The sequence below is a fragment of the Streptomyces sp. NBC_00726 genome, from assembly GCF_045161735.1.
Taxonomy (GTDB): domain Bacteria; phylum Actinomycetota; class Actinomycetes; order Streptomycetales; family Streptomycetaceae; genus Streptomyces.
The window spans coordinates 114214-222687 of record NZ_CP108984.1 but is presented as its reverse complement, the minus strand read 5'-3'; the positions used below and the strand labels follow the sequence as shown (position 1 = coordinate 222687).

The 108474-nt window shown below is 72.2% G+C and carries 104 protein-coding genes and 5 pseudogenes (1 of these 109 only partly in view); 64 read left to right on the top strand and 45 right to left on the bottom strand.

Translation table 11 applies throughout. The annotated features are described in order from the left end of the window. Window positions 1-564 precede the first annotated feature (564 nt). A complete protein-coding gene (locus OG338_RS30540) occupies window positions 565-1086 on the bottom strand; it encodes a hypothetical protein (RefSeq protein ID WP_331742006.1) in 522 nt (173 codons plus the stop codon). A 203-nt stretch (window positions 1087-1289) separates the two neighbouring features. Here OG338_RS30540 and OG338_RS30535 point away from each other — a divergent pair. Together OG338_RS30535 and OG338_RS30530 are read left to right on the top strand one after the other, a co-directional pair. Continuing rightward, window positions 1290-1433, top strand: a pseudogene (locus tag OG338_RS30535) (DUF6192 family protein); the annotation flags it as partial. Window positions 1434-1757: 324 nt separating this feature from the next. Beyond that, window positions 1758-2369 (top strand): annotated as a pseudogene (locus OG338_RS30530) (IS5 family transposase); the annotation flags it as partial. A gap of 9 nt (window positions 2370-2378) precedes the next feature. Here the strand turns inward: OG338_RS30530 and OG338_RS30525 are convergent. Next, complete coding sequence (locus OG338_RS30525; protein WP_405940581.1) at window positions 2379-3386, bottom strand: S41 family peptidase; 1008 nt, start codon at window positions 3384-3386, stop codon at window positions 2379-2381. Window positions 3387-3562: 176 nt separating this feature from the next. Between OG338_RS30525 and OG338_RS30520 the strand changes: the two genes are divergently transcribed. After that, window positions 3563-4150, top strand: a complete 588-nt coding sequence (locus OG338_RS30520; RefSeq protein WP_331741999.1) for a dienelactone hydrolase family protein — start codon at window positions 3563-3565, stop codon at window positions 4148-4150. A gap of 53 nt (window positions 4151-4203) precedes the next feature. Here the strand turns inward: OG338_RS30520 and OG338_RS30515 are convergent, their stop codons facing one another. From OG338_RS30515 to OG338_RS30485, 7 genes are all read right to left on the bottom strand, one after another. Beyond that, the gene (locus OG338_RS30515) at window positions 4204-4821 is read right to left on the bottom strand and encodes an HAD family phosphatase (protein WP_331741996.1); all 618 of its coding nucleotides are present in this window, start codon (window positions 4819-4821) and stop codon (window positions 4204-4206) included. 768 nt (window positions 4822-5589) lie between these two features. After that, window positions 5590-6486 carry a ParB/RepB/Spo0J family partition protein gene (locus OG338_RS30510; RefSeq protein ID WP_405940580.1) on the bottom strand — a complete coding sequence of 299 codons (897 nt, stop codon included), beginning with the start codon at window positions 6484-6486 and terminating at the stop codon, window positions 5590-5592. Then, entirely contained in the window at window positions 6483-7721 is a 1239-nt protein-coding gene (locus OG338_RS30505) for a ParA family protein (protein WP_331741993.1), read from the bottom strand. The genes OG338_RS30510 and OG338_RS30505 overlap by 4 nt, the downstream gene beginning before the upstream one ends. A 211-nt stretch (window positions 7722-7932) precedes the next feature. Beyond that, window positions 7933-8316, bottom strand: a complete 384-nt coding sequence (locus OG338_RS30500; protein WP_018521694.1) for a DUF6009 family protein — start codon at window positions 8314-8316, stop codon at window positions 7933-7935. Between the two features lie 123 nt (window positions 8317-8439). Next, entirely contained in the window at window positions 8440-9978 is a 1539-nt protein-coding gene (locus OG338_RS30495) for a phage/plasmid primase, P4 family (protein ID WP_331741989.1), read from the bottom strand. Then, the gene (locus OG338_RS30490) at window positions 9975-11000 is read right to left on the bottom strand and encodes a bifunctional DNA primase/polymerase (protein ID WP_331741986.1); all 1026 of its coding nucleotides are present in this window, start codon (window positions 10998-11000) and stop codon (window positions 9975-9977) included. The genes OG338_RS30495 and OG338_RS30490 overlap by 4 nt, the downstream gene beginning before the upstream one ends. 691 nt (window positions 11001-11691) lie before the next feature. Further along, complete coding sequence (locus OG338_RS30485) at window positions 11692-12558, bottom strand: NAD(P)H-binding protein (RefSeq protein WP_331741984.1); 867 nt, start codon at window positions 12556-12558, stop codon at window positions 11692-11694. Between the two features lie 126 nt (window positions 12559-12684). Here OG338_RS30485 and OG338_RS30480 point away from each other — a divergent pair, with 126 nt between their 5' ends. Next, window positions 12685-13356, top strand: a complete 672-nt coding sequence (locus tag OG338_RS30480) for a ScbR family autoregulator-binding transcription factor (protein WP_161211705.1) — start codon at window positions 12685-12687, stop codon at window positions 13354-13356. A gap of 32 nt (window positions 13357-13388) precedes the next feature. On the opposite strand, the gene OG338_RS30475 is transcribed toward OG338_RS30480, so the two are convergent. From OG338_RS30475 to OG338_RS30460, 4 genes are all read right to left on the bottom strand, one after another. Next, window positions 13389-14885: an FAD-dependent monooxygenase gene (locus OG338_RS30475; protein ID WP_405940579.1), complete on the bottom strand. Its 1497-nt coding sequence runs from the start codon at window positions 14883-14885 to the stop codon at window positions 13389-13391. A gap of 113 nt (window positions 14886-14998) precedes the next feature. Beyond that, the gene (locus OG338_RS30470; protein WP_018106289.1) at window positions 14999-15391 is read right to left on the bottom strand and encodes a DUF6009 family protein; all 393 of its coding nucleotides are present in this window, start codon (window positions 15389-15391) and stop codon (window positions 14999-15001) included. Continuing rightward, a complete protein-coding gene (locus tag OG338_RS30465; protein ID WP_331742035.1) occupies window positions 15388-16875 on the bottom strand; it encodes a phage/plasmid primase, P4 family in 1488 nt (495 codons plus the stop codon). Before OG338_RS30465 ends, OG338_RS30470 begins: the two co-directional genes overlap by 4 nt. Before the next feature lie 17 nt (window positions 16876-16892). Continuing rightward, complete coding sequence (locus tag OG338_RS30460; RefSeq protein WP_331742032.1) at window positions 16893-17861, bottom strand: bifunctional DNA primase/polymerase; 969 nt, start codon at window positions 17859-17861, stop codon at window positions 16893-16895. 681 nt (window positions 17862-18542) lie between these two features. Between OG338_RS30460 and tap the strand changes: the two genes are divergently transcribed. Together tap and tpg are read left to right on the top strand one after the other, a co-directional pair. After that, window positions 18543-20696, top strand: a complete 2154-nt coding sequence (gene tap, locus OG338_RS30455; protein WP_331742030.1) for a telomere-associated protein Tap — start codon at window positions 18543-18545, stop codon at window positions 20694-20696. Window positions 20697-20708: 12 nt separating this feature from the next. Then, a complete protein-coding gene (gene tpg, locus OG338_RS30450; protein WP_331741973.1) occupies window positions 20709-21263 on the top strand; it encodes a telomere-protecting terminal protein Tpg in 555 nt (184 codons plus the stop codon). Between the two features lie 184 nt (window positions 21264-21447). Here tpg and OG338_RS30445 read toward each other — a convergent pair whose 3' ends face one another. Beyond that, window positions 21448-22404 carry a ScbA/BarX family gamma-butyrolactone biosynthesis protein gene (locus OG338_RS30445; RefSeq protein ID WP_331741970.1) on the bottom strand — a complete coding sequence of 319 codons (957 nt, stop codon included), beginning with the start codon at window positions 22402-22404 and terminating at the stop codon, window positions 21448-21450. Between the two features lie 509 nt (window positions 22405-22913). On the opposite strand from OG338_RS30445, the gene OG338_RS30440 reads away from it, so the two are divergent. The 8 genes from OG338_RS30440 (at window position 22914) to OG338_RS30405 (ending at window position 30742) form a co-directional block, all read left to right on the top strand. Continuing rightward, a complete protein-coding gene (locus OG338_RS30440) occupies window positions 22914-23498 on the top strand; it encodes a ScbR family autoregulator-binding transcription factor (RefSeq protein ID WP_331741967.1) in 585 nt (194 codons plus the stop codon). 328 nt (window positions 23499-23826) lie between these two features. Beyond that, window positions 23827-24633 carry an AfsR/SARP family transcriptional regulator gene (locus OG338_RS30435; RefSeq protein ID WP_331741963.1) on the top strand — a complete coding sequence of 269 codons (807 nt, stop codon included), beginning with the start codon at window positions 23827-23829 and terminating at the stop codon, window positions 24631-24633. A 59-nt stretch (window positions 24634-24692) separates the two neighbouring features. Further along, window positions 24693-26705, top strand: coding sequence for a condensation domain-containing protein (locus tag OG338_RS30430; protein WP_331741960.1), 2013 nt, complete (start codon window positions 24693-24695; stop codon window positions 26703-26705). A 73-nt stretch (window positions 26706-26778) separates the two neighbouring features. Beyond that, window positions 26779-27006, top strand: coding sequence for an acyl-CoA carboxylase subunit epsilon (locus tag OG338_RS30425; RefSeq protein ID WP_331741958.1), 228 nt, complete (start codon window positions 26779-26781; stop codon window positions 27004-27006). A gap of 10 nt (window positions 27007-27016) precedes the next feature. Further along, window positions 27017-28603 (top strand): acyl-CoA carboxylase subunit beta, encoded by a 1587-nt coding sequence (locus OG338_RS30420; RefSeq protein WP_405940578.1) that lies wholly within the window; start codon window positions 27017-27019, stop codon window positions 28601-28603. 108 nt (window positions 28604-28711) lie between these two features. Next, window positions 28712-29542, top strand: a complete 831-nt coding sequence (locus OG338_RS30415; protein ID WP_331741954.1) for an AfsR/SARP family transcriptional regulator — start codon at window positions 28712-28714, stop codon at window positions 29540-29542. Between the two features lie 32 nt (window positions 29543-29574). Continuing rightward, a complete protein-coding gene (locus OG338_RS30410) occupies window positions 29575-30219 on the top strand; it encodes a ScbR family autoregulator-binding transcription factor (protein WP_331741951.1) in 645 nt (214 codons plus the stop codon). A 1-nt stretch (window position 30220) separates the two neighbouring features. Then, window positions 30221-30742, top strand: a complete 522-nt coding sequence (locus OG338_RS30405) for an acyl carrier protein (protein ID WP_331741948.1) — start codon at window positions 30221-30223, stop codon at window positions 30740-30742. Here OG338_RS30405 and OG338_RS30400 read toward each other — a convergent pair. Beyond that, the gene (locus OG338_RS30400) at window positions 30724-31707 is read right to left on the bottom strand and encodes an AfsR/SARP family transcriptional regulator (protein WP_331741945.1); all 984 of its coding nucleotides are present in this window, start codon (window positions 31705-31707) and stop codon (window positions 30724-30726) included. The genes OG338_RS30405 and OG338_RS30400 overlap by 19 nt on opposite strands. A gap of 303 nt (window positions 31708-32010) precedes the next feature. On the opposite strand from OG338_RS30400, the gene OG338_RS30395 reads away from it, so the two are divergent. From OG338_RS30395 to OG338_RS30370, 6 genes are all read left to right on the top strand, one after another. Then, window positions 32011-32832 (top strand): AfsR/SARP family transcriptional regulator, encoded by an 822-nt coding sequence (locus OG338_RS30395; protein WP_111339870.1) that lies wholly within the window; start codon window positions 32011-32013, stop codon window positions 32830-32832. 94 nt (window positions 32833-32926) lie between these two features. Then, window positions 32927-33682 (top strand): thioesterase domain-containing protein, encoded by a 756-nt coding sequence (locus tag OG338_RS30390; RefSeq protein WP_331741940.1) that lies wholly within the window; start codon window positions 32927-32929, stop codon window positions 33680-33682. After that, window positions 33679-34944 carry a beta-ketoacyl-[acyl-carrier-protein] synthase family protein gene (locus OG338_RS30385; protein WP_331741937.1) on the top strand — a complete coding sequence of 422 codons (1266 nt, stop codon included), beginning with the start codon at window positions 33679-33681 and terminating at the stop codon, window positions 34942-34944. The genes OG338_RS30390 and OG338_RS30385 overlap by 4 nt, the downstream gene beginning before the upstream one ends. Further along, the gene (locus tag OG338_RS30380) at window positions 34941-36197 is read left to right on the top strand and encodes a beta-ketoacyl synthase N-terminal-like domain-containing protein (protein WP_331741934.1); all 1257 of its coding nucleotides are present in this window, start codon (window positions 34941-34943) and stop codon (window positions 36195-36197) included. The genes OG338_RS30385 and OG338_RS30380 overlap by 4 nt, the downstream gene beginning before the upstream one ends. A 91-nt stretch (window positions 36198-36288) precedes the next feature. Continuing rightward, entirely contained in the window at window positions 36289-36552 is a 264-nt protein-coding gene (locus OG338_RS30375) for an acyl carrier protein (protein ID WP_331741931.1), read from the top strand. Continuing rightward, window positions 36553-37452 carry an MBL fold metallo-hydrolase gene (locus OG338_RS30370; protein WP_331741928.1) on the top strand — a complete coding sequence of 300 codons (900 nt, stop codon included), beginning with the start codon at window positions 36553-36555 and terminating at the stop codon, window positions 37450-37452. A 5-nt stretch (window positions 37453-37457) separates the two neighbouring features. Here OG338_RS30370 and OG338_RS30365 read toward each other — a convergent pair whose 3' ends face one another. Then, window positions 37458-37946, bottom strand: coding sequence for a nuclear transport factor 2 family protein (locus OG338_RS30365; protein ID WP_331741925.1), 489 nt, complete (start codon window positions 37944-37946; stop codon window positions 37458-37460). Between the two features lie 189 nt (window positions 37947-38135). Between OG338_RS30365 and OG338_RS30360 the strand changes: the two genes are divergently transcribed. From OG338_RS30360 to OG338_RS30290, 15 genes are all read left to right on the top strand, one after another. Further along, window positions 38136-39719: a class I adenylate-forming enzyme family protein gene (locus tag OG338_RS30360; RefSeq protein WP_331741922.1), complete on the top strand. Its 1584-nt coding sequence runs from the start codon at window positions 38136-38138 to the stop codon at window positions 39717-39719. A 37-nt stretch (window positions 39720-39756) separates the two neighbouring features. Beyond that, entirely contained in the window at window positions 39757-41460 is a 1704-nt protein-coding gene (locus OG338_RS30355; protein WP_331741919.1) for an FAD-dependent oxidoreductase, read from the top strand. Next, on the top strand, window positions 41457-42251 hold the full coding sequence (locus OG338_RS30350) for an SDR family NAD(P)-dependent oxidoreductase (RefSeq protein ID WP_331741916.1): 795 nt from the start codon (window positions 41457-41459) through the stop codon (window positions 42249-42251). The genes OG338_RS30355 and OG338_RS30350 overlap by 4 nt, the downstream gene beginning before the upstream one ends. A 62-nt stretch (window positions 42252-42313) precedes the next feature. Next, a complete protein-coding gene (locus OG338_RS30345) occupies window positions 42314-43270 on the top strand; it encodes an aromatase/cyclase (RefSeq protein ID WP_331741913.1) in 957 nt (318 codons plus the stop codon). Between the two features lie 139 nt (window positions 43271-43409). Next, a complete protein-coding gene (locus tag OG338_RS30340; RefSeq protein ID WP_331741910.1) occupies window positions 43410-45185 on the top strand; it encodes an acyl-CoA dehydrogenase in 1776 nt (591 codons plus the stop codon). Next, the gene (locus OG338_RS30335; RefSeq protein ID WP_331741906.1) at window positions 45182-46015 is read left to right on the top strand and encodes a 4'-phosphopantetheinyl transferase superfamily protein; all 834 of its coding nucleotides are present in this window, start codon (window positions 45182-45184) and stop codon (window positions 46013-46015) included. Before OG338_RS30340 ends, OG338_RS30335 begins: the two co-directional genes overlap by 4 nt. A gap of 279 nt (window positions 46016-46294) precedes the next feature. Next, window positions 46295-48409, top strand: coding sequence for a condensation domain-containing protein (locus tag OG338_RS30330; RefSeq protein ID WP_331741903.1), 2115 nt, complete (start codon window positions 46295-46297; stop codon window positions 48407-48409). Between the two features lie 47 nt (window positions 48410-48456). Further along, on the top strand, window positions 48457-49668 hold the full coding sequence (metK, locus tag OG338_RS30325) for a methionine adenosyltransferase (protein ID WP_018106341.1): 1212 nt from the start codon (window positions 48457-48459) through the stop codon (window positions 49666-49668). Between the two features lie 39 nt (window positions 49669-49707). Continuing rightward, entirely contained in the window at window positions 49708-50691 is a 984-nt protein-coding gene (locus tag OG338_RS30320; RefSeq protein ID WP_331741900.1) for a carbohydrate kinase family protein, read from the top strand. Continuing rightward, on the top strand, window positions 50688-54158 hold the full coding sequence (gene metH / locus OG338_RS30315; protein WP_331741897.1) for a methionine synthase: 3471 nt from the start codon (window positions 50688-50690) through the stop codon (window positions 54156-54158). Before OG338_RS30320 ends, metH begins: the two co-directional genes overlap by 4 nt. An 11-nt stretch (window positions 54159-54169) precedes the next feature. Next, complete coding sequence (gene metF / locus OG338_RS30310) at window positions 54170-55033, top strand: methylenetetrahydrofolate reductase [NAD(P)H] (protein ID WP_331741894.1); 864 nt, start codon at window positions 54170-54172, stop codon at window positions 55031-55033. Further along, a complete protein-coding gene (gene ahcY, locus OG338_RS30305) occupies window positions 55023-56474 on the top strand; it encodes an adenosylhomocysteinase (RefSeq protein ID WP_331741891.1) in 1452 nt (483 codons plus the stop codon). The genes metF and ahcY overlap by 11 nt, the downstream gene beginning before the upstream one ends. A 285-nt stretch (window positions 56475-56759) precedes the next feature. Beyond that, the gene (locus tag OG338_RS30300) at window positions 56760-57569 is read left to right on the top strand and encodes an NmrA family NAD(P)-binding protein (protein WP_331741888.1); all 810 of its coding nucleotides are present in this window, start codon (window positions 56760-56762) and stop codon (window positions 57567-57569) included. 87 nt (window positions 57570-57656) lie between these two features. Then, window positions 57657-58334 carry a hemerythrin domain-containing protein gene (locus OG338_RS30295; RefSeq protein ID WP_331741885.1) on the top strand — a complete coding sequence of 226 codons (678 nt, stop codon included), beginning with the start codon at window positions 57657-57659 and terminating at the stop codon, window positions 58332-58334. Beyond that, the gene (locus OG338_RS30290; protein ID WP_111339850.1) at window positions 58331-58858 is read left to right on the top strand and encodes a DUF1772 domain-containing protein; all 528 of its coding nucleotides are present in this window, start codon (window positions 58331-58333) and stop codon (window positions 58856-58858) included. Before OG338_RS30295 ends, OG338_RS30290 begins: the two co-directional genes overlap by 4 nt. 91 nt (window positions 58859-58949) lie before the next feature. Here OG338_RS30290 and OG338_RS30285 read toward each other — a convergent pair whose 3' ends face one another. The 5 genes from OG338_RS30285 to OG338_RS30265 form a co-directional block, all read right to left on the bottom strand. Then, complete coding sequence (locus OG338_RS30285) at window positions 58950-59798, bottom strand: alpha/beta hydrolase (RefSeq protein ID WP_331741880.1); 849 nt, start codon at window positions 59796-59798, stop codon at window positions 58950-58952. Further along, window positions 59795-60325, bottom strand: coding sequence for an SRPBCC family protein (locus OG338_RS30280; protein ID WP_331741877.1), 531 nt, complete (start codon window positions 60323-60325; stop codon window positions 59795-59797). Before OG338_RS30280 ends, OG338_RS30285 begins: the two co-directional genes overlap by 4 nt. A gap of 72 nt (window positions 60326-60397) precedes the next feature. Next, a complete protein-coding gene (locus OG338_RS30275; RefSeq protein ID WP_331741874.1) occupies window positions 60398-61894 on the bottom strand; it encodes an FAD-binding protein in 1497 nt (498 codons plus the stop codon). Between the two features lie 19 nt (window positions 61895-61913). Then, window positions 61914-63470: an NAD(P)/FAD-dependent oxidoreductase gene (locus OG338_RS30270; protein WP_331741871.1), complete on the bottom strand. Its 1557-nt coding sequence runs from the start codon at window positions 63468-63470 to the stop codon at window positions 61914-61916. Between the two features lie 9 nt (window positions 63471-63479). Further along, on the bottom strand, window positions 63480-64358 hold the full coding sequence (locus OG338_RS30265) for a class I SAM-dependent methyltransferase (protein ID WP_018105948.1): 879 nt from the start codon (window positions 64356-64358) through the stop codon (window positions 63480-63482). A gap of 192 nt (window positions 64359-64550) precedes the next feature. Between OG338_RS30265 and OG338_RS30260 the strand changes: the two genes are divergently transcribed. From OG338_RS30260 to OG338_RS30250, 3 genes are read left to right on the top strand one after another with little or no spacing between them, the layout of a single operon-like run. Next, complete coding sequence (locus OG338_RS30260; protein ID WP_331741866.1) at window positions 64551-64805, top strand: hypothetical protein; 255 nt, start codon at window positions 64551-64553, stop codon at window positions 64803-64805. Between the two features lie 10 nt (window positions 64806-64815). Beyond that, window positions 64816-65802: a 3-oxoacyl-ACP synthase III family protein gene (locus OG338_RS30255; protein WP_111339843.1), complete on the top strand. Its 987-nt coding sequence runs from the start codon at window positions 64816-64818 to the stop codon at window positions 65800-65802. Beyond that, window positions 65799-66554: an SDR family NAD(P)-dependent oxidoreductase gene (locus OG338_RS30250; protein ID WP_331741862.1), complete on the top strand. Its 756-nt coding sequence runs from the start codon at window positions 65799-65801 to the stop codon at window positions 66552-66554. Before OG338_RS30255 ends, OG338_RS30250 begins: the two co-directional genes overlap by 4 nt. Window positions 66555-66687: 133 nt before the next feature. Here the strand turns inward: OG338_RS30250 and OG338_RS30245 are convergent, their stop codons facing one another. Beyond that, the gene (locus tag OG338_RS30245) at window positions 66688-67545 is read right to left on the bottom strand and encodes a BTAD domain-containing putative transcriptional regulator (protein ID WP_405940577.1); all 858 of its coding nucleotides are present in this window, start codon (window positions 67543-67545) and stop codon (window positions 66688-66690) included. A gap of 379 nt (window positions 67546-67924) precedes the next feature. Between OG338_RS30245 and OG338_RS30240 the strand changes: the two genes are divergently transcribed. From OG338_RS30240 to OG338_RS30190, 11 genes are read left to right on the top strand one after another with little or no spacing between them, the layout of a single operon-like run. Then, on the top strand, window positions 67925-69142 hold the full coding sequence (locus OG338_RS30240; protein WP_111339841.1) for an aminotransferase class I/II-fold pyridoxal phosphate-dependent enzyme: 1218 nt from the start codon (window positions 67925-67927) through the stop codon (window positions 69140-69142). Window positions 69143-69187: 45 nt separating this feature from the next. Further along, complete coding sequence (locus OG338_RS30235; RefSeq protein ID WP_331741854.1) at window positions 69188-70438, top strand: beta-ketoacyl-[acyl-carrier-protein] synthase family protein; 1251 nt, start codon at window positions 69188-69190, stop codon at window positions 70436-70438. Next, window positions 70435-71313, top strand: a complete 879-nt coding sequence (locus OG338_RS30230; RefSeq protein WP_331741851.1) for a MaoC/PaaZ C-terminal domain-containing protein — start codon at window positions 70435-70437, stop codon at window positions 71311-71313. The genes OG338_RS30235 and OG338_RS30230 overlap by 4 nt, the downstream gene beginning before the upstream one ends. Beyond that, entirely contained in the window at window positions 71310-72839 is a 1530-nt protein-coding gene (locus OG338_RS30225; protein WP_331741848.1) for an AMP-binding protein, read from the top strand. The genes OG338_RS30230 and OG338_RS30225 overlap by 4 nt, the downstream gene beginning before the upstream one ends. After that, entirely contained in the window at window positions 72836-73093 is a 258-nt protein-coding gene (locus OG338_RS30220; RefSeq protein WP_331741844.1) for a phosphopantetheine-binding protein, read from the top strand. Before OG338_RS30225 ends, OG338_RS30220 begins: the two co-directional genes overlap by 4 nt. A gap of 2 nt (window positions 73094-73095) precedes the next feature. Continuing rightward, window positions 73096-74133, top strand: coding sequence for a hypothetical protein (locus OG338_RS30215; RefSeq protein ID WP_331741841.1), 1038 nt, complete (start codon window positions 73096-73098; stop codon window positions 74131-74133). Beyond that, window positions 74126-74962 (top strand): tryptophan synthase subunit alpha, encoded by an 837-nt coding sequence (trpA, locus tag OG338_RS30210; protein WP_331741838.1) that lies wholly within the window; start codon window positions 74126-74128, stop codon window positions 74960-74962. Before OG338_RS30215 ends, trpA begins: the two co-directional genes overlap by 8 nt. 2 nt (window positions 74963-74964) lie before the next feature. Then, window positions 74965-75339: an ectoine synthase gene (locus tag OG338_RS30205; RefSeq protein ID WP_111339834.1), complete on the top strand. Its 375-nt coding sequence runs from the start codon at window positions 74965-74967 to the stop codon at window positions 75337-75339. Window positions 75340-75369: 30 nt separating this feature from the next. After that, window positions 75370-76515 (top strand): acyl-CoA dehydrogenase family protein, encoded by a 1146-nt coding sequence (locus tag OG338_RS30200; RefSeq protein WP_331741834.1) that lies wholly within the window; start codon window positions 75370-75372, stop codon window positions 76513-76515. Further along, a complete protein-coding gene (locus OG338_RS30195) occupies window positions 76512-77267 on the top strand; it encodes an N-(5'-phosphoribosyl)anthranilate isomerase (RefSeq protein WP_331741831.1) in 756 nt (251 codons plus the stop codon). Before OG338_RS30200 ends, OG338_RS30195 begins: the two co-directional genes overlap by 4 nt. After that, complete coding sequence (locus OG338_RS30190) at window positions 77264-77980, top strand: indole-3-glycerol-phosphate synthase (protein WP_331741828.1); 717 nt, start codon at window positions 77264-77266, stop codon at window positions 77978-77980. The genes OG338_RS30195 and OG338_RS30190 overlap by 4 nt, the downstream gene beginning before the upstream one ends. Window positions 77981-78048: 68 nt before the next feature. Here the strand turns inward: OG338_RS30190 and OG338_RS30185 are convergent, their stop codons facing one another. From OG338_RS30185 to OG338_RS30175, 3 genes are read right to left on the bottom strand one after another with little or no spacing between them, the layout of a single operon-like run. After that, entirely contained in the window at window positions 78049-78684 is a 636-nt protein-coding gene (locus tag OG338_RS30185; RefSeq protein ID WP_331741824.1) for a DUF6875 domain-containing protein, read from the bottom strand. Next, a complete protein-coding gene (locus OG338_RS30180) occupies window positions 78681-79322 on the bottom strand; it encodes a hypothetical protein (RefSeq protein ID WP_111339829.1) in 642 nt (213 codons plus the stop codon). The genes OG338_RS30185 and OG338_RS30180 overlap by 4 nt, the downstream gene beginning before the upstream one ends. Continuing rightward, window positions 79319-80710 carry an aminotransferase class V-fold PLP-dependent enzyme gene (locus OG338_RS30175; protein ID WP_331741818.1) on the bottom strand — a complete coding sequence of 464 codons (1392 nt, stop codon included), beginning with the start codon at window positions 80708-80710 and terminating at the stop codon, window positions 79319-79321. Before OG338_RS30175 ends, OG338_RS30180 begins: the two co-directional genes overlap by 4 nt. Window positions 80711-80969: 259 nt before the next feature. Here OG338_RS30175 and OG338_RS30170 point away from each other — a divergent pair, with 259 nt between their 5' ends. Further along, window positions 80970-82439, top strand: a complete 1470-nt coding sequence (locus OG338_RS30170) for a multicopper oxidase family protein (RefSeq protein ID WP_331742028.1) — start codon at window positions 80970-80972, stop codon at window positions 82437-82439. Between the two features lie 175 nt (window positions 82440-82614). Continuing rightward, entirely contained in the window at window positions 82615-83238 is a 624-nt protein-coding gene (locus OG338_RS30165) for a DUF1772 domain-containing protein (protein WP_331741815.1), read from the top strand. A gap of 60 nt (window positions 83239-83298) precedes the next feature. Here OG338_RS30165 and OG338_RS30160 read toward each other — a convergent pair whose 3' ends face one another. After that, entirely contained in the window at window positions 83299-83793 is a 495-nt protein-coding gene (locus tag OG338_RS30160; RefSeq protein ID WP_331741812.1) for a DUF1772 domain-containing protein, read from the bottom strand. 163 nt (window positions 83794-83956) lie between these two features. After that, window positions 83957-84493: a pyridoxamine 5'-phosphate oxidase family protein gene (locus tag OG338_RS30155; protein WP_331741809.1), complete on the bottom strand. Its 537-nt coding sequence runs from the start codon at window positions 84491-84493 to the stop codon at window positions 83957-83959. Window positions 84494-84671: 178 nt separating this feature from the next. Here OG338_RS30155 and OG338_RS30150 point away from each other — a divergent pair, with 178 nt between their 5' ends. Beyond that, the gene (locus tag OG338_RS30150; protein WP_331741806.1) at window positions 84672-85724 is read left to right on the top strand and encodes a phosphotransferase; all 1053 of its coding nucleotides are present in this window, start codon (window positions 84672-84674) and stop codon (window positions 85722-85724) included. Here OG338_RS30150 and OG338_RS30145 read toward each other — a convergent pair. Together OG338_RS30145 and OG338_RS30140 are read right to left on the bottom strand one after the other, a co-directional pair. Further along, window positions 85721-87178 carry an alpha/beta hydrolase gene (locus tag OG338_RS30145; RefSeq protein WP_331741802.1) on the bottom strand — a complete coding sequence of 486 codons (1458 nt, stop codon included), beginning with the start codon at window positions 87176-87178 and terminating at the stop codon, window positions 85721-85723. The two genes, OG338_RS30150 and OG338_RS30145, sit on opposite strands and share 4 nt — an antisense overlap. 19 nt (window positions 87179-87197) lie before the next feature. Continuing rightward, window positions 87198-87539: a DUF4190 domain-containing protein gene (locus OG338_RS30140; protein ID WP_331741800.1), complete on the bottom strand. Its 342-nt coding sequence runs from the start codon at window positions 87537-87539 to the stop codon at window positions 87198-87200. Between the two features lie 140 nt (window positions 87540-87679). Between OG338_RS30140 and OG338_RS30135 the strand changes: the two genes are divergently transcribed. The 4 genes from OG338_RS30135 (at window position 87680) to OG338_RS30120 (ending at window position 91100) form a co-directional block, all read left to right on the top strand. Then, a complete protein-coding gene (locus OG338_RS30135) occupies window positions 87680-88894 on the top strand; it encodes a histidine kinase (protein ID WP_331741797.1) in 1215 nt (404 codons plus the stop codon). Next, window positions 88891-89562 (top strand): response regulator transcription factor, encoded by a 672-nt coding sequence (locus OG338_RS30130; protein ID WP_331741794.1) that lies wholly within the window; start codon window positions 88891-88893, stop codon window positions 89560-89562. Before OG338_RS30135 ends, OG338_RS30130 begins: the two co-directional genes overlap by 4 nt. A 148-nt stretch (window positions 89563-89710) precedes the next feature. Further along, window positions 89711-90496: a VOC family protein gene (locus OG338_RS30125; RefSeq protein ID WP_331741790.1), complete on the top strand. Its 786-nt coding sequence runs from the start codon at window positions 89711-89713 to the stop codon at window positions 90494-90496. A gap of 73 nt (window positions 90497-90569) precedes the next feature. Beyond that, on the top strand, window positions 90570-91100 hold the full coding sequence (locus tag OG338_RS30120) for a GNAT family N-acetyltransferase (protein WP_331741787.1): 531 nt from the start codon (window positions 90570-90572) through the stop codon (window positions 91098-91100). Between the two features lie 15 nt (window positions 91101-91115). Here OG338_RS30120 and OG338_RS30115 read toward each other — a convergent pair whose 3' ends face one another. The 3 genes from OG338_RS30115 to OG338_RS30105 form a co-directional block, all read right to left on the bottom strand. Beyond that, window positions 91116-91526 carry an SgcJ/EcaC family oxidoreductase gene (locus tag OG338_RS30115; RefSeq protein WP_331741784.1) on the bottom strand — a complete coding sequence of 137 codons (411 nt, stop codon included), beginning with the start codon at window positions 91524-91526 and terminating at the stop codon, window positions 91116-91118. 50 nt (window positions 91527-91576) lie between these two features. Beyond that, the gene (locus OG338_RS30110; RefSeq protein ID WP_405940576.1) at window positions 91577-92812 is read right to left on the bottom strand and encodes an MFS transporter; all 1236 of its coding nucleotides are present in this window, start codon (window positions 92810-92812) and stop codon (window positions 91577-91579) included. Between the two features lie 133 nt (window positions 92813-92945). Then, a complete protein-coding gene (locus OG338_RS30105; RefSeq protein ID WP_331741778.1) occupies window positions 92946-93776 on the bottom strand; it encodes a MerR family transcriptional regulator in 831 nt (276 codons plus the stop codon). A gap of 66 nt (window positions 93777-93842) precedes the next feature. Between OG338_RS30105 and OG338_RS30100 the strand changes: the two genes are divergently transcribed. Continuing rightward, window positions 93843-94775, top strand: coding sequence for a LysR family transcriptional regulator (locus OG338_RS30100; RefSeq protein ID WP_331741775.1), 933 nt, complete (start codon window positions 93843-93845; stop codon window positions 94773-94775). 43 nt (window positions 94776-94818) lie between these two features. Here OG338_RS30100 and OG338_RS30095 read toward each other — a convergent pair whose 3' ends face one another. The 4 genes from OG338_RS30095 to OG338_RS30080 form a co-directional block, all read right to left on the bottom strand. Then, window positions 94819-95304, bottom strand: a complete 486-nt coding sequence (locus tag OG338_RS30095; RefSeq protein WP_331741772.1) for a hypothetical protein — start codon at window positions 95302-95304, stop codon at window positions 94819-94821. Then, on the bottom strand, window positions 95301-95435 hold the full coding sequence (locus tag OG338_RS30090; protein WP_405940575.1) for a hypothetical protein: 135 nt from the start codon (window positions 95433-95435) through the stop codon (window positions 95301-95303). The genes OG338_RS30095 and OG338_RS30090 overlap by 4 nt, the downstream gene beginning before the upstream one ends. 1038 nt (window positions 95436-96473) lie before the next feature. Further along, on the bottom strand, window positions 96474-97607 hold the full coding sequence (locus tag OG338_RS30085) for a protein-L-isoaspartate(D-aspartate) O-methyltransferase (RefSeq protein WP_331741766.1): 1134 nt from the start codon (window positions 97605-97607) through the stop codon (window positions 96474-96476). Next, the gene (locus OG338_RS30080) at window positions 97607-97900 is read right to left on the bottom strand and encodes a hypothetical protein (protein WP_331741763.1); all 294 of its coding nucleotides are present in this window, start codon (window positions 97898-97900) and stop codon (window positions 97607-97609) included. The genes OG338_RS30085 and OG338_RS30080 overlap by 1 nt, the downstream gene beginning before the upstream one ends. On the opposite strand from OG338_RS30080, the gene OG338_RS30075 reads away from it, so the two are divergent. Then, entirely contained in the window at window positions 97884-98060 is a 177-nt protein-coding gene (locus OG338_RS30075) for a DUF397 domain-containing protein (RefSeq protein ID WP_331741760.1), read from the top strand. The two genes, OG338_RS30080 and OG338_RS30075, sit on opposite strands and share 17 nt — an antisense overlap. Before the next feature lie 223 nt (window positions 98061-98283). Here OG338_RS30075 and OG338_RS30070 read toward each other — a convergent pair whose 3' ends face one another. Together OG338_RS30070 and OG338_RS30065 are read right to left on the bottom strand one after the other, a co-directional pair. Further along, window positions 98284-98772, bottom strand: a complete 489-nt coding sequence (locus tag OG338_RS30070) for a DinB family protein (protein WP_331742025.1) — start codon at window positions 98770-98772, stop codon at window positions 98284-98286. Between the two features lie 59 nt (window positions 98773-98831). Continuing rightward, window positions 98832-99383: a helix-turn-helix domain-containing protein gene (locus OG338_RS30065; protein ID WP_331741757.1), complete on the bottom strand. Its 552-nt coding sequence runs from the start codon at window positions 99381-99383 to the stop codon at window positions 98832-98834. Between the two features lie 89 nt (window positions 99384-99472). Between OG338_RS30065 and OG338_RS30060 the strand changes: the two genes are divergently transcribed. Then, a complete protein-coding gene (locus OG338_RS30060) occupies window positions 99473-100072 on the top strand; it encodes a hypothetical protein (protein ID WP_331741754.1) in 600 nt (199 codons plus the stop codon). A 3-nt stretch (window positions 100073-100075) separates the two neighbouring features. Here the strand turns inward: OG338_RS30060 and OG338_RS30055 are convergent. Beyond that, a pseudogene (locus OG338_RS30055) lies at window positions 100076-100210 on the bottom strand (SAM-dependent methyltransferase); the annotation flags it as partial. Between the two features lie 32 nt (window positions 100211-100242). Here OG338_RS30055 and OG338_RS30050 point away from each other — a divergent pair. Further along, window positions 100243-101277 carry an NAD(P)/FAD-dependent oxidoreductase gene (locus OG338_RS30050; RefSeq protein WP_405940574.1) on the top strand — a complete coding sequence of 345 codons (1035 nt, stop codon included), beginning with the start codon at window positions 100243-100245 and terminating at the stop codon, window positions 101275-101277. Window positions 101278-101363: 86 nt separating this feature from the next. Here OG338_RS30050 and OG338_RS30045 read toward each other — a convergent pair whose 3' ends face one another. Next, on the bottom strand, window positions 101364-101810 hold the full coding sequence (locus tag OG338_RS30045) for a DUF2871 domain-containing protein (protein WP_331741751.1): 447 nt from the start codon (window positions 101808-101810) through the stop codon (window positions 101364-101366). Window positions 101811-101976: 166 nt separating this feature from the next. On the opposite strand from OG338_RS30045, the gene OG338_RS30040 reads away from it, so the two are divergent. After that, entirely contained in the window at window positions 101977-102456 is a 480-nt protein-coding gene (locus tag OG338_RS30040; protein WP_331741748.1) for a VOC family protein, read from the top strand. Between the two features lie 58 nt (window positions 102457-102514). Here OG338_RS30040 and OG338_RS30035 read toward each other — a convergent pair whose 3' ends face one another. The 4 genes and pseudogenes from OG338_RS30035 to OG338_RS30020 form a co-directional block, all read right to left on the bottom strand. Beyond that, window positions 102515-102868: a beta/gamma crystallin domain-containing protein gene (locus OG338_RS30035; RefSeq protein ID WP_161211803.1), complete on the bottom strand. Its 354-nt coding sequence runs from the start codon at window positions 102866-102868 to the stop codon at window positions 102515-102517. A 219-nt stretch (window positions 102869-103087) separates the two neighbouring features. After that, a pseudogene (locus OG338_RS30030) lies at window positions 103088-103291 on the bottom strand (RNA polymerase subunit sigma-24); the annotation flags it as partial. Window positions 103292-103541: 250 nt separating this feature from the next. Then, window positions 103542-104774 (bottom strand): FAD-dependent monooxygenase, encoded by a 1233-nt coding sequence (locus tag OG338_RS30025; protein WP_331741743.1) that lies wholly within the window; start codon window positions 104772-104774, stop codon window positions 103542-103544. 12 nt (window positions 104775-104786) lie between these two features. Then, window positions 104787-105613, bottom strand: a pseudogene (locus OG338_RS30020) (alpha/beta fold hydrolase). A 72-nt stretch (window positions 105614-105685) separates the two neighbouring features. On the opposite strand from OG338_RS30020, the gene OG338_RS30015 reads away from it, so the two are divergent. Then, window positions 105686-106516, top strand: coding sequence for an AraC family transcriptional regulator (locus OG338_RS30015; protein WP_331741740.1), 831 nt, complete (start codon window positions 105686-105688; stop codon window positions 106514-106516). Between the two features lie 53 nt (window positions 106517-106569). After that, window positions 106570-107226 carry a maleylpyruvate isomerase N-terminal domain-containing protein gene (locus tag OG338_RS30010; protein ID WP_331741736.1) on the top strand — a complete coding sequence of 219 codons (657 nt, stop codon included), beginning with the start codon at window positions 106570-106572 and terminating at the stop codon, window positions 107224-107226. Window positions 107227-107391: 165 nt separating this feature from the next. On the opposite strand, the gene OG338_RS30005 is transcribed toward OG338_RS30010, so the two are convergent. Further along, the gene (locus tag OG338_RS30005) at window positions 107392-108189 is read right to left on the bottom strand and encodes a TIGR03084 family metal-binding protein (RefSeq protein WP_331741733.1); all 798 of its coding nucleotides are present in this window, start codon (window positions 108187-108189) and stop codon (window positions 107392-107394) included. Window positions 108190-108440: 251 nt separating this feature from the next. Between OG338_RS30005 and OG338_RS30000 the strand changes: the two genes are divergently transcribed. After that, window positions 108441-108474, top strand: the 5' portion of a protein-coding gene (locus tag OG338_RS30000) for a DUF5987 family protein (RefSeq protein WP_331741730.1). Its footprint extends 527 nt past the window's final position; 34 of the gene's 561 nt are visible here — the first part of the coding sequence; the start codon lies at window positions 108441-108443; the stop codon falls past the right edge of the window.

Sequence of the window (108474 nt, the reverse complement as noted above, 5' to 3'; positions counted from 1 at the left end):
TCCCTATCGCTGCGCGATAAGCAAGCGAAGCGCCGCGCTTCGCTTGGCGCGCCTCTTCCGCTTCGCTCCAGAGGCTGTGAAGCCGGCTCGCTTCGCTCCCCGGCCCGCGCGAAGCGCGGGCGTTCTCTCCGCTTCGCTCCGTAAACGCAGTGAACGGGCCGCGCGGAGCGCGGCCCTGACGGCCTGTCACTTTGTGGCCGCCCATCAGGGGTTCCTCTCCGCTCTACCCCGGCCCGTCCGCTTCGCTCCCGGACCAAAGGCCCCATTCTCGGGCAGCTGGCTACGGGGAGGACCCTCAATGCTCCGCCTAGCTGATGCATGTACCTTTCATGAAACTGAGGGAGTGCCAGGGTGCTTCACTTTGTGATTGCGATTAGGACTGGACTCAGCCCTGCTGATGCCACCTACGGTCTGTGCTGGGCCGATGGGCCGCGCGCGAAGCCGCCTCGACCACAACGAGATCCGGTCGGTGCCTGATGGAACGAGATCCGGTCGGTGCCTGATGGGAAGGGGAGGCACCATGTCATGCGGCCTCCTGGGAGTCGTCCCGTCCACGCCCCCCAGTCACGGCCCCTCCGCCAGCCGTTGGATCGTCCTCCAGCGCGGGGCGTCGTCATCAGGGACATCCGGAGACGCGAAGTGGAAAGGCACGCGAAGGTGGCCGGCCAGCGCCCGGCCGGCCACGGCCGCGGCAACACCAGGAGGAGGGCCGTCAGATCGGTGGTACACGGTCGCCAGGTGGCCTTCCCCATCTGGGGCGTCCAGGACCGCGACCAGGAGCACGAACCAGTCGTGCACCGTATCGCCGTCCCAGAGCGCCTCCACTGCCGCCACGCGGCCTGGGAGAGCCGCGGCGCGGGCTGCGAGCGAGGGGAGGTCCAGCGGATCGGGCGGGGCGGACTGTACGCGGTCACCCAGAGCCTCATATCGCGCGTGGACCACCCGCTCGGCTTCGTGCAGGCCCACCCCCAACGGGCGCAGCGCCTCCCAGACGGACCTGACCGCCGAAAGCCGGCGGTCGCGCAGCACATCAGCATCGACCTCTCGACAGGTCCGTTCCTCCAGGTAGGCCCACCAGCCGCTCATTGGGCCACCAGTCGGCATCTTCTCAGGGTGCGCGTCATGGGCTCGAACGTACGTCAGGGCTCCGTGCCCGCCCCGACCACCCCCTTGGTGGCGCTGTCGAGTCTCGTACAATCGAAAACAGGTGCTGATGGCGGCTGTCGTGGAAGTCGTCGGGTGCCCGCCTCCCAAATCGGTGACGACGGTCTCGTGGGCGAAGCCGGCAAGCCCGCCACCAGTTCGAGGACACCAGCTCGGTCGCCCCGGCGATCCGTCACATCGACCGGACGGTGGAGTTCCTGGATTTGGTCACCGCCTGCCACTCGTTCGTGGCCGCGGCCGGCCGCGCGGTCCCGGGCCTGCGCGACATCATTGCGGAGAACGACTGGCCAGCGCTTATCTGGACGAGAGCCGACGGCTACCAGCTCGGCGCCGAACCGGCCGCCCTCCAGGCATACGAACGGGCCGTGCTCACCAGGAAACTCACCGAGTTCCGCCGGTTCCTCACCGGCACGGTCGCCCCTCACGCCGCCGCCCACCCAGGTGACAAGTGGGTCAAGCACATCATCGCCCAGCTCAACTCCATCGAATCCACCCTCGATCTCGTCGTCTCGTCCCGACCATCACGAGCGGTCCGACCGGCCGGAAGACCGTGCGGACTGCTCCCACACCGCGTGGAGGGAAGGGCCGCCGCCATGCGCCAGCGCCGCTATCCCTCCGACACCACCCACGCAGAGCGGGCCCTGATCGAATCGCTGTTACCTGAGCCCGCCTGCGAAACCAAAGCCGGGGGACGGCCGGAGGAACACCCCCGCCGCGAGATCGTCGACGCGATCTGCTATGTCGTGGACACCGGCTGCAAATGGCGGGCCCTGCCTGCGGATTTCCCGCCCTGGCGCACCGTCTGGGGCTTCATGGCCCGCTGGGCCGCCGTCGGCGTGATCGGACAGATCCGCGACCACCTGTCAGCCCGGATCCGCCGCGAGATAGGCAAAGGCCCCAGGGCGGTCGCAACCGTGATCGACTCACAGAGTGTCAGGGTCGCCGAGATCGTCGGCAGGGACTCACGCGGCTATGACGCGGGCAAGAAGATCGATGGCCGCAAACGGCACTTGGTGGTCGACACTCGCGGCCTGCCCCTGTTGGTCATGGTCGCCCCGGCCTCGCTCACCGACCGCGACGCGGCCAAGGAACTCCTCTTCCACCTCCGTCTGATGCATCCCGAGGTCACCATTGTCTGGGCGGACTCCGCCTCTGCCCGACATTCCGTTCCGATCGCACGATGGGGTCGGCGTCACCTGGCGCTGAAGCCGGGGTCAAGGCTCAGCGCCCAGTAGTAACGGAGCCTTGTGGCAGCCGTCTTGAGTTCTGAGCCAGTCCGTAGCCGTCGTCAACACTTGGTCGCGTCCCTGCGTAATCGGGACATTCACGTCGGGGGCGATGGGCCCGTTGTAAAGGTTTCCGTTCCGGTCCGCTTCGCGGGCCACGGTCAGGATGACCAGCGCGCCGTCGGAGAGCTGGTACGGGGCGTTCGCAGTAGGGACACCGGCTGTCGGCTGCCCGAACGTGCGGGTGTTGGACCGGCCTCGGAACGCGATGGTGACTGCCTCCGCGGCGCTCGCAGTCCTCCGGCTGGTCAGCACGGCCACCGGCGGCATCGGCCGTGCGAGAGACGGAGCGGAGCCCCATTCGTCAATGTACTGGCGGGGTGTGCCGTTCTCGATCGCCCATGGAGCCTTCTCGCCGTCCGCGTAGACAGCTGCGCCGACCGTCCCGTCGCCGAGAATACGCCCCACGGCGGCAAGCGGCCCCCACATGTCTCCGCCGCTGTTGCTCCGCATGTCGATGACCCAGCCGCAGGTGCCCTGTTCGTCGAGCGCGCTGACGGTCGAACGCGCCGCGCGGACGTACGGGGCTGCAACACGGTCAGACGGGACTGGCGGGAGCGTCAGATAGCCGATAGCACCCGCGAGGTGACGGCCTTCGGGGAGCATCAGGTCGTCAGCCGGCGAGTTCAGGGCTTGGGACGCTTCCTGGGGATCGAAGAAGGTGCTGTGCCGGTCGTCTAGGTCTCTCAACGCTTGCCGGATCGCTCCATAGGTCTCGGCAGGTGTCTGTGCCTTCTGGGCACGAGCAACGGCGTTCCGACGGACCTTCGGCCAGTCCACGTCTGCTGTGACGAGGGAGTGCTTCTCCATCACATCCAGCGCGGAAGTCAGGTAGGCGCTTGCCCCCGGTGTCATCCCGTTTACCGTCTCGACATCACCATCGGCGGTGCACCCCGCCACCGTCAGTGCGGCGCAAATAAATGCGACCTTGGCCAAACCGGATATTCGGTCTCTTGTCGGCACTCTCATGGCACGTTCCTGATCCGATAGTGGTGATGCACGCCCAATCGATCCCACCCGCTAGAGATCTTTGCCGCAAGGCCGCCCCCACCCCTAGGGACGTGTTTCGAAAGTGCTGGTCGCAGCTACGACCCGTACAGCACCATAATCTGATGGCCCATATCGCGTTGTTCCACTCCGTTCTCGGTCTGCGCCCCGCTGAGGCCCTTGCCGCCGAGCGACTCCGCCGCGCCGGGCATGAGGTCATCACGCCCGACCTGTTCAGCGGCGAGACCGCCTCCACTGTTGACGAAGGATTCCAACTGGTCGAGCAGATCGGTTGGGCAGCGGTGGTGAAGCACGCTCGGCAGGCTCTTGAGGGTATGCCTGATGAAACCGTACTCGCCGGTGTGTCCATGGGCACAAGCGTCGTGGCCGATCTCTGGCCCGAACGCCCCGCCACCACAGGCGTTCTCCTCCTGCACGCCGCCATAGACCTCCCTGTCCCCGTTCGCCCCGGTCTGCGGGTCCAGTTGCACGCCGCTGAGCCGGATGACTTCGCACCGCCCGAGCGGATTGCCACTCTCTGCCAAGCAGCACAGGAAGCCGGCATCAATGTAGAAGTCTTCCGCTATCCCGGCGTTGGCCACTTCTACACCGACAGTGAACTCCCCGACCACGATCCAGCAGCAGCCGAGCTGACCTGGCGCAGGGTGCTGGATTTCCTCAACCCGCCCAGCGCCGAAAGGCGCCAGGGCTGAGCGGCCGCCCCTCCGGCCCCGGCAGCAGCCGAACGACGGCATACAGTTCCGAGTCAGGACCGGGGACCAGTATCCAGGTGGGCTGCAATGCGCGTGATCGTCCGTGCGTTGTCCTGGAACAGATGCGCCCGCATGCCCACTGCCTGCGCAGCCTCAACATTGGCGGCGAGATCGTCAATAAACAGACAGCTCTCCGGCCGCACCTCCAGGCCGGCGCATGCGGCCTCGAAAGCACGCGGGTCCGGCTTCTCGACACCGATCTCGTGCGAGTACACGATGTGCTCGACCAGTTCATCGAAGTGATACAGCGCCGTCTCACGCTCCCGGGCACCGACGAAGCTGTTGCTCAGGATGCCCAGCTTGCAGCTTCCTCGCAGCCCACGCACATAAGCGATGAGCTCCTCGTTAGGCGTTCCCAAGTACTCCGCCCAAAGATCAGCCATGAAGGCTTCAGCCTGGAGCGCGTCGAGCCCCAAGCGTGCTGCTACCTGCTCGTGAACCTCTCGCTCACTGATACTCCCGACGCACCCGGCTTGCCACACATCGTGCATCCGCTCATCCACAGTGCCGAACGGCAACTCCAGCCGATCCTCCCACCGCAGCACCGACCCCGTCTCCGGCGTGATCTCCAGCACGCCACCGATATCAAGAATGACGCAGGTCTCCGTCACTCGAACTCCCCCTCCTCGTCCTGCCCGGCCGGCAAACGCACACCGCTCGCTCCTGTGATCTCGCAAACACTGTTGGCCTTCCCCCCGGGGCAAGGTCAAGCGATCTCAAAACACGAGAACGTCGGATCTTCCTCTCGGCGAAGGACAGGTTGGCAAGGTGTACCTCCTTGCCCGCGGACCACAGCGCGAATGCGAGCGGCAGACGCTAGCAGGAGGGCGAGTCGGCGCCAGGGCAGTCGGACTTCAGTGAGAGGAGCTGAGGGACGACGCTGCGTCGCATTATTACGGCGTAATACTGCGGGCGGTCCGGAGGAGGAGAAGCAGGGTCTCCGCCGTGCGGGTGAGGTGGCGGGTGGGGGCTCGTACCCGGGGGCGACGACTGGGGGCCGGTGTGGCGACAGGGCACACGGCCGGCTACACCGACGCGGGTTACGCGGCAATGGACTTCGACGGCTGGGGCACAGGTTACGTACTCGGCCTCAGCGTGCTCAGCGAGGCGATCACGCTCCTGGCGCTCGGGCTCGTGCGGCCGTGGGGTGAGGTACTCCCCCGCTGGGTTCCCCTGCTCGGAGGGCGGCCTCTCCCCCGGCTTGCTGTCGTCGTTCCGGGCCGGCTTCGGGGCCCTGGTGCTGACGGTTCTGTGGACGCCGCTCGTTGCCTGGTGGGGGCGGGAGGCGGACCGCGGCTTCGGTTATTACGCCGTAATAACCGAAGGGCTGGGTGCGCATTATTACGGCGTAATAGTGCGCACCCAGCCCTGTGCGGCGGCTACTTCTCCGCCCTCATCCGCTTGGACTCCTCGATCTTGAAGTCGACGAGCAGCTCCGTGAGCTTGCGGCGGGACGAGACGTCGAGCTCCTCGATGATCATGCTCGCCAGGGTGTAAGCGTCGGTCGAGGGGAGGCGGGTGGGGGGTTCCGCGGGGGACTGGCGCTTCTGCTTGGGGGTGCGGGGCTTCTGGGGCCTGGTGGCCTTCAGGTGCTGGAGGTGGGCCTCCTGGTCCTCGGCCTTCTTCTTGCCGACCAGGCGCAGCGTGGCCGCGGACTCCTCGCCCGACTGGAGCTTCTCCTTGAGCGAGGGGGTCAGGGTCAGCAGCGCGAGGCGTTGGGAGACCCAGCCCTGAGAGCGGTGGAGGCGGGCGGCCAGGGCTTCCTGGGTGCCGTGGATCTTCAGGAGCTGTTCCAGGGCCTTGGCCTCGTCCAGGTGGTTGAGCTCCTGGCGGTGGATGTTGGCGACGAGGGCCGATTCCAGTATCTCGTCGGGGTTGCTGCCCAGCTTGTCGTCCAGCATCACCTTGATCTCGGTGAGGCCGGCTTCGCGGGAGGCGGCGAGGCGGGAGTTGCCGTCGATGACGACGTACTTGGTGCCGGGTTCGAGATCGTTCTCGCGGCCCGGGTTGCCTTCGAGGTAGGCGAAGCGGCCCATGATGCTGATCGCGGTCTTCTGGCCGTGGTCGCGGAGGCTGTTGCCGAGGTCGGTGAGGTCTCCGAGATCGGACCGCGGGTTGTCGGGGTTGAGGCTGATGATGTCGACGGAGAGCTCGACCGGGGGCGGGGCGCCTTCGGTGGGGGCGGCGGCGACCTGGTTGATGGCGGCGCGGCGGGCGCTGATGGACTGGGTCTGGCCGAAGGAGGAGCCGGCTCCGAGCCGGGATGCCTTGCTCATGAGATCTCCCGGGCGAGGGCGCGCAGGCCGACGGCCTGATCGCAGCGGGGGGAGTAGGCGAGCAGGGGCTGTTTCACGCGTACGGCCTCCTTCTGTTCCTTGAGGTCACCGATGATGCCGACGACTCGGGGATCCTTTATGTCCATCCAGGAATTGAGGGACGAGGTGGCGATGTAGCCGCGGCGGGCGTCGTAGTGGTTGACGACGATGCCGAGGTAGTCGAGTTCGAGGTGCATGTCGTCGCGGAGGTCCTCGATCTGGGAGGTGAGGAGTCCGTAGGCGTCGGCGGAGCTGTCTTCGGCCTGGACGACGACGAGGACGCCGGAGTTGCCCGGGGCCTCGCCCTGGCGGCGGCGGCCGTAGTAGGCGGCGGCGTCCATGCTGAGGCCGAGGCTGGGAGGGCAGTCGATGATGACGGCGTCATAGTCGGCTTCGATGGCGGACAGGGCTCGTTCCAGGGCTGCTTCGCGGGCGCGGACCCCGGAGAGCTTGACGTCCAGGAGGAAGGCGTCGGTGCAGGCGGGCAGCAGGTGGAGGCGGTCGCCGAAGCGGGGGTCCTCAATGGGGACGACGAGATCGGCCAGGCTGCCTTTGGCCTCGCCGGCCATGTGCTTGGTGAGGCTGTCGCCCTCGATGGGCAGCGGCTGGTGGCCGAGCTGCTTGGTGAGGTGGCACTGGGGGTCGAAGTCCACGAGGAGGACGCGCAGTCCGAGGCCGGGGAGGTCTTCGTAGTCGAGGGGCGAGGGGTCCTCGTCCTCGGCGAGGGCGGCCGCGAAGTGCTTGGAGATGCGGACGGGGTGGAGCGCGCCCGGGTCCTCGGCGAGGGCTTCGCCGGTGCCTGCGGCGATGGCGGTCTTGCCGACGCCGCCCTTCTGGTTGCAGGTGATAATGCGCTTCGGGTGCTCGGGGCGTACGACGGTGGGCGCCGGGTTCGTCTCCAGCCACATGACGACGGACTGGGCGAGGCCCTGGATGAGGGAGACGCCCCGGGAGGCGCAGTCGGCGCGGAAGCCGTCCCACTGGCCGTCAGGCAGGAAGGTGGCGAAGGACTTGGCGCCGGCGGTGTCGATGGGGGAGAGGTTGGATCCGAGCCGTCGCCATGCCTCGATGCCTGCTTCGACGGCGTGCTGGATGTCGATGTTGTGCTGGGCGGCCCGGATCTTCAGGTCCTGTTGCAGTACCGGGGGCAGCTTGGAGACGACCTTCTCGCGGTCGCCGGGGGAGGGCGAAGTCATGACAGCCACCTTACTAACTCCGATGATCCTTTTCGGTATCAACGCGTTAGTTCTGGCTGTTTTTTGGTTGAGGGACGCTCAAGAGCCCGGCTCCTGGGTGGATCTGGAGCCGGACCTGGAGGCTGCGGGAGGGACCGGGCCGGTTATTACGGCGTAATAAGTCAGCGGGGCAGGCGGATTATTACGCCGTAATAATCCGCCCCCATCTCCGTCAGCTGCCGGTCTCCGCCGTCGCGGCCAGGCCGCGTTGCGAACGGGGGGTCTTGTCGCCGACGCGCTTCGGCTCGATGGTGCTCGGGTCGACCGCTTCGCCGGGGGCGCCCTCGTGGTACGGGCCATCCGGGTCTGCGTCGCGGTCGTGGGGGAGCAGGAAGAAGACCCGGCGCAGGTGGAGTCCGCTGTCGGGGTCGGCCTCGGTGTGGGCCTCCAGCTCGGTGTAGCCGACCATGCGTCCGTCGCGTTCGTAGCGGGGCTTTCCCCGGCGGCGGGTGGTCTTGTCGAGCGCCTGGCGTACGTAGTCGAGGTTGTCGGGGTTCTCCAGCCAGACCACGGCGTTCTCGTGGTGGAGGTCGCTCTCGTTCAGCAGCGAGCTCATGGCTGCAGCCCCTTTGTGTGTCGGCCGGCCGGGAGGAGGCCGGGGTGGGTGTGAGCACGTTCCCTGGTGGGGGCACCGTGTTCATGGTAGGCCGGACCGGCGGATGTGTGCCGGGTGCGTACGTCAGGCATGGCCAGTCCTGGAGTCGTCGTCGGTGAGGAGTCCCAGGCCGGGGTAGTACTTCTTGCCGCTGGACTTCATCATGTCGGCGGGCGAGGCGAGGGAGAGTTCCTGGCGGACCCGGGTCGCGAACGCGCGGGCCGTGGCAGGGCGGATGCCTTCGCCGGCTCCGCACCAGCTGCTGTACGCCGCGTACAGCAGGCCCTGTTCCACCCGGAGGTCCGCGGTGTGGGTGGTGCAGCACTCGGCGAGGAAGCGGCCGATGTGGTCCTCGGTGGTGGCGTAGGCGGCGGTGGCCGAGCGGACCGTGGCGGGGCCGTCGAGCGGGTCGCGGGTGGCCAGGTAGAGCTTGGCGCCCTCGATGAGCCATTGCAGGATGCCGGGGCCCTCGCTCTGGACGAGCTCCTTGGCGAGGTTGTCGATCTTGCGGGCTGCGGGGACGACACGTTCGAAGGGGATGAGGCGGATGCGGCGCCAGAACGCGTGGCCGCCGGTGCCTACTTCGGGGCGGTGGTTGCCCAGCAGCCAGAGCTTGTGGGTGGGGTTGAAGCTGAAGAAGTCCTGGCGCATGCGGCGGGCCATGATGCGGTCGCCGCCGGTCAGCAACTTCACCCGGGACTCGTCGAACTTGTCGTTCGGTTTGAGTTCCGAGCAGACGACGATGCGGCGGCCGTGCAGTTCGGTGAGTTCGGTGGAGTGCTCGGAGAACTTGCCTTTCTCCATGAGGAAGCCCGGCGGGGCGGCCTGCGCGTAGTCGCCGAGGATCTGCGTCATCACGTCCAGCAGCACGGACTTGCCGTTCGCGCCGGTCCCGTACAGGAACGGGAGCACCTGCGCGCCAACGTCACCGGTGACGGAGTAGCCGAGAAGCAGGTGGAGGAAGTGGATTGTCTCCTCGCCCTTGGCGTCGTCGCCGAATGTGTCGTGCAGGAAGCGGTGCCAGCGTGGAGTCGGCGTCTCTTCGGGCGCGACGCTCGTGGCCCGGGAGTGCATGTCGCCCTCGGGGTCGGGCTTGCGCAGGTTCCCGGTGTGGAGGTCCACTACGCCGGCCGGGGTGCACAGGGCGTAGGGGTCGCCGTCCAGGACGTCCGGGTCCAGGGCGAGGGCGGGGGATGCCTTCGCCTGGGTGAGCATGGCCTTGATGCCGGGGGTCGACATGGAGCGGCGGCGGTGCGCGCGCAGTTCCCGGTCCGTGAACTGACCGGTGGGATCTGTGGGGGGCATCTGCTCGGCCAGGTCGCCCGCCGCCCAGACCGCGGCCTTCTCACCGCCCGTACGCTTCCAGCGGTACTGGTCCCAGTGGTACCAGCCCAGGCCCTCGACGTGCCGGAACTGGTCGCCGAACATCATGGCAAACAGCTTGGCGTTGCCCCTGTCGGTCAGGAGGGAAGGCAGCCGGCCCTCGGGCGGGATCGGTTCACCGACCGCGGAGGCGTTCTGCTGGGCGGGCAGGCCGGGAAGGCCGCCCTCGGTTTCGAGGGCGAGCATCTGCTGCGCTGCGGCAGTGGCGTCGAAGCGCGGGCTGCTGTCGGCGCTGCTCATGGGCGTCCTTCGGGATCGAGCGGGCGGGCTGCGCCGGCGGACAGGGCTGAGGCGATGACGGTGAGGCTGTGCCGGTGGCGGTGCGGGCGCGCGGCGTCGGCCGCTTCGGTGAGCAGGTCCTGGGCTCGGGGTTCGGTGAGGCGCCCGGCGGCGACGAGTCCGCCCGCGGTGTAGGCGGCCCGGTTGAGCTTCTCGGTGAACGCGGTCCCCTCGGCGGCCGCCGCGCAGGCCCGGACCTCGGCGAGCAGGGGTTCCAGCACCCGGAGCGCGCGCGGGGTGCCCCGGGCTGCGCGGGGCGCGCGTACGGGGCGGGGCGCGGGAACGCGTACGGGGTCGGGGCCCGGTGTGTGGCCGGTGCGCAGGAGTTCGGCGGCGAGCCAGTGGGGGAGGGGCGCGGGCATACGGGCCGGGCCGACGGGGGTGTAGATGCCAGCGGGGGTGCGGGTGGCCGGGGTGACGATGTAGCCGCCGGTCGCCCGGACGTCGACCTGCCAGGCCAGGGCGACCTTGGGGCTGGAGCCCACGGATGAGCGATAGCGCGGTCCGTCGGGTGCGGTGCGGTACCAGATGTGGAGGCCGCCCGAGGGGGTTCGGACACGCAGGGTGGCTTCGTCGTCCGCGGGGCTGGGGTGGCCTCGCAGGGCGGCAAGGAGCGCGAGGGTGTCGAAGCCGGAGGCCAGGCCGGTGAGGTTGACGCTCTCGTGGATCGGGATGCCGGGCAGCAGGCGGTCGCGGTGCGGGACTTCGGCGCTGTGTGCGTCGATGTCCAGTACGACAAGGCCGGCCGGGCCGCAGGAGACGCCGACGCCGAGCGTGGGGTTGACGCCCCACCAGGCGGCCAGGCGCTCCGGGTCGGTGGTCGCGGCGTGGAAGCCGTGGCACCACCTTCCGGCGGGGAGGCAGGGGCAGTCCGCCGGGCGGTGGGGGTCCTGGCGGCAGGCCGGGCAGTTGCCCGCGGGAGTCTTGCGGCCGGCGGCCAGGGGGTGGACGGGCCAGCCGTTCGCCGCGCACCAACGGGCCATGTCGAAGGGACTCGTGGGTCCCGCCGCACGCGGGCCACTTGTCTCTTTTTGACGCGGCACGCTGATCGTCCTTGCCGAGGAGCCAACAGGTTGTTCAGTCCTGAACAGTTCAGTCCCTCCAGAGAAAGACCAGGTCAGAGCGGTTCTACTGCCGGGCTGAGGGACTGAAGGGACTGAGTTTTCAGATTCGGATCAGAGCCTACAACAGGCATCCCTCAGTGGCCGGGACTCTTCGTTCCGCGAGTCCCTTCGGTCCCTTCCCTCAGGGCTGGTTGCGTCTCCGAGCCGGGCGTGTCGGACAGGTGTACCCGACCACCGGGGGGAGGGACCGAAGGGAGGGACTGAACGCTGGGCGGAGGGACTGGAAGTTTCAGTCCCTCTTCGGTCCCTCCGACAAAAGCGCAGGTCAGAGGCTTGAGGGCGAAAATCGGAGGGACTGAAGGGACTCAAGGTCAGTAGTTATCAGCGCTTCAGGACCAGAGTAGTAAGTACAAAGGGATATATAGGGTTGTTCTACGCGGGTGCGCATACACACGCACACACAATTGGCTTATAACTACCGACCTTGAGTCCCTTCAGTCCCTCCAGACCCTGAGGCTGGAGAAATGCAAGCCCTTGACCTGCGGTTTTGTCGGAGGGACCGAAGAGGGACTGAACGGCGAGGGACTGAACGGACTTTGGTCCCCGGTCCCTAGCCCTGCGCGTCAGGAGCGGGTCGGAACGTGTTCAGGTGGTCGGACGCCCAGTCGCGGAACGTCCGGGCGGGGCGCCCGAGCAGGTCCGGGAGGGTCGGGTCCACGACCGCCTTGGAGCCGCTGTGCTGCCGTCTGGCGCTCTCCAGGAGGGCGGAGGCGATATCGGACGGGTAGCGGGCTTCCAGGGCCGTACGGGCCTGCTGAGGGCTCAGTTCCTCGAAGCGCAGCGGCAGGCCGAGGAGCTCGGCGAGCTGAGCCGTCTGGTCGGCGGCCGACAGGGCTTGGGGGCCGGTCAGGGTGTAAGCCGCGCCCTTGTGGTCCCGCCCCCGCCCGGTGAGGGCCAGGGCGGCCACCTCTGCGACGTCCCCGGGGTCGACGCAGGCGTTGGTGGAGGTGCCGTACGGGGCGCGCACGACCTGGCCGGAGCGGATCGAGCGCGCCCAGGAAAGGGTGTTGGACATGAAGGCGCGGGGGCGCAGCAGGGTCCAGCGGATGCCCGAGGCGCGCAGCAGGTCTTCGTTGTGGCGCTGGCGACGGGTGATCAGGTCGGCGGCGGCGGTGTCCGTGACGGCGGCCGCCGAGAGCTTGACGATGTGCCGCACGCCGGCCGTGCGGGCCGGGTCCAGGAAGCGGGTGTCGTCGGCGCCGTCGGGATTCGTGACCAGGAAGGCCGTGTGGACGTTGTGCAGAGCGTCTGTGAGGGAGGCGGGGTCGGTGAAGTCTCCGTGGACGATCCGGGCTGTCGGAAGGGCGCCGGAGACCCGCTCGGGATGCCTGGCCATGATGCGGACAGGCTGGTCCGAGGGGAGACGGCGGAGCACTTCACGGCCGATCGTCCCGGTTGCGCCCGTGACGAGGATCATGGTTTCCCTTTCCTGCCGGACATTTCCCCGACCGGGGTGGAGGGAAGGGGCCGGCCTGTAAGATACGAACTGGACGGTTTATTTATCCCCCCCACGTTCGACCACCCCGAGGAGGGCGGAGACACAGTGGCTGAGCAGCTGCGGGCCATCCGTACCCGGCAGACGATTCTTTCGGCGGCTGCCAAGATCTTTGAGGAGCACGGGTACCAGGCGGCCACGATCTCCCAGATCCTCACCGAGGCGGGGGTGACCAAGGGCGCGCTGTACTTCCACTTCCACTCCAAGGAAGACCTGGCGCAGGGGGTTCTCTCCGAGCAGGACCAGCGGATCATCGTGCCGATCCGCGCGTCCAAGGTGCAGGAGGTCGTGGACGTCGTGATGCTCCAGGCGCACCGGCTCCAGACCGACCCGATGGTGCGGGCGGGCGTCCGGCTGACGATGGACCAGCTGACGCAGAACCTCGACCGCAGCGGCCCGTTCCTGCGGTGGGGCGAGGTCGGTCTCGACCTGCTCCAGCAGGCGCAGGCCCAGGGCGAGTTGCTGCCGCACATCTCGCCGCCGGAGACGGCCGAGGTCATTGTGGGTTCCTTCGCCGGTATCCAGTCCATGTCGCAGGCCGTGTGCGAGTACCGCGACCTGGTGGTGCGGGTGTCCGCCCTGATGCGTCATCTGCTGCCCAGTGCGGTGGTGCCGTCCGTGCTGGCCTCGCTCGACCTGTCCGAGTCCCGGGGCGCCAAGGTGTACGCGGAGGCCGTGAAGGCGGCCGACCTGCGCGATGTCCTGGAGACCGCGAGCTGAGAGCAGCGGGGCGCCCCGGTGTATGCCGGGGCTCACCCGGCCGGGGTGCCCGGGCCGAAGTACGCCGTCAGGACATCGCGCAGGCAGCCGTCGCCGGGGACCCAGGCGAGGTGGCCGTCGGGCCGCAGCAGCGCCGCTTCGTACGGCACGCCCGGCGTGGGCCGCACCTCCACGGTGCGCAGGATGCCTGCCCAGGCCCGGGCCTTCTCCCGGTGGCCGTCCGCCTTCTCGCCGAGGAGCAGCAGGAGCGGCCGCCCGTCGTGCAGCAGGCGGATGACGTCGGTGTCGCCGTCCGGGGTGCTGAGCGCGATGTTGCCGAGGAACATTCCCGCGGCCGGTCCGCCCGCACCGGTGGGGTCGGGCAGGACGGTGTCCTGGGCGCTGATCAGGCCGCTGAGGTGACCGCTTCCGCCCTCCTCCGCGAGCAGTCCGGCGAACACCGTGCGCAGGGCCTCCGCTTCGTGGCCGGGTCGCATCAGAGCGAGCTGGGCCAGGGTGCCGTCGAGCACGCGGCGGGCGAGCGGCCGGCGTTCCGCGTCGTAGCCGCTGAGCAGGGCGGGGCCCGCCGCACCGCGCACCGCGAGAGCGAGCTTCCAGCTCAGGTTCAGCGCATCGAGCACGCCGGTGCTCAGGCCCTGGCCGCCGATGGGGAAGTGGACGTGCGCGGCGTCGCCGACGAGGAAGACCCGGTCCCGGCCGAACGTACGGGCCAGGCGGGCGAAGTCGCTGAAACGGCTCAGCCAGCGCGGGGAGTGCATCGCGATGTCCCGGCCCGCGATGTGCGCCACCTCGCGGCGCAGCTCCTCCAGCGTGACGGGCCGTTGCCGGTCCGGGTGGGCGCCGGCGCAGTTGAGGGTCCGCAGGTGGGTGCGGTTCCCGTCCCGCTTGGCGACGATCCAGCCGCGCGGGGTGCGGTGCCAGCCCTTGGGCAGGGCCCCCGGATCGGCCAGTGTCACGGTCCCCGCCAGCGCGGACACCGTCGCCGGAAAGGTGTCGGACTCGATGCCCGCCCGGGCGCGGACCGTGCTGCGGGCGCCGTCCGCCCCGACCAGGTACCCGGCACGGAAGTGCTCCGGCCCCTCGGGGCCCTCGGCCATGACCCGTACGCCTTCCGCGTCCTGGACGGCGTCGGTGAGGCGGTGGCCGCGCAGGATACGGGCCCCGGCGGCGCGTGCCCGGGCCTCCAGGTGGTGTTCCAGGGCGGCCTGGGTGTACTTGAGGACCGGTTCCGGTTCGTCCGGGGGAGCGGTGATGGTCAGGCCGGGGAGCCCCGCGAAGTGGAAGGCTCTGGTGGTGGGTTCGGCGGTGTACGAAGGCGGCGGCGGGCCCGGGAGGTGGCCCCGGCGGGCCAGGGACTGCACCGCGCGGGCGTGCAGGGTGGTCGCCTTGGGCTGGTCGGAGACCTCGGTCCTGGGTTCGAGGAGTACGGTGTCGACGCCGTATGAGGCGAGTTCGGCCGCTACGAGCATGCCGACCGGGCCGCCGCCTGCGACGAGGACCTGGGCCTGGATGAGACGTTTCCCCTGCACGGCGGTGTCCTTCCTGTCCGCGGTTGTCCACCGACGCACAGAAATATACCGGACGTGCTGTTTCTTAACCATCCTGGGTCGGTTCCGGACCGGGAACCGCCGTGGGCGGACCGCTACGGCTGGAGTTCCCGGGCGGCCGCCGAGGACATAGGGCCGCCTTCGGAACGTTCCGTCTTGTGCCCCTTGCTGCCCGGGGCAAGCGTCCGTACGTCCACGGCCTCGGCCGGGGCGCCCCGCGCGTACAGGCCGTCGGGCTCGGTGTCCCGGTCGTGGGGGAGCAGCCAGAACACCCGGCGGCGGAAGGTGCCCGAGGAGCGCGACGGCTTGGCTTTCGGGCCGAGGAGGGCGTAGCCGACCATACGTCCGTCGCGGTGGTAGGCGGGTTTCCCCCGGCGGGTCGGGAGGCGGTCCAGACTCTGGCGGACGTAGTCGAGCACGGTGATGTCCTCAAGCCACACGAGGTCGACCTCGTGGACGATCTCGTCTTCTGCGATGAGGGCGCTCATAATGTCTCCTCGTCCGCGAGCAGGCCGATGCCCGGGTAATACTTGCGCTGGTTGGAAAAGATCATTTCCTTCGGCGATGCCAGCCCCACCACTTCGCGTATGTGCGCCGCGAAGGCTCGCGACGAAATCGCCGGAACGCCCTCATTCTGGCACCAGCGCTTGTACGCCGCGTAGAGCTGGGCCTGTTCGGCGCGGAGCCCGGCGTCGATCCGGCAGGTCTCGCCGACGAACCGCCCGGTGTGGTCCTCGGTCTCCGCGTACACGGTCGTCGCGATCCGTACCCGCTCGGGCCCCGAGAGGTCCTTGTCGCCGCCCAGGTAGCGGCGGGCGCCCTCGATCAGCCAGTTGAGGATGCCCGGGCCCTCCTGGGTGACCAGGATGTCCGCCAGGTTGTCGATCTTGCGGTGGTCCGAGACGACGCGTTCGAACGGGATGAGGCGCATGCGCCGCCAGAACGCGAAGCCGCCCGTGCCGACTTCGGGGCGGTGGTTGCCCAGCAGCCACATCTTGTGGGTCGGTTCGAAGCTGAAGAAGTCCTGCCGCATCCGGCGGGCCTTGATCCGGTCCCCGCCGGTCAGCAGCTTCACCCGGGCCTCGTCGAAGCGGTCGCCCGGCTTGACCTCGCTGCACACGATGACCCGCCGGCCGTGCAGTTCGGCGAGATCCGTGGGGTGGCCCTCGTACGGGCGTGCCATCAGGAAGCCGGGCGGTGCCGCGTCCGCGTAGTCCCGCAGGAGCTTCATCAGGACGTCCAGCAGCACCGACTTGCCGTTCTTGCCGGAGCCGAACAGGAACGGCATCACCTGGCCGCCGACGTCGCCGGTGATGGAGTAGCCGAGCAGCAGCTGGAGGAAGGAGATCATCTCCCCGCCGTCCGGGCCCTCGCCGAAGGTGTCGGCCAGGAAGCGGTCCCAGCGCGGGGTGGGCATCGCCTGGGGGGCCGCGGAGGTGGAGCGGGAGTGGAAGTCCTTGGTGGGCTCGGCGGGGCGGATGAAGCCCGTACGCAGGTCCACCACGCCCGCCGGAGTGCACAGCGCGTACGGATCGGCGTCCAGGAGCGCCGCGTTGAGGACCATGCCCGGCGCGGACCTGGCCTGGGTCAGCATCGCGTTCATCCCGCTCGTGCTGAGCGTGCGCCGCCGGTGCTGCTGGAGCGCGGCGGGGGTGAAGACGCCGCGCGGGTCGGTGGTGGCGAGGGATTCCGCCAGGTCGCCCGCCGACCACATCACGGTGTCGTCCTCGTCGAACTGCCAGCGGGTGCCGTCCCAGCGGAACCAGCCGATGCCGGGCACATGCCGGTAGTCGTTGCGGTAGAGCCGGACGAACAGCTTGGCGTTGCCCCGGTCGGTGAGGGTGTCGGGGAGCAGCCCGTCCGATGTGGCATACGGCGTGGCCGCGTCCTCGCGCTGGCGGGGGTGCGGTACGGGCTGGGCGAGGATCTGCGCGGCCACCGCCCGTACGTCGAAGGAGGGCGAGGGCAGCACTCTGTCCTGGTCCGCGCTCACGCGCGCCCCCCGAGGGCCATCGGCCGCAGCCGCCCCGCGCCGAGCCCGCCCCGGATGATGGCGAGGCTGCGCCGCTCCTGGTCCGGGCGGGCCAGTCCGGCGGCCTCCCGCAGCGCCCGCACGGCCTCGTCCTCGGAGAGGTGCCCGGCGGCGACCAGGCCGCCCGCCGTGTACGCGGCCCGGTTCAGTTTCTCGGAGAACGCGGCGCCCTCGGGGACGGACCCGCAGGCGGCGACCTCGGCGAGGAGGCCCGTCAGCAGGCGCTCGCCCGGCGCGTCGGACCGGCCGCCCGCCGCGAGCACCGCCTGCCGGGCCCGTGGCGGTACGGGTCTGGGCCCGGGCGCGGGGCTGGTGGGCAGGTGGCCGGTGCGCTGGAGCTCCCGGGCGAGCCAGGCGGGCAACGGGGCGGGGGTGCGTACGGCTCCGACCGGGCGGTAGGTCCCGGCCTCCGTCACGGTGCCGGGCGCGACGATGTACCCGCCGTGCGCCCGGACGTCGACCTGCCAGGCGAGTGCCCGGCCGCTGCCCGAACCGGCCGAGCACTGCCAGCGGTGGCCGCCGTCGTTGCGGTACCAGACGTGCATGCCGCCGGACGGGGTGCGGACCCGGAGCGTGGAGGCGTCGTCCGCGGGACTCGTGGCGCCGCGCAGGGCGGCCAGCAGGCCCAGCGTGTGGAAGCCGTTGGCCAGGCCGGTCAGGTCGATTCCGGCGGCTATCCCGACGCCCGGCAACAGGCGGTCCCGGCGGGGGAGTTCGCGGGCGTGCGCGTCGACGTCGATGACGACGAGGCCGGCCGGGCCGGTGGCCACACCGACCCCGAGATCCGGGCGGACGCCCCACCACTGCCCGATCCGGTCGAGATCGAGCGTCGCGGCGTGGAACCCGTGGCACCAGCGGCCCGCACGCAGACAGCCGCACCCGGCGCGGTCGTGGTCCGGGCGGCGGCATGTCTCGCAGTTGGCCACCGGCGTCTTGCGCCCCGGCGCAAGGGGATGAACCGGCCACCCCTGGCGCGCACACCACCACGCCGTCGTCAGAGGCTGCGCGGCGACCGGCTCAGTCCCCGTGAACTGCCGTGAGTCGCCACGCGAGACCCGCAGTTCAGCTGCCATTCACTTCCCCCATCAGCGACTGAAGCGACTCAACTCGCAAAATCAGATTAGCGAAACCCCCGGGGAAGAAGAGGCCCATGCGGCAGAACGGATGGGCCTGTTGAAAGGTGCCCCCAGCTACTCACGACCGGGCCGCGCACGGTCCTCGGTCGCTCGGTCGCTCCCAGCCGTGTCCGTAAAACCGCAGGTCATCGCCGTACAACTGACAGAACAGCGACTGAAGCGACTCAAGCTCTCTATATATGACGCACGCGCGCACACGCCAATGGTTGCATATATCTGCCTCCTGGGTCGCTTGGGTCGCTCCGTATTTTCCATCAGGCGTGTGACCTGCGGTTTCCTTTCCTGAGCGGCAGCTACCGAGCGGGCTTTGGGTCGCTTCGTTCCAGTCGCTGGAGGCGGGAAAACGGTCCGGTCGCCTCCAGCCGGGCTGAACACCGGCTCCAGCACCGCCGACCCGGCATGCGCGATCCGTGTGACATCCATGAGTGTTCCGGTGAGCGGTTCGATAGGGTGGCGCACGAGGTGATCGTTTTGTCCCACGAGGAGCAGCTGCTGTTCAGCGCGGTCGACGCGCTGCTGGAGCAGATCGCGCAGGACCCGCTGCCGCCGCCGGCCGAACGCAGGCGGCTGCGCGAGGCCGCCGGGCTGAGCCAGGACCAGGTCGCCAAGGCGCTGAAGAGCCGCCGCGAGTCGGTCGGCAACTGGGAGTCCGGGCGCAGCGAACCCCGGCCGCCGAAGCGCGCCGCGTACGCCCGGCTGCTGGAGGGGCTTGCCACACGGTTTGCGCCGGAGGAGCCGGGGGAAGGCGAGGCCCCGGAAAAGGCGGAGGCCGCCGTGGCCGATGCGCTGCCCCCCGCCCGGGCACCGGAAACACGCTCCACCGGGCGCGAGGCCGCCGGGGAGCCGGTCGCCGAACCCCGTACGCCTGCGGTCGCCGAACCCCGTACGCCCAAGGCCGACACCTCCCCGTACGAGCACGGACCGCTCGCCGTGGTCGACGCGGACGGCGGTGAGGTGTTCGCGTACTGCGTGGGCGGGCTGGTGCTCGACGTGCCCGCCAAGTCGCTGGGCGCCCTGGTCGAATGGGCCCTGGGCGAGGCGCGCCTCGGGGCCGAGCGGCTGCACCCCAGCGGTCAGGACGCCGATCCGCTGCTCGTCCTCACCGAGGCGGCGTGCGAGCGCTACGGGCTGCCCGTACGGCTGTCGCGGGAGGAGGGGCTGGCCGGGAGGCTGCCGGAGGACCACAAGGTGCTCAAGCAGCTTGCGCGGGCGGAGTGGAAGCTCACCCGGCGCGGGTTCGGGCCGTGGGCCCGGATCTACCGGCCCGCACGGGGCTCGCGCCGCAGCTGCGTCCAGCTCTGTATCCCGGCCTGGAACGCGCTCGACGTCCGCCACTGGAACGGCGCCTCGCAGCTCCCGCCTGCCGAACTCGTACGGCTGCTGGGCACGTACGCGTCGCGCGTGATGACGCCCCGGGGCTCCACCGCCGTCACCGGGCTGGAACTCATGACCTCGCTGCACCCGCCGACCCGGGCGAGCGCGCCCGACGCGGACGGTAAACGGCACAGCGAGCGCAACCCCGGCTCGCTGGGCTCCGAACCCGTCGAGTGCGCCCCCTGCGAGGCCCCCGACGGGCACCCGCTCCTCGCGGACCTGCCCCGCTTCCACCAGCGCGGCCCGGCCGAGATGCTGTTCGAGGAGGCGTACGACTGGGCGCGGCCCCTCACCGACGACGAGTGCCTGAAGCGCCATCTGGTCGGCATCGACGTCAACCTCGCCTTCGGCGCGGCCGCCAACGGGGCGGTCGTCGGCCTGGAGGCGCCCGTGTACGTCAACAGCCCCGTGTTCGACCCGGCGCTGCCCGGTTCCTGGCTGGTGGACCTGTCGCACGTCGACCCGTCGCACGTGATGATCGGCAAGGAGTGGCGGCGGATCGACGGGGACCTGCTGCCCGGCCCGTTCACGCCGAAGGGCGACCGCCCGGAGGGCCCCGCCTGGTACGCGACGCCGACCGTGGCGTACGCGGTGGAGCTCGGCTACGAGGTGGCGCCCGTCGAGGCGTGGGTGCGCCCGGCCAACGGGCGTTACCTGGACGGCTGGTACAAGCGGCTGCGCGACGCGTACGTGGCGACCATGGCGGACCTGGGCGTGGGGGACGGGCTGGCGCCCGACGCGTTTCTGGCGGCGATGGAGGGGTACCGGGAGCGTGATCCGCAGCTGGCGGTCGTCCTGTCGGCGATCAAGGCGACGGTGAAGGGGGGCATCGGCAAATTGAGGGAGCGGCCGCGCGGCGGCGGGTGGCGGCCGGGCAGGCCGTGGCCCGCGCTGAGCCGGCCGACCTGGCGCCCCGACATCCGGGCCGCCGTCATCGCACGGGCCCGGATCAACATGCACCGCAAGATGGTCCGGATGGCGGCCGCGACGGGCCAGTACCCGGTCGCCGTGCTCTCGGACTGCGCGGTGTACGCCTCCGACGGACCGTCCCCGCTGGACTTTCTGCCGTACCGGGACGGCAAGCCGCTGCCCGGGGGCTTCCGGCTCGGGGTCAGCCCGGGAATGGTGAAGCACGAGGGCTCGCAGACCACGCTGTGGGCGGAAGCGGTCCGGGAGGAGTACGGTCCTGAACTCAACCTGGCCCGGTGCATCAAGGACGGTGCGGTCACCGCCAAGGACGACGGAGAGTAGGGGAAGCAGCCGATGAACACGGTGGGCGAAGGTCTCGACGAGGCGGTCCAGCGGGCGTTCACCCGGCCCGCGCCCAAGTCGGCCGGCGCGCAGATGCGGTACCTCGTCAAGCAGCTCAAGGGCACCAGGGCCGCCGCCGCCCTCCTCGGGATTACCCAGCGCACGGTCGAACGGTATGTGCGCAACCAGCTGAAGAAGCCCCGCCCGGAGCTGGCCGCCCGGATGGAGCGGGAGGTCAAGCGGCGCTGGCAGCCGCAGATCCAGGCGAAGGCCCGCAAGGCCGCGGCGACCACCGGGGGCATCGTCATCGACACCCGGGCCAGGTTCGGCTACACGGCGGCGCCCGGCTCCACCGACGACGCCCGGCTGCGCCACCTCACCGTGGCGCTTCCGCCGGCGTACGCGGCCCGGCTCTTCGAGCTCCGGGAGCAGGGCGGCAGCGACCGCCAGCTCCAGGAGGTCGCCGCCGAGGGGTTGCAGGAGATCTACTTCAAGGACGGCGGGCGCCGGGCGCAGGGGCTGCTCGTGGAGTACACCGACCTGGAGCACGTCGCCTTCGACCTCTGACGGGGCGTCGCGGAGCCCTCGCAGGGCGCGCCTGTACGCGGGAGGCGAGGCCCTCTTGCGGGGCGGCCTCCCGCGTGCAAGCGTGAGCGGGTTCTTCGGTCGCTTCGGTCGCTTTGCTGCGGCGCGTACGGGTGTGACCTGCTGGTTCGCCGTGTGGAGGGTCAGCGACCCAAGCCGGGTCCGCCTAGCCGACCGGCCCGGTGAGCACCGTGGTGAAGACGTTGTTGCCGTCCTGGTGGCCGGTGACCTCCACCGTGACCGTGTTGCCGGGTTCGTGCTCCACCCGGGTCACCTCGATCCAGCAGGGCCGGTCGAGTTCGGCGTACTGGTGGAAGTCGTTGATGGCGGCGGCCGGGGTGAACGTCCGGGGCGCCAGCACGGCGCAGGCGGCCTGGCGGGCCGCTTCGAGCAGGACCATACCGGGCACGTGGTCGCCCCTGTGGTCGAACAGGATCGGGTGGTCGAGGTCCGGGGTGAGCAGCCAGCGCGGCCTTTCTCCGGGTGCGGCCCCGGGGGCGGGGGAGAGCACGACATCCGTGGTGTACGGCCGTCCGACGACGGCCGGCGGCAGCGGATCGCGGGCCGGGAACGGCTCGGTGACGGGCGATTGGGCGGCGCGGTTCTGGCGTAACCGGTTGTAGACGGCCGGGGGGATCACGGAGATCTGCCCGGTGCCGCCGGCCAGGGAGCGGCCGCCCCGGCGGAGCGCGAACTCGAAGGCGACGCGGCTGGCGATGCCCCTGCGCCGGACGATGTCCGTGCACCTGGTGTCGAGGTCGAAGTCGGTGGGGCCCGAGGCGATCCGCAGGTTCCCGGGGTCGGCCGTGTACGTGATGCTCGACATCACGAAGTTGTGGCCGAGCGGTACGCCCAGCTCCACGTGGGAGACGTAGATGCCGGCCTGACGGAACGTTTCCGCGATCTGGAGCGGGTCATGGCTCGTGCCGTCCTGGCTCCGGAACATGGTGTGGGCGCGAGGCCATTGGCCGGTCAGCGCGAAGCTCATCCCGTCCCGGGAGTCGCAGCCGGTGAGGAACACCTCCGCGACGGAGTCGCGGTGCACGTACTCCTTCGCGACCGTGCTGGTCAGCCGCGGTGCGGCCGGGAGTGCGGTTCTGGCTTCAGCGGTGGTGAGACTCATGGGGCCCCCGTCTTTGACGTGAAACCTGGGTTCGGCGACGCCACTTAAGATACGGACCTACCGGTTTTCTTCAATCGGCCCAAAAGTAAAGAGTTTGCCAAGAACTGAGCGTTTACTTGAATATCGCATTCCGTTTCGTTGCTCTGGATGGGCAGTTGGCCCCGTGCAACGCGGCAGGAAGGCGGACATACAGTGCATGATTCCTCGCGCTGCTCGCGGCCGGCGCTCCGGTCGACGGGAGAAGAAACCGATCATGCGGTTTCTTCTGTTGGTTCGCGATGCATTTTTCGGGGAGAACGGCTAGAGAAACCAACTGTTTCCAAGGCCGGAGCTCACGAAGCCCCCCGGCCCCATGCAAAATGATCAGCCGAACCCCGCGAGGCGCACGCCCGGCCGTGAAACCAACCAGCCGTGCGGTTTGCTAGGGTATGCACGAGTCAGTATGGAGAATCCAGGGTGAATCGGACGGCTCTACGTCGGTTTTCCCGCCCCGCCCGTAGGAGGACACGATGGTGAAGCAGGCGCGAGCGGCTGTGACGCGTCAGGCCCTCATCTCGGCCGCGGCGGAGGTCTTCGGCGCCGACGGGTACGCGATGGCGACGCTCCCGGTCATCAGCGGCCGGGCCGGAGTGAGTTCGGGTGCCCTGCACTTCCACTTCCCCAACAAGGACGCGCTGGCGGCCGCCGTGGAGGACGCCGCGGCGAAGTCCGCCCTCGCGCTGACCGAGGAGAGCGCGAGCACCGCCGAGGGCGGCCGGCTCCAGGGGCTCGTCGCCGCCGTGGGCAGGCTGATGGACGCGGTCACCGACGACCCGGTCGTGCGCGCGGGCTTCCGGCTGGGCGGCGACCCCTCGCGCAAGAGCGAGGCCAGGCTGCACGACTGGTGGTACGAGTGGGTGCGCGACGCCCTCGTCCAGGCCCGCGCCAACGGGGAGTTGGCCGAGGGTGTCTCGGCCGAGGACGCGGCGGTCGTCATCGTGGCGGCGACGCTCGGCCTGGAAACCCTTGGTGCGGCCGACCGGTACTGGCGGTCCGCGGAGCGGCTGGTCCAGCTGTGGTCGTTCGCGCTGCCACGGCTGAGCGCGGCGGAGTAGCAGGCGCGAAGTCGCATGCCCCGCCCGGGGTTTCGGTACGTCGCCGGTACGCCTCCACCTCGTAAAACAGTCCATCCGGTCTGGTAATTCGGGCATCCAGTGCCGGGGTGTGGGCACCTCCGGACGCGCCAACTCCCTTCCGTTTGTCCGTTTTTGGGGAAACTTATCGGAGCAAGGTGGCCCACCCCTCAAGGATCACCGGGGACCGCGTGAGACTAAACAGCGCGCACGGTTTGGTATTGACATACCGCTCGTGCTGTTTTTAAATCGTTCCGTCAGCAGAAAGTTCCAGGCCGTCCTGGCGGCCCGGGGATGACGGGGAGACCGCGTGGACATCGACGTACTCGGCACGCTCGCCGTGCGGGAAATGGGCACTTCGATCACACCGACCGCGCCCAAGCCCCGGCAGGTGCTCGCCCTGCTGGCCCTGCACGCCGACGAGGTGGTGCCCGTGGGCACCCTCACCGAAGAGCTGTGGGGGAGCGAGCCGCCGCGCAGCGCCCGGCCCACCCTCCAGACCTACATCCTCCAGCTGCGCGAACTGATCACCGCCGCGCTCGAAGGGCACGGCGACGGCACCCGTACGGCCAAGGACGTCCTGCTCACCGTCCCCGGGGGCTACTTACTCAAGGGCGGCGAAGGCGGCCACGACGTGCAGGAGTTCGAGCGGCTGGCCGGCATGGGATACCGGGCGATGGACGCCGAGGACTTCCCCGAGGGGGCGCGGCTGCTGCGCGAGGCGCTGGCCCTGTGGACCGGCCCGGCGCTCGCCGACGTCCACACCGGACCGCACCTCGACACCCAGATCAAACGGCTGGAGGAGAGCCGGCTGTGCGCCCTGGACCAGCGCATCGAGGCCGACCTCAGGCTGGGCCGCCACCGCGAACTGCTCTCCGAACTCACCGTGCTGCTCAGCAGGTACTCGACCCATGAGAGCCTGTGCGGCCAGTACATGCTGGCCCTCTACCGCTCCGGGCGGCGCGGTGAGGCACTGGACGCCTATCAGCGGCTGCGCTCCACGCTGGTCCGCACGCTCGGGCTCGAACCCTCGCCCGCGCTGGCCAAGTTGCAGCGTTCCATTCTCATGGCCCGGCCCGAGGGCGTCGCGGGGGCGGGCGGAGTGCGGCTCGCCTGAGAAGGCCGTACCGGCTGAGGGAGGGCATGTGATGCGGCGCACGCGGGATCAGGGCCCCGATGAGTGACGATCCGGTGCTCGCGGTGGTCCTCGCCCCCGTGCCCGCCGCCGGCCCGTCCGTCGAGGTGGAGCTGTGCGGCCCCCTCGACCCGGGCCTGGCCGAGGCGGTGGCGGCCCGGGTGACCCAGCGTCACGCGTACACGGTGACGGCGGAGGCGTCCGGCGCCGGACGCCTCATGCTGCGCGTCGAGCCTCCGCGGGGCGGCCCCGCCCGGCCCGGCGCCGAGGTGTTCGCCGACGTCCTGGCGCTGGCGGGCGGCGCGCGCGACACCGTCGCGGTGGCCGGACACCAGCAGGACCTGATCCGCGCGGCCGTCGAGGAACCGGCGGGCGGGCACGTCGGCCAGGTCGCCTGGAACTGGACCGGGCCGGTCGATCTCGCCCGGTTCACCGCCGCCTGGCTGTCCGTCGCCGACCGGGAGTCCGTGCTGCGGGCGGCTTTCGACTGGACGCACCTGCCCCGCCTGATGCTGCACGACCGGGCCGCGATCGACGTCGCCCACCTCGCACACGGCGCCGTCTCCTGGAGCGACCTGATCGAGCGCGACCGGCTGCGCGGCTTCGCACCGCACCGCCCCGGCCTGCTGCGCGTGACCCTGATGGACGGGCCGCCCCGCCCCGGCGGCACCCACGCCCCCACCCGGGTCCTGCTCACCTACCACCGGGCGCTCCTCGACGAACGCGGCGTCCACCTGCTGCTGCGGGAGTTCTACCGGGCCTACGCCCGCGGAGGCACCCTGCCCGGACGCGAGCGGCGCCCCGATGTGCGCGACCACGCCCAGTGGCTGGCCCGGCAGCGGACCGAGGGCGCCCGCGCCTACTGGGCGACGGCCACCGCGCCCCCGGAGCCGGCCCCGCCCGGGGCCCAGGACGACGCGTCCCCGGCCGGTCCGCTGGGCATCGGGCGCGTCCACCGGCGGCTGCGGCCGCCCCAGACCACCCGGCTGCGCACCTGGGCCGCGATGCGCGGGGCGGGGGAGTCCAGCGCCCTGCACGCCGTGTGGGCGCTGCTGCTGTACCGGGCGGCCGGTGCGGCCGGACCGGTACCGGTCAGCTTCGGCGTGCACCTGTCGGCCCGGGACATCCCGATGGAGGGTGCCGCGGGCATTCCGGGGCTGCTGGGCAACCCGCTGCCGATGACGGTCACCGTCGACCCCGCCGAGCCGGTGGCCGGTCTCCTCGCGCAGGCGCGCGACGCCGCGCTGGACCTGGCCGTGCACGCCTGGGTGCCGGGCGACCGGGTCCGGGTCTGGACCGGCCGGAACCCCGATGCCGAACTTTTCGAGACCGGCATCGTGTTCGACAACCGGGTCGAGCTGCCCGCCGCGCTGCTGGCGGAGCTGCGCGCCCAGGACGTCGAGGTGGACGCCCCGCGCAGCATCAGCGCCCACCCCGGACTGCCGCTCACCCTGGCCGCCCGGCACGACCCGGACGGCGGGCTCTCCCTGACGGTGCGCTACGACCGCCGGTGCCTGGGGGACGTGGACGCGTCCGCGCTGCTCTCGCACTGCGTACGCCTGCTGAGGTCGTTGCCGGACCACCGCGATCCGCAGTCCGCCGTGGGCGATCTCCTCGAACTCCTCCAGGGCTTCGAGGTGCCCCGCGTGCTGCCCCGGCCGCCCGTGCCGGAGGGGCCCGACGTGGCGGTACTGCGCGCCGGGGACCCGGCGGCCGACACGATCGTGCTGGTGCGGACACCGGGGGTGCCGGTGGGGGCGTACGAGGCCCTGGTACGTCATCACCGGGGCCCGGAACGGATCGTGAGCCTGCGGGCGGCGCGGCCGGGGGATGCCTCCGGGCTGTCCGGGCTGCTGGGGGCCGGGGAGCCGGTGGGGGCCGGGCGGCTGGTGCTGTGCGGTGCCGGGCCGGGGGGCGCCGCCGCGTACGAGATGGCGTGCGCGGCCGGTGCGGGCATGGTCGCGGCCGTCGTCATGACGGGGGTCGGCAGTGGTTCCGGCTGCGCCGGTGCGCTGGCGGCCGGGCTGAAGTCCGTGTGCGCGGGGAGCCGTTGAGCGGTTCTCCAGTGGAGCCGGAGCGGTGCTCCAGCGGGGCGGCCGATGCTGCCGTAAACACTGGAGGTGGGGTATGGGCGGTCCGGAACCGGCGGTGTCCGCGTTGCGCGTCGAGCGCGGGCGGGCCACCGAGGAGGAGCTTGCCGCGCTCACGGTGGTGCTGCTCGCCCTGCGCGCGGAGGCCGGCGGGCGGCCGGACGAGGCCCCGGCCGGGCGCGTCCCTGGGTGGTCCCCGGGGCCCGTCTACCGCGCTCCGCGCAGCTGGCGACAGTGCGGCAACGCCTTCCGGGAAGGGACCTGACGACATGTCGATGACTACTTCCCCCGTCCCGGAACTGCTGGGGCGGGCCGGACTCCGCGGCCACGTGGCGGAACTGCGCGAGATCCACGCGGCGGCGGAGCACGGGCCCGGTGACCGGGCGACCGAGGCACAGCACGCCAAGGGCAAGCTGACGGCGCGCGAGCGCATCGAGCTCCTTTTCGACCCGGGTTCCTTCCATGAGGTGGAGCAGCTGCGTCGGCACCGGGCGACGGGTTTCGGGCTGGAGGCGAAGAGGCCGTACACGGACGGTGTCGTCACCGGCTGGGGGACGGTGGAGGGCCGGACGGTCTTCGTGTACGCCCATGACTTCCGGATCTTCGGCGGGGCGCTGGGCGAGGCCCATGCCACGAAGATCCATAAGATCATGGACATGGCCATTTCGGCCGGTGCGCCGTTGGTGTCCTTGAATGACGGCGCCGGTGCCCGTATTCAGGAGGGTGTGTCCGCGCTCGCCGGATACGGCGGTATCTTCCAGCGCAACACCAGGGCTTCGGGCGTGATTCCGCAGATCAGTGTGATGCTCGGCCCTTGTGCGGGCGGCGCGGCCTACAGCCCCGCCCTGACGGACTTCGTGTTCATGGTCCGTGAGACCTCGCAGATGTTCATCACCGGTCCGGACGTCGTGAAGGCGGTCACCGGCGAGGAGATCACCCAGAACGGCCTGGGTGGCGCGGATGTCCACGCCGAGACCTCGGGCGTCGCGCACTTCGCGTACGACGACGAGGAGACCTGCATCGCCGAGGTCCGGTACCTGCTGTCCCTGCTGCCGCAGAACAACCGCGAGAACCCGCCCGTGGCAGCGACCGCCGACCCGGCCGGCCGCCGCTCGGACACCCTGCTGGATCTGGTGCCGGTGGACGGCAACCGCCCGTACGACATGGCGGAGGTCATCGAGGAGCTGGTGGACGACGGCGAGTATCTGGAGGTCCACGAGCACTGGGCGCGCAACGTCATCTGCGCGCTGGGCCGGCTGGGCGGCGAGGTGGTGGGCATCGTCGCCAACCAGCCGAAGACGCTGGCCGGTGTGCTGGACATCGAGGCGTCCGAGAAGGCCGCGCGATTCGTGCAGCTCTGCGACGCCTTCAACATCCCGATCGTGACGCTCCTCGACGTGCCCGGCTTCCTGCCCGGCGTGGACCAGGAGCACGGCGGCATCATCCGGCACGGCGCCAAGCTGCTGTACGCGTACTGCAACGCCACCGTGCCCCGTATCTCGCTGATCCTGCGCAAGGCGTACGGCGGCGCCTACATCGTCATGGACAGCCAGTCCATCGGCGCGGACCTCACCTACGCCTGGCCCACCAACGAGATCGCGGTCATGGGCGCGGAGGGCGCCGCCAACGTCATTTTCCGGCGGCAGATCGCGGCGGCCGAGGACCCCGAGGCGATGCGCGCCCGCATGGTCAAGGAGTACAGGACCGAGCTGATGCACCCTTATTACGCCGCCGAGCGGGGGCTCGTGGACGACGTCATCGACCCGGCCGGGACGCGCGAGGTGCTGATCGCCTCGCTCGCGATGCTCCGCACCAAGCACGCCGACCTGCCGTCCCGCAAGCACGGCAACCCCCCGCAGTAGAGGCTTCCCGAAGCTCCCCGGTAAACAGGGCGCGCGGTTTGGTATTGACAAACCGCGCGCCCTGTTTTTAGCTTCGCTGATGACTCATGCGTGAAAAGGGGGAGCACCATGGACATCGAAGTACTGGGCGCGCTGGTCGTCACCGAGGGCGGGATCTCGGTCACCCCGACGGCGCCGAAGGCCCGGCAGGTACTGGCGCTCCTGGCCGTGCACGCCGACCGGGTCGTCTCCGTACCCGATCTGATCGAGGAGCTGTGGGGCGGGAACCCGCCGCGCAGCGCCCGTACCACCTTGCAGACGTACGTGTTGCAGGTGCGCGAGCTCATTGCCGCGGCTCTGGTACGCGCCCCGGGCGGCGCCTCGGCGCGTACCGCCAAGGACGTCCTGGTCACCACCCCTGGCGGGTATCTGCTGGACACCTCGGGCGGCACCGTCGACGTCCGCGAGTTCGAGCGGCTGGCCGGCTGCGGCTACCGTACGAGCGACGCGGGCGACTTCCCGCGCGCCGCACGCGAACTGCGGGACGCGCTCGCGCTGTGGACCGGGTCCGCCCTCGTGGACGTACGGACGGGGCCGCGGCTGGACATGGAGCTCCGGCGCCTGGAGGAGACCTGGCTGTGCGCCCTCGACCAGCGCATCGACGCCGATCTGCGCCTCGGCCGCCACCGCGAGCTGCTGAGCGAACTCACCGTCCTGGTCAGCCGCTACCGCACGCACGAGAACCTGCACGCCCACTACATGGTCGCCCTGCACCGCTCGGGCCGGCGCAGCGAGGCGCTGGACGCCTACCACCGGCTGCGGGCCAGGCTCGTCGGTGAGCTGGGGCTTGAGCCATCCGCAGGGCTGCAACGACTACAGCGCTCCATCCTGAAGGCCGGGTCCGCACCCGCGCCCGGGGCCGCCGCCGACACCGGCGAGCGGCTGACCCGGGTCGGCTGAACGCAGGGGTCCCACGGTCCTGGGAGGACGGAATGCAGGAGAGGTCGGAACGCACCCGGCGCCGGCTCGTCGGCGCGGCGGCGGAGCTGTTCACCCGGAGCGGGTACGCGAGCGCCACGCTCGGCCAGATCGCCGCGGCCGCGGGCGTGACCAAGGGCGCGCTGTACTTCCACTTCCCGTCGAAGGAGGCGCTGGCCGACGCGGTGGCGATGCACGGCCACACCCTGCTCGGGGAGTTCCTGGACGGGCGGCGGACCACCGGCGACGGGCCGGTGCAGCAGCTCATCGATCTGACGTACTGGCTGATCCTGGCCCGGTGCGAGGATCCGGTCGCCCGGGCCGCGATCCGGCTGGCCGACGACGGTGTGGCCGGTCCGGCCGGCACCGGCGGGCTGCGCCGGGCATGGCTCGCCGAGGCCCGGCGGCTGCTGGCCGAGGCCGGCGCGGCCGGGGAACTGAGCGCGGACGCCCGTGGCGCCGGCGGAGAGACGCTGCTCGCCGCCCTGTTGTACGGGGTGGCGCCGCCCGGTACGGAGCAGACCGCCTGGACCGGGCCGCGGCCGGGGGACGGCGGGGCGCTGTGGCAGCTGCTGCTGCCGGTGCTCGTGGGCCCCGGGCGGACCGGCGGCTACCGCACGGCGCCCCGGCCCGGGGCCGAGGCCGTGCGGGCCGCGTGACATGGTCGCCGCCCCCGCCGATGTCCTGGCCACGCTGACCGGCCTGCTGGCCGGCGTCACCCGGCGCGACGCGTGCACCCTGCACCCCTGGCAGCCGTTTCCGGAGATCGGCCTGGACTCGCTGCTCGGCACGGAGTTCGTGGCGACCGTGAACGCCCGCTTCGGCACCGCCATCAAGGGCGCGGCCGTCCTGGACCACCCCAGCCTGGAGGCGTTCGCCGTGCATGTGGCGCGGGAGGCGCGGTGCGGGTCGGCCCCCGCGCCGGTCGCCGCCCCGGCCGCGCCGCCGTGCCGGCCGCTGCCGTCCGCCGACGAGCTGCGCGAGGAGCTGGCGCAGGTCCTGGCCTGCGATCCGTGGGATCTGGACCCGTGCACCCCGTTCAGCGATCTGGGCGTCGACGCCCGGGCGGGCGCGGAGTTCATGACGGTGGTCAACCGGCTGTACGGGCTACGGGAGCGGGCCGTCGTCCTCCACGACCACCCGGACCTGACCGCGCTGGCCGCTCACCTCGCCACTGCCTGAGGGCCCGTTTGAGCGCCCGTCTGAGCGCCCTCCGTCGCCGCGTTCAGCCGGCGGGTCAGCTCCAGCTGCCGGCGGCCCAGCTCGTCCACCCGGCGGCGCAGCCGGTCCAGTTCGTCCAGGACACCGGGGGCCACGGGCGCGGCCAGGCCGGGGGAGTGGGTGAGCACCGACTCCAGGCGGCCGCGCAGTGCCGGGCCCGGTTCGATGCCGAGGGCGGCGACCAGGCGGAGCCGGGCCCGCTCGTACACGCCGATGGCCTCCGCCTGGCGGCCGCTGCGGTACAGGGCGACCATGAGCAGGTCGTAGAAGCGCTCGCGCAGCGGGTGGTCGGCGGTCAGCCGCTCCAGGTCGCCGACGCACTCGCCGTGCCGCTCGCAGCGCAGCCGCGCCTCGTACAGCGCCTCCAGCGTGGTGAGCCGCATCTCGTCCAGCCGGTCGGCCTCCGCCGCGCACACCGGCCCCCGGCGGCAGTCCTGCAACGCCGGGCCGCGCCACAGCCCCAGGGCGCCGTGCAGGATCTTCGCCGCCCGGGCCGGGTCGGCGGTGACGGCCGCCCGCCCCTCCGCCGAGCGCCGGGTGAAGCGCTGGACGTCCGTGGAGGCGCCGCCCAGGTCGAGCAGATAGCCCGTCGGCAGGGTGCTGATCCACACATGGCCGTAGTCGCCGGGTGCGGGCAGCAGCCGCCGCAGCCGGGCCACATGGGCCTGAAGGGCGTTCGCCGCGTTTCCGGGAGAGGTCCCGTCCGCCCCGTCCCACAGTTCCGCCGCCAGCCGGTCCACGTCGAGCAGCGCCCCGGCGTGGGTGACGAACGCGGCGAGCAGCGCCCGCTGCTTGGAGCCGGCCGGGACGATGTCCGTGCCGCCGGTGGCGTCGTGGACCATGACCGGGCCCAGCAGCCGGAACTCCACGGGGCTCGGCGCGGCGGCCCGTGCCGCCTCCGGGCGCGGAGTGGTGAGGACGCTCATCGGGTGGCCCTCCCTCGTAATCCGGTCACGGCATGGACGGTAACGACCGGCAGATGGCCGGGGGAGACCGCCCGAGCGCCCCTCCAGCCGTCGTCCGCGTGTTCTTGAGGCGGCCGCTCCGGGGCCGCAATCCGGGCGCAATGCCTGCTTGGAAGGCTGCTCGAACGCCGATCGAGAGAATGAGGCGCACGGGGTGCCCGGGGCTAGCGTGCCTGGCGCCGACGGCTTTCGGCCACGGGGCGAAGGCGCCGGCGCACGCGATCACGGCCGGGCCCACCCTGGCCGGTCCTTGGGGAGGCCACCGTGCGAATACAGGTTCTGGGTCCGTTGAGCGCCGAGGTCAACGGGATGTCGATCGTGCCCACCGCGGGCAAGCCGCGACAGCTCCTCGCGCTGCTCGCCTTCCACCCGGGCCGCGTCGTGCCCGTGCCCACCCTCATGGAAGAGATCTGGGGCAGCAACTCGCCGCAGAGCGCCATGACCACCCTTCAGACGTACATCCTCCAGCTGCGCCGCCGGCTCGGCACCGCCATGGGACCCGACACCCCCGGCGCCGCCAAGGAGGTCCTGGCCACCCGGCACGGCGGCTATCTGCTCCAGGTCCCGCCGGACGCCGTCGACGTGCACCGTTACGAGGAGCTGGTGACGGCCGGGCGCGGCGCCTTCGACCGGGGCGAGGACGTCCGGGCGTCCTCGCTGTTCGGTGAGGCGCTCGGGATGTGGCAGGGTTCCGCGCTGGTCGACGTACGGCTGGGCCCCGTCCTCGACATCGAGGTGATGAGGCTGGAGGAGTCCCGCCTGGTCACCGTCGAACGGCGCATCGACGCGGATCTGCGCTGCGGCCGGCACACCGAGGTCCTGGCCGAGCTCACCGACCTGATCATGCGTCACCCCCAGCACGAGGGGCTGCACTCGCAGGCGATGGTCGCCCTCTACCGGTCGGGCCGGCAGGCCACCGCCCTCGACGTCTACCGCAGGCTGAGGCTGCGCCTCGTGGAGGAGCTGGGCGTCGAGCCGTCGCCGCAGATGCAGCGGCTGCACCGGGCCATGCTCACCGTCGATCCGGCGCTCGACGTGCTCAGCGGGCCGCGTGGACTGTCCACGTTCGATCTGTACGCGGCCTGAGCGCAGGTCCAGCGCCGTTCGAGTGGGAGTTGCCAGGCTGCGGTAGGGGAGGGCCCAGGCCGAGGGCCCGGACTCCTATGCGAGAGGACGGCCCATGTCCGACGAACGGCCCGTACGGCTCCACTGCTTCGCGCACGCCGGAGCGGGCGTCTCCGCCTTCTACGGCTGGGGCCCGCGCCTCGGCCCCGGTGTCGAGACCGTGCCGCATCTGCTGCCCGGCCGGGAACGCCGGCGCTCGGAGCCGCGCCTCACCCGCCCCGCCGACCTGCTCGCCGACCAGCTGCCCCACTTCACCGGCGAGAGCGGCGAAGCCCCGTACATCCTGTACGGGCACAGCCTCGGCGCCCTCGTCGCGTACAGCGTCACCCGGGCCCTGCACGAGGCGGGGCTGCCGGGGCCCGCGCTGCTCGTCGTCGGCGCCTGCCCGCCGCCCGACCAGCTGTCCGCCCTGGCCGACCAGTGCCGGGCGGGCGACGACGAGCTGCTGCGCCTGCTCGGCGAGGCCGACGCCCTGCCCGCGCGCGCCCGGCCCGGCGACTTCTGGCACCAGGCCGTGCTGCCGGTGCTCCGCGACGACCTCGTCCTCGCCCACGAACTGCGGACGGCCGCCCGCGAACCCTCGCCGGCCGGGCCGCTCACGGTCCCCGTCCTCGCGGTGGCCGGCGCAGGCGACCCGCTGGCGCGGCCCGGGGCCATGGCGCGGTGGCGTGCCTGGACCACCGGCCCGTTCGCCGCCCGCACCGTGCCCGGCGACCACTTCTTCCTGCGGGGCCACGACCTGCCCCGTCTGGTGGGCCGCGCCGCACGTGTGGTGCGTCGGCTCGCCCCGCAGCCGGCGGGTGTCCGATGAGGCGGGTCGTCATCACCGGGATCGGGGTGGTCGCCCCGGGCGGCATTGGTACCGCCGCGTTCTGGTCGCTGCTGACCGAGGGCCGTACCGCGACCCGCCGCATCACCCGCTTCGACGCCACGTCGTTCCGGTCCCGGATCGCCGCCGAGGCCGACTTCGACCCCGCGCGGCACGGCTTCGACGCGGGGGAGGCCCATCGCCTGGACCGGGTCGCCCAGTTCGCGCTCACCGCCGCCCGCGAGGCCGTCGCCGACAGCGGCCTCGACACGGAGGCCGGGGGCGAGCGCACCGGCGTCTCGCTGGGCACCGCGGTCGGGTGCAGCAGCGGGCTCGACGAGGTGTACGCGCATGTCAGCGAGGGCGGCGAACACTGGCTGCTGGACCCGGCCCGCGCGGAGCGACGGCTCGGCGACTACCTCGTGCCCAGCTCCGTGGCCGCCGAGGTCGCCCGGGACGCCGGGGCGCTCGGCCCCGTCGCCGTCGTCTCCACCGGGTGCACCTCCGGCCTGGACTCGCTCGGGCACGCCGCGGAGCTCATCCGCGAGGGCAGCGCGGATGTGATGCTGGCCGGGGCGTCGGAGGCGCCGATCACCCCGATCACCCTGGCGTCCTTCGACGCGATCCGGGCCACCTCCGCGCGCAACGACGAGCCGGAGACCGCTTCACGCCCCTTCGACCGGACCCGGGGCGGCTTCGTACTCGGCGAGGGCAGCGCCGTACTCGTACTGGAGGAGTACACGCATGCGGTACGCAGGGGGGCGCATGTGTACGCGGAGATCTCGGGGTTCGCCGGCCGCTCGAACGCGTACCACATGACCGGACTGCGCCTGGACGGGCGGGAGATGGCGGAGGCCGTCCGGACCGCCCTGGACGAGGCGCGGCTCGACCCGGCCGCCGTGGACTACGTCAACGCGCACGGCTCGGGCACGAAGCAGAACGACAAGCACGAGACGGCCGCCTTCAAGGCGAGCCTGGGCGAGCACGCCTACCGGGTGCCCGTCAGCTCCATCAAGTCGATGATCGGGCACTCGCTCGGCGCGATCGGCTCCCTGGAGATCGCCGCGTGCGCGCTGGCCATCGAGCACGACACGGTGCCGCCCACCGCGAATCTGCACGAGCCCGACCCGAGCTGCGACCTCGACTACGTACCGCTCGTCGCCCGCGAGCAGCGCACCGACGCCGTGCTCAGCGTCGGCAGCGGATTCGGCGGCTTCCAGAGCGCGATGGTGCTCACCGCACCCCGGACGGAGGCGCGCCGATGACCGCCCCGGCGCCGATGACCGCCCCCGCACCCGCCCGTACCGCGACCGCGGCCGTCACCGGGATCGGGATCGCCGCACCCGGCGGTGTCGGCACCGAGACCTGGTGGTCGGCGGTCCTGCGCGGGCACCGCGCGATCGGCCCCGTCACCCGGTTCGACGCCTCCGGATACCCGGCCGTCCTCGCCGGTGAGGTCGCCGGTTTCGAGGACGCGGCGTATGTGCCGGCCAAGCTGCTGCCGCAGACCGACCGGGTGACCCGGCTCGCCCTCGCGGCGGCGGCCGAGGCCATCGGCGACGCGGACATCGACCCGTCGGCGCTGCCCGAGTACGGCATGGGCGTCGTCACCGCGAACGGTGCGGGCGGCTTCGAATTCGGCCAGCGCGAATTGCAGGAGCTGTGGAGCAAGGGCAGCCGGTACGTCGGCGCCTTCCAGTCCTTCGCCTGGTTCTACGCCGCCAACTCCGGGCAGATCTCCATCCGGCACGGCCTGCGCGGCCCCAGCGGTGTCGTCGTCTCCGAGCAGGCGGGCGGCCTCGACGCGATGGCCCAGGCCCGGCGCCAGCTGCGCAAGGGCGGCCGGGCCGTCCTCACCGGCGGCCTCGACGCGACGGTGTGCCCGTGGGGCTTCACCGCCCAGCTGGCCGCCGGGGGCCTGAGCACCCGGCGCGACCCGGCCGGCGCCTATCTGCCGTTCTCCGCCGACGCCTCCGGACACGTCGTCGGGGAGGGCGGCGCCCTGCTCGTCGTGGAGGACGGCGACGCCGCGCACGCCAGGGGGGCGCGCGTCCTCGGCACCGTCGAGGGCTGCGCCGCCACCTTCGACCCGGCGCCAGGACGCGGCGCGCCCCGGCTGCTCGACGCCGCACGCCTCGCCCTCGCCGACGCCCGGGTCGACGCGGCGGACGTGGACGTGGTCTTCGCGGACGCCGCCGGGGACCGGGACGCCGACCGCGCCGAGGCCGCCGCGCTCACCGCGCTCTTCGGCCCGTACGGGGTGCCGGTGACGGCCCCGAAGTCGCTGTTCGGGCGCCTCGGTTCGGGCGGGTCCGCCCTCGATCTGGCGGCGGCCCTGCTCGCCCTGCGCGACCAGGTCGTCCCGCCGGGCGCACCGGTCGGCCGGCTCGCCGACGACTGCCCGCTGGACCTGGTGACCGGCGCGCCCCGCCCGGCACGGCTGCGGCACGCACTGGTCCTCGCCCGGGGCCGGGGCGGCTTCAACGCGGCGGCCGTGGTGCGCGCGCCCCGCGCGTGAGCGCCGTACACCGCCGAGCACATCCGCGTACGTCACCGGGCACATCCGTACGTACACCGCCGAGCATCACCCGTACCGGGAGGGGAACACCGTGGACCGCCTGAACCTGACCGACCTTGCCGCCCTGCTGCGCGCCGCCGCAGGCAGCGACGAGGGCGTGCCGCTGGACGAGGCCGCCCAGGACACCCTTTTCCTCGACCTGGGCTACGACTCGCTGGCCCTGCTCCAGGTCACCGGCATCGTGGAGCGCGACCACGATGTGGCGCTGGACGAGGAGGCGCTGGACGAGGCGCAGACCCCGCGCGCGTACCTCGACCTCGTCAACGGGGCGCTCGCCGCCCGGGCGGCGGCCTGAATGCCGGACGGCCGGCTCACCGAGATCGCCGACGGTGTCCACGCCCATGTCCAGGGCGACGGCGGCTGGTGCCTGAACAACTCCGGGCTGCTCACCGACGGTGGCGAGAGCGCCCTGGTCGACACCGTCGCCACCCTGGACCGGGCCCGCGCCCTGCGCGCCCGGGTCCTGGCGGTGACGCCCGGGCCGCCCCGCCACCTGGTCAACACGCACTTCCACGGCGACCACACCTTCGGCAACTGTGTCTTCCCGGAGGCGGTCGTCGTCGGCCATGCGCGGGCCCGGGACGAGGCCGCCGCGGCGGGGCTGCATCTGACGGGGCTCTGGCCCGAGGTGCGCTGGGGGGACCTGGAGGTCGTCGTCCCGCAGGTCACGTTCGAGGAGCGGATGACGCTGTACGTGGGAGAGCTGCGGGCCGAACTCCTGCACGTGGGGCCCGCGCACACCTGCGGCGACACCGTGGTGTGGCTGCCCGGGCCGCGCGTCCTGTTCGCCGGTGACGTGGTGATGAACGGGGTCACCCCGTTCTGCCCGATGGGCTCGGTCAGCGGCTCCCTGCGCGCCCTCGCCGGGCTGCGCGCCCTGGAACCGCTCACGGTCGTCCCCGGGCACGGTCCGGTCGGCGGCCCGGAACTCCTCGACGCCGACGCGGGGTACTTCCGCCGCCTCCAGGAACTCGCCCGCGAGGGCGTCGCCGCCGGCCTGACCCCGTACGGCCTCGCCCGGGAGGCGGGGCCGGGACCGTATGCCGGGCTCCTGGACTCCGAGCGCCTGGTGCCCAATCTGCACCGGGCGTACGCGGAGGAGCGCGGCGCCCGCCCGGGCGCGCCCCTCGACATCGGGGCGCTGTTCCAGGAGATGGCGCGGTACCACGGCGGCCTGCCGGTCTGCCGCGCCTGACGCTCCTACACCAGCACGGGGGCGGGATATCCGGCCGTGAGGTCGTCCCGCGACACCACGCGGCTGCGGACCCGCAGCCGCCCCCGGCAGCGCACCAGTTCGTCCGCCATCACACAGAACCGCGACACCACCGGCGCACCGCCCCGGGGTGTCGCGAAGACCAGGGCGTAGGCGCGGGTGTGCAGGACGCCGCCGGGCAGGACGTCCACGTCGAGCATGCCGATCCAGTGGCGCAGCTGCCCGCCCTCGCGCTCCTGCCGGGCCCGGTTGCGGTGCACGTTGGCGGCCAGCTCCGCGCGCCCGTGCACCGGGCTGTCCAGCGTGGGCACGCTGAACACGGCGTCCTCGGTGAAGGTGGCGGCCCAGCGCTCGGCCTCGTGCCGGTCGAACAGCTGCATCTGGTGGGCGTAGAACTGCTGCACCTCGGCGTACAGCGAACCGAAGTCCGAGGTGTCCGGCGCGGGTCCGGTGAGGTGTGTGGCATCGGCCGTCATCGTGTCTTCCTTCTCGTCCGCAGGGTCTTCGGGCGGTTCTTCGGCGGTTCGTAGGCGGTTCTTCGGGTGGTTCTCTCCCAGCTTCCGTGGTGCTGATCGAGCGCTCTTCAAAGATTCCTCAAGCGCGCCGGCGGAGGGTGAAGGCAATCCGGAGGTAAAGGCCGCCGGTGTACGAGGAAGGGGACCCCGGTGCGCGACATCCCGTACAGCGACCTCCCGGTGGACGGGCTGCTGCGGCGCGCCGCGCGCCGCGACCCCGACGGCACCGCCGTGCGCACCGCGACCCGCGTGCTGCGCTTCGCCGAACTCGACGCCTACGCCGACCGGATCGCCGGCCGGCTCTCCGCCGCGGGCGCCGGCCGCGGCACCCGGGTCGGGGTCACCCACACCCTCACCCCGGAATTCGCCGCCGCGTACCACGGGGTCATCCGGGCCGGGGCCACCGTCGTGCTGGTCAACCCGCTGCTCCCGCCGGAGGGGCTGCGCCATGTGCTCGGCACCTCGGGCACCGGGATCGTCCTCGCGCCCGCCGCCACCGCCGCGTCCCTGACGCGGATCGCGCCCGGGCTGCCCGCCCTGCGCACCGTCGTGGTCATGGACGCCCCCGACGGGCAGGCCCCCGCAGGCACCGTCCCCCTGCACGAGCTGATCGCCGGGGCGCGGCCGTACGCCGGGCCCGCCGCATCGCCGGACGAGGTGGCGTGCGTGCAGTTCACCACCGGGACCACCGGCGCCCCCAAGGGGGTCCTGCTGACCCATCGCAACGTCGTCGCCAACGCCTGGCAGACCGCCGAAGCGCACGGCCTGACCGGCGCTTCGGTGACCCTCAACCACCTGCCGCTCTACCACGTCATGCACCTGAACTCGGCCCTGTACGCGGGCGCGTGCCAGGTCCTCTGCCAGGACCCCGACCCCTACGCCTCGCTCACCGCCGCCGCCGACGCGGGGGCCACGCACTACTACGGGCTGCCCGCCCGGCTGCACGCCCTGGCCGCCGACGAGCGCCTGGCGGCGGGCGGCACGCCGGACGGGCTGCGGCTGACCGCCGTGCTGTCCGGCGGCTCGGCGCTGCGCCCGCAGGCGGCGCGGGTCCTGGAGGAACGGCTCGGCGTGCCCGTCATCCAGGGATACGGCATGGCCGAGCTGTCCCCGCTCACGCACAGCCAGCGGCCCGGCCGCCACCGCCCCGGTACCGTCGGCTCCGTCGTCGCGGACACCGAGTGCCGCATCGTGGACCTGACGACCCGGCACCCGCTCGGCCCCTGGTCGGCCGGCGAGGTCCTGGTGCGCGGGCCGCAGCTGATGGCCGGTTATCTGGGCGAGGAGCACCCCGCCCGGGTCGACGCGGACGGCTTCTTCGCCACCGGGGACGTCGGCCGCCTGGACGACGAGGGCAATCTGACCCTGGTCGACCGGCTCGCCGACGTCTTCAAGTACGACAACGAGATCGTCTCGCCCAGCCGCATCGAGCGGATACTCGCCGACGACCCCCGGGTCGCCGACTGCCTGGTCGCGGACTGGCCCGACCCCGAGCACGGGGCCCTGGTCTGGGCCGGGATCGTGCTGCGCGAGGACGCCGGGACGGGCGGCGACCCGTACGGCCACGGCGTCCTCGACGTGCTGGACGCGATCACCGAGCGCGCCAACGACCGCCTCGGCCGCTTCGAGCGGATCCGCTTCGCCGAGGCGATCGACACCGTGCCGCGCACGCCCACCGGGAAGCCGCAGCGGCGTGCCGTGCGGCAGAAGCTGCGGGCGAGCGCCGCGCTGTGACCGCCCAACTGTCCGCCCCCGACCCGGGAGACCGACCATGGTGAACTCCGGCACGGAACCGGCCGCCCCGCCGCAGGTGCTGATCGCGGGCGCCGGCCCCGTCGGCCTGACCGCCGCCCATGAACTGGCCCGCCGCGGCCTGCGCGTCCGCCTGATCGACGCGGCCCCCGGCCCCGCGCGCACCAGCCGCGCCGTCGCCACGCACCCGCGCACCCTGGAGACGTACGACCAGATGGGCGTCGTGGACGCCATGCTCGCCCGGGGCCGCCGGAACGCCGCCTTCACCATGTACGCCGAGGGCCGCCGCCTGGTCCGCCTCCAGGCCGACTACGCGTCGATGCCCACCGCGTACCCCTTCACGCTGATCATCGGCCAGACCGAAACGGAGGCCGTGCTGCGCGAGGCGGTGGCCCGGCTCGGCGTCGACATCGAATGGGGCGTGCGGCTCACCGGCCTCGACCAGCGCCCGGACGGGGTGCGGGTGACGCTGGAGGACGCGGACGGCGCCCGGAGCACCGCGGACGCCTCCTGGCTGATCGGGTGCGACGGCGGCCACAGCACCGTCCGCAAGCTCCTCGGCCTGGAACTCGCCGGCACCAGCAGCGAGACATGGATGCTCGCCGACGTGCCCGTCACGATGGACCTGCCGCCCGACACCATCTACTGGGCGCACACCGGCGGACAGGCCCTGATGATGGTGCCGTATGCGCGCGAGGGGCACTGGCGCCTCCTGGACACCGTGCCGGACCGCGACCCCGCCGGTGCCGAGGAACGCCTCGGCGCGAAGCTGTCCAAGGGCCTGGGCCGGCCGGTCGGTGTCGGGCCCAGCGAGTGGACGTCCGTCTTCACGTTCCAGCAGCGCCGGGTCGACCGGATGCGCGAGGGCCGGGTCTTCGTCGCGGGCGACGCCGCCCATGTGCACAGCCCCGCCTCGGGCCAGGGCATGAACACCGGCATCCAGGAGGCGTACAACCTGGCCTGGAAGCTCGCCCAGGTCGAACAGGGCCACGCGGCGGACCGGTTGCTCGACAGCTACGGCGCCGAGCGCGTGCCCATCGGTGCCGCCCTGCTCGACTCCACCCGCACCGCCACCGTCCTCGTGCAGCTGAAGAACCTGCTCGCCGCGGCCGTGCTGCCCGTCGTCTTCACCGTCGTCCGCAACGTCACCCCGCTGCGCCGCGCCATTCAGCGCAAGGTCCTCGGCGGGATGTCCGGGCTGCGCATCGGCTACGGCGCATCCCCGCTCACCACTGCGGGGACCGCCGCCACCGGGCCCGCCCCGGGCGGCCGCGCCCGGGCCGTCGCGCTGGACGGCCTGGAGCCCACCGTGCGCGAGGCGTTCGCGCGCGAGCTGCGGGACGTGCGCTGGAGCCTGCTCCTCGGCGCGGGCGGCACCGGACCCGGCGACGTGCCCGTGGGCGTCGCCGTCACCGCGGCCGCCCAGTACGGCGAATGGCTCTCCGTACGCACCCTCGGCGGCCGCACCGACGGGTCCGAAGGCCCCGCACCGCTCGCCGACCCCGGCGCCGCGCTGTGCACCGCGCTGGGCCTGCGCCCCGGCTCCTGGCTCCTGGTGCGCCCCGACGGATACGTCGCCGCGCGCGGCCCCGTGCTCAGCCGGACCGCGCTCGACCGGGCCCTCGCGCCCGTCGGGCCGTCCGCCCCGCTCGCGCTGCCGGCCCGTGTGGAGCCGCGCGCCGTCCCCGTACACCCGGCCACCACGAAGGAGCACCGCTCATGACCGCCACCTCCGAGACCCGTCCCGTCGCCCTGGTGACCGGCGGGACGAGCGGCATCGGGCTGGAAGTGGTCCGTACGCTCGGCCGCGCCGGACACCGCGTCTTCCTGTGCGCCCGTACGGACGCGGCCGTCAAGGAGACCGTCGACGCGCTGCGCGACGAGGGCCTCGACGTGTCCGGGCAGGCCGCCGACGTGCGGTCCCGCGAGGACGTCGCCGCCCTGGTGCGCGCCGCCGTCACCGCGTACGGGCCGCTCACCGTCCTCGTCAACAACGCCGGGCGCAGCGGCGGCGGGGTGACCGCCGAGCTGACCGACGAGCTCTGGTACGACGTCATCGACACCAACCTCAACAGCGTGTTCCTGGTGACCCGCGAGGCCCTGGCGAACGGCGGGCTCCAGGACGCCGCGACCCGGGGGCGGATCATCAACATCGCCTCCACCGCCGGAAAGCAGGGCGTCCTGCTCGGCGCCCCGTACAGCGCCTCCAAGCACGGTGTCGTCGGCTTCACCAAGGCGCTCGGCCGCGAACTGGCGCCGGCCGGGGTCACCGTCAACGCCGTCTGCCCCGGCTACGTCGAGACCGCGATGGCCCAGCGGGTGCGCGCGGGGTACGCCGCCGCCTGGGACACCACCGACGAGGACGTCCTCACCCGGTTCGAGGCGAAGATCCCCCTCGGGCGCTACTCCACCCCGGAGGAGGTCGCGGCCCTGGTCGGCTACCTGGCGTCCGGGCCCGCCGCCTCCATCACGGCGCAGGCCCTCAACGTCTGCGGCGGCCTGGGCAACTTCTGACCCTCCCGGACCGCCCGCGCCACGCGGGCGGGGTCCACGAACAACCGAGAAAGAGGTGTGTGGTGTCGGACGTACGTGTGCACCGGACGAGGCACAGTGTCGACGTGGACGCCCAGCCGGGCGTCGTCTACGGGCTGATCGCGGACGCCGAGCGCTGGCCGCTGTTCTTCCCGCCCAACGTGCACGTGGAACGCCTGGAATTCGACGGCCGCGACGAGCGGCTGCGCATGTGGGCGACCGCCAACGGCGACGTGCGGTCCTGGCTCTCCGAGCGCACCCAGGACCCGGCGGCGCGCCGCATCACCTTCCGGCAGACCCGGCCGCAGGCCCCGGTCGAGACCATGGAGGGCACCTGGATCGTCGAGGAGCGCCCCGGCGGCGGGACCCGGCTGGTCCTGCTGCACGACTTCACCGTCGCCGGGGACCGCCCCGGCGATGTGGCCTGGGTCGAGACCGCGTGCGACACCAACTCCCGGGCGGAGCTGGCAAGTCTGAAGGGGATCGCGGAGCGCTGGACCCTGCTGGACGACCTTGTCCTGTCCTTCGAGGACTCGGTGCGCGTCCACGGCCCCGCCGAGCTGGTCTACGACTTCCTGTACCGCATCGGCGACTGGCCCGAGCTGGTCCCGCACGTCTCGCGCCTCGACTTCACCGAACCGGCCCCCGGTGTCCAGGTCATGGCGATGGACACCGTCACCGCCGACGGCGGTACGCACACCACCGAGTCCGTCCGCATCTGCTTCCCGCACGCCGGGCGCATCGTCTACAAGCAGACCGCCACCCCCGCCCTGATGGAGGCGCACACCGGCGAGTGGTCCGTGGTGCCCGACGCGACCGGCGTCACCGTCGTCTCCCAGCACACCGTCGTCCTCCGCGAGACCGCCGTCGAACAGGTCCTCGGCGCGGGCGCCGGACTGCCCCGGGCCCGCCGTTACGTACGTGAGGCGCTGGGCCGCAATTCCACGGCCACGCTCAACCTGGCGAAGCGGCACGCGGAGACCGCGATCCGCATGCTGTGACGGGGCGCCGACCGTCCGGACCCGTCGTGGAGCGGTTCCCGAGCCGTTCTCCACCGCGTCGCGAGCGGCCGCCCGCAGGGTCGAGCCACGCCCACCCGCACCCCGTGCCCGTACGACGAAGGAGGCGGACGCCGCCGTCATGACCACCCTCGCAGAGACCCCCGGGCACCCCGCCCCCTCCTCCACCACCGCCCCCGGCCGCACGGACGACGCGGACGCCCTCGACCGGGCGCGCCGCCTGGAAGCACGGCTCGGCGACCCCTACGACCCCGGCAACCCGCACGGGTTCGCCGCCCTGTTCGACGCCGACGCCCGCAGCACCCCGCCCGAGGCGACCGAAGCCCTGCTCACCGAGGCGGGGACCGGCGCCGAATTCGTGCCCGCTGCCCTGGGCGGCCTGCTCACCCGCGCCGATCTGCTGGCCCGGGCCATGCGGCCGGTGTTCCGGCGCGACCTGGGCCTCGGCATGGGACACGGCCTCATCTCGCTGTTCGCGGCGGGCGCGGTGTGGGCGGCCGGGGACGAGGCACAGCGCCGCGCGACCGCCCGGCTGCTGCTCGGCGGCGGCCGGATCGCGATCCTGCACCACGAACTCGCCCACGCCAACGCCATCCTGCGCCACGAGTTCACCGCCCGCCCGGCCCCCGGCGGCCGCCTGATCAGCGGCCGCAAGGACGTCATCCTCAACGCGTCACGCGCCGACCTCCACATCGTCTACGCCCGCACCGACGAGGCCCCCGGCCCGCGCAGCCACTCCGTCCTGCTGCTCGACCCGGCCGGACAGGACCCGGACCGCCTGCGCCACCTGCCCCGGGTGGAGAGCACCGGGATGCGCGGGGCCCTCTTCTCCGGCCTCGAACTCGACGAGCTGCCCGTGCCCGAGGACGCGCTGGTCGGGCACCCCGGCGACGGGGCCGGTATCGCCCTGCGCGCCTTCCAGGTGAACCGGAGCCTGATCTGCGGGCTCGTCACCGCCGCCGCCGGAACGGTCCTGCACTCCGCGGCGCGCGCCGCGACGGAGGGCCGCGCGAGCGGGGTCGCCCGGCGCTGGCACAAGCCGCTCACCGGGGTCTTCGCCGACCTGCTGGCCTGCGACGCGATGTCCACCACCGTCCTGCGCGCCCTCAGCCTGCTGCCCGCGAGCGCCCACCTCTTCGCCGCCGCCGTCAAATACGTGGTGCCCGAACTGCTGCGGGAGAACCTGGAAGAGCTCGCCACGGTGCTCGGCGCCCGCGGCTACGACCACACGAGCCCCGCGTACGGGGCACTCGGCAAGCTCGGCCGCGACCTTCCCGTCGCCGGGCTCGGGCACGCCGGAAGCGCCTCCTGCCAGTCGGTCCTGGTGCCCCAGCTGCGCGGCCTCGCCGAACGCTCCTGGTTCGCCGAACCGGAGCCGCCCGCCGAGCTGTTCACCGCCGGCGCCGCGCTGCCCCACCTGGACTACCGGCTCCTCGGCATCGCGGGCGGCGGCGACTTCATGGCCGCCTCGCTCGTCGCGACCGCCGAACGGCTCGCCCCGTTCCGCGAGGCCGGCGGGCACACCGGCGCGCTGGCCGGGCTCGCCGAGGCGTTCGCGACCGAGCTGCGCGGGCTGCGCGCCCAGTGCCGCCGCATCCCGGCCGGTCCCGCCGCCCTCGCCGACCCGGCCGTCGTCCGGCTCAGCGACCGCTACAGCCGGATCGTCGGCGCCGCGGCCGTGCTCGCCGTCCGGGAGGGCCAGGACGGCACCGACCCGTTCCTGGCCGACCCCGCCTGGGCCGTGCTCGCCCTCACCCGGGCCGGGCAGCGCCTCGGCATCCCGGTGCCCGCCCTGCCCGACGGCGTTCAGGACCAGGTGCTCGCCGAGCTGATCCGCCGTCATGGCCAGGGACTGGGCTACGACCTCGACGCGCTCCCGTACGAAGGCAGGCCATGACCGGCATCCCCGCGCCCGGTGCCGGGCGGATCAGCGCACCCCTGCACGTCGCGGGGCCCGGCGCGCCCTGGCACCTGGTGCGCGAGGCCATGGACCGCCGGGGCAACGCCGTCGTCCACACCACCTGGGGCGAGTGGCTGGGGGCGGCCGTCACCCGTCCTGCGCTGCGGCAACTGCTCGGCGGCGACTGGCAGCGCTACCGGCGCACCCAGGACCCGACCCTCCGCTACCGGTTCCTCGCCTCCCGCCTCGTCACCAAGTACACGGCCGCCGCCGCCCTGCGCACCGCACCGGCCGAACTCGACCTGGCGTACCGGATCGGCGGCCGGCCCTACCTGCGCAGCCTCGACCAGATCGACGTGAGCCTCACCCACACCGAGGACATGATCGCCGTCGGCATCAGCCGCAACGGCCGGATCGGCGTCGACGTCGAACCCGCCACCCGGCCCATGTCGTACGACCTGCTCCAGGGACACGTACTGACGCCCGCCGAGCGCGGGGCGCTGGAACACCTTCCGGAGGGCGAGCGGGCGGCGCGGCTGCTGCGGCTGTGGACGCTCAAGGAGGCGTACACCAAGGCGCTCGGGCAGGGGCTGCGGCTCGACTTCACCGAATTCGGCTTCGCCGAGGGCGGCGGTGAACTCCTCGCGCCCGACGGCCGGCCCGCCGCCGACGGCGACTGGGCGTTCGCCACCCACCGGGTCCTGGGCGGGCGGTACATGCTCAGCGTCGCCTGCCACGACACCGGCCTGGCCGGCTCCGCCGACACGACGGTCCGCACCATGCTCGACACGGGTTTCGCGGGGGCGGTAACCGAACTCCTCGGCTGAATCGTGCCCCGCTCGGCCCCGCGTCCAGTCCCGCTGGAGGGCGACGCGGGGCCTTCGTACGCCCGCGTACGGTACGGGCCCGGCCGCCTCCCCGACGGAACCGTGCGGGACCACGGCGCCCCACCACCGGACCACCGCCGTGTCGGTGCCGTGTCGGTCCCGTGTGGGCGGGCCCTCGCATACTCGTTCCGCATTCGCCGACAGAGGGGAGGGAGGGGGTCTCCCGCATGCGCGCCGCAGCCGGTCCGCCGCGCTCCCGCATGCGTGCCCCGCAGGACGATGACCACCGACCACTCCTCGCCCACCGCCTCCGCCCGGGCCACCCCCGGCGGCCCGATGACCGTCGTCCTCGGCCTCGACGGGCCGGACCCGGCCGCACCCGTCCTGGAGCTGCGCGGCCCCGTGGACCCGCACCGCGTCGAAGCCGCCCTCGACCGCCTGGCCCGGCTCGTGACGCACCCCGCCCCCGCCTGGCGGCCGAGCCTGGAACCCGGCGACGACGGACACCACACCCTGCGCCTGACCCCGGACGGGCCCGCCGCCGCGCCCTTCCCCGCCGGGCTTCTCGCCGACCTGCTCACCGTCGCGGAGAGCGGCCCCGGGCCCGCGCCCCGGATCGAGCCGACCCCGCTGCAACGCGAACTCCTCGCGGACGCGGACGCGCACCCCGGCGCCGAGGGCTGGTGCGAACAGCTCGCGGTCACCTGGTCCGGGCCGCTCGACCCGGAACGGCTCGCCGCCGCCTGGCAGTCCGTCGCCGAACGGGAGAGCGTGCTGCGGGCCGCCTTCGAGGAGGGGCCCGAGCCGTGGATCGTCTGCCATGAGGGCGCCGGGCCCGAAGTGCTGCGCTTCCCGTACGGCAGCGTCGACTGGCACGCGCTGGTCGAGGCCGACCGGCGCCGGGGACTCGACCCGCGCCGCCCGGGACCGCTGCGCGTCACCTTCCTGGGCGGCGGCCCGGACGCGGCGGGCAGCACCCGCGTCCTGCTGAGCTTCCACCCCGCGCTCCTGGACGACTGGAGCGTGCGGCTGCTGCTGCACGAGTTCTACCGCGCCTACCTGGCGGGCGGTGAGCTGCCCGGCGGCGCCCGCCGCCCCGACCTCGGCGACTACACGCGCTGGCTCGCGGCCCAGGACACCGCCCCGGCCCGCGAGTTCTGGCGCGACGCCCCGCCCGGTCCCCCCGCCACGCTGCCGCCCGCCGGCGACGGCAGCGGCCAGGTCCGCACCCGGATCACGCCCGAGGAGAGCGAACGGCTCGCCGCCTGGGCGGGGGGCCTCGGCTGCCCCGAGAGCAGTGCTCTGCACGCCGTGTGGGCGCTGGCCCTCTACCGGGCCGGCGGCCACGAGGGCGCGGCCGACATCGGCTTCAGCGCGGCGGTCTCCGGCCGGGGCATCCTCCTCGACGGCGTCGAACGGCTGCCCGCCGCCCTGCGCAACCCGCTGCCGATGACCGCCGGCGTCCACCCGTACGCTCCGCTCGCCGAACTCCCGGCCCGCCTGCGCGACCAGGCCCTGGACGTGGCCGGGTACGAGTGGGTGTCGCAGGGGCGTATACGGTCCTGGACCCGCCCTGGCGGCCGCGCGGCGCCGGACGTGGTCGCGACTGCGGCCCCGAACGCGACCCCGAACGCGACCCCGGACGCGGCCCCCGCCGTCCCGCGCACCGGCAGCCTCGTCGTCTTCGAGAACCGGCCGCGCCCGCCCGGCGACCTCGCACCCGCGCTCGCCGCGCTCGGCGTCCGCGTCAGCACCCCGGACACGCTGGGCGCGCGCACCGGATTCCCGCTCACGCTCGTCGCCCACCGGGACGACGAAGGGGGCCTCGTGCTCACCGCGACCTGTCTCGGGACGGGTCTCGCCCAGGCCGAGGACCTGCTGACCAGGACCGCGCACGCCCTGCGCGAACTGCCGCGCACGGCGACGCCCGCGACGACGGTCGGCGGGGCGCTCGCGCTCCTCGCCGGACCGCCGGACCGGACACCGCGCGGCCGGCCGGGCGCCCGGCGCGGGGCCGCCCTGACGGAGCTGCGCCCCGCCGCGCACCCCGGCACCGGCACCGTCTGCCTGGTCCGGGCGCCGGGCACCCCGCTGTCCGCGCTGACCCGGGTCGCCTACGCCTACCGGGGGCCGGAGGCCGTGGTGCTGCTGCGGCCGCCGCCGTACGCGGACGCCTCGGCCCCGGCCGACGACGCCGTGGTGGGGGCGCTGACCGGCCTCGGCGGCCCCCTGGTGCTCGGTGCGTTCTGCGGGGGCGGCGAGCGTGCCCACGCGCTCGCCGGACAGCTCGTCGCCGCCGGTTCCCGGCCGCCCGGAGTGGTCCTCACCGGCACCGCCACACCGGCCGGGGCCTTCGCCCACACCCTCGAAGCGGTGGTCCGCCGCATCCGGTGACCGCCGCGGTCACCGCCAACCGCCCCACCTCACACCTCAGGAGAGTCATGACGACACGTCTGTTCACCTCGGAGTCCGTGACCGAGGGACACCCCGACAAGATCGCCGACCAGATCAGCGACGCGATCCTGGACGCGCTCCTCGCCCAGGACCCGGGCTCCCGCGTCGCGGTGGAGACCCTGATCACGACCGGACAGGTCCACATCGCGGGCGAGGTGACGACATCGGCGTACGCGGACGTGCCGGGCATCGTGCGCCAGGCCATCCTCGACATCGGCTACGACTCCTCCGCCAAGGGCTTCGACGGCACCTCCTGCGGGGTCTCCGTCTCCATCGGCGCGCAGTCCCCGGACATCGCGCAGGGCGTCGACACGGCGTACGAGAAGCGCGTCGACGGCTCCGGCGACGACACGCTCGACCAGCAGGGCGCCGGCGACCAGGGGCTCATGTTCGGCTACGCGTGCGACGAGACGCCGAGCCTGATGCCGCTGCCGATCGATCTCGCGCACCGGCTCTCGCGGCGCCTCACCGAGGTACGCAAGAACGGCACCGTCCCCTATCTGCGCCCCGACGGCAAGACCCAGGTGACGATCGGTTACCTGGGCAGCCGCCCGGTCCGCCTGGACACCGTCGTCGTCTCCAGCCAGCACGCCGCGGACATCGACCTGGACGGCCTGCTGGCCCCCGACATCCGCGAGCACGTCGTCGAGCACGTCCTGAACGAACTCGCCGACGAGGGCATCAAGCTGGAGACCGACGACTACCGGCTCCTGGTCAACCCGACCGGCCGCTTCGAGATCGGCGGCCCGATGGGCGACGCCGGCCTCACCGGCCGCAAGATCATCATCGACACGTACGGGGGCTACGCCCGGCACGGCGGCGGCGCCTTCTCCGGCAAGGACCCGTCGAAGGTCGACCGCTCGGCGGCGTACGCGACCCGCTGGGTCGCCAAGAACGTCGTCGCCGCCGGCCTCGCCACCCGCTGCGAGGTCCAGGTCGCGTACGCGATCGGCAAGGCGGAGCCGGTCGGTCTCTTCGTGGAGACCTTCGGCACCGCGAAGGTCGCACAGGCCCGGATCGAGAGCGCCATCCGCGAGGTCTTCGACCTGCGCCCGGCCGCCGTCATCCGCGACCTGGACCTGCTGCGCCCCATCTACCGGCAGACCGCCGCCTACGGGCACTTCGGCCGCGAGCTGCCCGACTTCACCTGGGAGCGCACCGACCGCGTCGAGCAGCTCAAGGCCGCCGCCGGTCTCTGACCGCGTCCACCGGCCCAGTTGACAGGGACAGGAGTTCGAATGCGTATCGCGGTGACAGGCTCCATAGCCACCGATCACCTGATGGTCTTCCCGGGCCGGTTCGCGGACCAGCTCATCGCCGACCAGCTCGCCCATGTGTCGCTTTCGTTCCTCGTGGACGACCTGGAGGTGCGGCGCGGCGGAGTGGCGGCCAACATCGCCTTCGGGCTCGGCTCGCTCGGACTTGATCCGCTGCTGGTCGGCGCCGTCGGCAGCGACTTCGCCACGTACGAGGTGTGGCTCAAGGAGCACGGCGTCGACACCGGTGCGGTGCGGGTGAGCGACGAGCGGCAGACCGCCCGTTTCTCGTGCATCACCGACCGGGACGACAACCAGATCGCGGCGTTCTACGCGGGCGCCATGGCGGAGGCCCGGGAGATCGACCTGACGGCTGAGGCGGCCCGGGCCGGCGGCGTCGGCTTCGTCCTCGTCGCCCCCGACGACCCGGCCGCCATGCTCCGGCACACCGCGGCCTGCCGGACCCTCGGCGTCCCCTTCGCCGCCGACCCCTCCCAGCAGCTCGCCCGCCTCACCGGTGACGAGGTGCGCGAACTGGTCGACGGCGCCCGGTGGCTGTTCACCAACGAGTACGAGGCGGCGCTCCTGCTGGAACGCGCCTCCTGGGACCGCGACGACGTGCTGGGCCGCGTCGGCAGCTGGGTCACCACGCTCGGCGCGGGCGGCGTCCGCATCGAGAGCGCCGGTGCCCCCGCCCTGACCGTGCCGGCCGTCGCGGGCGTCGAGACCGCCGACCCGACCGGGGTGGGCGACGCGTTCCGCGCGGGCTTCCTCGCCGCCACGGTCCGGGGCACCGGACCTGAGCAGGCGGCGCGCCTCGGCTGCGCGGTCGCCTCGCTGGCGCTCGCCGCCGTGGGGTCCCAGGCGTACGAGCCGGAGGCCGGGCGGCTGCTGGACATCCTGCGGCGGCAGTACGGCTCCGAGGCGGCGGCCGCGCTCGCCCCCGTCCTGGGCGGTGCGTCATGACCGCGGGGGAGCGGGTCGCCGCGCTCCGGGACGCGCTCGCCACCCGGGTGGTGGTGGCCGACGGCGCGATGGGCACCATGCTCCAGGCCCAGGACCCGACCCTTGAGGACTTCCAGCAGCTGGAAGGGTGCAACGAGGTCCTGAACGTGACCCGGCCGGACATCGTGCGCTCGGTCCACGAGGCGTATTTCGCGGTGGGCGTGGACTGCGTCGAGACGAACACCTTCGGGGCCAACACGGCGGCGCTCGGCGAGTACGACATCCCCGAGCGGGTCCACGAGCTGTCCGAGTCCGGTGCGCGCATCGCCCGCGAGGTCGCCGACGCCTTCACCGCGTCCACCGGCGAACAGCGGTGGGTCCTCGGCTCCATGGGCCCCGGCACCAAGCTGCCCTCGCTCGGTCACATCCGGTACGCCACGATCCGGGACGGCTTCCAGGCGAACGCCGAAGGGCTGCTCGCCGGCGGCGCCGACGCGCTGATCGTGGAGACGACCCAGGACCTCCTCCAGACCAGGGCCGGACTGGTCGGCGCGCGCCGCGCGATGGACGCGACGGGGGTCCGGGTCCCGCTGATCTGCTCGCTCGCCTTCGAGACGACCGGGACGATGCTCCTCGGCTCGGACATCGGCGCGGCGCTCACGGTCCTGGAGCCGCTGGGCATCGACCTCATCGGCCTGAACTGCTCGACCGGTCCGGCCGAGATGACCGAGCACCTGCGCCACCTGGCCCGCCACTCGGCGACCCCGCTGATGTGCATGCCCAACGCCGGTCTGCCGGTGCTGGGCGCGGACGGCGCCCACTTCCCGCTCGGGCCCGACGGCCTGGCGGACGCGCAGCAGGCGTTCGTACGGGACTACGCCCTGTCGCTGGTGGGCGGCTGCTGCGGGACGACGCCGGACCACCTGCGGGCGGTGGTGGAGCGGGTACGCGGCACGGTGCCGCCGGACCGCACCCCGCAGCCGGAGCCGGGCGCCGCGTCGCTCTACCAGACGGTGCCGTTCCGTCAGGACACGGCGTATCTGGCGATCGGTGAGCGTACGAACGCCAACGGGTCGAAGAAGTTCCGCGAGGCCATGCTCGAAGGCCGCTGGGACGACTGCGTGGAGATGGCCCGCGAACAGGTCCGCGAGGGCGCGCACATGCTCGACCTGTGCGTCGACTACGTGGGCCGCGACGGGGTTGCCGACATGGACGAGCTCGCGGGACGCCTCGGGACCGCGTCGACCCTGCCGATCGTGCTGGACTCCACCGAGGTGGACGTGCTGCGCACCGGCCTGGAACGGCTGGGCGGACGGGCCGTCGTCAACTCGGTGAATTACGAGGACGGGGACGGGCCCGAGTCGCGCTTCGTCAAGGTCACCGAGCTGGCTGCGGAGCACGGTGCCGCGCTGATCGCGCTGACGATCGATGAGGAGGGCCAGGCCCGCACCGTTGAGCACAAGGTGGCCATCGCCGAGCGGCTGATCGCGGATCTGACGGGCAACTGGGGCATCCAGGAGTCGGACATCCTCATCGACACGCTGACGTTCACCATCTGCACCGGTCAGGAGGAGTCCCGCAAGGACGGCATCGCCACCATCGGGGCGATCCGTGAGTTGAAGAAGCGCCACCCGGATGTGCAGACGACCCTGGGCCTCTCCAACATCTCCTTCGGTCTGAACCCGGCCGCCCGTGTCGTGCTGAACTCGGTGTTCCTGGACGAGTGCGTGAAGGCGGGTCTGGACTCGGCGATCGTGCATGCGTCGAAGATCCTGCCGATCGCCCGTCTGGAGGAGGAGCAGGTCAAGGTCGCGCTCGATCTGGTCTACGACCGGCGTGCCGAGGGTTACGACCCCCTCCAGCGGCTCATGGAGCTGTTCGAGGGCGTCAACATGAAGTCGCTCAAGGAGGGCAAGGCCGAGGAGCTGGCCGCCCTGCCGCTGGACGAGCGCCTCAAGCGCCGCATCATCGACGGCGAGAAGAACGGCCTGGAGGACGACCTCGCCGAGGCGCTGACCACCCGTAAGGCCCTGGACATCGTCAACGACACGCTGCTGGACGGCATGAAGGTCGTCGGCGAGCTGTTCGGCTCCGGGCAGATGCAGCTGCCGTTCGTCCTCCAGTCCGCCGAGGTCATGAAGGCCGCGGTGGCGTATCTGGAACCGCACATGGAGCGGGCCGAGGGCGAGGAGGGCAAGGGCACGATCGTGCTGGCCACGGTCCGCGGTGATGTCCACGACATCGGCAAGAACCTGGTCGACATCATCCTCTCCAACAACGGCTACAACGTGGTCAACCTGGGCATCAAGCAGCCCGTTTCGGCCATCCTCGACGCGGCCGCCGAGCACAAGGCGGACGTCATCGGGATGTCCGGGCTCCTCGTCAAGTCCACGGTGATCATGAAGGAGAACCTGGAGGAGCTGAACCAGCGCAAGCTGGCCGCCGACTACCCGGTCATCCTCGGCGGCGCCGCCCTCACCCGCGCCTACGTCGAACAGGACCTCCACGAGATCTACGAGGGCGAGGTGCGCTACGCGCGCGACGCCTTCGAGGGCCTGCGCCTCATGGACGCGCTGATCGCCGTCAAGCGCGGCGTGCCCGGCGCCACCCTGCCTCCGCTCAAGCAGCGCCGCGTACCGCTGAGGGAGCCGAAGCTTGAGGAGCCGGCGGACGTCGGCCGGTCGGACGTCTCCGTCACCAACCCGGTCCCCGCCCCGCCGTTCTGGGGCAGCCGGGTCGTCAAGGGCATCCCGCACAAGGAGTACACCTCCTGGCTGGACGAGGCCGCCCTGTTCAAGGGCCAGTGGGGGCTGAAGGGCGACACGATCGAGGCGGAGGGCCGGCCGAGGCTGCGGATGTGGCTGGACCGGCTGCGTACGGAGAACCTGCTCGAAGCGGCCGTCGTGCACGGCTACTTCCCGTGCGTGTCCAAGGGCGACGACCTGATCGTCCTGGACGAGCACGGGCACGAACGGACCCGGTTCACCTTCCCGCGCCAGTCGCGCGGCCGGCATCTGTGCCTGGCGGACTTCTTCCGGCCCGAGGAGTCCGGTGAGCCGGACGTCGTCGGGTTCCAGATCGTGACCGTCGGCTCGAAGATCGGCGAGGCCACCGCGGAGCTCTTCGCCTCCGGCTCGTACCGCGACTACCTCGAACTCCACGGTCTCTCCGTGCAGCTGGCGGAGGCCCTGGCCGAGTACTGGCACGCACGCGTCCGCGCCGGACTCGGGATCGCCGACCGCGAACCCGAGGGCCTGGACGGCATGCTGCGCACCGAGTACCAGGGCTGCCGCTACTCGCTGGGCTACCCGGCCTGCCCCGACCTGGAGGACCGCGCCAAGATCGCGGACCTGCTGCGGCCGGAGCGGATCGGGGTGCACCTGTCCGAGGAGTTCCAGCTCCACCCGGAGCAGTCCACCGACGCCATCGTCGTCCACCACCCCGAGGCGTCGTACTTCAACGCGGGACGGGCCGGGGGTGGCCGGTGATGGACCTGGTGATGGACCGTCCGACGTTCTCCTTCGAGTTCTTCCCGCCCCGCACCGCCCAGGGCGAACGGACCCTGTGGCAGGCCATCCGCCGCCTGGAGCCGCTGGGCCCCGACTTCGTGTCCGTCACCTACGGCGCGGGCGGGTCGTCCAGGGACCGCACCATCGACGTCACCAAGCGCCTGGTGACCGAGACGACCCTGAGGCCCGTCGCCCACCTGACCGCAGTCGGGCATTCGGTGGCCGAGCTGCGGCACATCATCGGCCAGTACGCGGACGCCGGGGTGCGGGACGTACTGGTCCTGCGGGGCGACCCGCCCGGCGACCCCAAGGGGGAGTGGACCGCGCATCCGGACGGCTTCCACCACGCCTACCAGCTGGTCGAACTCGTCCGCTCGCTGGGGGACTTCACCATCGGGGTCGCCGCCTTCCCCGAGCGGCACCCGCGCTCACCGGACTGGGAGAGCGACATCCGGCACTTCGTCGCCAAGTGCCGCGCCGGTGCCGACTACGCCATCACGCAGATGTTCTTCGACGTGGAGGACTACCTGCGGCTGCGGGACCGGGTCGCGGCGGCGGGCTGTACCACCCCGATCATCCCGGAGATCATGCCGGCCACCGACGTCCGGCAGATCCGCCGCTTCGCGGAACTCTCCGACGCCGCGTTCCCCGAGGACCTGGCGCACCGCCTGGAAGCCGCGCAGCACCGGCCCGACATCGCGTACGAGATCGGCGTGGCCCACGCGACGCTGATGGCCGACCGGCTGCTCGCCGAAGGCGCTCCCGGGCTGCACTACATCACGCTGAACAAATCGACGGCGACCCTCGACATCCACCGCAACGTCATGAGCACTAGGAGCCTCCATGCCAGTTGAGACCTTCGATTACAAGGTCGCCGATCTCTCCCTCGCCGCTTTCGGGCGGAAGGAGATCACCTTGGCCGAGCACGAGATGCCCGGTCTGATGTCGATCCGCAAGGAGTACGCCGCCGCGCAGCCGCTGGCCGGTGCCCGCATCACCGGTTCGTTGCACATGACCGTGCAGACGGCGGTGCTGATCGAGACCCTGGTCGCTCTTGGCGCCGAGGTGCGTTGGGCGTCCTGCAACATTTTCTCGACCCAGGACCACGCGGCCGCCGCCATCGCGGTCGGCCCGAATGGCACTCCCGAGGCGCCGGCGGGTGTGCCGGTGTTTGCTTGGAAGGGTGAGTCGCTGGAGGAGTACTGGTGGTGCACGGAGCAGGCGTTGACCTGGCCGAACACGCCGACCGGTGGTCCGAACATGATCCTGGACGACGGTGGTGACGCCACGCTCCTGGTGCACAAGGGTGTCGAGTTCGAGAAGGCGGGTGCGGCTCCGGACCCGGCGACGGCGGACAGTGAGGAGTTCGCGCAGATCCTGACGCTGTTGAACCGCACGCTGGGTGAGTCCCCGCAGAAGTGGACGCAGCTGGCCTCGGAGATCCGTGGTGTGACGGAGGAGACCACGACGGGTGTGCACCGGCTGTACGAGATGCACCGCGAGGGCACCCTTCTCTTCCCCGCGATCAATGTGAACGACGCGGTGACGAAGTCGAAGTTCGACAACAAGTACGGTTGCCGCCACTCGCTGATCGACGGCATCAACCGCGCCACGGACGTCCTGATCGGCGGGAAGACCGCCGTGGTCTGCGGCTACGGCGACGTCGGCAAGGGCTGCGCGGAGTCCCTTCGGGGCCAGGGCGCCCGCGTGATCGTCACCGAGATCGACCCGATCTGCGCCCTCCAGGCGGCGATGGATGGCTACCAGGTCGCGACCCTGGACGACGTGGTGGAGCAGGCGGACATCTTCGTCACGACGACGGGGAACAAGGACATCATCATGGCTTCGGACATGGCCAGGATGAAGCATCAGGCGATTGTCGGGAATATCGGTCACTTCGACAACGAGATCGACATGGCCGGTCTGGCGGGCATTGAGGGCATTGTCAAGGACGAGGTGAAGCCGCAGGTGCACACCTGGACGTTCCCCGACGGCAAGGTCCTGATCGTGCTGTCCGAGGGGCGTCTGCTGAATCTGGGGAATGCGACCGGGCACCCGTCGTTCGTGATGTCCAATTCGTTCGCGGATCAGACGCTGGCGCAGATCGAGCTGTTCACGAAGCCCGAGGAGTACCCGACCGATGTGTATGTGCTGCCCAAGCACCTGGACGAGAAGGTCGCCCGCCTTCACCTCGACGCCCTCGGCGTCAAGCTGACGACCCTCCGCCCGGAGCAGGCCGCGTACATCGGTGTCGAGGTCGACGGCCCGTACAAGCCCGACCACTACCGCTACTGACCCCCGCAGTCGTACGAGGTGATCGCCCAGAGACCCCCTGGAGAACCGCTAGAGCCGAGGCCCGGTGACGTGGCTCGTGCGGCGAGGGGCTGCCTACGCTGCGGATGAAGGCCGTACCCGACGGTCCTTCCGCAGCCATCCCCCCACCGGAGAGCGCCGCCACCGCCGCCACCGTGCGGACCCCACTTCCCTCCGCACGCGCCCACTCCCTCATACGAGAACGACGCGCGTCACGAGAACGACGCGCACCACACCACCACGCAGGCCACGACAGACGGGACGAACATGACGAACACGACCCTTGTGATCGGCGGCACGGGCAAAACCGGGCGGCGGGTCGCCGATCGGCTGTCCGCCAAAGGGCTCCCCGTACGCATCGGATCGCGCTCCGGCACGCCCCCCTTCGTCTGGGAGGACCCCGCGACCTGGGACGCCGCCCTCGACGGGGTGAGCGCCGTCTACATCACCTACTACCCCGACCTCGCCTTCCCGGGAGCCGCCGAGACCGTCGGCGCGTTCGCGAAGGCCGCCGTCGCCAAGGGGGCGCGCCGCCTGGTGCTGCTGTCCGGGCGCGGCGAGGAGGGCGCGGTCGTCAGCGAGGACAAGGTGAAGGAGTCCGGCGCGGACTGGACCGTCGTCCGCGCCAGCTGGTTCAACCAGAACTTCAGCGAGAGCTTCTTTTACGACCTGGTCATGGCCGGCGAGATCGTCCTGCCGACCGGGGACGCGGTGGAGCCCTTCGTGGACGCCGACGACATCGCGGATGTGGCCGTCGCCGCGCTCACCGACGACAAGCACATCGGCAAGACGTACGAGCTGTCCGGCCCGCGCCTGCTCAGCTTCGGCGACATCGCCCAGGAGCTGGGCAAGGCGACCGGCCGCACCATCACGTACATCCCCGTGAGCGTGGACGAGTACCGCCAGGCCCTTGCGGAGAACGGGCTCCCCGTCGAGTTCGCCGACCTGTTCGGGCTGATCCTCGACGGCCGCAACGCCCACCTCGTGCACGGCGTCGAGGAGGCCACCGGCCGCAAGCCGAAGGACTTCGCCGACTTCGCCCGGGACGCCGCCGCCGGCGGCGTCTGGAACGCCTGACCGACACGGGACCCGTGGGACGGGCGGCCGCCGTGTGCGGCCGCCCGTCCCTGTCCCCGTACCCCCTCGCGTGAGGAGGCCGCACCCATGACCGCTACCGAACCGATGACGAGCGAACACCTTCCGTCGCTGCCAGGGCACTTGCATGGATTCGCCCTGATGCACCTCGCGATGCGCCGCGACGCCGCCCGCCTCGTGGCCGTCGCACGCTCCGGGCCCGGCGCCCGCACCGGCGGGACGGTCACCTGGTGGCACAGCCTGCGCGAGGTGATCGACTGGCACCACCACAGCGAGGACGCCGTCCTCTGGCCCGAACTCCGCCGCGCCGTCCCCGGCTTCGCCCAGGCGGCCGACGCCATCGACGGCGACCACCAACGCCTCGACGCGGCGATGGACGCCGTCGGCGCCGCGCTCCGCCCGGGCGCCGGCCCCGGGGCGCTGCGCCCCGCGGCCGACGCCTTCGCCGCCGTCCTGCGCGACCACCTCGCCGCCGAGGAGCGCATCGCCTTCCCCGCCTTCACCGCGCTCGGCGCCACGCGGTACGCGTCCGTGGAACGGCGGTTGCTGCGGACCGCGCCGCCCGGCGTGCTCTCCCGCCTCCAGCCCTGGATGTTCGACGGGGCGGACCCGGCCTCCGTGGCCCACGTCACCGTCACCATTCCGCCACCGGTACGGCTGCTCGGCCGGACGGTGCTGCGCCGCCGCTACGAACGCCTGCTCGCCCCTGTACTGCGCACCGCATCGCTCCCCGAGGAGAAGCCATGACCGCGCCGACCACCTCCCTCCCGGCCGGGCAGGGCGGACGCACCGAAGCCTCCCTGTACGCGGCCACCATCGCCATGGGGCTGAGCGCGGGGCTGTACTTCGCGTTCGACGTCTCCGTCATGCCCGGGCTCGACCGCACCGACGACGCGGCCTTCGCGAGCGCCATGGGCCACATCAACGACGCCATCGAGAACGGCTTCTTCGGCCTCGTCTTCTTCGGGGCGTTCCTCGCCACCGGAATCTCCGGCATCTCCCTCCGCCGCCTGGGCCACACCCGCGCCGCCCGCTGGACCTGGGCCGCCCTCGCCCTCTACTCGGCGGCCGTCGCCGTCACGATGAAGGTCAACATCCCCCTCAACCGCCGGCTCGCCCGCCTGACCGCGGAGGCGTCGGGCCCCGAGCTCACCGCGATCCGCGACCGTTTCCGAGGCGCCTGGACCCCGGCCAACGCCGCCCGCACCCTGGCCTGCACGGCGGCCCTCGCGTGCCTGGGGCGGGCGCTCACGCTGCGGGCGCGAGCCTGAGCCACCGTTTTCGGCCCGCCTGCGCACACACGGAAGGGCGGCCGGCCCCCGTCCGGGGCCGGCCGCCCTTCCGCACGCACGCGTCGCGGAGCTATCCGTGATCGCGCGTCAGCTCGCTGACCGCACCCACCACCGTCTGCGGTGCCTCCAGGGGCAGCATGTGCCCCGCGTCCGGGACCTCCTCGAAGCGGGCCCGGGGCAGGGCCTCCGCGACGACGCGGCCGAGATTCGGGGCGATCACCTTGTCGGCGGTGCCCGCGAGGACCACCGCCGGGACGGTCACCGATACCAGGGCCTCGCGCAGGTCCATGCCCCGGGAGGAACGGAACGCCTCCGCGCGCATCGCGGGGCCGGCCGCGGCGAACATCTGGCGGTTCACCTCGCTCAGCCGCCGGTCCGGCTTCGGGCCGAGCATGTTCTGGCCGAGGAGCCTGCGGCCCAGGGCCGGCCGGGAGACGGCCCGCTGAAAGAGCGCGCTGCCCATCATGCGGACCTCGCTGTCCGGGGTCTCCTGGTCGTGCGCCGCCGTGGCCAGCAGCACCAGGCCGCTGAGCGCGCCGGCGTTCCGGTCCTCCGACGCGGCGTACGACAGGGCGGCGAACCCGCCCCCGGAGTGCCCGACGACGACGGCGTCCGGCGCCTCCACATGGGCGAGGACCGCGGCCAGGTCCGCCCCGAGCCGGGTGATCCCGAAGGGCTCGGCGCCCTGCGAGGAGGCGCCGTGGCCCCGGAGGTCGTAGGAGACGACGCGGTGCCCGAGGCGGATCAGCCGGTCGGCCACCGTGCTCCACACCCGGCGCGACGCGCCCCAGCCGTGGACCAGCACCACGGTCACGCCGGTCGGTGGCGTGAGCGGCGGCAGGACGGACACCGCCAGGCGGGCCCCGTCGTCGGTGCGCACCTGCGTCTCGGTCGCCGGTGCGGCGGCCACCGTCGTCATCGGGTACTGCCCTCCAGCTTCCGGACCTCCGCCGCCGCACCGGACCGTACGGCCGGAGCGCTCTCCGCCGCGAGAATCCGCCCGAGCCGGACGAACGCCTCGCTGGTGGCGGTGGAGTGCTCCGCGCCGATGTCGGCGACCTTCGCGAGGACCTTCAGGAAGCCGTTCGGCCGGCCCACGAAGTGCATGCCGACCTTGGTACGGCCCCCGTCGAGCGGTTCGACGTAGAAGTCGCTGGTGCCCCGGAACACCCCGGACACATAGTCGACCGACAGCAGCCGCCGGGGCTCGACGGCCCGGGTGCGCGCGGTGAACCGCAGCTTCGGGCCGCCCTTGTCGACGCCCTTGGTGTGCACCGTGACCGCGACCTCGCCGCCCACCTCGTCCGGCGAACCGGACACGGTGGCGAAGGTGTTGGCCGGCACCCACCAGCGGCCGGCGCCGCGGAACTCGGCGATCAGCGCCTCCCACACCGCCTCTGGCGGAGCGTCCACGATCGCCTCGTCGATCAAGTCGTAAACTGTCATGCCGATTTCTCCTGTCGGGGTGTTCCGGGTGGCGGTCTGGGTCTCGCCGGCCGGGGCCCGGGGCGTCCCGGATCAGCCGAAGAAGCCCTGACCGGGGGTGAGGATGCCCGCCGGGTCGTAGCGCCGCTTCGCCGCGACGAGGACCTTCCAGCGGATGCCGAAGTGGGCCCGCCAGTCCGCCGGGGTCATGTCCGGGATCGCGCCCACCAGATACCGCTTGGCGCCCAGCGCGACCGCCTTGTCGTACAGGCGGCGGTTCTGGTCCAGCATCCGGTCGATGTCCGCACCCGGGGCGGGGAAGCGGAGCACGTCGCACAGATACGCGGTCGGCTCGGAAGGCTGCACCGCCAGCGGGCGGGTCACCTTCGACGTCGGGTACGGGTAGTAGAGCAGGAAGCCCGCGCCCAGGTCGTCGCCGTTCAGCTCGGCCGTCAGCAGGTCCGCGAACGCCTTCGCCTTCGAGGCCGGGACGAACAGGCTCAGCCACGGCTTGGGCTGGCCCCAGAAGTCGTTTTCCTTGAGCCACGCCTCGTCGCCGTCGGTACGGAAAACGGCCTCGCGGAAGGGCAGGTCCTCGATCGTCGCGGACGCCCGCTCGTCGTGCAGACCGGTGAGCAGCGCGGTGCGGTCGGGCGCGGTGCCGCCCCGCCAGTACGCCTGGCCCTCCAGCTTGTACCACCAGCCGGAGTCGTCCGGGGTGCGGGCGATCTCGCCGACCTGGCCCTCGAACCGCTTCTCGGCCATGAGCTTCTCGGAGTCGGCGAGGAACGCGGACACGTCGTTGTAGTAGAGGGTGAAGACGGTCATCTTCGGCGGTGCCGGGATCAGGGCGACCTCGGCGCGCACGATGATGCCGACCTGGCCGCCGCCGCCGAGCGCCGTGTTGAACAGAGCGGCGTGGCAGTGCGGGCTGGCCGTGATCAGGTCGCCGTTGCCGGTGACGATGTCCAGCGACTTCACGGTGTCGATCTGGAGCCCGTAACGCGCCACGGTGGAGCCGATGCCGCCGACGCTGAGCGTGCCGCCTATCGACAGGTGCAGATAGTCGGTGAGCGCCGGCGGGGTCAGGCCCCGGGCGAGGGCGGCGTCGGTGAGCTGCGCCCAGGTGACACCGGCCTCCACCACGGCGGACGAGGAACCGATGCGGACGATCTTCGTCAGACCGCGCGCGTCGATCGCGATGCCGCCCTGCGGGACCTGCGCCTGCCCGTAGCAGGAGTGCGACTCCTCGTCGCCGTTCTGCCCGCCGCGGCCGTTCATCGCGATCTTCAGCCGGTGGGCCCGGGCGTAGTCGACCATCTTGACGATGTCCCGCACCGAGCCGGGACGCAGCACCGCCCAGCACGCGCCGGTCACCATGTGGCCGAAGTCGTGGTTGAACGTGGAGGTGACACCCGCCGAGGTCTCCAGCGTGCCGTCGAGTGCCGGCAGGCTCGCCGCCGTATGGGCGAAGGAGTCCGACTCACGTGCCCACGCCTGGTGCGAAGTGCTCCAGCCGATGACCGTGGCGGCCGCCAAGCCCCCGAGGATGCTGCGCCGCCGCGTGATGGGGGTGCTGCTGGTTCTCATTCGGTCTGTCTCCCGTCCATTACGTGTGGTTCAGGGCCGGCAGGCCGGCGCCCGCGAGGGTGGCGAGCTGGTACTCGGAGGGCGTGAAGTGCTTGGTCTGGCGGCGGAAGCGCCAGGTGTACGTCGGCCAGATCGACGGGTTGCGCCCGTGTGCGTCGAGGTACCAGCTCTTGCAGTTGCCTGCGTTCCACACGGTGCCATCGAGGCGGGCCTGCAACCGCTCGTTCCAGTCGTCCTGGACCGTCTTTCGAACCTCCACCGAGGCCAGGCCCTTCTGGTCCATGACCTTCAGCGCGTCCAGCACATAGCCGATCTGCGCCTCGATCATCACGACCTGCGAGGAGTGCCCCAGGGTGGTGTTCGGGCCGAGCAGCAGGAACAGGTTCGGGAAGCCGGCGACGGTGGTGCCGCGGTGCGCGGCCATCCCGTCCTCCTGCCACACCTCGCGCAGCGACCTGCCCCCGCGGCCGGTGATCCGCCCGGCGACCGGGCGGTCCGTGGCCTTGAAGCCGGTGCCCAGGATGATCGTGTCGATCTCCCGCTCGGCCCCGTCGGCGGTGACGATCGAGTGGGCGGTGACCTTCGCGATGCCGTCGGTGACCAGGTCCACGTTGGGCTGCTGGATCGCCGGGTACCAGGTGTTGGAGAACAGCAGGCGCTTGCACGCCATCACATAGTCCGGGGTGAGCTTCGCGCGCAGCTTCTCGTCGGCGACCGACTTCTTCAGATGGTCGCTGGCCATCTTCTGCATCTTCCCGGCGACCTTGGGCCGCTTCATCACGAAGGCCAGGATCTCCCGGCCCCACATGTTGAAGTTCCGCCGGAAGTTCTGGTAGCCGGGGACCCCGCGCAGCAGCCTGGACTGGAGCGGGCTCGTCGCCTTGTCGTTCTTCGGGCCGATCCACGGCGGGGTCCGTTGGTAGAGGTCGAGCCGCCCCACCTCGGGCTGGATCTTCGGCACGAACTGGATGGCGGAGGCGCCGGTGCCGATCACGGCGACGTTGCGTCCGCTCAGGTCGTGGTCGTGCCGCCAGCGGGAGGAGTGGAAGACGGTGCCCGCGAAGTCGGAGAGGCCCGGGATGTCGGGGACCGCCGCCTCGCTGAGGTAGCCGGTGCCGCTCACCAGGACCTGCGCGGTGTAGTCGCCCTGCGAGGTCTCGATGTGCCAGCGCCGGGTCGTCTCGTCCCAGCGGGCCCCGAGCAGTTCGTGGCCGAAGCGGATGTGCGGACGCACCCCGAACCGGTCGGCGGTGTCCCGCAGATACGCGTACAGCTCGTCGCGCTTGCCGAACGTGGACTTCCACTCCGGGTTCTGCGCGAACGAGAACGAGTACAGGTGCGACATCACGTCGCAGGCAGCACCCGGGTAGGAGTTGTCCCGCCAGGTGCCGCCCACCTCGTCGGCGCGTTCGAAGACGAGGAAGTCGTCCACGCCCTTCTGCAACAGCCGGATCGCCATGCCGAGGCCGGAGAACCCGCTGCCGACGACGGCGACGCGCAGATGCCGCTGCGGTCCGCCGCCGCCGGCCGGGCGGCTGTCCTCGTCGCTGCGCGGCGGCTCTAGAGTGCTCGTCACGTCAGCCTCCTAGCGGCGCGCGATGGTGACGCGGAAGTTGTTGAAGAACTTGTCCTCAAGCGTGTACGCGAAGATGTCGAGGTAGCGCTCGAAGCGGGCCACGACCTCCTCGCCCTCCATGGCGACGGCCTCGTCCCGGCGCTCGGCGAGCAGCTTCAGCCAGGCGCGGCAGGCCACCGCGAACGACTCGCGCTCGTTGACGACCTCGACCACGTCGAACAGGCCCTCGGCGGCCTGCGTCAGCTCGTGCAGGTGCGGGATGTGGCAGTTCTCGAACTCCGAGCGCTGAAGGAACTTCAGGTCGTCCAGCAGCTGCCGGTTCATGGGCAGCGCCTCGGCCGTCATGGTGTGCAGCACGAAGCGGGCGCCCGGCTTCAGAGTGGCGCCGACCTTCTGGAAGAACACCCGGTACTTCTTGGTGCGCTCGCGCGGCGGCAGCGTCGAGGAGACGAAGTGCTCCAGGGCGTTGATGCAGAACGCCGCGTCGTACGGGTCGTCGGTGGTGTGGTCCTCCCAGGACTCCACCCGCGTGGTGATCCGCGGGTTGTCCAGGCCGGCGATGAACTGCTCCTGAGTGCGGCTGAGCGTCAGCCCGACCGCCTGCTCGACGCCGTGCACCGTGGTGACGCGGTTGAGCATGGTGCCCCACCCGCAGCCCACGTCCAGGACGCGGCGGGCGTTCGCCGCCCCGGCCAGCTCGACGAACTTGTCCAGCTTGCGCTCCTGGGCCTCGTCGAGGGCCTCGGTGAGTCCCTCGCCCTCCTCCCAGTAACCGCCGGAGTACATCATCGTCGGGCCCAGCAGGAGGCGGTAGAAGTCGTTGCTCACCTCGTAGTGGTGCCTGATCGCGTCGACCTCGGGGACCGACTGGTTTGCGACCGTGGTCATCTTCGTCCTCAACTCCCGTCCGGCTCATGCTCATGGCGTGGTGCCTGCGATGTCATCGCGAGACGAAGAAAACCCCCGCGTCGCAAGAGAGGTGCAACACGACGGGGGCGCCGGCTGTTGCGCGCCGGTTGCGTGCGTACGGGTTCCATGCGTCTCGAAAAGGCCAAGCCCTGCGGAGGAAGGACCTCACTCATGTCTCTGCCCACCATCGAAGAACTGGCGAGCCAGCTGGAGGCCGTGTCCGGCGCCCAGAAGGTCGACCCGGACCACCCGCTCCAGCACATTCCGGACGTGGACTCGCTGGACCTCATGGAGTGGCTGTACGGGTTCCAGAACACCTACCCGGACATCCCGGCCGACGAGTCGCTCTTCGCCGACCTGGACGACACCACGACGCTGCGCCACGTGTACGACCGCATCCTGGCGCTCGTGCCGGCGCAGGGCTGAGCGGGCGCGCATGAACGGCTTCGACATCACCGGGTGGGGCATCTCCGTCCCCGAGAAGGTGGTCACCAGTGCGGAGCTCGCCGAGCGCTTCGGCGTGGACGAGCACTGGATCACCAGCCGGTGCGGGATCAGTGAACGGCGCGCCGTCGGGCCCGGCCAGACGACTGCCTCGCTGGCCGTCGAGGCCGGCCGGCGTGCCCTCGCCAAGGCGGGCCTGAGCGGCGGCGACATCGCTCATCTGATCGTCGCCACCGCCACGCCCGAGCAGCCCTCGCCGGCGACGTCCGCGTTCGTCCACCACGAACTGGGCATCGCCGGCAGCGCGCACGACGTCAACTCCGAGTGCGCGGGCTTCGTCTACGGGCTCGTCTCCGCGATGGCCCTCATCGCGATCGACCCGCGGCCGATCCTGCTCATCGGCTCCGACACCCACACGCTGACCGCGAACCCCGCCGACCGGGACCTGTCGATCCTGGTCGGGGACGGCGCGGGAGCCGTGGTGCTCGTCCCCGCGGCCGACAGCAACGTCCTGGCCTGGAACCTGGGCGCGGACGGCAGCTGCACCGGCAGCCTCAAGGTCCTCGCGGGCGGCAGCCGTATGCCGACCACCGAGGAGACGGTGCGCCAGGGTCTGCACTACGCGCAGATCAACGGGAACGAGATCTATCTGAACGCCGTGCGGTACACGGTCCGTACGGTCCGGGAGACGCTGAAGAACGCGAAGGTCGAGGCGGCCGACGTACGCCACGTCATCCCGCACCAGGCCAACATCCGCATCATCAACTCGATCCTCAGCCACACCGGGCTGCCGCCCGAGGCCCTGGTCGCGAACCTGCACAAGTACGGGAACACGGCGTCCGCGTCCATCCCGATCGCACTGGCCGAGGCGCTGGACGAGGGCCGCATCGAGAACGGCGATCTGGTCCTGTTGGCCGGCTTCGGCGCAGGCATGACCTGGGGCTCCATGCTCCTCGAATGGCGCGGAGGGACACGATGAGTACGCAGAAGCCCGCCGGCGTCCGGCCCGAGCACCCCGTCGCCCTGGTGACGGGCGCCTCCGGCGGGCTCGGCCAGGCGCTGGCGATCGAACTGGACGCCCTCGGCTGCAAGGTGGCCGTCCACTACAACAGCGCGAAGGACGCCGCGCTCGCGGTGCGGGAGAAGCTCACCAACGACTCCGTCCTGGTGACCGGCGACGTCGGCTCGTACGAGGCCGTCACGGCGATGCACGCGCAGATCGCCGAGCAGCTGGGCCCGGTCGACGTCCTCGTCAACAACGGCGCGATCCGCCGTGACCAGGTCATGGCGATGCAGAAGCCCGAGGACTGGGCGGCGGTGATCCAGACCAACCTCATCGGCTCCTTCCACACCGCCCGGGTGTGCGTCCCGCACATGCTGCGCAACCGGTGGGGCCGGGTCATCAACGTGGTCTCGCCGTCGGGCCTGATCGCGACGGCCGGGCAGACGGCGTACTCCGCGTCCAAGGCCGGCCTGATCGGCTTCACCCGGACACTGGCCGCCGAATGCGGACGGCGCGGCGTCACGGTCAACGCGCTCTCGCCCGGATTCATGATCACGGGCATGACGCAGACCCTCCCCGACCACGTGGTGGAATCGATGGAGAAGAAGGCGCCGGTGCCCCGCTTCGTGACCGTGGAAGAGGTCGCGCGCAGCTCCGCCCTCTTCCTCGACCAGGACTGCATGACCGGCCAGGTCATCAGCATCGACAGCGGCGTCACCATCACCTGATATCCGCCCGGGGGGCTTTCCCAGGAAAGCCCCCCGGGGAAAAAAATTCCGCACGAAATGTCCGCGGAATGCTCCTGCGAACCGGATTTCGCAGGAGCATTCCGCGGACGTTTCCCTGTCCGGGCAGGGCCGCCTACGCGGCCGGCGGGAGCAGGGGGGCGTACGCGCTCATCAGCAGCGGGTCGACGGCCGCCGGGCCGCTGTACGGGGCCATCGCACGGGCCGCCTCGCGGGCCGGGTCGGGCTCGCGGAGCAGGTCCAGATAGAGCGTCTGGGTGGACGGGGCCGGCTCGATGCCGAGCTCGTCCGACAGGAGCTCGCGCAGCTGCTGGTAGACGCGCAGCGCGTCGGCCCGGTTGCCGGCGGCGGCGTGCGCCGTCATCCGGCAGCGGTGCGCGCTCTCCCGGAACGGCGCCCTGCGCACCGCCTCGTCGGCGTACCGCAGGGCGTGGTGGCTGTTGCCGAGCGCGGCGGCCGAGGCGCTGGACAGCTCCAGGGCGCTCAGCCGTACCGCCTCGATGCGCTCGCGGGTGGTGTTCACCCACTCGCCCTCGTGGGCGGGCAGGAACGCGCCGCGCAGATTGGAGACCGCGCCGGAGGCCAGTTGCAGGGCCACCGCGTGCGCGCCCTCCCGGCACGCCTGCCGGGCCTCGGAGACCGACGCCTCGGCCGTCTCCACATCGGTCACCGCGTCGCCCGGCAGGTGCAGCAGATACCGCCCGCTCTGGGCGACCAGCGGAGTCTCGCCGGGCTTCTGGTGCGCGCTGGTGACGAAGGACCGCACCCGGCTGACGACACTGCGCAGCGCGGACGCCCAGGTGTCGGGCAGGCCCTGCGGCCACAGCGTGTCCGCTAGCTGGTCGCGGCCGGTGCCCGCGGAGCGCTCCAGGACGAGCCGGGCGAAGGCGATTTGGGCCTGTGCGCTCGACAGATGCCGGGGCGGTTCCGCCTCGTGCTCGATGCTGACAAGTCCTACGAGCCGGATCAACACGTCGACACTCCCCCTGCGGCAGATCAGGAACCGAGCGGGGAACACGGCGCCGTTGCTTTCCCTTTGCGCCGTTCGGTTCTCGCCATTCCCCGTGATGTCGACGTGACCCTCGCAGGGGCGTTCAGGCCGTGTCAATTGAGCCCGGGAACATACCGGGGGGAATGAGTGGAAGCCCAAGTTCCGCTGAATCGAGGGCCCATGAATCCGCCCTTCTCCATGCGTTCACCAGGGGATTTCTAGTGAATCCCGAGCGGCTTCGAGCGTAATTCAAGAAGGGCTCCGGCTTCCTTGTTGCGGCCGCGTTGCGGAGCGCGGCGTAGAAATCCTGTCATGTAATAGGCCGTTCGCCGGCCGACTGAATCAGTCTGAGGAGACCCACGTGAACGCAACCGGAGGCTGGGAACGGCTGGCGCCGAAGATGGCCGTCACGAACAGGCGCGTCGCGGCACTGGAGTCCGAGCCGGAGCGCCGCAACAGCTTCGTCTCCTACACGGTCGAGCGGGACAGCGCCTACGCCGATCTCGACGGACAACGGCTGCTGATGATGTCCGGCTACAGCTACCTCGGTCTGGGCGGCGACGAACGCGTCGTCGCCGCCGCCAAGGCCGCCGTCGACCTGTACGGCACCGGCAACCACGGGGTGCGCGCCCTGGCCGGGACGATCCCGCTGCACGAGGAGCTTGAGGCCGAGGTGGCCGGCTTCGCGGACCGCGAGGCGTCCATGGTCTTCAGCTCGGGCTACGCGGCGAACGTGGGCACCGTCGGCGGTCTCGTGGGCGCCGGCGACACCGTCTTCATCGACAAGTACGACCACGCCTCCATCGTGGACGGCTGCCGGCTCTCCGGCGCCACCGTCACCCGGTTCCGGCACAACGACGTCGACCACCTCGACCGGCGCCTGGCCGCCGCCTCGCCCGACGGGGTGCGGCTCGTCATCGTCGACAGCGTCTACTCCATGGACGGCGACATCGCCCCGCTGCCCGAGCTGCGCAAGGTGTGCGACGAGCACAACGCGCTGCTCATGGTCGACGAGGCCCACGCGCTCGGCGTCATCGGCGCCACCGGGCGCGGCATCGAGGAGCACTTCGACCAGCGGGTGCAGGCCGACATCAAGCTCGGCACCCTGTCCAAGGGCATCCCGTCCATGGGCGGCTGGGTCGCCGGACCCGCCGAACTCATCGGCCACCTGCGCTACGCCGCCCGGCCGTTCCTCTTCTCCGCCGCCCTCGCCCCGGCCCAGGCCGCCGCCGCCCTGGAGAGCCTGCGCATCCTGCGACGCGAACCGGAGAGGGTCACCCACATCCAGCGCGAGTCCGCCCGGCTGCGCGCCCTGGTCAACGCCCAGGGGCTGCGCACCCAGGACAGCGAGACCGCGGTGCTGCCGCTGATCGCCGGCTCCGACGAGAAGGCGTACGACCTGGCCACCGCCTGCCGCCGGCACGGCGTCATCGGCATCCCCGTGGTCACCCCGGCCGTCCCCAACGACCTGGCCAGGCTGCGGATCGCGGTGACCGCGCGGCACACGCCCGAGGACATCGACTTCGCCGCCGACGCGTTCATCAAGTCCGCCCGCGAGTGCGGCATCATCCCGGCCTGACCGGCCGGTCCAGCCCCCCCGGGACACCTGACGGAGACCAGACAGATGACAGCCGCAGCCTCCCACCGCACCCCGGTGGTGATCACCGGGATCGGTGTGGTCACCCCGGCGGGGTGCACCCCCGACGCCCTGTGGGCCGCGCTCCGCGCCGGCCGTTCCACCGCGGCCCCGCTCGACCACCTGGACCTGTCCCGCCACCGGGTCCGGATCGGCTGCCGGGTCGCCGGACTCGACACCCAGGGCCCCGACGCCCTCGTGTCCGCCAAGGACGCGCGGCGCATGGACCCCTTCGCGCTGTACGGCACCACGGCCGCGCTCGCCGCCCACCGCGACGCCGGCGCCCCGGTTCCCGAGCCCGGGCGCACCGCGATCGTCGTCGGCAACGCGGTGGGCGGCCGCGCCACCAGCGACCGCGAGTCCGCGCACTACAGCGAGGCGGGCCCGCACCGGGTCAATCCGCTGATGCCGCTGCTGACCATGCCGAACGCGGCGGCCGCCCAGATCGCCATGCGCCTCGGCTGGACCGGCCCCGCGACCACCATCGCCACCACCTGCGCCAGCGGCGTCGACGCCATCGGGCACGCCACCGCGCTCCTGGAGTCGGGCCGGGCCGACGTGGCGATCGCAGGCGGCTGCGAGTCCACCCTGAGCCCGGTCACCCTCGCCGCCTTCGGGAACCTGAACGCGGTCTCCGGGCGCAACGACGACCCGGCGCACGCCTCCCGCCCCTTCGACCGGGACCGCGACGGGTTCGTCATGGGGGAGGGGGCCGGCTTCGTCGTCCTGGAACGCCTGGACGACGCGCTGGCCCGGGGCGCCCGCAGCTATGCCCGGATCGCCGGGTACGCGGCCACCTCGGACGCTTACCACCTGTCGATGCCGCTGGCCGACGGGGCCGGCGCGGTCGCCGCGATGACCGGTGCGCTCACCGCCGCCGGGCTCGCCCCCGACGAGATCGCCCACATCAACGCGCACGGCACCTCGACCCCGCACAACGACCGCGCCGAAGCGACGGCCCTGGCCAAGGTCTTCGGCTCGGACGGCCCGCCCGTCACCGCGTCCAAGGGCGTCATCGGCCACCTCATCGGAGCGGCCGGCGCCGTCGAGATCATCGCCGCCGTCCAGGCGATGCGCGCCCAAGAGGTGCCGCCCACCGCCAACCACGAACACCTGGAGCCAGGAATGGAGATCGACGTGGTGCACACCAGCCCACGGCCCGTCGCCCTGGGACCCGCGCTGTCGAACTCCTTCGGCTTCGGCGGCCACAACGCGAGCATGGTGGTGGCGCCGGTATGACGACCACCGCCCAGCCCACCGCCCAGCCCACCGCCCAGGCCGACGCGCAGCCCGCCGCCCAGCCCCGTACCGCCATCCGCACCCTCACCCCCGACGAGGTGGCCGCCTTCCGGGCCGCCGTCCGCGCGGACCTGCCCGCGGCCGGGGAGCCCGGCGCCTCGCCGGTGCACGCCTTCGTCCTCGCGCACACCCTCGCCGACGCGACCGTACGCGACCTGGCCGCGGCCGAGCCCGAGCCCGTCTCCGTCGTCCACCTCGCCCAGGACATCCACATCGAGCAGCCCCCGCTGCCCGGCGAGCGGATCACCGTCGGCCTCGACGTGGCCGGCGCCCGCCGCGAACCGAAGGGCACCCGCGTCGCCGTTCGGGCCCGCCTCACCGGCGAGGACGGCACCCCGCGCGCCGAACTCCTCACCAGCGCCCTGCTGGTGGGCGCCGCCGCCATCGAGCCCTTCGGCCGGATCCCGGCAACGGCCGCGCCCGCCCCGTCCGGCGGAGCCGGTGAACCGGCCGTCGCCGAGCACCGGCTCACCCCCGCCTGGATTCGCGGCTACGCCCACGCCTCCGGCGACCTCAACCCGATCCACCTGGACGGCCGGGCCGCCGAGGAGGCCGGCTTCCCCGGCGTCATCGCGCACGGGATGAGCGTGCTCGCCCTGGCCGTCGAGGAGATCGCCGACCGGTACGCGGACGGCGACGTCACCCGCGTCCGCGCGGTCAGCGGGCGGTTCTCCGCCCCCGTGGTCCCGGATGTCCCGCTGCGGATCGAACTGGCCCCGGACGCCGACCGCACCCTGGTCCGCTTCACCTGCCGCACCCCTTCGGGCATCGCCGTGAAGAGCGGCTGGGCCCGGCTGGCGGGACGGCGGCCATGACCGGCCAGGGCCCCATCACCGGACTGCTCCCCGGCTTCCTCACCCAGGTCCGCGAGCGCCCCGACGCGCCCGCCCTGGTCTGGCACGGCGAGGAGACCAGCTATCGCGAGCTGTACGAGAGCGCCGGCCGCGAACGCGAGCGCCTCGCCCTGCTCGGGCCGCCGGCCGGCGAACCCGTGGGCATCCTCGCCGAGAAGTCGCCCGCCGCCATCGCGCTCGTCCTCGGCTGCCTGCTCGCCCACCGCCCGTTCCTGCTGCCCTCCCCGCACCTCGGCGAGCAGCTGCTGACCCGGCTGTTCGCGCAGGCAGGCTGCGGATACGTGCTGACGCCGGGCGGCGAACCGCGCGGGGTGCGGGTCCCGGCCCGCTCGGCGGCCTACCCGGTGCCTCCCCGTACCGCCTTCATGCTCACCACGTCCGGCTCCACCGGGCTGCCCAAGACCGTGCCGCTGGACGAGCAGGCCGTGGACCGGTTCGTCAGCTGGGCCGGGCCCGCCTTCGCCGTCGCACCCGGGACCACCGTCCTCAACTACGCGCCGCTCAACTTCGACCTCTGCTTCCTCGACGTGTGGACGACCCTCGCACACGGCGGCCGCGTCGTTCTCGTGGACCCGGACAAGGCCGTCGACGGACGCCATCTGCTGGACCTGCTGCTCCGGCACGACGTGGAGATCGTCCAGGCCGTGCCGATGTTCTACCGGCTCGTGCTGGACGCCGCCCGCCGGGCCGGCGTGCTGCTGCCCTCGGTGCGCCGGGCCGCCTTCACCGGCGACGCCCTGCCCGAACGCACCCTGGCCGAACTCCGCGAGATGCTGCCCGCCGCCCGCCTCACCAACATCTACGGCTGCACGGAGACCAACGACAGCTTCACGTACGACGTCGGCACCCCGGCCACCGAATCCGGCCCGCTGCCCATCGGCACCCCGCTCCCCGGGGTCTCGGTGCTCGTGCTGGACGCCGAAGGCCGGGAGGTCACCGGCCCCGGCGCCGGCGAGCTGCACGTCAGGACGCCGTTCCAGACCGCCGGCTACCTCGACCCGGCCCGCAGCCGGGGCCGGTTCACCGGCCACCCGCTCGGCCACGACGACGGTGCCTGGTTCCGCACCGGCGACCTCGTCCGGCGCGACGCCGACGGGCTGCTGCATCTGACCGGGCGCAGCGACTTCCAGGTCAAGGTACGCGGCGTCGCCGTCAACACCGCCGAGATCGAGCAGGTGCTGCTCAGCCACCCCGCCGTCCTGGAGGCCGGGGTCGCCGCGCAGCCCGACCCGCTCACCGGCAAACGGCTCGTCGCCGGGGTGCGGCGCGCACCCGGCAGCGGGCTCAACAGCCTGCTCCTGAAGGAACACTGCGCCCGCGCCCTGCCCAGGGCCGCGGTCCCCGGCGTCCTGCGGATCACCGACGAACCGCTGCCCAAGACCCCCACCGGAAAGGTCGACCGCACCGCGCTCGACCGGCTGAGCGGACCGTCCCGGGCGCCGGACCAGTCCCGCCGGCTGACCACAGTAGAAGGAAGGACGTCATGAGCAACACGGCCACCATCAAGCAGTTCCTGATCGAGGAGTTCCTGCCGGACCTCACCCAGGACCAACTCGCCGACGACCAGGACCTGCTGTCGAGCGGAGCCATCGACTCGCTCGGCCTGCTCAAGCTGATCGCCTGGGTGGAGGACCGCTTCGGACTCGCCGTGGACGACACGGACCTCGACCCCAACAACTTCCGCAGCGTCACCGCCATCGACACCTTCGTCGCCGGCGCCCGCCAGGAGGTGAATGGCTAACCATGCACGACGCGCTCACCGGCCTGCTGGCGCGGCGCACGGTGGCCGAGCACGAGACCTGGCGGTCTCTGTGGGACCGGCTCGGCGACGGCACGCTCCCCCGGGAGCAGGCCGTCGCCCTGCTGGCCTCGCTGACCACCCGGCTCCCCGACCCCGCGACGCTTGCCGCCCTGCACGGCACCCTCATGGAACGGCGCCCCGCGCGCCCCGGGCCCGCCTGGCCCGCGACCGTCAACGTCGTGGGCACCGGAGGCGGTCCCGCCACCTTCAACGTCTCCACCGCGGCGGCCTTCGTCGCGGCCGCCGCCGGGGTGCGTGTCGTCAAGTCCGGCTCCCGGGCCTACACCTCCAGCCTCGGCTCCGTCGACCTCCTCGAACGCCTCGGGGTGCGCCTCACCTCCTCGTACGAGCAGACCGAGGAGCACCTGGAACGGGACGGGATCGCCTTCACCGGGCCGTTCGTCTACCCGGCCGAACTCGCCCGGCTCGCCCGCCTGATCGCGCCCGTGAGCATGAAGCCGTTCGGGCGGTTCCTCAACGCGCTCGGCCCCCTCCTCGCCGATCTGCCGGTCACCGCCCAGGTCACCGGGGTCTCGCACACCATGCCCCTGGACGACCTGCGCCGCCTCGCCGCCACGGTCACCGGCCGCACGGTGTGGCTCACCAGCAACGACCGGGGCGCCGACGAACTCCTCGGCTTCGCCCGCAACACCGTGCACATCGCGCGGGGCGAGGACCAGGTCCTGGAGCCCGGCGCGCTGATCCCGGCCGACGGCGGCTTCGAGGCGCTGGCCCCCGCGCCCAAGGACGCGGCCACCGACCACTTCCTGGCCGTGCTCGCCGGGCGCGCCCACCCGGCGGCGACCGGCACCGTCCGCCTCAACGCCGCCGCGCTCGCCCTCGCGGCCGGCCACCACACCACCTGGCGCGACGCGCTCGACGCCACGGACGACGCCGTCACCAGCGGGGCCGCCGTGGCCCTGGTCGAGCGGCTGCGCTCCCGGAAGGCCGTGGCGGCGGGGGCGGTCCGCCATGGCTGACTTCTTCACCGGACGCGGACCCGGCCGGCCCGGGCTCACGCTGTTCCTCAACGCGGGCGACCCGTCCCTGGACGAGCTCGCCGAGGTCGTGCACATGCTGGACGAGGAGGGCGTCGACTGCCTCGAACTGGCGGTGCCCTTCCCGGACTCCTTCACCGACGGGCCGGTCGTACGCCGCTCCGCCCGCCGCGCCCTGGACCGGGGCACCGGCCTGGACGACGTCCTCGGCTTCGTCGCCCGCGTCCGGCCCGGGCTGCGGCGGCTGCGGATCGCGCTGCTCGCCGACTGGAGCCACTCCCTCAAGCGCCGGAACCTGGGCGCGGCCGTCAAGGACATCACCGCGTCCGGCGCCGACGGGCTCCTGGTGCACGGCCTGCCGCCCCGGCTGCGGGACGCCTACCGCGAGGCGACCGAGGCGGCCGGCACCGCCGTCGTCACCACCTGCTACCCGACCAGCCCCGAGGAGACCCGGGCCCGCGCGGCCCACGAGTCATCCGCGTACGTCTATCTGGTGGCGCACTACGGCCGCAGCGGCACCGCGCCGCCCGCCGGGCACGCCGCGCTCGCCCCGGTCGTCGCCGGGCTGCGGGCCCACACGAACTCCCCGATCGCCGTCGGCTTCGGGGTCAGTACGCGCAGCCACGTCGCGGCGGTCGCCGCGAGCGGGGCCGACGCAGCGATCGTCGGCTCCGCGGGCGTGGCCCGCGTGGCGCGGGCCCTCGAAGAGGAGGGCTCCGTCACCACGGCACTGCGCGACTTCGTCCGGTCGCTCCAGCCCGGACCGGACGAGACCAGTACGGCCAATACCCCTATCCGAACAAGGAGTTGACCATGATCATCCGTGACCTGGAGACCGTTAAAAGCGTCGACTGGGGCAACGGGCTCAGCCGTCGCTTCCTCACCGAGTCCGACGGCGTCGGCTACTCGATCACCGACACCACGGTGCGCGCCGGCACCAAGTCCCGCCTGGAGTACCGCAACCACCTGGAGTCCTGCTACTGCATCGAGGGCTCCGGCGAGGTCATCGAACTCGACGGCACCGTGCACCCCATCACACCGGGCCGGCTGTACTCCCTCGACGAGCACGACGCGCACTTCCTCGTCGCCTCCCCACACGAGGATCTGCGCCTCGTCTGCGTCTTCACCCCGGCGCTCCAGGGCGACGAGGTGCACAGCCTCGACGCGCACAGCTCTTCCGCCTACTGATCCGCACGCGCACCTCTGAAAGGGGGCCCAGTGATCCGCTGGAACACCGACCAGGCCGACCTGCGGGCCGGCCTGGCCCGGTGGGGCGAGGCACTCAGCGCCGACCACATCGCCCAGGACGAACGAGCGGAGTTCTCCTGGGAGAAGTGGAAACTGGTGCGCCGGGCCGGCATCCTCGCCCTGCCCTTCGCCGAGGAGCACGGCGGCCTGGGCCAGTCCCTCCTCACCACCATGTACGTCCTGGAAGGGCTCGGCGAGCACTGTCGTGACGCGGGCCTGAACTTCTGCGTCACCACCACGCTCGCCAGCACCGGCGTCCCCCTCATGCGCTTCGGCACGCCCGCGCAGAAGGCGGAATACCTTCCCCGGATCAGCTCCGGCGAGGCGATCGGCGCCCATGCGATCACCGAGTCGGAGTCCGGCAGCGACGCGATGGCGATGACCACGCGCGCCGAACGCGACGGCGACGACTTCGTGCTGAACGGAAGCAAGTGCTTCGTCAGCAACGGCCCCGTCGCCGACGTGTTCGTCGTGTACGCGCGCACCCACCCCGACGGCGGGGCGCTGGGCGTGACCGCGTTCCTCGTGGACCGGGACACCCCGGGCCTCACCGTCGGCGGGCCCGTCAAGAAGATGGGCCTGCGCACCTCTCCGCTGAGCGAGCTGTACTTCGACGACTGCCGCATCCCGCGCGACCGGGTCCTCGGCCGGGTGGGCGGCGGCTTCATCGTCCTCGACCACGTGATGAAGCGGGAGATCCTGCTCTCGTTCATCGTGAACGTGGGGGAGATGCAGCACCGGTTCGACCGCTGCGTCGAGTACGCCCGCACCCGCAGGTCGTTCGGCAGGACGATCGGCTCCTACCAGTCCGTCGCCAACAAGATCGTGGACGCCAAGATCGGCCTGGAGTCGGCCAGGAAGTGGCTGTACGACACCGCCGAACGCCTTGAGGAGGGGGAGGACGTCACCGAGGACCTGGCCATCGCCAAGCTGATCACCAGCGAGGCGAATCTCGCCGGCTCGCTCACCGCCGTCCAGGTCTTCGGCGGCCACGGCTACATGAGCGAGTACGGCCTGGAGATCGACGTCCGCAACGCCGTGGGCGGCACGATCTACTCGGGCAGCAACGAGATCCAGTACAACCGCATCGCGTCCAAGCTGGGCCTGGGCCGATGACCACCCTGTCCGCACCGCGCACCCTCAAGGTCTGCGGCGCCACCAGCACCCGCGACATCGAGGTGCTGGCCGGCGCCGGGGCCCGCCTCGTCGGCCTGTGGCACGGCGTCCCCGGCGGCCCCGCGGACCTGCCCGAACACGAGGTGGCCGCCCTCGCGGCGGCCGTCCGCGCCACCGGCACCCTGCACCCCGTCCTGGTCACCTTCCTCGGCGACCCGGACGCGGTCGCGGGCGTCCTGCGCCGCACCGGCATCCGCATCGTCCAGCTCCACGCCTACCAGCCGCCCGCCACCGTCCGCGCCCTGCGCACGGCGCTGCCCGACACCGTCATCGTCAAGGTGCTGCACGTCATGGACGGCTCCTGCCCGGAACGTCCCCTGATCGGGGCGTACGAGCGGGCCGGCACCGACCTCTTCCTCATCGACTCCACCACCGCCGACGGCCGCGTCGGCTCCACGGGGCAGCGCCTGGACGAGGAGACCGTCCTCCGGCTGGCCCAACGGTTCACCCTGCCGTTCTGGCTCGCCGGCGGACTCGACCGGACCAACAGGTCCGCGTACGAACGGGTCCTGAGCCACCCCCGGCTGCGCGGCATCGACGTCGACACCGCGGCCCGCGGCGGCGACGGCCGCTTCGGCGCACCCGAGGTGGCCGGACTGGCCCGCGCCTGGAACACCGGGCCGGGCCACCCGGACCCCCGCACTCCTTCCGCCACGGACATCCCCACCACACGGCCTACGGAGCAGCCATGAGCCTTCCCTTCATCGAGTCCCTGCTGTCGGCCCCGCAGCCCCTGGTGATGGAGGTCAAGCGGCGCGACGCGTTCGGCTTCGACCTCATCTCAGGCCACACCCCCGCGGAGATCGTCACCGCTTACGAGAAGGCCGGGGCGCCCTGCATCTCGGTCGTCACGGGCCGCTGGTTCGGCGGCACCCGCGAACTGCTCCGCGATGTCGCCCGGCTGACCGAACTCCCCCTGCTTCAGAAGGACTTCATCACCCGCAAGGACCAGCTGGAGACCGCGCGGGAGCTCGGTGCGTCGGCCGTCCTGCTCACCGCCGGACTGCTCTCCGCGTCCGCCCTGCGCGGGCTCACCGTCGCGGCGCTCGGCGCGGGCCTGACCCCGTTCGTCGAGGCCACCACCGAGGCCGAGATCGCGTCCGTGCCGCACGCCGACGAGTGCGTCATCGCCGTCAACAACAAGGACATCAAGACCCGCGAGCGCGACCGGGGCGACCTGGCCCGCAGCTTCGACCTGCTGCCCGCCCTGCACGCGAGCGGCACCCCCTGCCCGGTGAGCGCCAGCGCCATCGACAGCCCGCAGACGGCAGCCCGGCTGCTCGACGCCGGCTACAAGGGCCTCCTCGTCGGCACCGCCCTGCTGCGCAGCGGCGACCCCGGCGAGTGGCTGCGCACCCTGGAGAACAGCCGGCACACCGTACAGCCGGCCCTCCATCCGTCGTGAGTGTCCGCACCGTGTGAAGAAGGGGGCTCCGTGGCCACGGAGCCCCCTTCGCGTTGCCCGCCCCGCCGTCAGGACACGACGCGGTTGACCAGCTGGTCGCGCACCCGGGCCGGGATATCGGGGGCGAACCGGCGCAGATAGTGGTCGATGTGCCGGTCCGCGCCGACCAGGAACGGCAGGTCGAAGACCAGCAGCCGGCGCACCGCGAGCAGCGGCACCGGCGAGCGCAGCGGTGCGAAGTCCTCGTTCCACAGCCCCGGCTCGGCGCACAGCGGATGGAACTGGCCGATCATCAGCCCCTGGGCCACGAAGTCGTCCTTGGCGTCCGCCTGCAACAGGTCCAGGGCCGCCGGGTCCGTATGGTCCAGGTCGGGAAGCACCATCAGTACGGTGAGGAGTTCGCGTTCGTCCTCCGGGAGCTCCGACGCCAGCCGCTCGTACCAGCTGCGCAGCGCCTCCACGGCACCGGGCAGCGCGGCCGGGGTGCTCTGCGCTGGCACGGCGAGCAGGAACCGGCCGGCGCGCAGCGAGGGCTGGGTGTACGGGCAGACCGGGCCGCTGCGGCCCAGCTCGGGATGGCTCGACACCAGGAAGGTCCGGCTCCACTCCAGCACCTCGCGCAGCGGCCCGAGCTGTCCGGCCGGCACGAGACCCCGGTCCACCTGACCCGGCGTGTAGATCTGCAACCGGCTGTCGCCCCTCATCGCGGCTCCCGCCACAGCGGCCGGAGGCGCGGCCCGCCGTCCGGCAGCACGATGTCCTCGCCCAGCCGTACGAAGCCCTGATTCCGCGCCGACGCCTCGCCGCCGGGCGAACTGGCCTCCGCATAGGCTCCGCAGCCCGCCGCGTCGGCCTCCCGCAGCACCCCGGCGACGAGCGCGCCGAGCAGCCCCCGGCCGCGCGCGCCGCCGCGCACCGCGCCGAACGACGCGTAGTAGTGCGGCCGGGCCGGGTGCCGGGACGCCTGGAGCTCGGCGATCAGCGCCAGCGAGGCGGCCTCGCGGACACCGAGGACGTCCTCGAAGCGCCCGGCGAACTCCTCGCCCCGCGCCTCCAGCTCGGCCTGGGCGCCCGGCGGCGTCCACAGCAGCACGGCGTCCAGGTCCGGGGTGCAGGTCACCGCGTCGTACCCGAAGGACATGTCGAGGAACACCTCGAACAGGCCGGGCAGCACCCGCGCCCTGCGCTCCGGGTCCGGGGTGATCCAGCGGGTGAGCGGGTCGTCGTGGAACGCGTCCGCCAGCAGCGCCGCGAGGGGGCCGGTCTCGTCGCGTCGGGCGCGCCGCAGGGCCGGCCGGGGTGCCGTCGGCAGGGGCGGCGGGAACGTGGACAGGTGGGTCACGAAGTCTTCCTCCCGTTCGATGAGGGGTGTGCCAGCCGAGCCACCCGGGCGTGCAGCTGGTCCAGATGGAGTTCGGCTTCCGGCTTGATCAGGACGCTGCGCAGCACCCGGGCCGTGGCGGCGTCGGCCACCACATCGGGTCTGCGCCGCGCGAAGTCCGCTGCGTCGGTCCGCAGCACGCTGAGGAACACGGGGTCCCGTTCCGCGTGCATGCCGTCCGTGAGCAGCCGGCCGGACGCGGCATCGACGGCGGACAGCGTCAGCGGCCGCGTCGCGGGGAAGTAGCTGACGATGTCCAGCTGGGGTGCCTGGTACGTCTCCAGCTCCTCGGACGCCTCGATGCGTTCCGCCCATCCGACGGCCGCGCGGCGGCTGCCGGCCAGGATCTCGCCGAAGCCGTCCCGGGTCAGCGGCAGCAGTTGCAGCGTCAGCCAGAGCGCGGCGGCCGCCGCCCCGGCCCGCGAGCACTCCAGGCTGATCTCGCCCAGGTGCAGTGCGGCCTCGGTGAAGTAGGTGTACGGCGAGTCGTGCGCGAGGTGGTTCCGGGCGGCGTCGTCGTTGAACAGCACCGCCCCGCACCCGTAGGGCTGGAGGCCGTGCTTGTGCGGGTCCACGACGACCGAGTCGCAGTCCGCGATGGCCCGCCACGGTCGTACGTCGATGCCCTCGGGCCGGTCCGAGCGCCCGAGGAGCGCGTAGAACCCGCCGTAGGCGGCGTCCACATGCACCCGTACGCCGTAGCGCCGGGCCAGCGGTACCACCTCGTGCACCGGGTCGACCGCCCCCAGCCCCGTCGTCCCCGTGGTCACCACCACGGTGCCGACCCGGCCGGCCGCGAGCAGCCGTTCCAGGGCGTCCAGGTCGATGCGGCCCAGTCCGTCGGCGGGCACCCGGTGTCCCTCGACGCCGAGCACCCCGCACATGCGGGCGTGCGTGTAGTGGCATTCGGCGCTGTACGCGATGCCGCGTCCGGGATGCGTCTGGCGCGCCACGTACAGCGCCTCCAGGTTGGCCATGGTCCCGCTCGTCGTCAGATGGCCCAGGTGCGAGCCCCGGAAGCCGAACATCCCGGCGAGCAGTTCCACGCACTCGCGTTCCATCTCGGTGGTGGCCGGACCGCCCTCGGCGGCGTGGTTGTTCGGGTTGAACAGCATCGCGGTGACGTAGCCGACGACCGCCGCGGGATGGGGCGGCTTGACCATCTGCCCCGCGTAGCTCGGATGGAAAAACGGATAGTTGTCGTCCAGCCGCTTCGAGAATGCGGCGAACGCGGCACCGAACTCCTCGTCCCCGACCAGGTGCGACGGGTGCTCCCGGTACGGGCCGAAGCGTTCTCCCCAGTGTTCGGCCACGTCTACGGCACGCGGCAGCCAGTAACGAAGATCCACGGTCGGCCTTCCGGTGGGGGCAGGTGGGCAGGGGCGTGGGGCAGCGGACGGCTCAGGTATACGGAGCGGAGCGCAAGCCGGCCGCAAGCGGATTCCTGGCGGATCTGGGCCGGGTCTGGACGCGTTCTCAAGCGGCATTCCCGGGTGTACCGGGATAAAGCGACCGACCTCGCGCCCGCCCTAGCCGCCCCCGAGACACGTGCGAGCCGCCCTTGCTGCACTCGGCGCGTCCGCCGAATCAAGCAGCAGGAGTTCCGTGATGGTGACCAGACGCACTCTGATGACCGCCCTGAGCGTCACCGGCGCCGGGCTGTTCACCGGCGCGGCCCTCACCCCGCTGATGACGGCGGGCGCCGCCACGCGCGAGGACGCCGCCGCGACCGGCCCGGCCGCCCCCGTGGGCCCCGCCGTCCAGCCGTTCCAGGTGCCGCTGCCCCTGCTGCCCGTGCTGACCCCCGACGCGACGCGCGGCGGCGCCGACGTCTACGACATCACGATGCGCCGCACCCGCGCCGCGATCCTGCCGGGCCTGAGCACCGACGTCCTCACCTACGACGGGCACTTCCCCGGCGGCATCGTCCGGGCCCGCTCCGGGCGCCCCGTGGTGATGCGCCAGCACAACCGGCTGGGCGTGGACACCTCGGTGCACCTGCACGGCGCCTCGGTGCCCGTCGCCAGCGACGGCGGCCCGATGAACACCTTCGCCTCCGGGACGAGCCGCACCTACACGTACCCGAACCAGCAGCCGCACGCCTCGCTCTGGTACCACGACCACGCCCACCACTCGGAGTCCGAGAACTGCTACCGGGGCCTGTCGGGCAGCTATCTGCTCACCGACGACGTGGAGGAGGCGCTGCCGCTGCCGGCCGGGCGCTACGACGTCACCGTGGCGCTGCGCGACGCCCACTTCGACGACGACGGGCAGCTGCTGTACATCCTGGACGACGCGGCGGGCCGCTCCACGATCCTCGCGAACGGCAAGCCGTACCCGTACCTCCGGGTCGCCGCCCGCAAGTACCGCTTCCGGCTGCTGAACTCGTCCAACCTGCGGTTCTTCGCGCTGCGGCTGGCCGACGGCTCGTCCTTCACCCAGATCGGCTCCGACGGCGGCCTGCTGCCGCGCCCCTTCACCACCGACTCGCTGCTCCTGTCACCGGCCGAGCGCGCGGATGTCGTCATCGACTTCTCCCGTTACCCGGTCGGCACCCGGCTCGTCCTGGAGAACACCCTCGGCCCGGGCGATCCCGGCCGGACGGGCAAGGTCATGCGCTTCGACGTGGTGCGCAAGGCCCCCGACCCGAGCCGGGTGCCGCCCGTACTGCGCACACTGCCGCCGCTGCCGCCGGTGACCGGGCGGCGCTCCTTCGACCTGAACGTCGCCGTCGTCGGCGGCGAACCGCAGGGCACCATCAACGGCCGCGTCTACGATCCGGCGCGCATCGACACCGAGATCCCGTACGGCGCCAGCGAGGTCTGGACCGTCACCAACACCAACACCGACGTGCCGCACAACTTCCACATGCACCTGGTGCAGTTCCGCGTCCTGGAACGCAACGGAAAGTCGCCGACCGGGGCCGAGGCGGGGCTGAAGGACACCGTGTGCCTGCTGCCCGGCGAGACCGTGAAACTCCAGGCGACCTTCGACTCCTACCGGGGCACCTACGTCTACCACTGCCACCTGCTCGACCACTCCGCGATGGGCATGATGGCGCAGATGCGCATCCGCTGATCCGTCGCACCCGGGCACGCCCGTTCGAGTATCGCTCGACGTTCGCTGGAGGAACGCTGGTGATCCTGTCCAGGGCGGCCTCCGCGCCCGCGGCGGGAGCAAAAGCACCTCTATCCTCGTCAACAGCGCGCCTCGGCACCCTACTTACGAACCGGACAAGAGCGAGGACGTACCGATGACACCCAATCAGTACCCGCAGCAGAGCCCCACCGGCGCGCAGGCGCCGTACCAGCAGCCGTGGGGGCAGCCCGCCGCGCCCGTGCCGCCGCGGGAGGACCGCCCGAACAAGGCCGCGGGCTGGCTGCACATGATCTCGGTGATCACGCTCGGGCTCATGGCCGGCCTGTTCTTCGCCTACGACGTCTCCGTCATGCCCGGCCTCGCCAAGACCGACGACCGCACCTACGTGACCGCGATGCAGCAGTTCAACGCGATGATCGACGGCAACGGCCTGTTCGCGCTCATCTTCATGGGGGCCATCGTCGCCGCGGGCCTCGCCGCGTTCCTGGAGTTCCGCCGGGGACGGAAGACCATCGCCCTGTGGGCCGGTCTCGCCGCCGTCCTCTACCTCGTCGTCCTGATGCTCACGATGGGCGTCGAGATCCCGCTCAACAACCAGCTCGCCGACCTCGGCGACCCGGCCAAGATCCACGACTTCTCCCTGGTCGACAAGTTCAAGGGCACCTGGGAGACCGTCAACATCTTCCGTACGCTCCTCAACACGGCGGCCCTCGGCTGCGCGGCGTACGCCGCCAAACTGCACGGCCGCGCGGAAGCGCTGCTGTCCGCCGGCCGCTGAACCGGCGCCCCGGGGAGGGCGGGTACGGGCACGAGCCCCGTACCCGCCCTCCCGCGCGTATCAGCTGCCGCCGTTGAGGACGAGGGCCCAGCACAGCAGCCCCGTGGCGGCGATGCACAGCAGCGTCCGCAGCACGTTCCCCCGCGCCCAGGCCCCCTCGAACGCCGCCCGCACCGCCTCCGGCCGGGCGATCCCGTCCACCGGGCCCGCCGCGTCCAGCGCGTTGTTCAGCGGGATGTTCAGCCGGCTGGTCACCCCCATCGACGCGATGTAGCAGACGAGCGCCGCGACGGTCGGCACCACCGCGTCCCGGTCCCCGCCACCGAACTGGAGCCCCACCGCGAGCCCGGTGAACACCAGGGCCCCGATGTAGCCGAGCACGAACCACCCGTTGAGGATGGCCACGTTGACCCGCTGCATCACATCGATGAACGTACGGTCCCCCGCCCCGCGCAGCGCCGGCATCACGGAGATGGCGAAGCCGTAGAACAGCCCGCTGACCAGCCCCGTCGTCACGGTGGCCGCGATGAGCGCGAGCGTTTGTGCGATCTCCATTGCCTGACCCCTCAGCTTCTGCCGGTACGGCGGTGCCTGCGCAAGTCAACTCTCCTCTGCGCAAAGGGAATGCAACAGGAAGGTCAAGTGCCGGGGTCCAGCGTACGGGGGTGCCTGCGGCGGCGGGGCGTAATTGTGGGAGCCTGCGCGGGTGGCTCAGCGCTCACGGCCGGAAGCGGGTCTGGCTGAACGCCTCGCCACGGCCGAACGCGAGGATCTTCACCGGGCGGACCGCGAACACCGGGACGACCGCGCCGGGCGCCTCGGAGGTCTCCGGCTGAGGGCCCTCCGGGCGGTGTCGGAAGCCGTCCTCGACCACGTCGTACGGCCATCCGATCTTCGCCATCCACAGCTCCGCGAGCCGTTCCAGGGTCCCGCGCTCGGCGACGCGCAGGGCGGGGCCCTCGGCCACAATGTCGAGCCCTTGCCCGTACGCGTTGTTGCCGGTCGTCAGGGCGCAGTTCGGGTTACGGGTGAGGTTGCGGCCCTTCTGCTCCTCAAGGCCCGTCGTGAAGTGCAGCGCACCGTCGAACCACACCGCCGGCAGCGGCGTCACATGCGGCCGCCCGTCCGGGCGGACCGTCGAGAGCCAGAACATCTCGGCCCGTTCGAGGACGGCCACCACCTCGGCCCACGGGGTCGCCGTCGCACCGGCACTGCTGTAGTCGGGGTGCAGCTCCGCCACGGGTCCGTCCGTCATGACTCCGCCCTCACAAGGTCCGGGGAAACCCCCAGTCTGCGCGCCGGGCACGCCCCGCGCGGGCACACGTGCCGCCCGCGGCCGGAGGTTTCCCCGTAACAGCCCAGCATGGGCCCATGGGATACGGATACGGAGAAGAACGACGCCGTCGTCGTACGCCCCGGATACGCTCCTCCCCATGCCGAACCCCCTCCCGCTGACCGCCCCCCTGCTCGCCGCCCTGGGCGGCATCCCCGCGCAGGCCGAGCCCCTGGACAGCAGCCCCCGGTCCCGGGTGTGGCGGGCACGGACGGAGGACGGGCGGGCCGTGATCGTCAAGCAGATCACCGACGACGGGGACGCCGCCGCCGGCGCGGACGCGCGGTTCGCCCGGGAGACCGCCGGGCTGCGGCTGGCGGGGCGCGGGTCCGTGGCTCCCGCGCTGCTGGCCACGGACCCGGGCGCGCGGGTGATGCTGCTTGAGTACGTGGACGACCTCGGCCGGACCGAGGACTGGATGCCGGGGTACGCCGACGCGCTGGCCCGGCTGCATGCCCTGACCGGGCCCGCCGACGCGGGCGCGCTCCCCGCCTGGGCGGGTCCCACGGCAGCTGACGCGGAGTCGTTTCTCGGCCTCGCCCGGGCGCTCGACGTGCCCGTACCGGCCGCCGTCCCGGACGAGCTCGCCGGGCTCCTGGCGCGGCTCGACCCCACCGGGCACCACGCGCTGCTCCACGGCGACCCGTGCCCCGGCAACGACCTGCGCACCCCGGACGGCGTCCGCTTCGTGGACTTCGAGGGGGCCGCGCTCGGCAACGGCCTGGTCGAGCTGGCGTACTTCCGCATCGGCTTCCCCACCTGCTGGTGCGCCCTGTCGGTCACGGCGGCCCCGCTCACGGAGGTGGAGGCCGTCTACCGGTCCACCTGGCGGGACCTCACCGGGCGCGACGTGCCGGGCGACCTCGCCGACGCGTGCGCGGGCTGGCTGATCCGGGGCGACGCGCTGGTCGAACGGGCGCGGCGGGGGACGGCCGACCAGCTCGCCCGGGTGGCCGCCGAGGACTTCGAGTGGGGCTACGTCTCCGCCCGCGAACGCCTCGTGCACCGCCTGGGCGCCGTCGCGGACCTGACCCGCGACCACGACCACCTGCACGCCCTGGGCCGCCTCGCCTCCACCCTGGCCACCCGCCTGCTGCACAACTGGCCGGCCCTGCGCCCCCTGCCCACCCCGGACGACCGGCCCTGGTACTAATTCCGGCAGGCCACGTCCTTCGCCGGCAGCCTCCCCGTGGTCAGGTACGCCGTGGCCGTCGCGTCCGCGCAGGAGCCGGTGTCCGGCGCGTACAGCACGCCGTGTCCCTCGCCGCCGGTGACGGTGACCATCCGGGAGCCGTGCAGGGCACGGTGCATGGCGCGGCCCGCGAAGAGCGGGGTCTGCGGGTCCCACTCGTTCTGGGTGATCAGCGCGCCGGCCGTGTTGTCGATGGTGGTGCGCGGCTCGCCGCCCGGCTGCCAGAAGGCGCACGGGGTGATGGCCGCGGCGAAGTCGCCGTACAGCGGATAGCGGGCCCGGTCGCGGACCGCCTCGTGGCGGTAGCGCTCGGGGTCGCGCGGCCAGGTGTGCGTGTCGGCGCACATGTAGGACCAGGCGGCCGAGACATAGGCGTCGTCGGACTCCCCCGGCTCCCCGGACGGCCGGGCTCCGTTCCCGGCCGCCTTCCGCAGCCCGGCGATCCACTCCGCGGCCTGCCGGACGTGGACGAACACGCGGCTGTTCGCGCGGATGTTGTCGCCGCCGAGGGCCTGCCCCTCGAAGACGACGGGCTCACGGTCCGCCCGCGCGATCAGGTCGCGGAGTGCCGCGCGGACGGCGGCCGGGGTGGTACCGAGCCCGAACTCCCGGTCCCGCCGGGCGGTCCAGCCGGCCCAGCGCGTGAGGGCCTGTTCGGCCGCCTTCGCCATGTCCTGGAACATGCCCCGGTAGACCCGCGTGGGATCGGTCGCGCTGTCCAGCACGAACCGGTCGGTCCGCCCGGGGAACAGCTGCATGTAGACGGCCCCGAGGTAAGTGCCGTACGAGATGCCCAGGTAGGAGATCCGTCGCTCGCCCAGCACGGCCCGGATGACGTCCAGGTCCCGGGCGCTGTTACGGGTGGTGAGCTGCGCCAGCTCGTCACCGGCGGCCGCCCGGCACTTTTCGGCGACCGTACGGGCCCGGGCCACGTCCTTCGCGAACGTCGCGGCCTTGTACGGGTGGTCGGCCTGCTCCTCGACGGTCAGCCCGCAGCTCACGGGGGCGCTGCGTCCGGTGCCCCGCGGGTCGAAGCCGATGAGGTCGTACCGCTGCTTCACCTGCGTGGGGAGCTTCAGGTTCGGGTCGGCGGGCAGGTCGAGACCCGGCGCGCCGGGCCCGCCCGGGTTGAGCAGCAGGACGCCGTGCCGCTCCTTCGGACGGCTCGCCCGGAGCCGGGAGACGGCGATGCCGATCGTCCGGCCGTCGGGTTCGGCGTAATCCAGCGGCACCTTGACCGTCGTGCACCGGAGCGCGCCGGGCTTCTCGGTGTCGCAGGGCTTCCACCGGAGTTCCTGGTGCGTGTACGGCTTCAGGGGGTCGCCGGGCGGTTCGGACGCGGCGCAGGCCGCCGTCGGGATCAGGAGGGAGGCCGCCACGAGCAGGCGGATCGCGTGGGTGTTTCCGATGCGCACGGTGAGGTCCGTTCCCGGGTCAGTTCTCGTCGAAGTGCAGGCGGACGCACTGCGCGTACTCGTGCAGGCTGTCGGGCCGGTAGCACTCCTGCGTCCGGTTCGCGTACCAGAGCAGGAGGACGACGGCCAGGGCGGACAGCACGATCGCCAGCGAGGAGGTCACCAGCGCGGTGACGGCCTTGCCCCGGCCGACACCGGTCCGCCCGGCCGCCATCAGCGCGGCGATGCCCAGGATCAGGCCGGCCACGGCGAGGAGGCCGCCGACGAAGACGGGGGCGGTGAGGAGCCCGGCGATGCCCAGGACCATGGCGGCCGTGGCCGGTCCGTTCTTCGTCGGTGTCTCGGTTGTGCGGGTGTTCACGGGATTCCCTCCGGTTCGGCTGGTGCGGGGGCCGAGTCTGGTTTCCGGGGCGGCCCCGGGACATCGCGTAAAGGCGGGAGAATCCGCTCCCCCGGTCGGGGGAGGCCGCAGGTGGGAGGGCCGGTCATACTGGCCTGATCATGTTCAAGGGGTTCCGGCCGCTGCTGCGCGGCTCCACATATACGGGTGCGCTCTTCGCCTACTGCGGCGCCTTGGCGAGCCTCCCGCTGCTGCCCTTCGCGGCGCTGCCGGCGATGGCGTGGCCATCCGCCCCGGTGGGGGCGGCGTACGTGCTCACCGCGCTGGTCTGGGCCGTGCTGATCGCCGCCGTCGGGCTGGCCCGCACCACACGGCGGGTGCTCGTCGCCTGCGCCCGGCGGATGCTCGCCGTGCCGCTGCCGGACCCCGTAGCCGGGGGCCCGCGCGCCGACCGCCGCCGGACCCCGCTCTGGCTGCTGGCGCAGGTGGCCCTGGGCTGGGTGGCGCAGCTGAGCGTCCTCCTCCTCGTCATGGGCCTGGTCCTGCCCGGCGGCTGGGCCGGTGCCGAGGCCGGGGTGAGCCTGGGCGGCTCGACGCTGCGGCTGGACAGCGGCCCGCGGAGCTGGGCGGCGGCGCTCGGCTGCCTGCTGCTCGCGGCCGTCCTGTGCCCGGCCGTCACATACGCCCTGCGGTGGCTGGCGCCCCGGCTGCTGGGCCCCTCACCGGCCGAACGGCTGGCGCTGGCGGCCGAACGGGAACGGGCCCTCGCCGAACGAAACCGGCTCGCCCACGAGCTGCACGACTCCATCGGCCACACCCTGACGGCCGCCACGATCCAGGCGGCCGTCGCGGGCGAGGTGCTGTCCGCCGACCCGGTCGCGGCCCGCGCCGCCCTGCGCAGCATCGAGGAGTCGTCCCGGGCCGCGCTGGAGGATCTGGACTACGTCCTGGGCATGCTCCGCGAGGAGCACGGCGGGACGGCACCGGCCCGCACCCTCGCCGACCTCCCCGAACTCCTCGACCGCGTGCGGCACATGGGCGCGGCGGTCGAGCCCGAGCTGTCGGGCGACCTCGCGCGGGTGCGGGGGACGCTCTCCCGGGCCGCGTACCGCATCCTCCAGGAGGGCCTGACGAACGCGGTCCGGCACGGCGCGGAAGGACCGGTCCGGGTCACCGTGACGGCCACGCCGGACACGCTGGAGCTGACGGTCGTCAACCGCAGGGGCACGGGTCCGGGCACCTTCCCGACGTCCGGACACGGCCTGCCCGGGCTCACCGAGCGCGTACGCCTGCTGCACGGCGAGATCGAGGCCGGCCCGGACGGCGCGGAGCACTGGCGGCTCGCCGTCCGGCTGCCCGTACGCGTGCCCGCATGACCGGCCAGGACGCCCCCGTCACCCTCCTGATCGCGGACGACGACGCGGTGACCCGCAGCGGTCTGCGCACCCTGCTCGGGATGCAGCCCGGGATCACGGTCGACGGGGAGGCGGCCGACGGCGTCGACGCGGTCCGGCAGGCCCGGCAGCTGCGGCCGGACGTGGTGCTGATGGACGTACGGATGCCCCGCCTCAACGGCATCGAGGCCACCCGGCAGCTGCTCGCCGGACCGGGCGAACCGCCGAAGGTCGTGGTGATCACCACCTTCGAGAACGACGGTTACGTCACCGCCGCGCTCGGCGCCGGAGCGAGCGGCTTCGTCCTGAAGCGGCTCCCCGTGCCCCGGATCGCGGAGGCGGTGCGGGTCGTCGCCGCCGGTGAGGCGGTCCTCTTCCCGGCGGCCCTGGGCCGGATGGTCACCGCCCGCCCGCTGGCCTCCGCCGAGGCGCTGCCGCGGGCGGCGCTGACGGTCCGGGAGGAGGAGGTGCTGCGCCTGATGGCCACCGGCCTGTCCAATCCGGAGATCGCCGAGCTGTGCCGGGTGAGCCCGGAGACGGTGAAGACGCATGTGGGTAACGTGCTGACCAAGCTCGGCGCGCAGAACCGGACCCATGCGGTGGTCATCGCGTACGAATCGGGCCTGGTCGTGCCGGGGATCGCGGGCTGACGCCCGGGGGCGGGGTGCGGGCCGGCTGTACGCCCGGATCACCCGTGCGGCCCGGATCACCCGTACGGCCCGATTCCGCTCGCGCGGTGGCCGGGTAAGGAGGGCCCGTCCGTCCCCGAGCAGCCTCCCGGAGGCACCCGTGCCCGAAATGAACGATCCCTACCGGCCCGGCACCCCCTGCTGGCTCGACCTGATGGTCCCCGACCAGCAGGCGGCCATCGACTTCTACTGCGACCTCTTCGGCTGGCAGGGCGAGGTGGGCCCGCCGGAGCAGGGCGGCTACTCCGTCTGCACCCTCAAGGGCAAGCCGGTCGCCGGGATCATGAAGGCGATGAACCCGGACGGCTCGGTGCCGGACCCGATGCCGCCGACGGTGTGGACGACGTATCTGTCGACCGATGCCATCGACGCCACGCTCACGTCCGTCACCGACGCGGGCGGCACGGTCGTCGTCCCCCCGATGGACGTCATGGACCTCGGCCGCATGGCCGTGATCGCCGACCCGGCGGGCGCCGTCTTCGGCCTGTGGCAGCCCGGCACCTTCGGCGGCGCGGGCATCGTCAACGAGCACGGCGCGCTGGTCTGGAGCGAGCTGGCCACCCCGGACCCGGACGCGGCGTCCGCGTTCTACTCCGCCGCCCTGCCGGTGACGGCGACCCCCTCCGAGATGGAGGGCGCCGCCGGCTACGTCGAGTTCCAGGTCGACGGGCGGGCGGTGGGCGGCATGATGGACATGAGCAAGCTGCCGCCGGGCGTCCCGCCGCACTGGCAGCCGTACTTCGCCGTGGACAGCGTGGACGACATCCAGGCCGCCGCCGTCCGCGCGGGCGCCACGGTCCTGGCCCCCGCCTTCGACATGGTCGCCGGCCGCATGGCGGTCCTGGCCGACCCCCAGGGCGCGCCGTTCTCGGTCATCGCGCCGAAGACGCGGTAGGCCCGGCGGGCGCGGAAGGACGCCACCTCCCGCGCCCGAGGCCGCATGCGTACACGCGTGCGAAGATCGGGACATGAAGGACCTGGCCCCGACCGACCTGCGCTTCCGTCTCGCCGGTGGCGACGACCTCGCCTCTCTCGTACGGCTGCGCGACGACGCGGCCCGCCGGCTGCTCGCCCGGGGCGTCACCGGCCAGTGGCAGCCCGGAGAACTGGGCGAGGACCACTTCCGCCGGATCATGGAGACCGGCGAGGTGTGGCTCGCGGAGTCCGGCGGCCGGGCCGTCGGCGCCTGGGAGCTGTGGTGGCAGGACGAGGACGCCTGGGGCCCGCAGCCGGCACCGGCCGGTTACGTGCACCGGCTGATGGCGGACCGCGGCAGCGTCCCGCCCGGCACGGGACGCCGGCTCCTGCGCGCCGCCGAACGCCGCGTGGCCGAGACTGGCCGGACGCTGGTGCGCCTGGACTGCCTGGCGGGCAACGAGCCCCTGACCGCGTACTACCTCGGCGCCGGCTACCGCGTGGCCGGCCGCAAGGAGGGCAAGCCGCAGCCGGGCGGTACGCCGAAGTCGTTCACACTCCTCGAAAAGGCCCTCGCGGGCTGACCGGGCGCGGACCGGTCAGCCCGTCACGACCTCCGTGTTCTGACCGGCGGTCAGCAGCCACCGTCCGTCGTCGCCCCGGCTCATCACGTACAGCGGAGCGCCCTCGCTCTCCTCCTCCGGCGCCAGGTAGCGCTGCCGGATCTTGACCGCCGCGACGTCCGGGCGGATGAAGAGGACGTGGGCCACCTCGTAGGTGACCTGCCCGGCCCAGTCGGCGGCGGGCAGCACGGTCCGGGTGAACGCGGAGATCGCGTCGATGCCGATGAGGACCTTGCCGTGGGCCGTCGTCCAGACCGCGTCGGGCCGGAAGAGGGCCAGGAACGCGTCGGGGTCCTTGCGCTGCTGGGAGCGTTCGACGGTGGCGACGACCTCGCGGATCGCTTCGAGGTCGGCGGTGTGTGCGCGTGTTTCGGTATCGGTGTCCATGCCGGGAATCCTGCAACCTCAAGTTCGCTTGAGATCAAGTCCGGTCGCGATCAAGTCCGGTTGAGATCGAGGGCCGTCCGGGGTGCCCGCTCCCGTCGGGGGAGCAGGAGCGGGGTGGCCAGGATGAGCAGGCCGGCGACCGCGAGGCCCGTGCGCGGGCCGGTGGCGTCGGCGAGGAGGCCGGCGAGCGCGGTGAGTGCGGCGATGGACGCCTGCTGTCCGATCGACCAGGCGGTGAGCATCCGGGCGACGAGGTGCTGCGGCGTGTGTTCCAGCCGGTACGTGGAGAGCACCGGCCCGTACAGGCTCATGTTGACGATGATGGCCAGCTCGACGGCCATCACCGTGACGAGCCCGACGACACCCGGCCGTACGAACACCAGCCCGATCAGCCACACCGCACGCAGGGTGCCCACGGTCCGGAAGACCCGGTCGCGGCCGTAGCGGGCGACGACCCGGCGGGCCAGCCGCGAGCCGATGAGCCCGCCGAGACACGGAGCGGCGAAGGCGAGACCGTACTGCCAGGGCGGAAACCCGAGCCGGCGCAGCAGGAGCACGGCCAGCAGTGGTTCGGTGGCCATGATGAGGCCGCCGACGAGGACCTGGTTGAGGTAGAGCGCGCGCAGCACGGGGTGGCCGAAGATGTGCCGCCACCCGGCGAGCAGCGCGCCCGCCCCGAGCGGGCTCTCCTCCTTGAGCCGTGGTGCCTTCTCCCCGCCCCGGATCGCCGCGATGCCGAGCGCGGAGAGCAGATAGCCGAGCGCGTCGGCCACCACCGTGGTGACCGGTCCGAAGACCCCGATCGCCGCGCCGCCGAGGGGCGGGCCGACCGCGATGGAGCTCCAGTTCGTGGACTCGAACCGTGCGTTGGCGACGAGCAGGTCTTCGCGGCGGACGAGCGCCTTCAGATACGCGCCGCTCGCCGCGCCGAACGCGATCTTCGCCCCGGCGATCACCGTGGACACCACCAGCAGCTGGACGAACCCGAGCAGCCCGAAGGCGTACGCGACCGGGATCGACGCCATGGCCGCGAACCGGACCAGGTCCATCCCGATCATGACGGGCCGCTTACGCCGGAACTCCACCCAGGGCGCGAGCGGCACCGCGATCAGCGCCCCCACGGCGGGCCCGACCGCCGACAGCGCGGACACCTGGGCGGGCCCGGCGTCCAGCACGAGCACGGCGAGCAGCGGCAGCGCCCCGAACCCGAGCCCCGACCCGTACGCGCTCACGGCGTACGCGGCCCACAGCAGGCCGAACGGCCGGCCCAGCGCTCTCCTGCCCACCACACCTCACCCTGACAACCGAAAAGTGACGGGTGAGAGCCAATCGCGTACGAGAACCCCAGGTCAAACAACCAGTGACCGGTTGGTGCACAACCACAGGTTGTGCACCAACCGCATCAGTGGCGGCCTTCCGCTAGCGGTCCAGCACCGCCTGGAGCTCCGTGACCCACTGCGAGCGGTCGTCCGGCGGGCAGGACAGCGAGACCTCGCGGACGTAGCCCACCTGCCGGCGGTCGTTGTCCTCAAGCCAGCGGACCAGCAGCTGCTCGGTGGCCAGCATCTCGCCCTCCATCGGTCCGCGGTGCACGATCGTGGCAGCCTCGGCCACCCCCGGCAGGTGGACGACGGAGAACTCCTGGTCCCGGGGCACCGCGTCCGGGTCGACCGGCAGGGCGGCGTGCACCGTGATCGCGCCGCCGCCCTCGGGGGCGTCCTCGTAATAGGCGACACCCGGACCGGCCGGCCGCACCGATGCGGCGTCCGTCAGCCGGCACAGCCGGTCGAAGAGCGGACCGATCACGGGCCCGATGTGCGCGGGCTCCCAGCTCTGGGCGGTCGCCGACAGCTCCGCCACCCACTGGCCGGGCAGGCTCTTGATCACCACGTCGTTCGCGGGCATACGTCCCTCACTCTCGATCGTCCGGAGCCTCGCCTCCACCTGGCCCAGCCGTGCCTGCGCGGCCGCCCTCTCCGTCTCCAGCTCCGCCTGGCGCAGGCGGAGCATGCCGCGCAGCTCATCGGCGTTCACCTGCTCGTCGACGATGGTGCCGACTTGTTCCAGGGTGAAGCCGAGTTCCTTGAGCGCGACGATGCGATTGAGGCGGGCGAGCTGGCCGGCACCGTAATAGCGGTAGCCGCTGGCCGGGTCGGTGCGCTGCGGGTGCAGCAGGCCGAGGGCGTCGTAGTGCCGCAGCATGCGGATCGACACCTGGCCGTATCTGGCGAATTCTCCGATGGTCAACATGACGACTCCAGTGCAGGGCCTCACACGATGTCAGGGTCAAGCCCATGATCAGTACGCTCTCTCCTCGTGGACCTCCAAGCAGTACGCACCTTCGTCGCCGTCACGGAAGCGGGCGGGTTCCAGAAGGCCGCGGCGGACCTGTCGGTCACCCAGCAGGCCGTGTCGAAGCGGATCGCCGCGCTGGAGGCGGCCCTCGGCGTACGGCTGTTCACCCGCGCTCCGCGTGGCGCCGAGCTCACCATCGACGGCCGGGCGTTCCTGCCCCACGCGCGCGAGCTGCTGCGTACGGCCGAGCGCGCGAGCGCGTCCGTACGCCCCGGCAGCCGCCCGCTCCGCGTCGACGTGATCGCGTCCCGCACCGCGCAGTCGAGCCTGATGCGCGCCTTCCACCACGCGCACCCCGGGATCGCCCTGGACGTGATGATGCTGGTCAGCATGGACACGGCCGTCGCCGCGCTCCGCTCCGGCGAACTCGACGCGACATTCCGCGCGGTGGCCGCCCCCGGCCACCCCCTCCCCGACGACATCGAGTCAGCCCGCGTCCTGGACGAACCCCTCCAACTCCTCACCGGCCCCGCCCACCCCCTGGCCGACGCCCCCTCGGTGACCCTCACCGACCTGGTGGGCCACCGCATCTGGATGCCCGGCATCGCCCCCGGCACGGAGTGGGGCGCCTACTACGACGACCTGGCCGCGGAATTCGCCCTCACGATCGAGGCGACGGGCCCGAACTTCGGCTCGGACGTCCTGCTGGACACCATCGCGGACACCCCGTCCCTGGCCACGTTCATGGGCGAACACGCCCGCCTCATCTGGCCCGACACCCACGCCCTCCGCCGCATCCCCCTCACCGACCCGACCCCGGTCTACCCCCACTCCCTCCTCTGGCACCGCGACAACCCGCACCCGGGACTGGCGACGCTCCGGGCACACCTGGAGGCGGCGGGGGAGCACGGGGCGGCGGGGAGCTGGGTGCCGGGGTGGGCGGTCGGGCAGTGAACGAGAGGCGATCCTTCGCACGTGAACGGCATCGGGGCTGATATCAGTGGACGGCCTTGAGACGGCTTTTCCTGGTCATGGGCGTGACGTTTCCCTTGGCCCTGGCTTCGGCCTTGCGGGCCTTTTCGTCCAGGTGGAGCTGGAAGCGGCGTTCGTATGCGTCCTCGAAGTCACCGAGGTCGAGTCGCATGTCATCCGGCGTGGCTTTGATGGCGCGCTGTTGCTCGCGGGGGTCATTGAACGCGGCGATCATCGGGTGCAGTCGGAAGCGGCCACGTCGGATGACGGTGACGAGGCGGGCAGCGACCAGGTGCGGCATGGCGCGGCTGATCATGCCGCGTTCCATGGCGAGGCCGACGGCGAACTCCTCGTGCGTGGCGGCCACGAGCCCGCCAGGTTCCTGCTCGGTCATCATGTGCAGCAGCAGGGCATACGCGGTGGGAGGAAGCCGGGGCACGTACGCGAGGCCGTTGAAGCTGCCCCACAGCACGTTGCGGCGCGGAACCCATTCCTCGGCAGCGGGCATCATGACGTGGTCTTCCTTTCCCTGTTCGCCCCTTTGCGCGCTTCAAGTCTCGCGCCGGGAGCGGCCATCGCCCGGAACGCGCCGGGCGCGTCCGGGTCCTCCATGATCTCGCGCAGCAGGTCGAGTTGCTCCACCCTTTCGCCCATACCCGCACCCGCCTTGGAACGCCTCTCCCCACGTCCTCGTGGGTTGCCTCGATCAGTCCTCCCGGCTTCTGCGATCCCATGAGGGTGAACAGTACGACGAGTACGAATCGGTCGCTGTCGTAGTGCACGGCGGCCCAGCGCATGAACTCCAGGCTGTCCATGGAGAACGCCTCGCCGATGAAGCCGGTGCTGGCTCCGATCGGGTAGACCTGGGCGGCATGCCCGGCCGGTAATTCGATCGTGGAACCCAGGGCTCGGGTGTACGCGGTAGGCGGAGGCTTCGGGCGACGCCGACGCGGGTACGGCACGCCGGGCAACTTGGACGCTGTGCCGCTGTTCAGAGGCCCTGAACTCATGGGGTCGCTGCCTTCCCTGGCCATCGTGACGGCAGAACTCTATCGAGATCCGTGGCATTAGTGACACGAAAACCCGGCAATAGTGCCACGAACACAAATCGAACGTCAGTCCTGGTCCGATGCTCGGCCTGGTTTTACGCCTGGGCGACAACTGACGCACCTCTTGGAGTTTCGTGGCACTATTGCCACGAAACGCCGTCGATGGGTCAGGAGCAGCTGACGTCGAGTCTGAGATATGTCAGTCCAGGACTGACATATCTTTTTGCGCGCAACGCTCTGACCTGCGGAAATGCCTGGCTCTTCTCTATAGAGCGTGCGCGCGCGTGATACCGCTCAGAACATCCCCGATCAAGCACCGACACGCCGCTGCCCCCGCTCGAAGGTCTGGTTACGGCTGCTTCGCGTGCGGGTTCGTGGGAACCCTCGGACCGTAGGGGGCGTCAGCGGATCTGAGTCTCGGGCGGCCCGGACCGTGACGGACAAGCAACAGCGAGAGTGGCTGATCACCGTGTCGGGCTCCGCCGCTCGGCCCGGGGGGCCGAGCGGCTCAGGTACCTCCGCACGCCGGAGCCGATGCTGACGCACGTCTCAGGTTCCGTTCTGTGGCCGGGCGTACCTCGACTGGCGGCTGACCGGACGGATCGATCCGTAGCGCCACGCCCCGACGCCCCTACAGCACCGCCGTCCACCCTCCACGCGTCAGCGTCGTGACGCCCTCCGGGGCGACGGTGACCTCCGCCCCGTACACCGGCAGCTCGCCTTCCTCGATCCACCGCCACCGCACCCCGTCGAGCAGGTCGTACAGTCGGCGCGGGCCGCCTTGGTGGACGGTGGCGGTACGGGCGCCGGGGTGGGTGGTGGCGCGGGCCCAGGAACCGTCGGGGTGGAGCATCCACGCCATGCGGCTGCCGCCGGGCCCGGTGCCGGTGCGGTGCTCGATGCCTGGGGCGAGCAGAGTCAGCATGGACCACACCTCCCACGCCCGCATGACGTCGAGCACCGGGAACGGCGACACGCTCGTCTCGCCGTCCTCCTCGGCGCTGCTCGCGAAGAGCTCGTTCAGCGGGGGCGGATACGCGGCGCCCGTACGCGTGGCCATGAACGCCGCCCGGTCCCACTCGACCCGCCCGCGCGCACCGCCGTCCTCCGTCTTGTCGGCCGTGATGATCAGGCCGGTGCCCGTGATGGTCGTGACGAGGCGGCCGCCGGGTGCGAGGGCTGAGAGCCAGGTCGCTGGGATACGGGGCACCGACACCATGGAGACGATCCGGTCGAAGGTGCCGGGCAGTTCGCCGGTCCCGTCGGTCGTGACGACGACCGGGTGCCGGCCGATCCGGTCGAGCCGTTCGGCCGCCGCCCGGGTCAGGTACGGATCGACGTCCAACGTGGTCACCAGCCGGTCGTCGCCCAGCCGATGGCAGGCCAGCGCAGCGCTGTACCCCGACCCGGTGGCCAGGTCCAGCAGTCGGAGGCCGGGCGAGAGACGGCCGTGCCTCAGCATCGAGACGACGAGCCCGGGCTCGGTCGAGGACGACGTGGGGTGCCCGGTCAGGATCTGCTCCGGAGCGGCCCGGTCCGCGTGCGTGGCCCCCACCTGGGTGACCAGCGTGCGGTTCGTGTACGCGGCGCGAGCCCAGGCACCCTCGTCCGCAGGCCCGTCGACGGCCTGCCACCCGCCCCCGTCCGGCGCGAACCACCGCTCGACCAGCACATGCCGGGCCGTCTCCCGGACCGGCTCCCACCAGTCGGACCCCGGGTGTGCCACGTCGGCCGCCAGCGAGGCGGCGTACGGCTTCCAGTCCATCAGGTCGCTCCTTCGAGATCGTGCGCGATGGCCTCGGCGATCGGCAGATCGGTCGCCCCTTGGATCCAGTCCCATTGGCCGCACGGGTTGACCTCAAGGAACGTCCACCCGCCACTTGGCCCAACGACAAAGTCCGCCGCCCCGTACCGCAGTCCGAGCCGGCGCATGAGGAGCCGCATTCCGACGGCCACCGGGGTCGGCACCGAGGTGCGCGAGTAGGTCAGGGAGCCGTAGTCGCTGCGCCAGTCCTCGTGGGCCGCATCGCTCTCGGCGTGGATGGCCGCCGCGAACAAGTCCTCGTACAGCAACGACTCCGGTGGTGCCTGCGTCGAGGTCGCCCTTGCCGCCGTCGATGCCACGGTCCGAGTCCGGGACTCCAAGGACATCGCCGTCCCCGGCCTGAACGTCTCGGAGGCGGCGTGGACCGCCTTCACCGCCGACCTCAGCGGCTGATCGCTGATCCGGACCCGAGAACGGTGGCCCCTGCGTTACGAGAGGGGCCACCGCCCGGAGCCGTCGCCGCGGAGGCCGGTGCCTAGGCTGTTGGCGGTGGAAGCGGCTCGGTCCGGTACGGCCGTCTGCATGCCGTTCGACCCGCTCCTCTTCTTCGCGGACGCGGGGAACTTGGACGAGGGCGACGGCGACCTGTTCGCGCTCCGCTCCGGGAACGTCCCGTTCAGCGGGGGCCGAGGCCCGTTCGGCCGTCGAGGAGTTCGCGGGCGATGTCCAGATGGCCGGCGTGGCGTGCGGTCTCTTCGATCATGTGCAGGATGATCCCGCGCAGGTCGGCGAGTTCGTCGCCCAGGGGTTCGGGGTGGCGGCCCTGCGGGGGTGCCGACAGCGGGGTGCGGGCGATCACGGCGTCGGAACGGCGGCACTGGTCCTCGTAGAAGGCGAACACCACCTCCGGCGTTCGCGGGGTCGTCAGCGGGGCGTGGTCATCGGGCCAGTCCAATGGTTCCGCCGTGCCCAGGGCGACCTCCTGGAACCAGTGCCTTTCCGCGTGCCCCAGATGTTCTATGAGCCCGAGGGGGGTCCAGCCGGAGGGCAGGACGGCTGTGGTCAGTGTCTGCGGGTCGAGCCCGTCCACGATGGCCGGCGCGCCGGCTCGTTGCGCCGCGAGGAACGCCGACAGGGTCTTCTTCTCCGCGCCGTTTGCATGGATGCGCGCATGGTGCCGGCTGCCACTGACACAGCGGCCACTGGCAAGCGCGGCGGGGCCCGTTACCCCACCACCACCCCCGCCAACCGCCCCAGCGCCGCCTTCAGCCGGTCCGGGGTCACCCCCCGGTCCCGCTGATGCAGGAACACCTCCGCGGCCAGCGGTGCGAGCAGGCTGTCCGCCAGGGCCTCCGGGTCCGGCGTGCCCGCCTGGCGGAGGAGGGTCAGGACATGGGCGCGCCAGAAGCCGTACGCGCCCACCGAGAGGCGCCTCGCGCCGGATTCGGCGCCCAGGATCAGATGGCTGTGCCGGTCCAGCAGGTCGACCATGGCCGAGAAGAACGCGGTGAGCCGTTCGGCGGGCGGGGCGCCGGGGCCCAGGGGCGGGGCGCCGCGCAGCAGTTCGTCCTGGAGGAACCGTTCGTGCTCGTCCAGCAGGGCCACCGCGATGGACGTCACGTCCGGGTAGCGGCGGTAGAGCGTGCCCCGGCCGACGCCGGCCGTACGGGCGATGTCCTCCATCGTGACGGTCAGGGGGTCCCTGGTCTCGAACAGCCTGGCCGCCGCCGCGAGCACCTTGGCGCGATTGCGCGCCGCGTCCGCACGTTCCCTCATCTCCACCACGGGCTCAGCCTACGGCAGTCCCCGAAATAAGCGGACACTTTGTCCGGTTTATTGTCGCCCGGCGCCGATAGGGTTACGCCATGGGCGTCGACCTCAACACGCTGATCGCCGACTGGTCATGGCTGGCCGAGGCCCCGCCCCGCGAGCGGCTGCCACGCCTGCGGGACGCCTGGTACGACGAGGCGACCGGGCTGTGGGACCACGACGGGCCCGACGACGGGTGGGAGTGGCCGCGCGGGCCGCACAGCACGCACTTCGGCGTGTACGAGTTCCCCGGCACCATGGGCTCGTACAAGCCGCACTTCTGGGCGGGGCAGTTGTGGGAGAAGGCACGCGACCACGTCGACACGGCCGTGCGGGCGGAGCTGGACACGCTGCTCGGCGGGCTGTTCTGGGACGGGCCCGACTACGACGACGAGGGGCCGGACGAGGGCCGCGACTTCTTCCCCGGGAGTCACGGCCTGCTGGTCGCGGAGTCCCCGGAGGGTGTACGGGAACTGCTCGCGACCTGGGAGCGCGTACGGCCCCGGCTCGATGAGCTCCGCGCGCCCTTCGATGAGCACTCCATGGAGTTCCGGTTCAGCGACTTCGACAGCTTCGTGCGCCTCCTGGCCGACTGGGGCGATGTCCTGGCCGAGGCCGCCCGCCGGGGCTGGGGGATCGCGGGCCTGAGCGAGTAGCGGTCACCGCCTGCGGGAGACCCCCAGCTCGATGAGGTAACGCTTCGTCACCCGGCCCCCGTACCGCCCGTCGATCAGCTCCGCGACGCAGTCCAGCAGCCCGCGCCGGGCCGCATCCGGGAGCGCCCGGTGGCCGGAGTCCCCGGGGCGCTTGGTGCTGGAATAGCCCCATGGGCGACACGCTGTACGACACCGACCTGCTCGTCATCGGCGGCGGGCCCGCCGGCTGTGCCGCCGTTCGGATGGCCGCCGGGGCCGGGCTGCGTACGGTGCTGGTCGAGCCGGACCGGCTGTGCCGGAATCTCTACCGCGTCCCGGCGCTCGACAACGTGCTCGGCGGCCATACCAGCGGCCCCGCGCTCGCCGAGGCCATCACGGCGGAGATCACGGGCACGGAGCTGTGCCGGCTCGAACTCGGTTGTTACGTGAAGGAGTTGCGCGCCGGCGACGACCATGTGACCGCCACACTCGACACCGGAGCCCGCCTCACCGCCCCGTACACCGTCGTCGCCACCGGCGTCGGGCCGCTCCAGCCGGGCGACGTTCCCTGGATCACCGCACCGGACGGGCTCACCCTTCCGCCGCTGTGGCGGGCGGAGGCGGAGGCGGAGGACGGGCGGACCCTCCTCGTGCTCGGCGGCGACCGGCCGATCGGGACCTTCCTGCGTGCCCGCCCGGACACCGGCACCCGCCTGATCGTGGCGTACCCGCCGGCTGACGCGTACAAGACGGACGAGATCCGCGACGACCCCCGGGTCGCACTCGTCCCCGTCGAACACCTGACGCTCTCGGGGGCGGGGGAGGTGACAGCCCCGGAGGACCTACGGCGGAAACTCGCCGCGGACGCCGTCTTCCTCAGCCTCGGCAGCGCGCCCGTCGCCCCGCCGGGCGACCTGGTCCGGGGCCCCGGCGGCTACTGCGCCCCCGCCGACCAGCACCCCCGCGTCCTCGTCGCCGGCGACCTCCGTTCCGCGCGCTATCAGCGCATCATGACCGCCCTGGGCTCCGGCAGCGAGGCCGCGCTGCACGCGTACTACGCGGCGCGTGACCTGACTGGCCGCGCCTCGACGGCTGGAAGCGGTGGCTCACGGTCGCCGGAGCCGGTCACTTCACCTTCACCGACCTGCCGCTGCTCGGGGCGCAGTTGGGCATCGACGACCCCTCGGCCCCGCCGACCGCTCCGGCGCCGGGCAATCCGGAGGTGACGTTCCAGGCGCCCGCGCGGTAGCGGTTGCGCGATCTGGGGGCCTCGATTATTACGGCGTAATAATCGAGGCCCCCAGATGTGGAATCAGGCGGCGCCCACCGTCCCCGTGGCCGGCTTCACGTGCTCGTTCACGCGTCGGCCGAGCAGGATGAACAGCAGGATCAGTCCCACGGTCAGCAGGATGTGGCCCAGTCCGGCGGTCAGCGGCACGGCCTCCGCGATGTGGTCCTCATCGCGGCCGAGCACCGTCAGGATGCCGTGGACGCCCATCATCGCCGTCGAGATGGCGATGCCGATGTTGTAGAACCAGAAGAACGCGGTGAACAGCTTCGAGCCGGACAGCCCGAAGACCTTGTCCAGGCCGAGGACGATCAGGAAGACGAGCATGCCCAGCGCCAGAAGGTGGGTGTGCATGAGCGCCAGCTGGGTATCGCCGTGGAAGTCCTTGGCCTTCGTGAACTCCCGGTAGAAGAGTCCCGAGATCACTCCGACGATCATGTAGACGTGTGCTGCGTAATACGATTTCCGCATCGCGGAGTCCGCCCCCCTGGGTCAAATACCGTACCGATCAAGGCGATTCAAGCACCAGGCCCGGCGCGTACGGGTGATTCACCCGGTGCGTCGGGAAGCTTCACGACCGACCCTCAAGCCGCCTTCGAGGGCCCCCGTTGTCAGACCCGTCTGGGATGCTCCGGTGATGGAGATGGAGACCGAGACGGTGCCCGAGATGACCGTGCAGCTGACGATCGACTGTGCCGATCCGCAGCGGATGGTGGCCTTCTGGGCCGAGGCTCTGGGGTACGTCCCCGAGCCGCCGCCGGAGGGGCATGCGAGCTGGCGTGCCTACTGGGAGGACATGGGGGTGCCCGCGGAGGAGCTGCCGCCCGGTTCGGGGGACGTACCGGAGTCGATCATCGATCCCGCCGGGCGCGGGCCGCGGGTGTGGTTCCAGAAGGTCCCGGAGGCGAAGGCGGTCAAGAACCGGTGGCACTTCGACCTCAAGGTCGGCGGGGGGCGTGCCATTCCGCTGGAGGTCCGCAAGCAGCGGGTCGACGCGGCGGTGGCGCGGCTGGTCGGGGCCGGTGCCACAGTGGCGCAGGTCAGGGAGCTGCCGGAGATGGACTTCTACGCCACCGCCATGCTGGACCCGGAGGGCAACGAGTTCGACGTGGTCTGACGGTGACGGTCACCGCCGTTCGTTCAACGGCGGTGACCAGTGGTTCACTTCCGGGCGCTCAGAGGATCTGGATGCTCTTGATCCGGGGCGGGTTGTTCGGGAACGTGATGTCCGTCCAGCGGTTGATCCGGACGGAGTCGCCGTTGACGTCGTAGTAGATGAGGTCGTTGTTGCCGGTGACGATCCGGTCGGCCCACCAGCCGCCGAAGTCGGTCCTGCCCGCGTTGGCGTAGCAGTCGACGCTCTGCCGGCCGTCGAGGTGGGAGTAGATCTTCAGGAAGTCCGCGCCGCCGACGCACTCCACGTGGTCGATGGCGTAGGCGGACCCTACGGGGACGGCGACGGTCAGCGAGGCCGCGGCGGCGAATGCCATGGCCAGGGAGCCGAGGATTCGCTTGCCCTGTGCGATCACGGGATCTCCTTCGTACGGGTCCGGGCCGAGGCCCGGCCGTGTCGGTGACGTGGCGCCATGACGTGCCCGGGCGCGCTCCGCCGAGCCGGTGGCGGCTCGCTAACGATCTTGTAGCCGTCGCACCGGCAGGCGCGGAAGGCGGCGCGGAGCCGCCGGTTTTCGACCCGATCGGGCGAGGGTGAAGGTAAGGGTGAGGGTGAGGGTGAGGGCTGCCGTGCCCCCGATGCCGTACGCGATCCCCTCGGCGACCGCCCGCAGCTTGTCCGGGTTGGCCACGTTATGGATCGCGGTGATACGCCCCTGCGCGTCGAAGTCGAAGGCCATGGTGGCGATCACGCGGTCCGGGCCGCTGAACACGAGCCCGGGACCGCCGTTGAGCTCCGCCGCCGGCTCGATGCCGGTGAGCCCGGTGCCGACGACGGCCACGGCGCCGCCGTCGCGGCCGAGGGCCTTCAGCCGGCCGGCGAGCAGCTGAACCGCGCGCCCGTGCCCTCCAGGCTCCTGCGCGTTCACCACGGTCACCCGCACCGCGTCCCGCCGCTTCCCCGTCCGGGCCGCCGGCTGCACGGCCGCCGCCATACCCGCGTAACCGGCCCCTTCGTTCGTCCGTTGCTGACGACCAGGGGACGGGGGCGGGGGCCCCGGATGTGACATGGGGCGATTGTGGCGTGCGTCATACAGGGGCCGGTGGTTCTCCGAGGGCGTAGTCCTCGACGGGCATCGCGTTGTAGAGCCGCGCGCTGCGCGTCGTGAGACGGAGCAGTGCGCGGCCCGGGCCCGCCGGCAGGGCGGAGACCAGGCGGGCGCCCTGCGCCAGGCCCCAGCCGCCCAGCCGCGACGTGGGGATCAGCGTCCGCGCCGCGCTCGACGCGACCGCGCGGCTGCCGCGTACGTGCTCCGCCATCACCCGCTCGTACGCGGGGAACGCCCGCTCGTGGTCGCCGCCGGCGCGGGCCAGCTCCCCGGCCAGGACGTACGCGCCGACCACGGCCAGCGTGGTGCTGCCGCCGACCGCCGGACCGGGGCAGTAGCCCGCGTCCCCGACGAGCGTCACCCGCCCCCGCGACCAGCCGTCCATCCGGAGCCGGCTGATCGAGTCGAAGTAGAACGCCGGCGTACGGTCCAGCTCCGCCAGCCACCCGTCGACCCGGGGGTGCAGCCCGGCGAACGCCCCGCGCACCAGATCCTTCTGCCCGGGCACGTCCCGGTGGTCCCAGGCGAGTTCGCGCGCGCTCCGGAACAGGAACAGGACCCGGGCGTCGGCCAGATGGCGTGCCCCGTACGCCCCGGCGGTGCGCCCCACCCCGACGTGCATCAGCAACTCCCCGTCCAGGCCGGAGACGTTCGGCAGGCCCAGCACCGCGAAGTAGGCGCCGAGGAAGGAGCTGCGGCCCGCGTCCGCGCCGAAGACGAGGCGGCGCACGGTGGAGTGCAGCCCGTCCGCGCCCACGACGAGATCGAAGCGCCGGGGCGCGGCCCGCTCGAACGTCACCTCGCACCCGGTGGCGCCCCCGGGGGCCACCGAGGCGACCGAATCGCCGAAGACGTACTCGACGTCGTCGCGGGTGGCGTCGTAGTAGATCGTCGTCAGGTCGTCGCGGATGATTTCGACGTGCCGGTCGGAGGCGCCGCCGTAGATCTTGGCGAGGTCCGCCCGGACGGGCCGCCGGGCGCCCTCCCGGAAGATGCTCAGCCGGTCCGTGCCGGTGGCCCGCTCCTCGATGCGCGGCAGCACCCCCATCCGCTCCGAGATGTCCACGGCGGGCCGGAACAGGTCGACCGCATGGCCGCCGGCCATGCGCGGCGCCGGGGCGCGCTCCACGACGGTGACCTCGAAGCCGTACCGGACGAGCCAGTGGGCGAGCACCGGACCGGCGATCCCGGCCCCGGACACGAGAATCCGCACGATGTCCTCCCCTCAGCCGTGCAGCGCGGCGAAGTCCAGCAGCGGGCCCGCGACCCGGGGCGGGTCCTCCAGGATCGGCGAGTGCCCGAGACCCGGCAGCAGTTCCACCCGGGCGCCCGGGACGGCGTGGTAGTCGGCGGCGGACGAGGAGCGCCAGCGGCGGTCGTCCTCACCGAAGAGCACCAGCAGCGGCTTCCCGGCCACCGCCAGGCGCGCTCCGGCAGCGCCCGTTCCTCCAGATAGGCGCGGGTGGCCCGCATGGTGGCCGCGAAGGAGTGCGGCGTCATGGCGCGGACCTCGCCGAGCAGCGCGTCCGGCACCCGGTAGCCGGGGCGGCTGAAGGCCGTGCTCGCGAACTGCCGGATCTGCTCGTCGCTCGGCGGCCACTGCGCGGGGGCGGCGGCGCCGGAGCCGGTGGCGATGAAGGCGCCCAGGCTCGGCCCGGTGTTGACGAGCACCACGGCGGACACCAGCCCGGGGCGCTCCTCGGCGAGGGCCGTCGCGGTCACCCCGCCGCTGGAATGGCCCACCACCACGGCCCGCCCGGCACCGAGCCGGTCCAGCACCTCGCCGGTCCGCCGGGCCTGGTCCGGGATCGCGTAACGGCCGTCGTCCGGCTTGTCCGACCCGCCGTGCCCGAGCAGATCGATCCGTACGACGCGGTGGGTCCCGGGCGCCGTCAGCAGGGGCACCAGCGCGTCCCACGAGCGGGCCGAGGAGGCCGAGCCGTGGATCAGCAGGAGCACGGGGGCCTCGCGCGGCCCGTCCTGGCAGACCTGGAGGGTGTCGCCGTCGTCCAGCGTGAGGAGCGACGATTCGGTGGTCCTGGAAGCAGTCATGCCCTCACTGTCCCGGCGGGCCCCGCCCGCGTATTGAACGAATGCTCCCGCAGGTGCTCGTAGCATGGAGGGGTGAACACGTTCACGCACGGTACGGCTGTGTGGGACGTCGCCCGTCCGCAGCGGCCGAGCCGGGTGGCCGGAGTCACCATGGCCGGATTCGGCGTGCGCGCCCTGGACGCGTTGCGCATGGTGCCGCACCCCGCGGTGACGCTGCTCCTCGAATTCGGCGCCGGCACGCCCGTTCTCGACGGCGCCGCCGGTGAGCGGCAGCACGGCTGCCTGGTCGCCGGGCCCGGGCTCGGCTCCGGGGGAGCGGTGCGGGTGCGCGGGGAGAACGTGGAGTGCGTGCAGGTGCGGCTGTCCCCGGTGATCGCCCGCGCGGTCCTCGGCGTGCCGCCCTCCGAGCTCGACGGCGCGGTCGTCCCGCTGGACGCTCTGTGGGGCCGTGAGGCGTCCCGGATACGCGAACAGCTCGGCGAAGCCCCGTCCTGGCAGGTCCGCTTCGCGCTCGCGGACGCGCTGATCACCCGTCGGTACGCGGCCGGCGCGGCGGTGGACCCGGAGGTGGCCCGGGTCTGGCGGCGGCTCACCGAGGGGCATGGGCTGCCCCGGGTCGAGGAGCTTGCCGCCGGCGTCGGCTGGAGCCGCAAGCGGCTGTGGTCCCGCTTCCGCTGCCAGCTCGGCCTGCCGCCCAAGCGTGCGGCGACCCTGCTCCGCTTCGACCACGCCGCCCACCGCCTGGTCGCCGGCGAGGGCCCGGCCCGGGTGGCCGCCGACGCCGGGTACGCCGACCAGTCCCATCTGCACCGCGACGTCATGGCGTTCACCGGGTCCACCCCGGCGACCCTGGCCGCCGAACCGTTCCTCGCGGTGGACGACCTCGCCTGGCCGGGGCGCTGAGGGGGCGACGAGGTTGTCCCTACGGATGGGGCGCACGCCCTAGCGTGGGCCCCATGCATCCCTTCTCACGTTCCTGGACAGCACTGCTCGACGCCGTCGCCGCTCTTCCCGACGAGGACTTCGGGAAACCCTCGGGCTGTGCGGGGTGGCTCGTCCGGGACCTCGTGTGTCACCTGGTCATCGACGCGCAGGACGTCCTGATCACCCTGGTCACCCCCGCCGACGGGCCCGCCACGACCGACGCGCCCGGGTACTGGGACCTGCTGCCCGAACCCCCGACGGGCGATGACCCGCTCGACGCCCTGATCCCCCGGCTGGCGGCCGCGTACGGCGAACCGCGCTGGCTCAAGCACCACATCGACGACGTCGGCACGGCGGCCGTCCGCGCCGCCGGCCTCGCGGACCCGGCCGTCCGGGTCCGTACGCAGGACATGGTCCTCACGGTCGCCGACTACCTCTCGGCGTACGTCCTCGAAGGCACCCTGCACCACCTCGACCTCGTGGCCCACCTGCCCGCCGCCCCCGGACCGCCCGCCGAGACCCTGGCCGTGGCCCGCACCGCGCTGGAGGCCGTCGCGGGCGCCGCGTTCCCCGCCTCGCTCACGGACGCCGACGCGCTGCGGATCGGTACGGGCCGCAGCGCGCCGACCTCCGCGCAGACGACGGCCCTGGGCGGGTCGGCGGCGCGGTTCCCGCTCATCCTTGGCTGAGGCAGGCCCGGCTGACGGCAGGCCACGGTGACGCCCGGTCAGGCAGACGGCAGGGAAACGGGGAAGGTCTTTCCGTTTCTTCGTCAGGAGCCAACCTGCGCGGCCGGGCATGTGGCCGCATGGTGCCACGGCGCCGCTCCGTGGATGCGATAAACAGGGGCGGCCCTACGACGCGAACTGCCCCGGCTTCCGCCCCTCGCCGCCCGGGCCCCGGTATGCCTGGGCGATGCCCAGCCACTCCTCGGCCCTGGCCCCCTCGGTCCGTATCGCGAGGTCGGCGTGGTGGCGGCGACGGGAGACCAGCAGCGCGAAGTCGGCGGCCGGGCCGGTGACCCGGTTTTCGGCGTCCTCCGGTCCGAAGGTCCATGTGGTGCCGCCGGACGGCGCCGTCAACTCGAAGCGGAACTCCTCGCGCGGCGGCTCCATGCCGTGCGCCTGGTATCCGAAGTCCCTTGTGTGCACGCCGAACCAGGCCAGGTGTCCCACCCGGTCCGTGTACTCCCGGCGTACACCGAGCGCGTCGGCGATGTCCTGGCCGTGTGCGAAGACCTCCATCAGTCCGGCCGCGGCGAGCACGGTCGGCGGCAGGGGGTTGACCAGCCACGGCACGGTGTCCTTCTGGTCGGCCTCGGAGAGCCCGGTCACGGAGGCGGCCAGCTCCTCACGCCAGCGCGCCCGCGCCGCCTGTGGGCCCGCCGCGAGGAACTGCGCGAGCGCCGCGTCCACCGCCGCCTGAAAACCGTTCTTGGCCTGCGTCGCGTACTCCGCGAAGCGCTGCGGGTCGCGCGCGGAAGTCGCGGCGAGATGGCAGACGAAAGCAAGGTGCGCGACCTGGTGGGCCACGGTCCAGCCCGGCGCGGGCGTGGGCAACTGCCACTGCTCTTCGCTGAGATGGTCGAGGAGCGCGTCGATCTCCTCGCCCTCGGCCACCAGATCCGAATACACGTCGAGTGATTTCGTCATATGCGGTCCTTCCGGGAAGGCGTTTCCCGCGTACGTCGGTCAACGCGGCGAAACGAGTCTGTGGCCGGATCCGGCGATCCGTCTTCTCGTCCGTTGCCCGGTGGGGACCCCCGCACGTCGGTGCGGGGCGACCGGCAGTCACGAAGATGCGCGCCCTGCCGTACCCGCCCAAAAATCGACCACGCCGCACGAGTCCAAGCGCACGGACACAGACCGCCAGACGGCATTCGCCGCGTCCGAGGGGATCCGCCATGCCAGACCCGGAACGCCCGCAGTCGAGAAACA

Coding starts and splice junctions, on each gene's coding strand:
- OG338_RS30430 (WP_331741960.1), top strand. CDS start 24,693: ATGAGTGACGATCCGGTGCTCGCGGTGGTCCTCGCCCCCGTGCCCGCC.
- OG338_RS30205 (WP_111339834.1), top strand. CDS start 74,965: ATGATCATCCGTGACCTGGAGACCGTTAAAAGCGTCGACTGGGGCAAC.
- OG338_RS30195 (WP_331741831.1), top strand. CDS start 76,512: ATGACCACCCTGTCCGCACCGCGCACCCTCAAGGTCTGCGGCGCCACC.
- OG338_RS30265 (WP_018105948.1), bottom strand. CDS start 64,358: ATGACCACGGTCGCAAACCAGTCGGTCCCCGAGGTCGACGCGATCAGG.
- OG338_RS30280 (WP_331741877.1), bottom strand. CDS start 60,325: ATGACAGTTTACGACTTGATCGACGAGGCGATCGTGGACGCTCCGCCA.
- OG338_RS30500 (WP_018521694.1), bottom strand. CDS start 8,316: ATGAGCTCGCTGCTGAACGAGAGCGACCTCCACCACGAGAACGCCGTG.
- OG338_RS30260 (WP_331741866.1), top strand. CDS start 64,551: ATGTCTCTGCCCACCATCGAAGAACTGGCGAGCCAGCTGGAGGCCGTG.
- OG338_RS30470 (WP_018106289.1), bottom strand. CDS start 15,391: ATGAGCGCCCTCATCGCAGAAGACGAGATCGTCCACGAGGTCGACCTC.
- OG338_RS30040 (WP_331741748.1), top strand. CDS start 101,977: ATGGAGATGGAGACCGAGACGGTGCCCGAGATGACCGTGCAGCTGACG.
- OG338_RS30425 (WP_331741958.1), top strand. CDS start 26,779: ATGGGCGGTCCGGAACCGGCGGTGTCCGCGTTGCGCGTCGAGCGCGGG.
- OG338_RS30230 (WP_331741851.1), top strand. CDS start 70,435: ATGACGACCACCGCCCAGCCCACCGCCCAGCCCACCGCCCAGGCCGAC.
- OG338_RS30385 (WP_331741937.1), top strand. CDS start 33,679: ATGAGGCGGGTCGTCATCACCGGGATCGGGGTGGTCGCCCCGGGCGGC.
- OG338_RS30185 (WP_331741824.1), bottom strand. CDS start 78,684: ATGAGGGGCGACAGCCGGTTGCAGATCTACACGCCGGGTCAGGTGGAC.
- metH (WP_331741897.1), top strand. CDS start 50,688: ATGACCGCGGGGGAGCGGGTCGCCGCGCTCCGGGACGCGCTCGCCACC.
- OG338_RS30300 (WP_331741888.1), top strand. CDS start 56,760: ATGACGAACACGACCCTTGTGATCGGCGGCACGGGCAAAACCGGGCGG.
- OG338_RS30440 (WP_331741967.1), top strand. CDS start 22,914: ATGGTGAAGCAGGCGCGAGCGGCTGTGACGCGTCAGGCCCTCATCTCG.
- OG338_RS30105 (WP_331741778.1), bottom strand. CDS start 93,776: ATGTTGACCATCGGAGAATTCGCCAGATACGGCCAGGTGTCGATCCGC.
- OG338_RS30155 (WP_331741809.1), bottom strand. CDS start 84,493: ATGACGGACGGACCCGTGGCGGAGCTGCACCCCGACTACAGCAGTGCC.
- OG338_RS30120 (WP_331741787.1), top strand. CDS start 90,570: ATGAAGGACCTGGCCCCGACCGACCTGCGCTTCCGTCTCGCCGGTGGC.
- OG338_RS30540 (WP_331742006.1), bottom strand. CDS start 1,086: ATGAGCGGCTGGTGGGCCTACCTGGAGGAACGGACCTGTCGAGAGGTC.
- OG338_RS30445 (WP_331741970.1), bottom strand. CDS start 22,404: ATGAGTCTCACCACCGCTGAAGCCAGAACCGCACTCCCGGCCGCACCG.
- metF (WP_331741894.1), top strand. CDS start 54,170: ATGGACCGTCCGACGTTCTCCTTCGAGTTCTTCCCGCCCCGCACCGCC.
- OG338_RS30250 (WP_331741862.1), top strand. CDS start 65,799: ATGAGTACGCAGAAGCCCGCCGGCGTCCGGCCCGAGCACCCCGTCGCC.
- OG338_RS30225 (WP_331741848.1), top strand. CDS start 71,310: ATGACCGGCCAGGGCCCCATCACCGGACTGCTCCCCGGCTTCCTCACC.
- OG338_RS30050 (WP_405940574.1), top strand. CDS start 100,243: ATGGGCGACACGCTGTACGACACCGACCTGCTCGTCATCGGCGGCGGG.
- OG338_RS30045 (WP_331741751.1), bottom strand. CDS start 101,810: ATGCGGAAATCGTATTACGCAGCACACGTCTACATGATCGTCGGAGTG.
- OG338_RS30415 (WP_331741954.1), top strand. CDS start 28,712: ATGGACATCGAAGTACTGGGCGCGCTGGTCGTCACCGAGGGCGGGATC.
- OG338_RS30390 (WP_331741940.1), top strand. CDS start 32,927: ATGTCCGACGAACGGCCCGTACGGCTCCACTGCTTCGCGCACGCCGGA.
- metK (WP_018106341.1), top strand. CDS start 48,457: ATGACGACACGTCTGTTCACCTCGGAGTCCGTGACCGAGGGACACCCC.
- OG338_RS30380 (WP_331741934.1), top strand. CDS start 34,941: ATGACCGCCCCGGCGCCGATGACCGCCCCCGCACCCGCCCGTACCGCG.
- OG338_RS30085 (WP_331741766.1), bottom strand. CDS start 97,607: ATGGACTGGAAGCCGTACGCCGCCTCGCTGGCGGCCGACGTGGCACAC.
- OG338_RS30115 (WP_331741784.1), bottom strand. CDS start 91,526: ATGGACACCGATACCGAAACACGCGCACACACCGCCGACCTCGAAGCG.
- OG338_RS30355 (WP_331741919.1), top strand. CDS start 39,757: ATGGTGAACTCCGGCACGGAACCGGCCGCCCCGCCGCAGGTGCTGATC.
- OG338_RS30065 (WP_331741757.1), bottom strand. CDS start 99,383: ATGAGGGAACGTGCGGACGCGGCGCGCAATCGCGCCAAGGTGCTCGCG.
- OG338_RS30190 (WP_331741828.1), top strand. CDS start 77,264: ATGAGCCTTCCCTTCATCGAGTCCCTGCTGTCGGCCCCGCAGCCCCTG.
- OG338_RS30510 (WP_405940580.1), bottom strand. CDS start 6,486: ATGAGCAAGGCATCCCGGCTCGGAGCCGGCTCCTCCTTCGGCCAGACC.
- OG338_RS30320 (WP_331741900.1), top strand. CDS start 49,708: ATGCGTATCGCGGTGACAGGCTCCATAGCCACCGATCACCTGATGGTC.
- OG338_RS30505 (WP_331741993.1), bottom strand. CDS start 7,721: ATGACTTCGCCCTCCCCCGGCGACCGCGAGAAGGTCGTCTCCAAGCTG.
- OG338_RS30370 (WP_331741928.1), top strand. CDS start 36,553: ATGCCGGACGGCCGGCTCACCGAGATCGCCGACGGTGTCCACGCCCAT.
- OG338_RS30160 (WP_331741812.1), bottom strand. CDS start 83,793: ATGGAGATCGCACAAACGCTCGCGCTCATCGCGGCCACCGTGACGACG.
- tpg (WP_331741973.1), top strand. CDS start 20,709: ATGAACACGGTGGGCGAAGGTCTCGACGAGGCGGTCCAGCGGGCGTTC.
- ahcY (WP_331741891.1), top strand. CDS start 55,023: ATGCCAGTTGAGACCTTCGATTACAAGGTCGCCGATCTCTCCCTCGCC.
- OG338_RS30220 (WP_331741844.1), top strand. CDS start 72,836: ATGAGCAACACGGCCACCATCAAGCAGTTCCTGATCGAGGAGTTCCTG.
- OG338_RS30520 (WP_331741999.1), top strand. CDS start 3,563: ATGGCCCATATCGCGTTGTTCCACTCCGTTCTCGGTCTGCGCCCCGCT.
- OG338_RS30255 (WP_111339843.1), top strand. CDS start 64,816: ATGAACGGCTTCGACATCACCGGGTGGGGCATCTCCGTCCCCGAGAAG.
- OG338_RS30495 (WP_331741989.1), bottom strand. CDS start 9,978: ATGAGCAGCGCCGACAGCAGCCCGCGCTTCGACGCCACTGCCGCAGCG.
- OG338_RS30060 (WP_331741754.1), top strand. CDS start 99,473: ATGGGCGTCGACCTCAACACGCTGATCGCCGACTGGTCATGGCTGGCC.
- OG338_RS30170 (WP_331742028.1), top strand. CDS start 80,970: ATGGTGACCAGACGCACTCTGATGACCGCCCTGAGCGTCACCGGCGCC.
- OG338_RS30165 (WP_331741815.1), top strand. CDS start 82,615: ATGACACCCAATCAGTACCCGCAGCAGAGCCCCACCGGCGCGCAGGCG.
- OG338_RS30075 (WP_331741760.1), top strand. CDS start 97,884: ATGGCCGCCGCGAACAAGTCCTCGTACAGCAACGACTCCGGTGGTGCC.
- OG338_RS30130 (WP_331741794.1), top strand. CDS start 88,891: ATGACCGGCCAGGACGCCCCCGTCACCCTCCTGATCGCGGACGACGAC.
- OG338_RS30095 (WP_331741772.1), bottom strand. CDS start 95,304: ATGATGCCCGCTGCCGAGGAATGGGTTCCGCGCCGCAACGTGCTGTGG.
- OG338_RS30150 (WP_331741806.1), top strand. CDS start 84,672: ATGCCGAACCCCCTCCCGCTGACCGCCCCCCTGCTCGCCGCCCTGGGC.
- OG338_RS30365 (WP_331741925.1), bottom strand. CDS start 37,946: ATGACGGCCGATGCCACACACCTCACCGGACCCGCGCCGGACACCTCG.
- OG338_RS30275 (WP_331741874.1), bottom strand. CDS start 61,894: ATGAGAACCAGCAGCACCCCCATCACGCGGCGGCGCAGCATCCTCGGG.
- OG338_RS30335 (WP_331741906.1), top strand. CDS start 45,182: ATGACCGGCATCCCCGCGCCCGGTGCCGGGCGGATCAGCGCACCCCTG.
- OG338_RS30420 (WP_405940578.1), top strand. CDS start 27,017: ATGACTACTTCCCCCGTCCCGGAACTGCTGGGGCGGGCCGGACTCCGC.
- trpA (WP_331741838.1), top strand. CDS start 74,126: ATGGCTGACTTCTTCACCGGACGCGGACCCGGCCGGCCCGGGCTCACG.
- OG338_RS30125 (WP_331741790.1), top strand. CDS start 89,711: ATGAACGATCCCTACCGGCCCGGCACCCCCTGCTGGCTCGACCTGATG.
- OG338_RS30235 (WP_331741854.1), top strand. CDS start 69,188: ATGACAGCCGCAGCCTCCCACCGCACCCCGGTGGTGATCACCGGGATC.
- OG338_RS30350 (WP_331741916.1), top strand. CDS start 41,457: ATGACCGCCACCTCCGAGACCCGTCCCGTCGCCCTGGTGACCGGCGGG.
- OG338_RS30215 (WP_331741841.1), top strand. CDS start 73,096: ATGCACGACGCGCTCACCGGCCTGCTGGCGCGGCGCACGGTGGCCGAG.
- OG338_RS30410 (WP_331741951.1), top strand. CDS start 29,575: ATGCAGGAGAGGTCGGAACGCACCCGGCGCCGGCTCGTCGGCGCGGCG.
- OG338_RS30490 (WP_331741986.1), bottom strand. CDS start 11,000: ATGGCCCGTTGGTGCGCGGCGAACGGCTGGCCCGTCCACCCCCTGGCC.
- OG338_RS30340 (WP_331741910.1), top strand. CDS start 43,410: ATGACCACCCTCGCAGAGACCCCCGGGCACCCCGCCCCCTCCTCCACC.
- OG338_RS30010 (WP_331741736.1), top strand. CDS start 106,570: ATGCATCCCTTCTCACGTTCCTGGACAGCACTGCTCGACGCCGTCGCC.
- OG338_RS30285 (WP_331741880.1), bottom strand. CDS start 59,798: ATGACGACGGTGGCCGCCGCACCGGCGACCGAGACGCAGGTGCGCACC.
- OG338_RS30400 (WP_331741945.1), bottom strand. CDS start 31,707: ATGAGCGTCCTCACCACTCCGCGCCCGGAGGCGGCACGGGCCGCCGCG.
- OG338_RS30330 (WP_331741903.1), top strand. CDS start 46,295: ATGACCACCGACCACTCCTCGCCCACCGCCTCCGCCCGGGCCACCCCC.
- OG338_RS30290 (WP_111339850.1), top strand. CDS start 58,331: ATGACCGCGCCGACCACCTCCCTCCCGGCCGGGCAGGGCGGACGCACC.
- OG338_RS30405 (WP_331741948.1), top strand. CDS start 30,221: ATGGTCGCCGCCCCCGCCGATGTCCTGGCCACGCTGACCGGCCTGCTG.
- OG338_RS30485 (WP_331741984.1), bottom strand. CDS start 12,558: ATGATCCTCGTCACGGGCGCAACCGGGACGATCGGCCGTGAAGTGCTC.
- OG338_RS30295 (WP_331741885.1), top strand. CDS start 57,657: ATGACCGCTACCGAACCGATGACGAGCGAACACCTTCCGTCGCTGCCA.
- OG338_RS30005 (WP_331741733.1), bottom strand. CDS start 108,189: ATGACGAAATCACTCGACGTGTATTCGGATCTGGTGGCCGAGGGCGAG.
- OG338_RS30135 (WP_331741797.1), top strand. CDS start 87,680: ATGTTCAAGGGGTTCCGGCCGCTGCTGCGCGGCTCCACATATACGGGT.